This window comes from Pseudoalteromonas sp. T1lg23B (assembly GCF_002964665.1).
GTDB lineage: Bacteria > Pseudomonadota > Gammaproteobacteria > Enterobacterales > Alteromonadaceae > Pseudoalteromonas.
In genome coordinates, this window is sequence record NZ_PQBZ01000042.1 from 772632 (window position 1) to 887974 (window position 115343).

104 protein-coding genes and 2 pseudogenes (2 of these 106 cut by a window edge) are annotated in these 115343 nt (G+C 42.5%); 36 read left to right on the forward strand and 70 right to left on the reverse strand.

Features of this window, described 5'->3' with window-relative positions:
- The 13 genes and pseudogenes from C2M32_RS19840 to C2M32_RS19900 all read right to left on the reverse strand — a co-directional run.
- Window positions 1–2105: the 5' portion of a baseplate J/gp47 family protein gene (locus tag C2M32_RS19840; RefSeq protein WP_158678290.1), read on the reverse strand. 1918 nt of this gene lie to the left of the window's left edge; only the first 2105 of its 4023 coding nucleotides appear in the window; the start codon lies at window positions 2103–2105; the stop codon falls past the left edge of the window.
- On the reverse strand, window positions 2098–2547 hold the full coding sequence (locus tag C2M32_RS19845; protein ID WP_105170027.1) for a GPW/gp25 family protein: 450 nt from the start codon (window positions 2545–2547) through the stop codon (window positions 2098–2100). Before C2M32_RS19845 ends, C2M32_RS19840 begins: the two co-directional genes overlap by 8 nt.
- A gap of 3 nt (window positions 2548–2550) precedes the next feature.
- Window positions 2551–2850, reverse strand: a complete 300-nt coding sequence (locus C2M32_RS19850) for a PAAR domain-containing protein (protein ID WP_105170028.1) — start codon at window positions 2848–2850, stop codon at window positions 2551–2553.
- Window positions 2851–2862: 12 nt separating this feature from the next.
- A complete protein-coding gene (gene vgrG / locus C2M32_RS19855) occupies window positions 2863–4647 on the reverse strand; it encodes a type VI secretion system tip protein VgrG (RefSeq protein ID WP_105170029.1) in 1785 nt (594 codons plus the stop codon).
- The gene (locus C2M32_RS19860) at window positions 4644–5321 is read right to left on the reverse strand and encodes a CIS tube protein (protein WP_199886194.1); all 678 of its coding nucleotides are present in this window, start codon (window positions 5319–5321) and stop codon (window positions 4644–4646) included. Before C2M32_RS19860 ends, vgrG begins: the two co-directional genes overlap by 4 nt.
- A gap of 28 nt (window positions 5322–5349) precedes the next feature.
- The gene (locus C2M32_RS20605) at window positions 5350–5520 is read right to left on the reverse strand and encodes a DUF5908 family protein (protein WP_158678291.1); all 171 of its coding nucleotides are present in this window, start codon (window positions 5518–5520) and stop codon (window positions 5350–5352) included.
- A 38-nt stretch (window positions 5521–5558) separates the two neighbouring features.
- Window positions 5559–6035 (reverse strand): phage tail protein, encoded by a 477-nt coding sequence (locus C2M32_RS19865; protein WP_105170031.1) that lies wholly within the window; start codon window positions 6033–6035, stop codon window positions 5559–5561.
- Complete coding sequence (locus C2M32_RS19870; protein ID WP_070986053.1) at window positions 6025–6489, reverse strand: phage tail protein; 465 nt, start codon at window positions 6487–6489, stop codon at window positions 6025–6027. Before C2M32_RS19870 ends, C2M32_RS19865 begins: the two co-directional genes overlap by 11 nt.
- A 61-nt stretch (window positions 6490–6550) precedes the next feature.
- Window positions 6551–8128 (reverse strand): phage tail sheath family protein, encoded by a 1578-nt coding sequence (locus C2M32_RS19875; RefSeq protein WP_105170032.1) that lies wholly within the window; start codon window positions 8126–8128, stop codon window positions 6551–6553.
- Between the two features lie 230 nt (window positions 8129–8358).
- Entirely contained in the window at window positions 8359–9192 is an 834-nt protein-coding gene (locus C2M32_RS19880; RefSeq protein ID WP_105170033.1) for a hypothetical protein, read from the reverse strand.
- Window positions 9192–9761: a Pvc16 family protein gene (locus C2M32_RS19885; RefSeq protein ID WP_158678292.1), complete on the reverse strand. Its 570-nt coding sequence runs from the start codon at window positions 9759–9761 to the stop codon at window positions 9192–9194. Before C2M32_RS19885 ends, C2M32_RS19880 begins: the two co-directional genes overlap by 1 nt.
- Before the next feature lie 781 nt (window positions 9762–10542).
- Window positions 10543–12033, reverse strand: coding sequence for a dipeptidase (locus tag C2M32_RS19895; RefSeq protein WP_105170036.1), 1491 nt, complete (start codon window positions 12031–12033; stop codon window positions 10543–10545).
- 74 nt (window positions 12034–12107) lie between these two features.
- A pseudogene (locus C2M32_RS19900) lies at window positions 12108–13990 on the reverse strand (DUF885 domain-containing protein).
- Between the two features lie 438 nt (window positions 13991–14428).
- Between C2M32_RS19900 and C2M32_RS19905 the strand changes: the two are divergent.
- From C2M32_RS19905 to C2M32_RS19920, 4 genes are read left to right on the forward strand one after another with little or no spacing between them, the layout of a single operon-like run.
- On the forward strand, window positions 14429–15076 hold the full coding sequence (locus tag C2M32_RS19905; protein ID WP_158678293.1) for an O-methyltransferase: 648 nt from the start codon (window positions 14429–14431) through the stop codon (window positions 15074–15076).
- Between the two features lie 15 nt (window positions 15077–15091).
- Window positions 15092–16054, forward strand: a complete 963-nt coding sequence (locus C2M32_RS19910; RefSeq protein ID WP_105170038.1) for an ABC transporter substrate-binding protein — start codon at window positions 15092–15094, stop codon at window positions 16052–16054.
- Between the two features lie 5 nt (window positions 16055–16059).
- On the forward strand, window positions 16060–16857 hold the full coding sequence (locus tag C2M32_RS19915; protein WP_105170039.1) for an ABC transporter ATP-binding protein: 798 nt from the start codon (window positions 16060–16062) through the stop codon (window positions 16855–16857).
- Between the two features lie 23 nt (window positions 16858–16880).
- Window positions 16881–17744 (forward strand): ABC transporter permease, encoded by an 864-nt coding sequence (locus tag C2M32_RS19920; RefSeq protein ID WP_105170040.1) that lies wholly within the window; start codon window positions 16881–16883, stop codon window positions 17742–17744.
- Between the two features lie 897 nt (window positions 17745–18641).
- On the opposite strand, the gene C2M32_RS19930 is transcribed toward C2M32_RS19920, so the two are convergent.
- Together C2M32_RS19930 and C2M32_RS19935 are read right to left on the reverse strand one after the other, a co-directional pair.
- On the reverse strand, window positions 18642–19070 hold the full coding sequence (locus tag C2M32_RS19930; RefSeq protein WP_105170042.1) for a hypothetical protein: 429 nt from the start codon (window positions 19068–19070) through the stop codon (window positions 18642–18644).
- Window positions 19071–19081: 11 nt separating this feature from the next.
- Window positions 19082–20887 carry a S8 family serine peptidase gene (locus C2M32_RS19935; protein WP_105170043.1) on the reverse strand — a complete coding sequence of 602 codons (1806 nt, stop codon included), beginning with the start codon at window positions 20885–20887 and terminating at the stop codon, window positions 19082–19084.
- A gap of 256 nt (window positions 20888–21143) precedes the next feature.
- On the opposite strand from C2M32_RS19935, the gene C2M32_RS19940 reads away from it, so the two are divergent.
- The gene (locus C2M32_RS19940) at window positions 21144–21314 is read left to right on the forward strand and encodes a DUF2986 domain-containing protein (protein ID WP_105170044.1); all 171 of its coding nucleotides are present in this window, start codon (window positions 21144–21146) and stop codon (window positions 21312–21314) included.
- Between the two features lie 106 nt (window positions 21315–21420).
- Here C2M32_RS19940 and C2M32_RS19945 read toward each other — a convergent pair whose 3' ends face one another.
- On the reverse strand, window positions 21421–22314 hold the full coding sequence (locus tag C2M32_RS19945) for a hypothetical protein (protein ID WP_105170045.1): 894 nt from the start codon (window positions 22312–22314) through the stop codon (window positions 21421–21423).
- Between the two features lie 265 nt (window positions 22315–22579).
- Between C2M32_RS19945 and C2M32_RS19950 the strand changes: the two genes are divergently transcribed.
- A complete protein-coding gene (locus C2M32_RS19950; RefSeq protein WP_105170046.1) occupies window positions 22580–24280 on the forward strand; it encodes an alkaline phosphatase D family protein in 1701 nt (566 codons plus the stop codon).
- Between the two features lie 92 nt (window positions 24281–24372).
- Here C2M32_RS19950 and C2M32_RS19955 read toward each other — a convergent pair whose 3' ends face one another.
- Window positions 24373–25236, reverse strand: coding sequence for a PD40 domain-containing protein (locus tag C2M32_RS19955; protein WP_105170047.1), 864 nt, complete (start codon window positions 25234–25236; stop codon window positions 24373–24375).
- Between the two features lie 231 nt (window positions 25237–25467).
- Between C2M32_RS19955 and C2M32_RS19960 the strand changes: the two genes are divergently transcribed.
- The 3 genes from C2M32_RS19960 (at window position 25468) to C2M32_RS19970 (ending at window position 28144) form a co-directional block, all read left to right on the forward strand.
- Entirely contained in the window at window positions 25468–25926 is a 459-nt protein-coding gene (locus C2M32_RS19960) for a carboxymuconolactone decarboxylase family protein (RefSeq protein ID WP_105170048.1), read from the forward strand.
- 20 nt (window positions 25927–25946) lie between these two features.
- Complete coding sequence (locus C2M32_RS19965) at window positions 25947–26723, forward strand: helix-turn-helix domain-containing protein (protein ID WP_105170049.1); 777 nt, start codon at window positions 25947–25949, stop codon at window positions 26721–26723.
- Window positions 26724–26821: 98 nt separating this feature from the next.
- Window positions 26822–28144, forward strand: coding sequence for a sensor domain-containing diguanylate cyclase (locus C2M32_RS19970; RefSeq protein WP_105170050.1), 1323 nt, complete (start codon window positions 26822–26824; stop codon window positions 28142–28144).
- Window positions 28145–28377: 233 nt separating this feature from the next.
- Here C2M32_RS19970 and C2M32_RS20610 read toward each other — a convergent pair whose 3' ends face one another.
- Both C2M32_RS20610 and C2M32_RS19975 read right to left on the reverse strand, forming a co-directional pair.
- On the reverse strand, window positions 28378–28548 hold the full coding sequence (locus tag C2M32_RS20610; protein WP_158678294.1) for a hypothetical protein: 171 nt from the start codon (window positions 28546–28548) through the stop codon (window positions 28378–28380).
- Between the two features lie 386 nt (window positions 28549–28934).
- Entirely contained in the window at window positions 28935–29426 is a 492-nt protein-coding gene (locus tag C2M32_RS19975) for a hypothetical protein (RefSeq protein WP_105170051.1), read from the reverse strand.
- Window positions 29427–29725: 299 nt separating this feature from the next.
- Here C2M32_RS19975 and C2M32_RS19980 point away from each other — a divergent pair, with 299 nt between their 5' ends.
- On the forward strand, window positions 29726–30592 hold the full coding sequence (locus tag C2M32_RS19980) for a LysR family transcriptional regulator (protein WP_105170052.1): 867 nt from the start codon (window positions 29726–29728) through the stop codon (window positions 30590–30592).
- On the opposite strand, the gene C2M32_RS19985 is transcribed toward C2M32_RS19980, so the two are convergent.
- From C2M32_RS19985 to C2M32_RS20030, 10 genes are all read right to left on the reverse strand, one after another.
- Window positions 30589–31086: a hypothetical protein gene (locus C2M32_RS19985; RefSeq protein ID WP_105170053.1), complete on the reverse strand. Its 498-nt coding sequence runs from the start codon at window positions 31084–31086 to the stop codon at window positions 30589–30591. The two genes, C2M32_RS19980 and C2M32_RS19985, sit on opposite strands and share 4 nt — an antisense overlap.
- Window positions 31087–31308: 222 nt before the next feature.
- The gene (locus C2M32_RS19990; RefSeq protein ID WP_105170054.1) at window positions 31309–31824 is read right to left on the reverse strand and encodes a GNAT family N-acetyltransferase; all 516 of its coding nucleotides are present in this window, start codon (window positions 31822–31824) and stop codon (window positions 31309–31311) included.
- A gap of 27 nt (window positions 31825–31851) precedes the next feature.
- Entirely contained in the window at window positions 31852–32325 is a 474-nt protein-coding gene (locus tag C2M32_RS19995) for a GNAT family N-acetyltransferase (protein WP_105170055.1), read from the reverse strand.
- Between the two features lie 42 nt (window positions 32326–32367).
- The gene (locus C2M32_RS20000) at window positions 32368–32958 is read right to left on the reverse strand and encodes a LysE family translocator (protein WP_105170056.1); all 591 of its coding nucleotides are present in this window, start codon (window positions 32956–32958) and stop codon (window positions 32368–32370) included.
- Between the two features lie 88 nt (window positions 32959–33046).
- On the reverse strand, window positions 33047–34219 hold the full coding sequence (gene prpF, locus C2M32_RS20005) for a 2-methylaconitate cis-trans isomerase PrpF (RefSeq protein ID WP_105170057.1): 1173 nt from the start codon (window positions 34217–34219) through the stop codon (window positions 33047–33049).
- A gap of 63 nt (window positions 34220–34282) precedes the next feature.
- Window positions 34283–36874: a Fe/S-dependent 2-methylisocitrate dehydratase AcnD gene (gene acnD / locus C2M32_RS20010; RefSeq protein WP_105170058.1), complete on the reverse strand. Its 2592-nt coding sequence runs from the start codon at window positions 36872–36874 to the stop codon at window positions 34283–34285.
- A 73-nt stretch (window positions 36875–36947) separates the two neighbouring features.
- Window positions 36948–38069 carry a bifunctional 2-methylcitrate synthase/citrate synthase gene (prpC, locus tag C2M32_RS20015; RefSeq protein WP_105170059.1) on the reverse strand — a complete coding sequence of 374 codons (1122 nt, stop codon included), beginning with the start codon at window positions 38067–38069 and terminating at the stop codon, window positions 36948–36950.
- Between the two features lie 97 nt (window positions 38070–38166).
- On the reverse strand, window positions 38167–39057 hold the full coding sequence (gene prpB, locus C2M32_RS20020; protein WP_105170060.1) for a methylisocitrate lyase: 891 nt from the start codon (window positions 39055–39057) through the stop codon (window positions 38167–38169).
- A 12-nt stretch (window positions 39058–39069) separates the two neighbouring features.
- The gene (locus C2M32_RS20025; RefSeq protein WP_105170061.1) at window positions 39070–39735 is read right to left on the reverse strand and encodes a GntR family transcriptional regulator; all 666 of its coding nucleotides are present in this window, start codon (window positions 39733–39735) and stop codon (window positions 39070–39072) included.
- A gap of 182 nt (window positions 39736–39917) precedes the next feature.
- The gene (locus tag C2M32_RS20030) at window positions 39918–40304 is read right to left on the reverse strand and encodes a diacylglycerol kinase (RefSeq protein ID WP_105170062.1); all 387 of its coding nucleotides are present in this window, start codon (window positions 40302–40304) and stop codon (window positions 39918–39920) included.
- A 364-nt stretch (window positions 40305–40668) separates the two neighbouring features.
- Between C2M32_RS20030 and C2M32_RS20035 the strand changes: the two genes are divergently transcribed.
- Window positions 40669–41427, forward strand: coding sequence for a substrate-binding periplasmic protein (locus tag C2M32_RS20035; protein WP_234401367.1), 759 nt, complete (start codon window positions 40669–40671; stop codon window positions 41425–41427).
- 70 nt (window positions 41428–41497) lie between these two features.
- Here the strand turns inward: C2M32_RS20035 and C2M32_RS20040 are convergent, their stop codons facing one another.
- The gene (locus tag C2M32_RS20040) at window positions 41498–41707 is read right to left on the reverse strand and encodes a cold-shock protein (protein ID WP_070986022.1); all 210 of its coding nucleotides are present in this window, start codon (window positions 41705–41707) and stop codon (window positions 41498–41500) included.
- A gap of 512 nt (window positions 41708–42219) precedes the next feature.
- Here C2M32_RS20040 and C2M32_RS20045 point away from each other — a divergent pair.
- Window positions 42220–43296, forward strand: a complete 1077-nt coding sequence (locus C2M32_RS20045) for a PAS domain-containing protein (RefSeq protein WP_105170063.1) — start codon at window positions 42220–42222, stop codon at window positions 43294–43296.
- Here C2M32_RS20045 and C2M32_RS20950 read toward each other — a convergent pair.
- On the reverse strand, window positions 43289–43483 hold the full coding sequence (locus C2M32_RS20950; protein WP_234401368.1) for a hypothetical protein: 195 nt from the start codon (window positions 43481–43483) through the stop codon (window positions 43289–43291). The genes C2M32_RS20045 and C2M32_RS20950 overlap by 8 nt on opposite strands.
- Before the next feature lie 606 nt (window positions 43484–44089).
- Here C2M32_RS20950 and C2M32_RS20055 point away from each other — a divergent pair.
- The 5 genes from C2M32_RS20055 to C2M32_RS20075 all read left to right on the forward strand — a co-directional run bounded on the left by C2M32_RS20055 (window position 44090) and on the right by C2M32_RS20075 (window position 48429).
- Complete coding sequence (locus C2M32_RS20055) at window positions 44090–44860, forward strand: FRG domain-containing protein (RefSeq protein ID WP_105170065.1); 771 nt, start codon at window positions 44090–44092, stop codon at window positions 44858–44860.
- Between the two features lie 121 nt (window positions 44861–44981).
- Window positions 44982–45413 (forward strand): hypothetical protein, encoded by a 432-nt coding sequence (locus tag C2M32_RS20060; RefSeq protein ID WP_105170066.1) that lies wholly within the window; start codon window positions 44982–44984, stop codon window positions 45411–45413.
- Window positions 45414–45462: 49 nt separating this feature from the next.
- Window positions 45463–46077, forward strand: coding sequence for a hypothetical protein (locus C2M32_RS20065; RefSeq protein ID WP_105170067.1), 615 nt, complete (start codon window positions 45463–45465; stop codon window positions 46075–46077).
- A gap of 108 nt (window positions 46078–46185) precedes the next feature.
- Window positions 46186–46818, forward strand: a complete 633-nt coding sequence (locus tag C2M32_RS20070; RefSeq protein WP_105170068.1) for a DUF2306 domain-containing protein — start codon at window positions 46186–46188, stop codon at window positions 46816–46818.
- Between the two features lie 174 nt (window positions 46819–46992).
- Window positions 46993–48429 (forward strand): hypothetical protein, encoded by a 1437-nt coding sequence (locus tag C2M32_RS20075; RefSeq protein WP_105170069.1) that lies wholly within the window; start codon window positions 46993–46995, stop codon window positions 48427–48429.
- A gap of 222 nt (window positions 48430–48651) precedes the next feature.
- Here the strand turns inward: C2M32_RS20075 and C2M32_RS20080 are convergent, their stop codons facing one another.
- On the reverse strand, window positions 48652–52626 hold the full coding sequence (locus C2M32_RS20080) for a hybrid sensor histidine kinase/response regulator (RefSeq protein WP_105170070.1): 3975 nt from the start codon (window positions 52624–52626) through the stop codon (window positions 48652–48654).
- Window positions 52627–52708: 82 nt separating this feature from the next.
- Between C2M32_RS20080 and C2M32_RS20085 the strand changes: the two genes are divergently transcribed.
- A complete protein-coding gene (locus C2M32_RS20085; protein WP_105170071.1) occupies window positions 52709–53788 on the forward strand; it encodes a response regulator in 1080 nt (359 codons plus the stop codon).
- An 80-nt stretch (window positions 53789–53868) separates the two neighbouring features.
- Here the strand turns inward: C2M32_RS20085 and C2M32_RS20090 are convergent, their stop codons facing one another.
- The 14 genes and pseudogenes from C2M32_RS20090 to C2M32_RS20150 form a co-directional block, all read right to left on the reverse strand.
- Window positions 53869–54693, reverse strand: a complete 825-nt coding sequence (locus tag C2M32_RS20090) for an ATP-grasp domain-containing protein (RefSeq protein ID WP_105170072.1) — start codon at window positions 54691–54693, stop codon at window positions 53869–53871.
- A 156-nt stretch (window positions 54694–54849) separates the two neighbouring features.
- Complete coding sequence (gene efpL / locus C2M32_RS20095; protein WP_105170073.1) at window positions 54850–55419, reverse strand: elongation factor P-like protein EfpL; 570 nt, start codon at window positions 55417–55419, stop codon at window positions 54850–54852.
- A gap of 100 nt (window positions 55420–55519) precedes the next feature.
- Window positions 55520–55726 carry a YqaE/Pmp3 family membrane protein gene (locus tag C2M32_RS20100; protein WP_442792727.1) on the reverse strand — a complete coding sequence of 69 codons (207 nt, stop codon included), beginning with the start codon at window positions 55724–55726 and terminating at the stop codon, window positions 55520–55522.
- Window positions 55727–55889: 163 nt separating this feature from the next.
- Window positions 55890–56600, reverse strand: coding sequence for a hypothetical protein (locus C2M32_RS20105; protein WP_105170075.1), 711 nt, complete (start codon window positions 56598–56600; stop codon window positions 55890–55892).
- Window positions 56593–57360: an iron transporter gene (locus C2M32_RS20110; protein WP_105170076.1), complete on the reverse strand. Its 768-nt coding sequence runs from the start codon at window positions 57358–57360 to the stop codon at window positions 56593–56595. The genes C2M32_RS20105 and C2M32_RS20110 overlap by 8 nt, the downstream gene beginning before the upstream one ends.
- Window positions 57350–57682, reverse strand: coding sequence for a cupredoxin domain-containing protein (locus C2M32_RS20115; protein ID WP_105170156.1), 333 nt, complete (start codon window positions 57680–57682; stop codon window positions 57350–57352). The genes C2M32_RS20110 and C2M32_RS20115 overlap by 11 nt, the downstream gene beginning before the upstream one ends.
- 14 nt (window positions 57683–57696) lie before the next feature.
- The gene (locus tag C2M32_RS20120; RefSeq protein ID WP_105170077.1) at window positions 57697–59043 is read right to left on the reverse strand and encodes an ATP-binding protein; all 1347 of its coding nucleotides are present in this window, start codon (window positions 59041–59043) and stop codon (window positions 57697–57699) included.
- Window positions 59027–59683 carry a response regulator gene (locus C2M32_RS20125; RefSeq protein WP_105170078.1) on the reverse strand — a complete coding sequence of 219 codons (657 nt, stop codon included), beginning with the start codon at window positions 59681–59683 and terminating at the stop codon, window positions 59027–59029. Before C2M32_RS20125 ends, C2M32_RS20120 begins: the two co-directional genes overlap by 17 nt.
- On the reverse strand, window positions 59680–60333 hold the full coding sequence (locus tag C2M32_RS20130; RefSeq protein WP_105170079.1) for a hypothetical protein: 654 nt from the start codon (window positions 60331–60333) through the stop codon (window positions 59680–59682). The genes C2M32_RS20125 and C2M32_RS20130 overlap by 4 nt, the downstream gene beginning before the upstream one ends.
- Window positions 60330–61133 (reverse strand): SDR family oxidoreductase, encoded by an 804-nt coding sequence (locus C2M32_RS20135; protein WP_105170080.1) that lies wholly within the window; start codon window positions 61131–61133, stop codon window positions 60330–60332. Before C2M32_RS20135 ends, C2M32_RS20130 begins: the two co-directional genes overlap by 4 nt.
- Entirely contained in the window at window positions 61133–61816 is a 684-nt protein-coding gene (locus C2M32_RS20955) for a TenA family transcriptional regulator (RefSeq protein WP_234401382.1), read from the reverse strand. Before C2M32_RS20955 ends, C2M32_RS20135 begins: the two co-directional genes overlap by 1 nt.
- A 24-nt stretch (window positions 61817–61840) precedes the next feature.
- A pseudogene (locus C2M32_RS20960) lies at window positions 61841–63283 on the reverse strand (AMP-binding protein); the annotation flags it as partial.
- Complete coding sequence (locus C2M32_RS20145) at window positions 63280–63924, reverse strand: thermostable hemolysin (RefSeq protein ID WP_105170082.1); 645 nt, start codon at window positions 63922–63924, stop codon at window positions 63280–63282. The pseudogene C2M32_RS20960 and the gene C2M32_RS20145, both read right to left, overlap by 4 nt.
- A 129-nt stretch (window positions 63925–64053) precedes the next feature.
- The gene (locus C2M32_RS20150) at window positions 64054–66978 is read right to left on the reverse strand and encodes a sensor domain-containing protein (protein WP_105170083.1); all 2925 of its coding nucleotides are present in this window, start codon (window positions 66976–66978) and stop codon (window positions 64054–64056) included.
- A gap of 173 nt (window positions 66979–67151) precedes the next feature.
- On the opposite strand from C2M32_RS20150, the gene C2M32_RS20155 reads away from it, so the two are divergent.
- The gene (locus C2M32_RS20155) at window positions 67152–67769 is read left to right on the forward strand and encodes a chemotaxis protein (protein WP_105170084.1); all 618 of its coding nucleotides are present in this window, start codon (window positions 67152–67154) and stop codon (window positions 67767–67769) included.
- Window positions 67766–68500 (forward strand): MBL fold metallo-hydrolase, encoded by a 735-nt coding sequence (locus tag C2M32_RS20160; protein WP_105170085.1) that lies wholly within the window; start codon window positions 67766–67768, stop codon window positions 68498–68500. Before C2M32_RS20155 ends, C2M32_RS20160 begins: the two co-directional genes overlap by 4 nt.
- 24 nt (window positions 68501–68524) lie before the next feature.
- Here C2M32_RS20160 and C2M32_RS20165 read toward each other — a convergent pair whose 3' ends face one another.
- Entirely contained in the window at window positions 68525–68872 is a 348-nt protein-coding gene (locus tag C2M32_RS20165; RefSeq protein ID WP_105170086.1) for a VOC family protein, read from the reverse strand.
- 223 nt (window positions 68873–69095) lie between these two features.
- On the opposite strand from C2M32_RS20165, the gene C2M32_RS20170 reads away from it, so the two are divergent.
- A complete protein-coding gene (locus tag C2M32_RS20170) occupies window positions 69096–70283 on the forward strand; it encodes a cellulase family glycosylhydrolase (RefSeq protein WP_105170087.1) in 1188 nt (395 codons plus the stop codon).
- Between the two features lie 58 nt (window positions 70284–70341).
- Here the strand turns inward: C2M32_RS20170 and C2M32_RS20175 are convergent, their stop codons facing one another.
- The 4 genes from C2M32_RS20175 to C2M32_RS20190 all read right to left on the reverse strand — a co-directional run bounded on the left by C2M32_RS20175 (window position 70342) and on the right by C2M32_RS20190 (window position 75397).
- Window positions 70342–70749, reverse strand: coding sequence for a phosphate ABC transporter substrate-binding protein (locus tag C2M32_RS20175; RefSeq protein WP_105170088.1), 408 nt, complete (start codon window positions 70747–70749; stop codon window positions 70342–70344).
- A gap of 10 nt (window positions 70750–70759) precedes the next feature.
- Window positions 70760–71953: a porin gene (locus tag C2M32_RS20180; protein ID WP_105170089.1), complete on the reverse strand. Its 1194-nt coding sequence runs from the start codon at window positions 71951–71953 to the stop codon at window positions 70760–70762.
- A gap of 224 nt (window positions 71954–72177) precedes the next feature.
- Entirely contained in the window at window positions 72178–74694 is a 2517-nt protein-coding gene (locus C2M32_RS20185; RefSeq protein ID WP_105170090.1) for an ABC transporter permease, read from the reverse strand.
- Complete coding sequence (locus C2M32_RS20190; RefSeq protein WP_105170091.1) at window positions 74684–75397, reverse strand: ABC transporter ATP-binding protein; 714 nt, start codon at window positions 75395–75397, stop codon at window positions 74684–74686. Before C2M32_RS20190 ends, C2M32_RS20185 begins: the two co-directional genes overlap by 11 nt.
- On the opposite strand from C2M32_RS20190, the gene C2M32_RS20195 reads away from it, so the two are divergent.
- Window positions 75396–76022, forward strand: a complete 627-nt coding sequence (locus C2M32_RS20195) for an arylesterase (protein WP_105170092.1) — start codon at window positions 75396–75398, stop codon at window positions 76020–76022. The genes C2M32_RS20190 and C2M32_RS20195 overlap by 2 nt on opposite strands.
- 102 nt (window positions 76023–76124) lie before the next feature.
- On the opposite strand, the gene C2M32_RS20680 is transcribed toward C2M32_RS20195, so the two are convergent.
- Both C2M32_RS20680 and C2M32_RS20200 read right to left on the reverse strand, forming a co-directional pair.
- On the reverse strand, window positions 76125–76298 hold the full coding sequence (locus tag C2M32_RS20680) for a hypothetical protein (protein WP_199886196.1): 174 nt from the start codon (window positions 76296–76298) through the stop codon (window positions 76125–76127).
- 339 nt (window positions 76299–76637) lie between these two features.
- Complete coding sequence (locus C2M32_RS20200; RefSeq protein ID WP_105170093.1) at window positions 76638–77147, reverse strand: DUF2141 domain-containing protein; 510 nt, start codon at window positions 77145–77147, stop codon at window positions 76638–76640.
- Window positions 77148–77290: 143 nt separating this feature from the next.
- Here C2M32_RS20200 and C2M32_RS20205 point away from each other — a divergent pair, with 143 nt between their 5' ends.
- From C2M32_RS20205 to C2M32_RS20215, 3 genes are all read left to right on the forward strand, one after another.
- The gene (locus C2M32_RS20205) at window positions 77291–77566 is read left to right on the forward strand and encodes a SelT/SelW/SelH family protein (RefSeq protein ID WP_105170094.1); all 276 of its coding nucleotides are present in this window, start codon (window positions 77291–77293) and stop codon (window positions 77564–77566) included.
- Window positions 77567–77766: 200 nt separating this feature from the next.
- The gene (locus C2M32_RS20210; protein ID WP_105170095.1) at window positions 77767–78255 is read left to right on the forward strand and encodes a winged helix-turn-helix domain-containing protein; all 489 of its coding nucleotides are present in this window, start codon (window positions 77767–77769) and stop codon (window positions 78253–78255) included.
- A 47-nt stretch (window positions 78256–78302) separates the two neighbouring features.
- Window positions 78303–78842, forward strand: a complete 540-nt coding sequence (locus C2M32_RS20215) for an isochorismatase family protein (RefSeq protein ID WP_105170096.1) — start codon at window positions 78303–78305, stop codon at window positions 78840–78842.
- Window positions 78843–78856: 14 nt separating this feature from the next.
- Here the strand turns inward: C2M32_RS20215 and C2M32_RS20220 are convergent, their stop codons facing one another.
- Both C2M32_RS20220 and C2M32_RS20225 read right to left on the reverse strand, forming a co-directional pair.
- On the reverse strand, window positions 78857–79150 hold the full coding sequence (locus C2M32_RS20220; RefSeq protein ID WP_199886197.1) for a nuclear transport factor 2 family protein: 294 nt from the start codon (window positions 79148–79150) through the stop codon (window positions 78857–78859).
- Window positions 79151–79298: 148 nt separating this feature from the next.
- Complete coding sequence (locus C2M32_RS20225; RefSeq protein WP_105170097.1) at window positions 79299–80111, reverse strand: substrate-binding periplasmic protein; 813 nt, start codon at window positions 80109–80111, stop codon at window positions 79299–79301.
- Between the two features lie 282 nt (window positions 80112–80393).
- Between C2M32_RS20225 and C2M32_RS20230 the strand changes: the two genes are divergently transcribed.
- Both C2M32_RS20230 and C2M32_RS20235 read left to right on the forward strand, forming a co-directional pair.
- A complete protein-coding gene (locus C2M32_RS20230) occupies window positions 80394–81512 on the forward strand; it encodes a porin (RefSeq protein ID WP_234401369.1) in 1119 nt (372 codons plus the stop codon).
- Between the two features lie 176 nt (window positions 81513–81688).
- A complete protein-coding gene (locus tag C2M32_RS20235; protein ID WP_105170099.1) occupies window positions 81689–83035 on the forward strand; it encodes a GGDEF domain-containing protein in 1347 nt (448 codons plus the stop codon).
- 73 nt (window positions 83036–83108) lie between these two features.
- On the opposite strand, the gene C2M32_RS20240 is transcribed toward C2M32_RS20235, so the two are convergent.
- On the reverse strand, window positions 83109–83699 hold the full coding sequence (locus C2M32_RS20240) for a porin family protein (RefSeq protein ID WP_158678295.1): 591 nt from the start codon (window positions 83697–83699) through the stop codon (window positions 83109–83111).
- Between the two features lie 242 nt (window positions 83700–83941).
- On the opposite strand from C2M32_RS20240, the gene C2M32_RS20245 reads away from it, so the two are divergent.
- Window positions 83942–84322 carry a hypothetical protein gene (locus C2M32_RS20245; protein ID WP_105170101.1) on the forward strand — a complete coding sequence of 127 codons (381 nt, stop codon included), beginning with the start codon at window positions 83942–83944 and terminating at the stop codon, window positions 84320–84322.
- Between the two features lie 21 nt (window positions 84323–84343).
- On the opposite strand, the gene C2M32_RS20685 is transcribed toward C2M32_RS20245, so the two are convergent.
- Window positions 84344–84520, reverse strand: a complete 177-nt coding sequence (locus C2M32_RS20685) for a hypothetical protein (protein ID WP_234401370.1) — start codon at window positions 84518–84520, stop codon at window positions 84344–84346.
- A gap of 287 nt (window positions 84521–84807) precedes the next feature.
- On the opposite strand from C2M32_RS20685, the gene C2M32_RS20255 reads away from it, so the two are divergent.
- The 4 genes from C2M32_RS20255 (at window position 84808) to C2M32_RS20270 (ending at window position 92557) form a co-directional block, all read left to right on the forward strand.
- Window positions 84808–85920, forward strand: coding sequence for a response regulator (locus C2M32_RS20255; RefSeq protein WP_234401371.1), 1113 nt, complete (start codon window positions 84808–84810; stop codon window positions 85918–85920).
- A gap of 93 nt (window positions 85921–86013) precedes the next feature.
- Window positions 86014–87060 (forward strand): HD domain-containing phosphohydrolase, encoded by a 1047-nt coding sequence (locus C2M32_RS20260; protein ID WP_105170158.1) that lies wholly within the window; start codon window positions 86014–86016, stop codon window positions 87058–87060.
- Window positions 87061–87125: 65 nt separating this feature from the next.
- Complete coding sequence (locus C2M32_RS20265; protein WP_105170102.1) at window positions 87126–89810, forward strand: ATP-binding protein; 2685 nt, start codon at window positions 87126–87128, stop codon at window positions 89808–89810.
- Between the two features lie 71 nt (window positions 89811–89881).
- Entirely contained in the window at window positions 89882–92557 is a 2676-nt protein-coding gene (locus tag C2M32_RS20270; RefSeq protein WP_105170103.1) for a PAS domain S-box protein, read from the forward strand.
- Between the two features lie 222 nt (window positions 92558–92779).
- Here C2M32_RS20270 and C2M32_RS20275 read toward each other — a convergent pair whose 3' ends face one another.
- The gene (locus tag C2M32_RS20275; protein ID WP_105170104.1) at window positions 92780–95065 is read right to left on the reverse strand and encodes an aminotransferase class V-fold PLP-dependent enzyme; all 2286 of its coding nucleotides are present in this window, start codon (window positions 95063–95065) and stop codon (window positions 92780–92782) included.
- Window positions 95066–95372: 307 nt separating this feature from the next.
- Here C2M32_RS20275 and C2M32_RS20280 point away from each other — a divergent pair, with 307 nt between their 5' ends.
- Complete coding sequence (locus C2M32_RS20280; RefSeq protein WP_105170105.1) at window positions 95373–97223, forward strand: S8 family serine peptidase; 1851 nt, start codon at window positions 95373–95375, stop codon at window positions 97221–97223.
- A gap of 202 nt (window positions 97224–97425) precedes the next feature.
- Here C2M32_RS20280 and C2M32_RS20285 read toward each other — a convergent pair whose 3' ends face one another.
- Window positions 97426–98145 carry a DUF4336 domain-containing protein gene (locus C2M32_RS20285; protein WP_105170106.1) on the reverse strand — a complete coding sequence of 240 codons (720 nt, stop codon included), beginning with the start codon at window positions 98143–98145 and terminating at the stop codon, window positions 97426–97428.
- Window positions 98146–98770: 625 nt separating this feature from the next.
- On the opposite strand from C2M32_RS20285, the gene C2M32_RS20290 reads away from it, so the two are divergent.
- The gene (locus C2M32_RS20290; RefSeq protein WP_234401372.1) at window positions 98771–99811 is read left to right on the forward strand and encodes a PepSY-associated TM helix domain-containing protein; all 1041 of its coding nucleotides are present in this window, start codon (window positions 98771–98773) and stop codon (window positions 99809–99811) included.
- 69 nt (window positions 99812–99880) lie between these two features.
- Here the strand turns inward: C2M32_RS20290 and C2M32_RS20295 are convergent, their stop codons facing one another.
- The 9 genes from C2M32_RS20295 to C2M32_RS20335 form a co-directional block, all read right to left on the reverse strand.
- Window positions 99881–100354, reverse strand: a complete 474-nt coding sequence (locus tag C2M32_RS20295) for a VOC family protein (protein ID WP_105170108.1) — start codon at window positions 100352–100354, stop codon at window positions 99881–99883.
- Between the two features lie 82 nt (window positions 100355–100436).
- Window positions 100437–100889: a GNAT family N-acetyltransferase gene (locus C2M32_RS20300; protein WP_105170109.1), complete on the reverse strand. Its 453-nt coding sequence runs from the start codon at window positions 100887–100889 to the stop codon at window positions 100437–100439.
- 19 nt (window positions 100890–100908) lie between these two features.
- Window positions 100909–102774, reverse strand: a complete 1866-nt coding sequence (locus C2M32_RS20305) for an AAA family ATPase (protein ID WP_105170110.1) — start codon at window positions 102772–102774, stop codon at window positions 100909–100911.
- A gap of 260 nt (window positions 102775–103034) precedes the next feature.
- Complete coding sequence (locus tag C2M32_RS20310; protein ID WP_105170159.1) at window positions 103035–103616, reverse strand: nucleoside deaminase; 582 nt, start codon at window positions 103614–103616, stop codon at window positions 103035–103037.
- Between the two features lie 89 nt (window positions 103617–103705).
- Complete coding sequence (locus tag C2M32_RS20315; RefSeq protein WP_105170111.1) at window positions 103706–104188, reverse strand: cupin domain-containing protein; 483 nt, start codon at window positions 104186–104188, stop codon at window positions 103706–103708.
- Between the two features lie 112 nt (window positions 104189–104300).
- On the reverse strand, window positions 104301–106292 hold the full coding sequence (locus C2M32_RS20320) for a flavohemoglobin expression-modulating QEGLA motif protein (RefSeq protein WP_105170112.1): 1992 nt from the start codon (window positions 106290–106292) through the stop codon (window positions 104301–104303).
- A complete protein-coding gene (gene gshB, locus C2M32_RS20325) occupies window positions 106276–107322 on the reverse strand; it encodes a glutathione synthase (RefSeq protein WP_105170160.1) in 1047 nt (348 codons plus the stop codon). The genes C2M32_RS20320 and gshB overlap by 17 nt, the downstream gene beginning before the upstream one ends.
- 345 nt (window positions 107323–107667) lie before the next feature.
- Window positions 107668–109851, reverse strand: coding sequence for a DUF6359 domain-containing protein (locus C2M32_RS20330; protein ID WP_105170113.1), 2184 nt, complete (start codon window positions 109849–109851; stop codon window positions 107668–107670).
- A 113-nt stretch (window positions 109852–109964) separates the two neighbouring features.
- Window positions 109965–111857 (reverse strand): bifunctional 2',3'-cyclic-nucleotide 2'-phosphodiesterase/3'-nucleotidase, encoded by a 1893-nt coding sequence (locus tag C2M32_RS20335; RefSeq protein ID WP_234401374.1) that lies wholly within the window; start codon window positions 111855–111857, stop codon window positions 109965–109967.
- A 397-nt stretch (window positions 111858–112254) separates the two neighbouring features.
- On the opposite strand from C2M32_RS20335, the gene C2M32_RS20340 reads away from it, so the two are divergent.
- On the forward strand, window positions 112255–113031 hold the full coding sequence (locus tag C2M32_RS20340) for a thioesterase II family protein (RefSeq protein WP_105170114.1): 777 nt from the start codon (window positions 112255–112257) through the stop codon (window positions 113029–113031).
- Window positions 113032–113112: 81 nt separating this feature from the next.
- A complete protein-coding gene (locus C2M32_RS20345) occupies window positions 113113–113646 on the forward strand; it encodes a hypothetical protein (RefSeq protein WP_234401375.1) in 534 nt (177 codons plus the stop codon).
- A 90-nt stretch (window positions 113647–113736) separates the two neighbouring features.
- Here the strand turns inward: C2M32_RS20345 and C2M32_RS20350 are convergent, their stop codons facing one another.
- Window positions 113737–114954, reverse strand: coding sequence for an Nramp family divalent metal transporter (locus C2M32_RS20350; protein ID WP_105170116.1), 1218 nt, complete (start codon window positions 114952–114954; stop codon window positions 113737–113739).
- A 51-nt stretch (window positions 114955–115005) separates the two neighbouring features.
- Window positions 115006–115343, reverse strand: partial view of a methyl-accepting chemotaxis protein gene (locus C2M32_RS20355; protein ID WP_105170117.1) — the end only. The gene runs 1327 nt beyond the window's last position; the window shows 338 of its 1665 coding nt (coding positions 1328–1665); its start codon lies beyond the right edge, outside the window; its stop codon occupies window positions 115006–115008.

Below are 115343 nucleotides of genomic sequence, written 5' to 3' on the forward strand. Positions count from 1 at the left end.
TCAGCCGAGGTACTATCTGCGGCTGACAATTCGTCAGATTGGTTGACTGGCAAGGCGTCTTGACCTTGCAAATCAAGCCCCAAGGTGGGCTCTTTACGTTTACTCAAATCTAAAAGTTCATCGGAGCCACTGCCCTGAGATGTGGCCTGAGACGTCATCAAGTCCGATGGTAACGTCAGCATCGCCGTTGCATCTTGCCAACCCGAAGATTGCATTACGCTCCAAGCAACAGTAAACACACTATTTGTGTAAGCAACCGCATCGCTGACTTGGGCTTTGTTATTCTTGATGTAGTCATTGTAAGCACTGTAATAGACATTAAAATCGTCCGGTACATTATCCCAATCAACACGCACCTTAAGGGAGGTGACGGGTTTTGCAAAAGCTTCTGGGTAACTGACATAAAAATGACTATCAACTTGAGGACGCGTGCCAAGCAAGTACATTGCCTTGTTGTTCGTCAACAGGCCGTTGTCATTGCTTGGCGCCAACAGCTCACTGTCATGCACTGAAACATTAATCGAAAGATTCAATAGCCGTGGTTGTGATTGTAAATTAACGCTGTTGGGCAACATCACTTTACAGTAGGGCATGCTCAAAGGGTAATCTGGTTGAGGTTTTGCAAACGTCGTTATCGAAGCGAAACTGCTGCTAAAGGTTAAGGTCAGTTGTAGCTGTTTAGCGCTAGGCGAAGACCAAAGCGCTGAACTGACTTGGCTGGTATGCGTCAGCGCGTCATAAGGTAAAATATCCAGCCAACCTTTAGCTCCTGATACAGCGACCTGCGCATTGGCATAATCAGCCAGCACAATCTCATTGGCAAAATTAAAAGTGAGAATGACCACTCGCTCGCCGGCATTTAAAAACAGCATATCACTGGCTAGCGCAAACCCTTGCTGAACTTTCTCTCCCTGTTCACTGGCAAACCAACTGCTGGATAACACTCGCCCCGTTTGGTCGGTTCGAACTAAGTTACTGTCAGCAAAGGTTTGTAAGTATTGCTGCTTGTCATTGCTTGGGGGATTAGTAGCGCAGTAACTCACACCGAACATTGCAATGATAGAAGTGTGGTTAAGCTCCGTTTGCTGAGTGGTTGCAAATAACACCGCAGATTTGTCAGGATAGGTACCCGCCGTAAAAGTGGTTCCCTGAGCCAACTCATAGCTTGAAGCTGATTTATCTAATGTTAGGCACAGGTAGGTATAGTCTGGCTGTGCTTGTGCGGGCATTTGTTTTAGTAAATTCTTATAGTAAAAATCCAGATGCTTTTGGGCGTATTGATTAAACTCTTGCTGTGAATACTCCAATAACTGATTCGCCACGATGATCAGACTGGTATCAGGAAAGTCGTTTTGTTGTACGACCATTTCGTAAAATGCAGGTTTAGCACTTTGGATCACCTGAACAAAGAAGCGATAAATCTGTTGATATATTTGTTCTAGCCTCTGCAAGGCCTCCAAAGGGCTTTGCGCATCGCTGGTATTTTTGCTGCGCTTATTGATGAACCAGTTCGGATTAAAATCACTAAAGCGTGAGTCACTGGGTTTGGGTATGCACCCTGCTAGCTTGCTCGACAAATAATCTTGGAGCGCTAAACGCTGCCAGAGTTGTTGGCTTATCCCGCCTGTGACTTGCTGTAAAATATAGTCGCGTAAGTCAAAGTCTACGGTACTTTGTTCTAAATATTCCACCCAACTATTGATGGCTTCAAAGACCTGATCGATAACCAAGAGTAACTGAGATATACAATGATTATTTAGATTCGGCGGCAAGCTTAATGGGGGTTGTTCGCTACTACTATCTTGTTGGTCTAACCAGTGTTTTACTTTCTCCAAAGACCCTATTATTTGATTAAACCTAAAGTACATAGGTTGATAAGCTGTTTTGCTGATCACCGCCAGCAATATCACCGGATCTTTGAGCACGACAGAGCGCCAGTCACCCACAGGCTGGTTGTGCTCATTGTAAAACAGAATTAACTCTGACAAGGATGCAACGAATGCTAGGCGATCACGAATATCACGCCCATCCAAGGCGATAGCGCTCGGATCTAAGCGAGCATTAAGCTGCGCCTGCATTGTTACAAAGTCGAGTCGATTATGCACCTTGTGCCCTCACTGCCAAGTTAGTGCCTTCCAAAATTGAGAATGGAAATACATGGTTGTGACGCGTGTTTGTTTGCTTGATGGTATACACAACAGTTATCACCACAAGCGACTCCTCACCCGTGGTGTAATCAACAAGCACATCGTCTACCGAAATTCTTGGCTCGTCATTGAGTAGGGTGTAACGCACTGACTTTTCAATCTCTTCTTTGAGCGTGGCATCTTGAGAGCGAAACAAAAAGCTGCTGAGTTGGCTCCCGTAATACGGAAGCAAACTACGCTCGCCACGCCGCGTTTGTAGGATCAAATCTATCGACTGATTAATGTTGTCCACCCCTTCGTTCATCGCAACCTGACTCGAGACGCTAGAAAAAGTAGGTGGAAATTGCCAGCCTCTGCCTAAAAACTGGCTCTGATGTGCTGATGTTGGTTTATCACTCATTCGTTACCCTCCAATCATCACCGTAAAATCTCCCAAAACAATGGAGCCACCATGGGCGGTATTGTCACCAATGCGCGCCGCTGGCATACCGCCAATAAATACGGTTGCCGAGCCTTTAATAATGGTATCGGGAGGACCTACGCAGACCAGCATGTCGCCCACTCTGGCTGCGGGTAATTTGCCAATCAGCACCGTGGGGCACCCAGGCCCTATGATCGGCCCGCCAACATGAGGAATTGGTGGTACGCCCGGCGTCACCATCGGGCATTCATGAAAATCGGTAAGTCTGGCTGCTGGTGGCATCATTTCATCCTGTTAATTAATCATCACGATAGCGCCTTTGAGCGTCAGCTCTGCACCGCCTTGCACCTGCGCAGTTGCTGAGCCTTTTGCGCTAAACTGCACATCAGCTTCGGCATTCACATTCAGCCCAGACACTTTCACATCGCCTGACTCTGCCTGCACATTGACGCCCATGGCACCTTTGATATTGACCGACTGATCAGCCTGAATATTGATGCTTTTAGGGCTTTTCATATCAATACCTGATTCACTCATCAGGATGCTGTTTTCATTTTGATCTGAGATCTTTATTTGCTTATTTTTATCATCCAACACTATGGTGTTGTTGGCATCAGTGGTAATGGTGAGAATGCTTTCTTTATCGTCAAAGATGATCCGCAAATTGCTTTTGGTAACGATGGCTTTTTTACTGTTGTCTGAATCTGGTGTTAGCTCGCTATAGGGCTTGCGGTTCTCGCTGTAAACACTGCCGATAATAATAGGAAAACGGGGGTCTTGATTTAAAAAGCCCACTATCACTTCATCCCCTATTTCGGGTAGAAAGAATGCGCCACAGCCACTACTGGAGTAGAAATTGGTTAATCTGGCCCACACCCCTTTACCCTCATCGTTATAAAGGGGTAATTCGACTAAAATTCGATACGCATTGTCAGGGTCTTCGTCAATTTTCTTAACAGTACCGTTATATAAGCCGCCAATTCCGGGCAGCAGCCCAGCGGCTTCGGGCGCTGTAACGTCATGTTCTTGTACAAACCACACTGGTGACAACCCCAGTTCCACCGTAGTAAACCAGTTACCTTCAGAAAAATCGTGCTCAACACTGGAAATAAAATGATCGCCGTTAAAGCGGCCTCCCATGCCTGCCAATGTCAGATATTTGCCAACCTGAGCCTTCGCGTTGCCTTGAAAACGTGCATCACCAGTGATTTTAGACAGCTCGCTTTTGAGCATTTGTCCTTTGGCCCATTGAGTCAAATTATCGTTATCGACCGCTGCGGTGGTTTGCAACTCAAACTCAGACAGCCCCACTACTTCTGCTAATTTTTTGCTACTTAGATTACCCGCCCCAGACACCGAATTGCTGGCTGTTGCTGAGATTATTGCTTGTGATTTAGCATCCCAAGCACTTGATTTAACTTCACTTAGCTGAGTAACACTGTTGAGCTGAACATTAATATGATAAAGGTCGTCACCATAAGTGACAGTCATGACCGAGCTGGTATCATCGGTTGGCGAGAACACCGATACTTTGGAGTTGATGGTACTGACCACCATACTGTTAACCTCAGCTCGACTTAGTAAAAAATCCCAGTCGGAGGTGTAATATTGCACCAACTCAGGTAGCTCAACGGATGTACTCGACACATCAGCGCTGAGACTATACTGGCCAATTAAGGTGCTCATAACGTCGCTGTCTTTTTTCTTTTGATAGGCAGAGTTTTTTCGGCCAACAGTCATTTTTATTGCTTTATCACGACACTCAACATTCAACATTGGTCCAGCACCTGGGTTGACCTGTATCATCTGCTTAGTCACAATGCCGGTAAATACGGTACTGTTAGTACCGTCATATCCCAGCGCAATACTGATCTCATTCCCCGGCACAAAGGTACTAGAACTGCTGACAGCAAAGCCCTCTTTTGAAGGATTTCCGTCCAAGACTTGGATGGTCGCGTAAGCGACCCGATTGATGTCTTGTCTGATCACGACGCTGTGAACTTGCACCGTATCTGGAATCGTCGACCCTTGTGACTTGATTTCCAGCGTTGCTACACCACCGTTGCTACTATCACTCATGACCGCTCTCCTTGACTACGTAACGGTGGCGCGCTCAATACACTGCCTGCTTTTATATTTCTTAGTTTATTCAACTGATTAAACGCACCAAGTTGCACATATAAGTCTGGGTCTTGATAAACCTGTTGGCTGATTTGTGGCAAACTATCCCCTTCAACAACAGCGATACGGTGGGTCAGGTCCGGTGATTTTTTATCTTCTTCTTTGGCAGCGGTAGAGGGGTCTAAATAAGAGGTAAAACGTAACGATACCTTAGCACGCAGTGCGGTGCCATCCGGTTTGAAAAAGGTGTAGTTAGTATCAAATGCAGTCAATACGCCCTGAAACGACAGCCCTTGCCCCCAATACACAGTGACGTAGTTTGGACGGTGTATATCGCCGTTATAGGTGTATACCACTTTTTGTAATTGATTGAGTTCAGTAGGCATGTCGGTACGCGTAGAATCAACAACGCCAGTGCAATCAACCACTAGATCAAAACTTAGTTTTTCACCGGGCGTGGAACGATATTTAGAAGAAAGCTTTCCAGAGTCTGGTGCCTGCTCTTCATTATAATTAATGCTACGGTCCAGCTTAATTTGCTCCGGGTTGAGCATAACAACATACTCATCGACCTTAGAGGTAAATTTCTCATCGCTGTATGCGACTATGCGCATTTTCTTTAAACTACCCACGCCTCTATCTCCGTGCTTAAATAATGCCTTAGCGCTCTAACATTTTTTGTCGCTGCTTAAGGCCAAGCTGCTTGACGCACTCTTGTACAATTTGCTGTTTAAGCTGCTGCAATTGTTGTTCTGTCAATTCATGTCCCGACGTTTCTTTGTGACTTTGAATAGCGGTTTTAATCACCAGCTCTCTGATTTCAACGGCCATGCGCTAACTCCTCTTCTTGCTGTTGTGCTTAGTACACATTACGCGTACAAGTCCATTTGTGGTGAGCGACTGTCTTCAACTTCAAAATATCGGTAGGAAAACTCGAGTGTTTCTATAAATACCTCACCATCTTGTGATTTCAGGTCACTCGCCGACCACTTAACAGGGTAGGCGGCGATAAAATCCCACTGCATACTGACGTTGCCCTTTTCGTCCAATAACCGCACTTTAATGTCTTTGGTTTGAATAGGATTCGCCAATCCATCGTCCAGCGTATCTTTTACCCAGGCAATTAACGAAGATTCATCCGTTGTCACGCCTCGCTTGAGCACCAGATTTGAAAAGGTTGTCATGGTGGGTAGACGATATTTAAAGCGGTTTTCACCACCACAGACCACATCCTCACTGCCAAGCTCCTTGCTCAATCCCAGTACCTCTTGAAAAGCAGCATCACTGCTGCTCATCCCTGAGATTGAAACGCTGAAGTAAAAGCTGGTTTGTAGATTATGAGCCATTGGTCACAATCAACTGTTCATGCGCTATTTCTAACGTATCAACGGCTACTTCGTTACCATCCGACTTCAAATCTGTACCTGTGATTTTGGTCGGCCACGCATTATTAAGCTGCCATTGCATGGTGGTTTTACCATCCTGATCAAGTAATTTGATCAGCACCGTGCGACGCTTAATGGTGTTCATTTCAATTTCATCCATCCACTTCCAGAAATTGTTGTCATTCACAAAAATGCCGCGCTTCATGGTGATATTGCCGTACTTAGCAATACCTGGCATTTTGATTGTGGAGAACAAAGTGCTGTTACTGTGACGGTATTCAATCACTTGTACTTCTTTGTCCATCCCTGAGACTTCCTGAAAAGCCACTTTTTGTAGTTCCGTTCCAAGGTCAACCTCGAAACGGAACTTGGGCATTGGCCACGTGCTGCCTTCTTTGCTGCCGTCATCTGCCATGGTATTTCCCCTTATATTTTTTCTATAATTTGGTTAAACATAACTACCTCAGCGCTGCTTATTAGCCTGACTTAGCCATTTCCTGTTCGAATGAGATCACAATAAATTCTGCTGGGTGAACAATCGCTACTTTTACCGACACTTTCATAAAACCGTTAAGAATATCGTCACTGGTCATCGTGGTGCCTAAACCACACTCAACCTGAAACGCATCCGACGCTTTTGAGCCTTGTAGACCACCTTCTTTCCAAATACTCATGAGGAAGCTACCGATTTCACTCTTAACAGCGCCCCACGTGTTGATGTCATTGGGAGCAAATACATAGGCACGAGCGGCCAACTTACATGATTGCTCTAAGAAGGTCATGGTGCGGCGAACCGACACATAACGCCAATCCTGAGAGTTACCATCAAGCGTACGCGCGCCCCAGACTAAAATTCCTTGACCATTGAAAAAGCGGATCGCGTTGACTGACTTACCCGACACTGCATCAACGTTCAAGCCAGCCTGCTGAGTATCATTCAAGCGAATAGGCAGTGATGATGCGCCAACAATACTGGTGTTCGCTGGTGCACCCCATACGCCTTTGACATTGTCATTGACGGTATAAACACCCGCCATGCCACCACTTGGAGGCAGCAAGTTAGCATCGGTCAGTACGTGATTAACGATTTGCACATAGGTTTGCGATGCGTTCAGTAGAGCAGCGTTAAGCTGTGAAGTGGTCATTGAGCCATCGTCCGCTTCAATCATAGAAATGATTTTTGAAGCGGTTGGATTTGGCGCGGATGGAGGATTCAGCAATGGCTCTAACTGCTTAACGTCACCGCCAAATAAGTTGGTGTAGTTAATCTCTGACGATTGCATGATAGTGGTGCCAATGAATGGGTAGTAAGCCACGCCATAGTTCAGGCTATTTGAACCCGTATTGTTCCTGAACGTTTCGATATCATTGGTGTAGGTAATTGGGTCGGGTGTGTTGCCGCCAATAACGTCAAACATACATACAGCGGTTTGCATTTCACCTGCCTGCAACAACATCTCCTGCATTAAAGTACCGTTGTCGGCAACCGATAATAACGTCGCTTCTGGGCAGATATAAATGGTTGGTTCCTGCTCGTATTGCAACAAATCTAAACCACTTTTTAAGTCACTAAGCTTAACATTAGGGTTTACAATTTGCGCGCCAACAGCACCTGGCTTACCTGATGATGGACCATAGGTCCCAACAGACACAATGTACGCATCACCACCGCCGTTTTGATAAAACAGGCGCACACTATTGTATAAATAATAAATACTGTTTGGGTCGGGCACTATTGAATAATAACTACCGGAGATCATCATATAATCACCAGAAGTTGGCTTTTCTTTTTGTTCTACCAAGTAATATTCAGGGCTATATTGCGAGGCTGGATCTGCCGGTGGTGGCGGACTCCCCTTCATATAAATAGACTGAAACTCAGCGAATGAAGTAATTTTTTGTGCCTTGTTGAAGTAAGACTTGCCCTGATACTCAGCTGTTGGCGTATAACCAATAAACGCAGGTACCGCTGTTGCAACGGGGACCACTGAGTTAGGGAAGGCATTGACTTCATCAATGTACACGCCGGGTGTTTTAATGTTGGAAGTTACCATAACATCGTTTGCCTTTTGTTCCTGTTTGACTAAATTTCGTTTTCCTTCGACCTATAGAGTGAAGTGAAAACCCTTTTTGTGTCGCTACAGTAAAGCTGTTGTATCTCACTGTATTGACTGGTTGTTTTACGGTATTTCACATGCCATTTTCTAAGCAAACCCCATTGTGTGGGTTAACCCCAATCAGACATTACTGGTCCGAAGCTAGTGTTACTCAATGGCTAAGTAACCTAGAAATAAACATACATATGCGACTGAACACAAAGCGGGGATGAACTGTTTGAATTCAGCGGAGTACCAAGGTGAAGCTGATCGCTTCTTGGAGCAGGCAAGGCACTAATCACAGTGCGCTGTATATTGTGCTCACCTGTGCTATCTAATTGCTGCGTATCAACCAATTCAAAACGGGGGGCTGGAACTTGCTGTAGTGGCAAATTAAACTCCCCACTGTTACTCAACCAAGCTGCTTCACCCTCTTGCGTCTTATAAAAACTGGGGGTTGTAAACGACACTTCATTTTGCTTGTCGACTAGCTGAGGTTGGTATAAATGAGTCTGACCACGCTGGATGAGGTGATAAACCCACTGAGTTGCTCGCGCTGACAGCGTGATTTGATAGTGTTCAGTGACCATCAAATCACTAATATTGAAAACAATTTTTGCGATGGCTCGGTCAACAAATACTCCCTGAGTTGCCTTATCAAGGGTATCAACTTGTAACACACTCGCCCCCTCGGACACTGGCATACTGTTGGCCGTGTTGAACTGAAGTAGCCCTTTCCAGTCCATCGGCAAATCAGTAAAGGTTACAAAATCATCTAAAGGTTGTAGCAGCAAAAATTCTAATGTCTGAATGTTTTGAGTGTGGCTTAGGTAGCGCAGGAAATCCGCTTTAGCGGTGTTTTGATAACCATATAGACGCCAAGTAGTACCGTCCTTGTGAAGTGACATTTGGTAGCGGTTTAGCCAAAACTGAGTTGTTGATGTCGCTTGTAACTGAGCATTAATCCACTTTTTGTCTGCAAAGTAGCCATGTTCAAGAAGCAAGCTAAACAAGGTAAACATCAGATAGATGCCTCACTGTCTACATCGGTAATCGCACCCACACTGCCCATTACTTGAAGTGATTGCACCGCGACATGGCGTATTTTATATATAATTGAAGGCTGGTATTTGGCCCCTAATGCACTCCATAGATTGTGAGTTTGAGTATAAGGCGAGTTTTCAATTTCAAACTGTAACTGAAACAAATCTGGTGGCATATTGGGGAAATCTTTTTTCGTTAATGTCGGGTAGGCCTGAAAGAATGCCACTGATGCGCTCAGAAATTTAAGCGCCTCATTGTATGAATCGAAATGTGCCGTCAGTAATATGTCCAGATTAAAGCGTGTAGTCGGTTGTAGCTGCTGAACTTGCGTGGTTTGTACTGTTCTTTGGCCACCATAAAACTGCTTATTTGTCTCATGCTCTAGATTGATTAAGGTGATGACCAATTTATTTTGATTCGCAAGTGGCGGCGTACCATTTGATTCAACCAAATGATTCATGATGACAATGTCGCTATCGAGAGCAAATTTAGTTCTTAATGCTTGGTTAAGTTGTTGCTCGACAAAACGTAAGGCTAGATCAATCACAGCATCCTTCCACCATAAATTAGCCATCCATGTTGTTAGGTACGAATAAACAGCGTAAAAAAGTAAAAATAGTGTAACCACATTGATAAATAAAACAATTACACTTCATTACACGCTTTATGCAATTTTTCATAAGCTATTGATTAAATATAGAAAACCCCACCATATATACGTGTAAAATAATGATTTTTTAGTGTTCTCATAAAAATCCACCTCAATATTGATACTTTTTTGCTGCTTTGAGCCCCTCACCATTAAATGCAATAATTGCAACAATAAAATAGAGGTAGTAAGTTTTGAATAAGCCATATGCTTAATAGGAAAAGCTTAAATGTATGTGTAAGTACCCGCTAACGCGGCTTGGCTGTGACCAATCTTGATACAATTACGTCCCATAAAGTCGGGATCTGGGGCGGTATAACCTCAAAGCGTAAAAATGCGGTATTGAAGGTGTAATATAATCTTAATGATATGATTTATAAGCTAATATTTTTTCATCGATACAAACTGGATGATTTGGTCAATGAATGGTCGATTTCATCACCAGCAACAAAATTGGTACTATCGGTGATCCGCTGTGAGTCTACCCCCACTGCTCCTACGCGTCTTCAATATGCTCTTTGGTATGCTTATCAGATGCCAATTAACGCGCAAACTCATTGAGCAATTCGATTAGAAACGGGATGTCTGAATGCGTTACTTCACGTATCTTTAAAGTCATAAACGCCACAGAAAAAAGTGGCAGAATTCCTGCCACATTAATCATTTACTGATAAAAGACTTACATGTTACCAAGTTCAATCATCATTGCGGTATACATGCGTAAATTGAGCTCTAACTGTTCGACGGTTATGTATTCATGTTCCGAGTGACCGGTATATTTTTTACCCGGCATAGATGGGCCGAAACTGACCGCATTGTCGAATAGCTTGGCGTTAGTCCCACCACCTATCGATACAAACCCAGCATCGGTATCATTGGTATAATACTTAAAAATATCCAATAGCTTTTGCGCGTGTGGCGCACTGTCCAGTAGCATTGGTTCGCCTAATTCAATTTCAACTTTGTCCAACTGTACTTGTTGAGAGTGCTGCCAGTTGTCGATGGCTTGACGAATTTGCTGCTCTAACAATTGGGCCTGTTTACCCACTGGTCGACGGGCATTAACGGATAATACAATGTGATCTCCCTGACGCGCTAATACCGTTGGCGCAACGGTCATTGGGCCCATAAACTCATGACTATAAGCAATCTCTCCAAAATTTTTGCCATACAAATCAGTGCCTATCAGTTGGTTAATAAAGCTAATAGCCTGACCGTCTGCGTTTAATTCAAGGGTCACGCCACTAAATAGTTCAGCAAGATATGCGATAGCATTCACACCCGCCTCAGGCTCAGATGAATGAGCTGACACGCCTTTCACACTCACTTTCACGCCCTGCGGCATCTGTGTAAAAGACACTTTCACCTGACTCAAAGAGTTAGCCTTAGCCTGCAATTGTGCCATCAGTTCCGCCGATGCATTATGTACTGTCACGCTGGCATCTTCTGGGATCTGACTTTTAAACGCGCCGCCACTTAAATTACTGACGTACACTCCCGTACCAGGTGATTCACCCGTAAATGTCGGTTCAATTAAGCTCCAACCTTTTTCAGCAACAACAACTGGGTAACTTGCATCTATGGTGATGGCATATTTGGGCTGCTCATAGCTTTTCATAAAGGCTTTGAGCGGCTCCCAATCTGATTCCTCAGCAAGATAGATCATCAACTCGATACGATTGTTCAGCTCTATTCCTTGATCTTTGATAGCTTTCATCGCGTAAAGCGCAGTTGCAATCGGCCCCTTATCATCTTCCGTTCCCCGTGCGATGAGCTTGCCAGGCTCAGTGGTTGAATCTAAATGAAAAGGACTTTGTTGCCATTTTGTAGGGTCCGCAGGTTGTACATCTCCATGGGTCACCACTGTGACTTTTTGCGCTTGGGTGCCCAAACCAATCAGTACCGTGTGGCCCTTGTCCTGATAATCCAGACCCAGTTGCGCCGCTTTCATTTTAAGTAGCTGCTTAAAACCAATAAAATCTGGGTTCTGTGGGGTGGCTAGCCCTTCTTTATTCACTGTGGGGAAAGACACCAAATTAGCAAGGGTATGGATCTGTGCCTGCTGGTAATTAGCGACCGCATAGTCGGCCGTTTTCACGCTGATACTTTCGATATTCGCTTGAGCACTAAAGGCTAGCATTGCCGCTGCCACGCATACGAAACGGTTCATGTTAATTTCCTTGATTCTGTATAAACAACAAAGGGGGCTTGTGCCCCCTAACGTAAGTCGGATGAGCACTTTAATTAAGCTTGCTTTTGCTGCTCAATCCAGCGCTTAACATCTTCTTCAACCAAGGCTAAAGGACGCGCGCCCTTGAGCAAGATCAGATCATGAAACGCTTTGATATCAAACTTATCACCGAGCGCGTTTTTAGCCATAGTGCGCAACTCAACCAGCTTCAACATTCCCAGTTTATAGCCAAGCGCTTGCCCCGGCCATGCGATATAACGGTCGATAGCCGCTGTTACATCACTCATAGCAGTACCCGTAGCTTGGGCAAAATATTCAATCGCCTGCTGGCGCGTCCATTTTTTATGGTGTAACCCAGTATCAACGACCAAACGTGCTGCGCGGTATACTTCTGCTTGTAAACGACCTAAATCACCGAATGGGTCATTTTCGTACATGCCCATTTCATAGGCGACTAATTCTGAGTAAAGTGCCCAGCCTTCGATATAACCATTAAATGATGCATTTTGACGCATCAAACCAATATCTGTTTGTAATAGGTTTAAAGCAATCTGAAAATGGTGCCCTGGTACAGCCTCATGATAAGTCAATGTTTTCATAGCAAAGCTAGGCACGGCTTTCATATCTTTCAAATTAATTGCAAAGATCCCAGGGCGGCTGCCATCTAACGATGGGCCATTATAATAGCCACCAGGTGCACCAGCTTCGACAGCTTTTGGAATACGTTTAACTTCCACTTTTTGCGGCGGCAGCGTTGAAAAAAGCTGAGGTGCTTTTTTGTTGATGGTTTCAATTTCACCACGCAAGAAAGTCAGTAGTTTTTCGCGTCCCTCGTCACTGTCTTCATATAAGAAGCGAGATTCTTCATTAAGCTGCTTCATTCGGTCGCCAACAGTTCCTTCACTATAACCATTGGCTGTTAGGATCTCATCCATCCGTTTAGTGATGCGCTCGACCTCTTGCAAACCAATATTGTGAATTTGTTCAGCTGTCATATCTGAATCAGCCAAATAAGTAATGGCATGTTGATAATATGCTTCACCATTTGGCTGGGCCCAAATACCTACTTTATCAGGCGCTTTACTCTCTAACGCTTGCATATCTTTGGTCACATTAGCAAAAGCAGGGTAAATTTTGCTTTGTACAATATTTGTTGCTTCTTCCACCATAGATTGCTTGGTTTCTTTTGGCAGCTCGCCTACCGAATCCAGCTTTTCAGCGAATGATGTCACCAGTGGATGCTCCGCAGGCGCGGGGGCAGTAAAGTTGTTTAAATAACCCAGTGTGTTAGCAAACAACGGTTTAGGTAAAATAACCCCTTTTTTCGCATCAACAAGCGCTTTTGAGCGCACTTGCTCGGTCATATTTGCGAATGCTTCTAATCTTACCAAATAGTCTTTTGCGTCTTGTTCTGATTCAACACCGTGCTGATCTTTAAGAATATTTGGGATATCTACCAACGGGCCCGACAACTGATTGATAATATAAGGCAAGTGACCGCCCCAAGTATCAATATAGCCTGCTGAAAACTACTATGACCGGCGTAATACCTTGCCAGTACTTCGTTCACTTTCACATGCAACATTTCGTCTTCGTTAAGCGGCAGAGTCTGTAACTGCTTTAACTGCTCGGCAGCCTTGTTCATATCAATTTGCAGCGCTTGCATACCTGCTAACGAATAGTTAGGTAATCTAGCGGCATATTCACCGTATTGTTCTGGTGATAATTTCAGTGACGTTGCCAATGCGGGCTGGTGAGTGATAAACGTTTGCGTGTATTGTTCAACAACTTCATCGACCGCATCGGTACTCGAAGTGTTGGTTACTTCAGCTGTAGTTTGCGCTGTAGATGAACCTGAACTAGTTTGAGTGCTCTCTGATGAGCACCCTGCAAGGGCAAAAAGTACGGCTAAGCTGACTAAGCTTGCTTTTTTCATGAAAAACTCCATTGGTAACGTGAAGAGGCAACCCATTTAGTGTAATAGGTATCTAGTTTTTTTGTTCTTATTGTTATTAGAAACTCAATAACATTTTTTGCGTACAATATACAGTGTAATACGTTGAACAACAGACAATTAAGTATCCATACTGATTTCATCAAGTAACAGCTATCTAGTATAAACAATGTGTTTTCTAGTTATTTTTAGTTTCGCTACTCTGGCAATTCAACAACATATAACGCATCTGCCTTGGCCGATAAGATTAATAACAACTTATCATTAACCAGTTCCACCATTGAAGAAACACTGTGTATGGTTAAGCCCTATAAGTAGGTCGAAAAAAATCATAATTTGATTGATTAGCGTTCGTAACTCGTGTAAATTTTTTACATCATGTTTGGAACTCAATAACATAATATCTAAGGAAGAATTATTTTGAATAAGTGTTGCCCAAAATCTTATTCAGTATTGGAACCTAGCGCTCAAGACTATGTCAGTGACCTGATTAATCCTGAAGACTCCCAATTATCAGAGATAAGAAAAAGATCAAAAGAAAAGAATCTTCCAGATATATCAATAAGCCAGTTTGACGCAAGACATCTTGAGATCATTTCAAGAATAGCGAACCCTGGAAAAGTTGTAGAGGTTGGAACTCTCGCAGGTTATAGCACTATTGCACTTTCAAGAGGACTGAAAAAGGGCGGCAAATTATTTACTTTTGAGAATAACCCTGAACACATCATAGAAGCTAAAAACACATTCTCTAAGTATTTGGTTGAAGACAAAATTCAGCTAATCCAAGGAAATGCGCAAGATACGTTAAGTCAAATCGAAAGGTTTGGTAAGTTTGATTTGATGTTCATTGACGCTGATAAAACTTCATATTGTTTTTATTTGCATTGGGCAACTAAATTTATTCGAAAAGGTGGGTTATTAATTGCCGATAACGTATTTAGGTATATTCACAATAGACCCTTCGCTAAAGAAGTCCATCAATTCAATATTGAATTGAGTCAATCCCCAGACTGGTATGGCACTTACCTCCCCGTTGAGGATGGCCTTGCTGTATTTATTAGAGTTTAAATAGGTAAAATGTAAATGAATATCAAAAAAATAACTATTTCAATATTCGCAATTGCCGCTTTGGTACTTTCTTTACTCTACGTTACCGATAATAGTACTTCTATAGAAAACGAGCTTATAACAGTTAGAGTTGGCTCAATGCCAATAGCCCACTGCGCAATTTTATCTGAATCAGATATATTCAAGAAACATGGTTTAAATATCGTTCTGTCAAGTTCCAAAGGCGGAGCATTACTTTCAACAGCACTTTTACAAGGTGGGCTTGATATAACCTTTAGTAATACAGTAACTCCGATTTTAGCGTTTCAAAATGGTCACTCTATGATTTCCTTAGGCCCCGCTACTATAGAGTCAACAGATCATATTGAGCACAGTTTGTTAGTATCTCAAGAAAGTAACATCGTTACACCGAAAGATCTTGAAGGAAAGACGATTGCGATTAACACATTAAATAATATTGATCATCTAATGCTAATAAACTTCCTCCAAGAGCATAATGTTGATAAGGAATTAGTATCATTTATTGAAGTTCCATTTCCGTTTATGGCAAATAGTGTACAAAACGGTAGCGCAGATGTAATTGCAGTAGTAGAACCTTTTCTTACAAAGTCAATACAGTCTGGGATGAAATCTGTTGGAAATTATTTTGTTAGTGATGCTGTAGACAGAACAGTTGTAAGCTCGTTTTATTCAACTCAGACATGGCTTGATAAAAACCCCGAAACAGCAAAAAAGTTTAAGCAAGCACTTGCTGAAATAGTTGAAAAATACAAGTCAGATGAAGGTTACGCTAAAGCTCTAGTAGCAGAATATACAAAAATGGATATGTTAACTTTAGATAGCATGACTATGCCATCTTATATCGATAATATAACTCCTTCCGATATGCAATATTTGATCGATATGAGCACCAAACACGGCTTTATAAAAGAGCAAAATCAGAAAGAACTATCAAGATTAAATAGCTTAATTGAGTGACGTTTATGCTAAAAGAAATAGAGTTTAAAAAGATAAATAAAGAATTCTATACGGCGAATAACAACAACCAACCTGTTCAAGCTATTAGAAACCTATCACTTTCTATACCTTTTGGTAAAACGATTGCACTTGTTGGAAAGAGTGGTGTCGGCAAGTCTACTTTGTTAGAAATGTTAGCTGGTCTTGAACTCCCAACGGAAGGGCAAATCAAGTTTTTGCTGAACAATGGAAAATTTAAAGCGCACTCGGATCAAAAAAGACAAACATTAATAAAGCTTGTCACTATGGTTTTCCAGAATTACGATTCGTCTTTGTTTCCTTGGCAGTCAATTAGAGAAACAATTCGTTTTGCGATGTCTGTGAAAGGGAAGTTTTGTGAAGATCGCTACAAACAGTTGCTAGAGTTGTGCGATTTAAACATTGAAAAAGAAAATTGCTTTCCTCACGAGTTATCAGGTGGGCAAAAACAAAGGCTAGCTTTAGCTAGAGCAATAGCGACTAAACCTGAGCTACTTGTTATGGATGAACCTTGTGGCTCAGTAGATCAGCTAACTAAAGAGCATTTGAACAATACTTTTATTAAAATAAAAAATGCTAATGAAGTGGGTTCAATATTCTTTAGTACTCATGATATTACTGAAGCTGTTTATTTAGCTGATATTGTTCTGGTAATGAAGAAATGTGAAGAAAATATAGTAGAAATTAAAACGTTTTATATCGACAGAGATTCTGATAATAGATTTGATAGAGAAGCACCTTATATTACCAAATATGTTAAAAAAATAAGAACAGAGTTGGAATAGCTATCGTTTATTTGGAGGGGTAAATGCAAGACATTAAAAGCAATTTTTTTTACAAATTTATTAGTGCTCTTATAACGACTGTAGTTATTGGTGTACTTATAATCTACCCTCTAGAGTCGCAGGTAGATCCAAGCTTGGGAAAAACATATAAAGACTTGTTTTTAAATATCCGCTTTTCCGAGGTGATTACTAATCTTCTTTCTACGTTAGGCAAATTTTTTATAGGCTATACAATTGCATTAAGCGTTGGTCTTGGTTTCGGTTTACTTCTTGGGGTATCCAAGAGACTTGAAATGGCAACTAGTAGCATTATTAATGTTATGAGACCAATTCCCTCCATTGCAGTTATTCCTCTATCTGCTATGTTTTTTCAATATGGTTCAGTCGAAATGACTATATTTGTAGTATTTTATGGTGCTTTTTGGCCTGTTTTGATGCAAGTGCATCAAGGGGTAAAAGATATAAATCCGATTCTAATAAAATCAGGAAAAAGTATAACTAAAATAAATAGTACAAAAACAAATGACTATAGCTATAGAGAGAACCTCATAAATAATATCCAGTACATTAGAAATATTGTTTTTAATGCAACTCTACCTGCTCTTTTCGTTGGTGCAAGAATTGCTATTGGTGTAACGTTATTGCTTGTTGTGACTTGTGAAATGCTTGCTAGTGTTACCTCAGATGATCTACTTGCAGGTGGGCTAGGATTTTTAATGAATCAGTCACTTCAAAGTGGATTAAATTATCCAATGCTGATTTCTATTATTGTCACGATAGGCATCACTGGATTTGTATTAGACTGGATATTTTCTTTTTTTGAAAAAAGACTTATACCGTGGCACTCAGGTCGTAGAAAGGTCAGTGACTCTTATGACATCCTTTAAAATAATTACTCCTACAGTAGAGCCTCTAGGTGATATCCCTTTTCATTGTAACAGAGATGATATAATACGTACTGTATTCTTAGATACGAACAAGTTTAAAGAGTCCAAACTTAGTATTGCTATACATAATGTGAATATAGAAAGTGAATGCGTGAATAGTCCACAACAGTATACTGAATTGCATACACATGAAACAGATGAAATTAACATCCTCCTCCCAGATGAAGGGCACGAGTTAGTTTACCGTATGCAAATAGATGATGAAATTAAACAATGTGCAGGACCTTGTTCTATATACATACCCGCAGGAGTTCCTCACAAGGCTGAGGTCGTTCAAGGTAAAGGACGATTTTTATGCATTAAATTAACAGGGTAAAGCTCTGTATTTTACTAACAAGTGTAAGCACAAATGGAATAATTAATTTGGCATTTCGGAGTCAATCTATCATAGTACCTTTGATTAAAAGTCGAAGTTAACTAATTGAGAGTTAGCTTAAGTTCGTACTATCTTGCTATTTATGTCAGAGCGAATTCCATCATTTAATCTTAAGCAAATTCTTTGATTGGCTAATTTATATAAGTTAGTACGTTAGTGTATTTATGAATTCTAGCGGTGTAAAAAATTATTGATTTAATGCGGCTATGAGTTAATTGATATAAAATTCAAACAACTATGTAAACACAGTTTCTAAAAAGCTGATTGAAAATACAGCAAGGGGCATAAGAAGCGAATACAAAACGCTTGGCGACTACACTAGCAAGTGGACACTCGGCTGGTAATTCATATTTATATAAAAAGGAAGCCATATATGCCATTGCTCCCTTTTATTTCCACTTAAATCAACTGCAAAAGTAGCAGCCGCACATCCATTTAACAGCCGCTCGTTGCTAATAAAACTAGTTTACTTTGACCCCTAGGTCTTTAAGGCCCAGACTCGCTGAGATAACCGTGCCCTCTTGCTGCAAGGCCGCAAGTACTTGCGCCAAATTTTCTTGCTCTGAAGTCACCACATAAAATGACTTGTAAGCTTGCTTTAGAGTTAACCCATGGGCTTTTGCCACGGCATCAGCATCAGCAAAGTCGGCAAGCTGAATCAGTACTTCACCTGTCGCTTGGTAGGCATTCAAACCGTTATCACCAATGATCACTTGACCTTTTTTAACGGAATGAACCTCATTTAGATCACTCGTTTGAGTCATGCTAGACAGTGGTAGTTGACTAATGTCTTTTAAGGTTTGCTGCTGAAGCTCATCAATTGATACCGGGAAATTTGCAAATACAGCACTTGAAGTTGTCAGCGCTGCTAGCACTAATAGTTTTTTCATTTTGTTACTCCTTAGTGACCGTAAATACGTAGTGACCAATCTTTCAATACACCATCTACCGCATTGTTAGTGCCGTTGGTGGTAAACAGACCAATGTTCGGGTTATAGATCAAAGTGCGGCTTGATCCCTTATCGGTATCGATCACTTTGATTGTCCAGTTCCCCTGAGACTTTTCACCGTAGAAATGGTGGCTCAACATCACGGTATCCGTGTAACCCCCATCTGTTCCGTCCAAGAATCCGGTTCGTGCACTCATCACCACGCTACGTGTACCCGATGGCGAAGTCAGTTCAATGGCAACATCACGAAGACGTTCATGATCTAGGTTTAATTTAAGCTGTACAGCTTCGATGGTTAGATTTTTCTCAACCACCATAGTACTTTGCGCGCCCGCTAAATCAGCATCAGGGATGGTGACATTAGCCGTTTGCTTTTGCCAATCTGTGATTTGAAGTTCCGGTAAAGATACGCCTGTAAACAACGCTTTATATACAGCATCGTCAATATTTACAGCACCAAGACCATAAAAGTTATGGAAATTGTAACCTGCGGCATTCGTCTGCCAGCCAGGTACAGCATCATACGTCACGATGTCTCCACTTGCTGACTCAAAATCAAGGGTGACACCCTTGTGTTCAGGGTCCACTTTACGCGCTGTTGTTGCTAAAAGGTGACGAACGGTTCTAGCATCAAGCCCTGGGTTTGCCGACATCACGGTCGCCACTGCACCTGCAACGTTTGGTCCCGCTGATGAGGTGCCGTTCATTACACCCGTAAAGTCGCAGTTGGGGTCTAACTGTGTACCACCATGCAAACTGTTTTTATGTGTACCAGTCACATTCATACCTTGCTCACAGCCAGTTAAATCAACCGTGACCATGGCAGGTTTATCCTGACCATATTCTCCGCCCGGTGCTGACAAGAAGATATTCGACCCAACCGATGAGTAAGAAGCCAACTCACCGTCTGCATTAAGTGATGAAACTACGAGATTCCAAAACGTGGTGTTATCCAAAGCAATGTTTGCATTATGAAATGGTAATCCTTTGTTATTGAGGAACTGATTGTTCTCATACGGAATAACGTAAAACTGAATGCCCTGAATGTAAGTGGTATAATACCCAAATGAGTTACCCGCTGATTTTACATAAGTTGCACCACGTCCCCAATGGCTGTCTAATGAAATATCTTTCATGACTTCTTCAATCAAAGCGTACTCTGGCTCTGCACTCAGGTCACCATTAAGTGGAGAAGACGGAGTACTGCCATAGCTTTGGTTAAATACGCGCGGATCAGTAAAGCGGTCTAGTACTCTAAAGTCTTCACTTAGACCATGAGAAACCATCCAAGAAGCTAGTGATTGCTCACTCAAGAAGTTAAAACCGATTAGATTGGCATAAGGGGCAACACCTCGACCACCTAAATTGTTTCCTTCCTCTGCGGCAATAAGACCCGCTACCGACGTGCCATGACCATGAGTGTCTACCGGGTAATCACTTCCATCAATTAAGTTTCGTGAACCTGGAACGACATTGTTTCGCAAGTCTGGGTGTGAGATTTCCACCCCAGTATCGATCACCGATACGGTTATACCGCGACCTTTGATCCCCATGCGATCGGCAAAGTCTAAATTTAGGTCTTCACCCGCTTTACCTGCCGACAAAGAGAAGCCCGTTTGACCTGTATTCTGTAAATGCCACTGCTGATAAGTCAGTGGATCTCTTTTGACAAGGTCTTGCTCAGGAGACGTATTCGCATACGCTGTGCCTATAGCCGCGGTGACGGCTAGAGCCAAAAAATTCTTATGATAATTCATTGTGTCCTCTACATGATACCCAAAAAGGGAACTCAACATAACACTATGATAACGAGCAGGCAACAAAAAAAGACATCGCTGTCAATTTGCCAGTTAACAAACCATTTAACTTACAACCACATAAGCTATAAAAAATTACAAAAAGGATTTATTTTTACCCCATCCGAATCCATAAAAAATACGATAATTGCATGATCTGATCATTTGGTTTTGTGAGGTAAGCGTGTAAAATGTGATGACTGATAAGAGAGACACTATGAATCGCAAAAAAAAGATTTACGAAACGCTAAAAAAGAAAGACAAACGAGCCAACGCTAAACTGCATAAAAGCAATAAGCCTCGCTATATTTCAAAGGCGCAACGAGCTGCTGCCGAAGAGCAAGCAGCTAGTCAGGACATGCAAGCAACGAGTGACGAACAGGAGTAACGCTTTTTTGTGGCTCAATACGTTGTAAAAACTTCACCCTGAGGGATATGTTGAGATCCCTCAAGTAACTCCTCAGAAGATTCCTCAAGAGATTTCTCAAGGCTTACTAGTTACCCACTAAGGCATTAAGTTCATTCAACATATCGTCACTAAACATATGATTTTTCATTAGGCTTTTAAGCTTTTGATCACCATGGTTATAGAGCGAAAGAATTTGCTGCGCCACGCGTCGATTTAGTTCAGGCTGTTTACTTTTAGATTGATAATACTGCAACATCAAGCCTTCAGCGGCCATACTGCGTAAATACTCGTTCTGTTCTCTTTCAACAATTGAAACAAAACTATCTGCGACCCGTGCATCTGTAAGCGGTGTATTAGCGATCACTTCTAACGCTTGCACTTTTAACTTCTCATCATTACTTTGTTGAGCGATTTTTAGTATTGCATCTACGGCCTCGTAATTGTAATCACCCATTTGGGTTTTATTGAGCACATACATATTCATTTGTAATTGCCCCATTGCAGAGAGCCTCTCCAATGCAGGTAAACTGATATCCAACACTTTTGCATTCAACTCTCTGTTTATTTGCTGCGCATAATCAGGGTCTGTTTTTAGTTTTATTTCATAGTCTTGGGGTAAGCTTTCATAGAAAGCGTAGGCTGGGTCTTTACTGCGCATTTCTTCTCGTTCACGTGCTTGCTGTTGTTCAATTACGCTCAGCACAGCCCGTTCAAATTGCTCTCCTGCCATGGCATACTCAGCGTTACCATTGTGGCCTTCCAACTCCCGTATTCGTAGTTCTAAGGCTGAGAGTTGTGCATGCAAACGATTAATGACCTGTGACTGTGATGACGCCTGATGAACATTGCTTTCACTGCTGCTCTGAGTATGGCGTGCAATGTATTCATCTGGCTCAGACGAAAGATTAAAAACCCCGTACAAAGAAACCGCTAGCGCTACCAAAGAAATAATTAAAGCCAGATTGGCCGTTCTAAACATACAAACTCCCGTTGTGTAAGGCGTATCACCGTATATAAACACCAGCAGAGAGTCTATACAGCATAGTGCTTATTGCCAATAAGTACTCGCTTATTCTAGCGATATCTCGGTCTTGCTCCAACCCAAATAATGACGGTTTAAAGAATCTAGTCATATCGTTGACATGGTTTTGCAAGCAATCGATCACACCCACCGCCTAAGATATTTGCCTTCACGCAAGGATGCTCACCGTTATCAGGATGACAGGTTTATTTTAGGAATTAACATGAACAAAATCAGCTGCATACTCATAGCTCTTTTACCTACACTAACATTCGCACAGAGCGAAGTGCACTATGAGCAGTGTAAAACTAGCTTTAATTATTTAGGAGCGGACTACCAAGGGACGACCAATAAAAACAACGATGGTAGCCAATGGTGTTATCTAAAAAATGCTCAAGAAGGAGCATATTGGGCCAATGTGAAAGTCGAGACCATTCCTCAATTTACTACCAAAAGCGGTAAAGCTTGCCGTGCGCCATCAAGTTATCAAGGAGAACAGTTTTACGGCTGTAGTTCTCGAAATCACACTATGCCATGGTGTTATACCAGCGAAAGCGAGTGGGAAGAATGTAACCTCGTTGAGCCTTCTGAGATCTTAAGCCATACCCACCCTCAAATGAGCAAACGTATAGACCGAGTCGCTCTGGGCTCTTGCTTTAAAACTAAAGGGGATATGCCTGAGGCTTTAGCGCGTCTTATCACTCAAAAACCCGATCTGTTTTTATGGCTTGGCGATAACATCTATGCTGATACAACAGACATGAGCAGCATGCGAAGAAAATACAACGAGAAAAAGCAAAACGCTGACTATCATGCTTTTTTAGAAGCCCAAATACCAGTTATGGCAACATGGGATGATCATGATTTTGGTAGAAACAATGATGGCAAACATTATCCAGAACGCGAGAACGCGCAAAAAGAGTATTTACGTCATTTTGACGTGCCTCAAGACGACCCAAGGCTCAATGGCCAAGCAGGAATCTATGAAGCTAAAATGCTGGGCAGTGCTAAAGAACAAACACACGTTATTACATTAGACGCTCGTTACTTCCGTTCCCCGACTTTTAATAACTATGGTAAGTGCGAGGGTGAACAAAGTACCATGCTTGGCGAGCAACAATGGCAATGGCTTGAACAAGAGTTAGCAAAACCCTCTGAAATCAAATTGATAGCCAGTGGTATACAAGTGCTTCCGCCACTGTACCAAGGCCGCAGTATGTCAAGTTACTGTGCTTATGGAAATGGTCAACAGTTTAAAACCGCAATCGAATCGCTGGGTGAAACAGCGATGTCTGGCACCAGTTATGAATCTTGGGCAGAAATGCCTAGCGAGCGTGAACGTTTACTGCGCATGGTGCAAAAATCCATTAACGATGGCAAAACTAAGGCGGTCATCTTTCTATCGGGTGATCAACACTGGGGGGAGCTACTGCAAAAGGACATTCCATCCAGCAACGAATTTGGTAAACAAGCGACTGTGTATGAGATCACCGCTTCTGGCTTTGGCCAAAATTGGCCATATCACATAGAAAACCCCCTCAGGCTACCCATCTATGCAGATACAAAAGGCGATGGTAATTACACCCAACAGTGTAAGCTACCGTTTAGTTATGCAGGCACCACCTATCAAGGGTGTACAACCAAAGACAACGAACAGCCGTGGTGCTACACCCAAGTAGATGAAAATGGCAAAGGCATTGAGGGAGAATGGGGTAATTGTGCGCCAAGCGGTGCCAAAATCCCAACCGGCTACGTGGGTACAGTAAGCGCCGACATTGCAAACCTTACTACCAGCAACCGCCATTTAATCAATAAATCAGGTAGCAATTACGGTATGTTAGACATCGACTGGCAAAATCGTACCATCAAAATGTCGATTCAAACGGCTGACGAAGAAGCCATATCAACAGTCATTACATTCTAATTGTCTATGGCAGTCAGGCTGAGTCTCACTGCATGGATAAAACAGCGGGCTGCGGTAAAATCTCCATTTTAGTCGCGCCGCGCTTGCTGTCACTATTTTAAGGGCGATGATTTTGGCCTAAGTGTTTCAAAAATCTGTGTGTCCACCCAATACACATCGGTATCATGCTCACTCACCTTTCTATTAAAGAAAAGGTATTTCCCATCAGGTGACACAACGCCTCCAGTATCGGGGCCGGTGGTGTTTATCTCGCTTCCTAAGTTGATACCCGCTCCCCATGATCCATCTTGTTGTTGGAAGCTAATATATAGATCGGAATCTCCATACCCGTCTTCTCGCTCGCTGTCCCAAATAATGTAACTTTCATCCGCAGCGATAAATGGGTGCGCGGTCCACTTTCCAGTATTGATTTTTTTGTGAAATGCTTTAGGTGCTTCGCGAGTACCATCTATCAATCGGGAATAGCGAATGGTGCCAATCTCTGTACGTTCATCAAACACATAGGTACCATTGGTGGATGCGCTCAGCACCATAATTTGGATCGCCTCAAACATCGGACCAAGACTTTTTAACTCTGACCAACCATCATCGGTACGCTCTCTATATTTGTTACCAGAATGCATCACCTTACCATCAGGCGAAATCGTTCCTCCCAACGGAGGGGACAACTTTGATACTTTCCAGCCATTATGCTCTGATGTAATAACAAATTTTGATGCTTTATTCTCACTCAATCGAGTGAAATAATATGCCTTCATATCGGGCGTGAAGTGCCCTGTCCAATCTTTGTGCTCTGACGAGACCAAGTTAGGGGCAAACACTTCGGGGGTTAAACCTGGCGGCTTTTGCCCCAAGTAAGGGCTACTAGACTTAGATAATGTTTCCTGACTAAAACTGTTGCTGCTGAAAGCGAGTACACTAATCATTAAAAAAGCGACACAACATTTGCGATTCATAATTTATCCTTTGTTCTCGATGTTTAACACAGCCCGTAATGTAACCAACTGAGAACAACAACACCTGACGTATAGATGACTTCTAGATGATTTTATTCTGAAATTTGTTGGAGCCACTTAGTCAACAACGCCAGCTTGTTATCCTTGATGTTAAAAATGTCGGATTTATTCAATAATCCTTAGAATTCCTTCGGTAAGCTTTTGTCCAGTACTTAATCAAGGAGCATTATCATGACCTCACGTATCAACTATTTTCAAATCGCCCCTAAAGCAATGGACATTTTACTTAATCAAGAGCAATATTTATCAACTCAGTTCAGCACCAGCACAACGCTAAGTGTGACCTTGTGGGAGTTGCTAAAACTGCGAGTATCACAAATCAATCAATGTGCGTTTTGTATTGATATGCATAGTAAAGTCGCACTTGAACGAGGTGAAACTCCGGCGCGTATTTTAGGGTTAAATGCTTGGCGTGGATTGCCACTTTATACAAAAATTGAACGTAGTGCATTAGCTTGGGCTGAGCTAGTCGTCAGTAATGAGCCTATCAATCAGCACGATTATGAACAGGCGCTCAATGAATTGTCGGAACGAGGGCTGGTTGATGTAACGCTGGCTGTCAACGCAATCAATAGTTGGAATCGCATATCAAAAGCGTTCACCCCTTCCATTGATACAATAAACGAGTAGTTGAACATGGAGAGCAATCGGTGAGTGTGGTGTTGAGTTTCGATATTTACAAACCAAAATATCGTATAGCTGATTATGTTCAAGCGATATGGTGTGCAAAAACCAATGATACCAACCGTTGTGTTGTGGAGCGTTGCTTAAATGGTGATGGCTGTATGGGGATCCTATTTAACCTCAGCAAATCATTACATTTGGACAATCAAGTTCTGCCAACAGGTATACTGGTTCAACCTATCAGCACTCAGACCCACACTATTGGTATCCCTGCGGGCAGTACGGTGGTCGGTATACGTTTTCAACCCGGTGTCAGTGCGAGTCTACTGGGCACAAACTCATGCCAATCAGAACTGATTTCTCCTGTTACTAGCCCCCATCAGATACTTTTTCAGATTTACGCGCGTTTATCTGATGGACAAGGAAATTGGGCGAACATTGCCCTAGTTTATAGGTGGCTATGCCAGCACCTTACGCAACCAACACCACTGCCTATAACGCTAAAAAAGGCGATTGATGCACTGCAATCGACGCTTCCTAAGCAACAGCACAACCAAATATTTAATCAAAGACAAATAGAGCGGCAATTTAAAACTTGGCTTGGTATCACTCCGAAGCACTTTCACCGGATCATTCGTGTGCGCCACACTCTCGACGCTTTAAAACACCATAACCATGTATCACTCGCAGCGATAGCTCAACAGCTAGGGTATAGTGATCAAGCACACATGACGAGAGAACTAAAACGTATTGCCCATATCACCCCTAAAAAATATCAATATGTAGTGAACAACCAAAAGTAACCTACTGTGTGTTGCCTAAAATTTTACAGCCGATACTGAGCGGCTATACTCTATTCATTCAGGTATGAAATACAATAAGTTATAAAGGTCACGCGGCAATGTATCAAAGTGCTGTTCGCTTTTGGAAAAAACGCTCTTTGCGGTTTTGGCTCACCTCTGGGTTAGTAATAACTATTTCCCCTTTTATCGTTTTTTCTATTTTGACCTATGCCTTTGTTCACGAACGTATCGTAAACCCACTACTTGCCCTCTCCTCTGAGCAACTCGATATCATAAGCCCCATCAACAACCTACAAACAACACTTTGGGATATATCAAACACGGTAACGGGCTTTGCGATAAACGGCGACCCCAGCCACCGCGAAGATTATGCTGTTCAGGCACAGCGAATTGATGACGCATTTTCAAAATTAAGCAAGGCGTCTAACCCTGCTCATGTCCGTCTAAACGATGATATTGCTATCGCTCAACAACAGTGGCTCAGTGTTGCAGCTCATTCTGAGGTAGTTTTACGCCAGTCTCATATTCATGGTAATCAAGCATTTGGGAGCCAAGTTATCAAATTTGAAAATGAAATAAATAGACTTGGCTATGAACTAGAACAGATATACGAAGACTTACAACAACAAAATGAACAATTACACCAGCAAGTAATCGAAACCCTAGAGCACGCCAATAGGATATATGTATTGGTGCTGCTTAGCGCAGTTGCGCTTGGTTTACTGGGCCTAGTTATTATTAATCGCTCGTTGCTTAGTAGCATGGACAAACTCACTGAAGGCGCTTCTAAATTCGCCACAGGAGATACAAATCATCACATTGATATTGGCATTCCTATCGAAATGGCCAGTGTTGCAAACACTTTCAACAACATGAAAAACAAAATCATTGAACAGCATAAAGCGCTCGAACTGGTGGCCAACAAGGACGGCCTTACCGGTTTATTTAACAGGCGTAAATTCGACGAACAAATCGAACAAGAGCTCAAACTCGCGCAGCAAGGTGGCTATCCTTTATGTATCATCATTTGTGATATCGATCACTTCAAACAGTTCAATGATACCTATGGACACCTTGGCGGAGACGAAGCACTCAAAGTCGTTGCACAAACGCTCGTATCTGGCATACGTAACCATGACAAGGCCTGTCGCTATGGCGGAGAGGAATTTGTCATAATCTTACCTCATTGCGCTGGTAACACAGCTTACATGATGGCTGAAAAATTAAGGCAAAATGTGGCCTCTCAGGTAGTCATTATCGATGATAGTAAGGTTAGTACGCTCACCATCAGTTTAGGTGTGGCTGCTTTTCCTGAACATGGGCAAACAAGTGATATACTCGTCAAGCATGCCGACCAAGCTCTTTATAAAGCAAAAGAGCTTGGCCGAAATAGGGTATTGATGGCAAGCGCTGATTGTTAGAACAGCACATCACTTGGTGCGAATACTAAAACTAACCGCACACAAATAAGCAGCAACTGACTTTAAATGTCCATAATCTTGCCAACCGATTGCTCTATGGCAAAATTGTGAAATATAGTGCGTATTGAGTACGATGCTTTGAGATAAAGCAAAACATGGTGACAACTAACGCAAACTATTACATGGACGCTCAGCTAACCTTTATTTATCAACAAATTCCCCCATTGATACATTTAACAGTTAAACGTTTTTACTACTGATGTATACCTTTGCGTTCCATGTCGTCCTTGTGCCGGTGGTGGAAGCGTCACAGGTATCCCAATTTCGCCGCCATTGACTTGTTTGGCATTAGACAGTGAAAGCTCTTTTAGTTTTTTTGACTTTAGTAATAGCGAAGTTTTCATGCTTGTAGTTCCTTGTTGTTAAGCTATTGAACTCCTTCAACTTCATATAGACATAGACACAACCAGAGCACCAATATAACCATTGGGCAAAATCCCCTATGTATTTCTTTTTCCTTAACTGAAGTATTAGAAGCGATAAACGGAACAATATCCTAAACCTGTATCTTTATTGAGCGCAAGTAGATGTTACTAAGTTCGGTAAAAAATAATCACTATAGTGTAAAGAATAAACACCACGATCTCGCAGAACCTGCGATATCGTGGTGTTTATGTATATCGTCAAAGCAATAATGTGGCTTTTAACTCGATGATATTATTGCACCTTTGTCACTTCTGTCGCCTTTAGGCGCTAAAATAACAAACTAAGTGTGAGCCCAATGGGTTCTTTATAATTGCTCACAAGACAAAGCACTGACTAGCACATGAATGTCGTAATACACCGACATCGCTTTAAAAACTTCACCAAACGTGCGGCCATCTTTGGTGCTGATGGTCACATGAGTGTCATAGTGCTGTGAAGACGCATAGTTGAAGGGGTATAAAATACTGTGACGACTAATCGCACTCGGGTGCAGCTCATAGGCACCGCTGCGGGTTAAATGTGTTGACTCTACCTTGATCTGAGCCTGTAATTCACGATAGTAACGCTCATGGCGATTGGTTCGATTAAAAGCGATGCCTACGCCACAATTCCCACCCATGGGCGCAATGTTGTTAACGAAAAATGTAACTTCGCTGGCGTCTCGATGTAGAGTCGCAAAATCCCCACTACTTTTTAGCCAATCGGCTGGTTCTGCAGATACTGGCAAGGCAGACATCACCCCAGCTAAAGAGAGTAGTCCACACCGAAAGGCCATTTTGGTTTTACCTGTCATCATTTTCAATATTCCTTATTGTAGGTTGAGGTTACGGACCATGATAGTGATAGCTCACCAGAATGTAAAATAAAGGTTAAATTAAGTCATACAACTCTATATTTTCAATGTGAGTACAAACAAGCTCAACTTGCGGCAGATTCACCAAAAACGCATTATAAACCAACTCATTGATTTTAAAAAAACAAAACAAAAAGCAATGGCTACTACTAGACACATATCTGAATAAAATTCCCATAAAAATTACTTACCCTTTATAGTTACATACGCCCAGTTTAGTTAAAGATATGTGAAGGATAACAATGCGACCATCATTTGATGATTTAAGCTATTTCGAAGAAGTGGCAAACACTCAGAACCTCTCTAGAGCTGCTCAGCGCTTAGGTATTACACAACCGAGTATGAGCGCGGCAATAAAACGCCTAGAGCAAAGTTTCAACACACAACTGGTAATTAGAAGTCGAAATGGCGTCAAGCTGACGCGCGCGGGCATTGCTCTGGCGGAGCATAGCCGTAAGTTCATGGCCGATTGGGAGCAACTACAAGCGAATGTGATCCGCGCAGGAACCGATATGCTTGGTACTTTTTCAATCGGCTGTCATCCATCCGTAGCACTTTATACCCTGCCTAACCTATTGCCGGCATTAAAGAACAAATATCCCAATTTAAAGCTGAATTTTGTACACGACCTATCCCGTAAAATCACCGAGCAAGTGATTGGCTGTGAAATCGACTTCGGCCTTGTGATTAACCCAGTTCGTCACCCCGATCTGGTGATCCACAAATTACTTTTAGACGAGGTGACACTGTGGCGCGGTCCCACATTTGATGGTACTGCAAACGCAAAAGAACGTGTCATTTTATACTGTGATCCAAACCTCAAGCAGTCTCAGGCACTACTTAAAGTAATTGATTTAAATAAATTTCAAGTAGAGCATTCGAACAACCTAGAGGTAATCGCTTGCTTGGTAGCCAAGGGGATTGGCTTGGGGATCCTTCCACAGCGGGTTGCCAATAAAAGTTCAGAACCATTGCATCGCTATGAACATAACGACGCAATGGTGATTGACGAATTATGTCTCATCCACCGATTTGATATTCAAAATAGTACAGTCAGTCACAATTTAAAACAGGAAATTAAAGCGGTCCTGTACGAACAGTCAGATTAATTTCCTTTGGCATCCTCTAGCTGCTTACAACTCACAGCACTAGTTAGAGCATAGACGCTATTAAAGCTAGACATACCAGCGAAGACGTCCCCAAAGGTACGACCATCTTTGGTGCTGATGGTAACATATGTCATGTAGTATTGGGCATAATAGTCGAATGGATATAAGATACCATCACGTGTGACAGATGAAGGTTGTAACTCATACAAGCCACGGTTGGTCATATAAATCGTCTTCACTTGAATGTGTTCTAGCAACTCACGATAGTGGCGTTCGTGGCTATTGAAGCCATTTAGCGCAATGCCAATACCACAACTCTCATCTCGAAGCTGTGGATAGTGTACAGCAAAAAGTACTTCGGAAGCATCGGGATTTAAGGTAGCAAAATCTCCACTGGTGTTGATCCAATCTCCAGGACTTGCCAAAACAGGCAGTGCCATCGCGGCACAAATGAGTGATGCTGACAAGCGCGTAGTTAAAGTGTGTGTGATCATATTAAAGACTCCTTTTCATGTTGTGTGGCGTAATCATATGGACTTACTCGAAAAACATAAAATAGGAGTTAGCGATGAATAGCATAGGGCCTATCTATGGCACAATCGCTAGTCAAATGTGCATGACAGCAGTCATTAAAACAAATCGGTGCAATTGTGTGCTGAGCTCTGTTAGGGAGCTATGAGCATTTGTAATGCCTATCAGTGCGAGTAAAGATTAAGTTAAAGCGTTCTTCTATGAACACTGATTGCTCTTTGCTCCCCCCGTAGCTCAATCTCAGTATCAGCCACATAGTTTAGACCTAGTTTTTCAATAACGGCGCGTGAGCGATGGTTTTCCACAAAATGCGTCGCTTCCAGCCCCTGTAGGCTGTGATATTCTTTATAATAATTGACTAACCCATTTACCGCTTCTGTTGCAATGCCTTGCCCCCAATAATCACATCCTAACCAATACCCTAGGGTGCCCACCCCATTGATTATCTCTACAAAACCCAATGCACCAATCACACCATCATCACCTTTTTGGGTAATGGCGTATACAACACTGTGACCACTTTCATACTGGGGTTTATGGGTTTTAATCCACTCCACAGCCATGTCTTGTGAATAAGGATAGGGAATGTTCTTGGTCATATCACTCACTCGCTTGTCTCCAGCCAACTTTGCTACCGTTGCGGCGTCATTGTGACTAAAAGGCCTTAGTAATAGCCGCTCGGTTGTGATAGACGGTTGCATATACTCTCCTATATTTTCATCATTTGACTATTCGTCGCTTAGACAGTCTTTTCTCATGTAGAGTGTTTCTTGCAACGAGTCATCATCAAAGTATTGTGTTTGCTTAAAGCCAAAACGCTCATATGCCTTGATAGCAGACAGGTTGTCAGGATACACAAACAACGAGCATTGCTGCACTTGAAGTGACTGTAAACCCCGTTTACACAGTTCGCTCAACAGTGTATTCACTAGCCCTTTACCCCTATGCATCGGGCTAACCGCTAAACGGGCTAGGTGACAACATTCAGAACGCAGGTAATACTGACCGAACGCCAACAATTCCCCTTGAGGTGATAGCAAGGCTAAACACCTCTGTTCATTGACTCTCAAGTCTTCTTTAAAAGAGGGTAGGTCAAATGGATAACGAAAGTTTGGTCCAGCCCACCTCTGTAGTTCCCATGAATTATTAAACCAAGTCATGAGTTGTAAAATATGTGAATCTGTTGGCTCAATGGCTTCCATCTGGCTATTTAAATCCTTTGCATGTGTTCCTAAAATAGTATGCTAGCCGATAATTGCAATCATGACACTCATCACCAATGCAACAGCAAACCCCAATCGCAATTTTTTCGCCTGCTCAGGCTTAGCAAACAGCGGTCTTAATTTTGCTCCTGCCGCCATCCATAACGTATCTACTATCACAGCCACTAAAAAACAGACAGTTGCAGTAAGCGCTAGATCGATGAATGGACTATGCATTTGTAGCATATTGTTAGCAAAGATTGCTAGAAACGCTGCGTAGGCCTTAGGATTAATCAAATTTAAAATAAAGCCATCTTTGAACTCTGGAGGCTGACCAGTTTGCGAAGCGATTCCGCCCTCAGCTGTGGCGATTCGATATGCCACAAAACACAAATACCCTGCGGCGGCTAGCTGACAGATGATTCTGATGGCTGGATAAGCGTTAAACAAGGTACCGAGACCTGTGGCTACGAGGACAATCACCACCAACAGACCCCCCAAGATACCAGCAAGAAATCCACTTCCTTGGCGGAATCCGAAACTCGCGCCCACTCCCGCCAAAGCCAACGGCGCAGGACCAGGCGAGCCCAACAATAACGCTGTTGTAAGCGCTAAAGATAAAACCAATTCCATTGTATTTTTTCTCAATTTAATTGATGCGATAAAAAAGGCCCAGTATGGGCCTTGGTAACATTACCAACAAAATATGTTCGGTGTACTTCTAAGACTGAGGTACTCTCACGTGTCCTTCCATCAGTACTCGTGCACTGCGGCTCATCACTGCTTTTTCAGCCTGCCACTGTCCATCAATGTATTGCGCTGCTGCTCCCACTCGTAAAGTGCCAGAGGGATGGCCAAAAGTAATGCTCTCACGTGCTCCGCCACCTGCGGCCAAGTTAACCAAAGTTCCTGGAATCGCGGCCGCAGTCGCAATCGCAACAGCAGCAGTTCCCATCATGGCATGGTGCAGTTTACCCATGGATAAAGCACGTACACAGATATCAATGTCAAGGGCATTGACTTGTTTACCACTGGATGCCAAGTAGCTTTGAGCTTTGCTTACAAACGCAATCTTAGGAGTATGCTGACGTGTAGCCGCTTCTTCCAAAGAACTAATTAAACCCATCTTTAGTGCACCATAGGCGCGGATGGTTTCAAATCGCGCCAATGCGGCATCATCACCGTTGATTGCTTCTTGTAATTCAGTACCTGTGTAGCCCAGTTCATCGGCATTAAAAAATAACGTGGGTATACCTGCGTTAATCATGGTTACCGCAAATTTGCCAATTTCTGGCACTTCCAACATGTCGACCAAGCTACCCGATGGAAACATCGCGCCTTCGCCATCCGCAGGGTCCATAAATTCAACTACCACCTCAGCGGCTGGAAAAGTAACGCCATCGAGTTCAAAATCTCCTGTCTCTTGAACCTCTCCGTCGCTGATAGGCACGTGGGCAATAATGGTTTTCTTAATATTGGCTTGCCAGATGCGCACCACTGCGATGCCATTTTGCGGAATACGCTCAGCGTCAACTAAACCATTGCTGATAGCGAACGACCCCACCGCAGCAGTTAAATTACCGCAATTACCACTCCAGTCGATAAATGGTTTATCGATAGCAACCTGACCAAACAAATAATCGACATCGTGATCAGAGTGTGTGCTTTTGGACAAAATAACCGTTTTACTGGTACTTGATGTGGCCCCTCCCATACCATCGGTATGCTTACCGTAAGGATCTGGACTACCAATCACGCGTAACAACAAAGCATCGCGCTCAGGGCCTGCCACTTGTGCTTGTGGCGGCAAATCGGTGAGGTTAAAGAATACCCCTTTACTGGTGCCACCACGCATGTAGGTTGCAGGCACTTTAATTTGTGGCTTAAAAGACATTGCTTATTCCTGTTAAAAGCATCATCTAAGGCCCTACTAAGTAGGGCCAAATGTTGTTAAATGTTATGCGTTGGCTTCTAGAAAGTCTTTTGCAAAACGCTGTAGTACGCCCCCTGCCGAGTAAATAGACACTTCTTCAGCGGTATCTAATCGACATGTCATTGGCACCTCTAAACGCTCACCATTACTACGGTTAATAACCAATGTTAGCGTCGCTCCTGGGCTTGGCTCACCTTCTACATCAAAGGTTTCTGTACCGTCGATAGCCAAGGTCTTACGAGTTGTGCCCGCTTTGAATTCCAGCGGTAATACCCCCATACCAATCAAGTTGGTACGGTGGATGCGTTCAAACCCTTCAGCGGCGATAACCTCAACCCCAGCCAAACGAACGCCTTTCGCAGCCCAGTCACGCGAAGACCCTTGACCATAATCAGCTCCAGCGACAATGATCAGAGGCTGCTTGCGCTGCATGTAAGTTTCGATGGCTTCCCACATGCGGATTTCTTTACCTTCAGGCTCAAGACGCGCCAACGACCCCTGTTTAACTTCACCTTGCTCATCACGCACCATTTCATTAAACAGTTTTGGATTAGCGAATGTTGCACGCTGAGCCGTTAAATGATCGCCTCGGTGCGTTGCGTAAGAGTTGAAATCTTCTTCTGGCAACCCCATTTTTGCTAAGTACTCACCTGCTGCACTGCTAGCAAGGATTGCATTGGATGGCGATAGGTGATCAGTCGTGATGTTGTCACCCAATACTGCAAGTGGTCGCATACCTTTCATGGTACGCTCTGCTGCCAATGCACCTTCCCAATAGGGTGGACGGCGGATATAAGTACTCATTTCACGCCAATCATACAGCGGATTGTTGTGCTCGCCGTAATCAACGGTTAAGTCAAACATAGGTTCGTAAACCTGACGGAACTGCTCTGGCTTCACGCTTTGTGCTATCACAGCATCAATCTCTTCATCACTCGGCCATAGGTCTTTCAAAGTAACAGGGTTACCTTGTGTATCATGACCTAATACATCCTTTTCAATATCGAAGCGGATGGTCCCCGCAATGGCATACGCCACAACCAATGGTGGGGAAGCCAAAAACGCCTGTTTTGCATAAGGGTGAATACGACCATCAAAGTTACGATTGCCTGATAATACCGCAGTGGCGTACAGGTCACGATCTATCAATTCTTGTTGGATTTTCGGGTCAAGAGCACCGCTCATACCATTACAAGTCGTACACGCAAACGCTACAATCCCAAAGCCCAATTGCTCTAACTCAGGCAGTAGGTTGGCTTCTTCAAGATACATTTTTACCGCTTTAGATCCCGGCGCCAATGAGGTCTTTACCCAAGGTTTACGCACTAAACCTTTCGCGTTTGCATTACGCGCTAACAAGCCTGCCGCAATTACATTGCGCGGGTTACTGGTGTTGGTACAGCTGGTGATGGCGGCGATGATCACCGCACCATCTGGCATTTTACCTTCTTCGTTTTCAACAACGCCCGAAATGCCGGCTTTAGCTAAGTCCGCTGTTGCCACGCGTTTGTGTGGATTTGAAGGACCCGCGATATTACGACCAACCGAAGATAAATCAAATTTAAGAACACGTTCGTACTGTGCGGTTTCAAGGCTATCAGCCCACAAACCGGTATGCTTGGCATAGCTTTCTACTAAACGAACCTGCTCATCGTCACGGCCTGTCAGTTTCAAATAATCAATGGTTTGCTGATCGATATAGAACATGGCTGCTGTAGCGCCGTACTCTGGTGTCATGTTTGAGATAGTCGCCCTGTCGCCCAGAGTCAAACTCGCAGCGCCTTCGCCGTAGAATTCAAGGTAAGCGCCAACCACTTTCTCAGCGCGCAAAAACTCAGTAATCGCTAAAACAATATCAGTTGCGGTAATGCCTGGCTGCGCTTTACCTGTTAACTCAACACCAACGATATCTGGTAGACGCATGTATGAAGCACGGCCCAGCATCACGCTTTCGGCTTCAAGACCACCCACACCCACAGCAATAACACCCAAAGCATCAACATGTGGTGTATGGCTGTCCGTTCCCACTAAGGTATCTGGAAATGCCACACCGTCTCTAGCGTGGATCACTGGTGACATTTTCTCTAGGTTAATTTGGTGCATGATGCCGTTACCCGGTTGAATAACGTCAACATTTTTAAATGCTGTTTTGGTCCAGTTGATAAAATGAAATCTATCTTCGTTACGTCTGTCTTCAATGGCACGGTTTTTTTCAAAAGCATCTTTTTCAAAGCCTGCATGTTCCACAGCCAATGAGTGGTCAACGATCAGCTGAGTCGGTACAACTGGGTTCACTTTTGATGGGTCGCCCCCTTTCGCTGCAATAGCATCACGCAAACCAGCAAGGTCTACCAAGGCCGTTTGACCAAGAATGTCATGACATACAACACGCGCTGGAAACCAAGGAAAATCTAAATCTCGACGACGCTCAATGATCTGAGTCAAGCAGTCATCGAGTTTTTCTGGCTCACAACGACGTACTAGGTTTTCAGCAAGCACACGTGATGTGTAAGGCAAGGTGTCATAGGCACCTGGTTTAAGAGCATCGACGGCTTCACGTGTGTCATAAAAGCTCAGTTGCGAGTTAGGCAACAGCTTACGGTATTTGGTATTCATAACTACATCCATTGGAAATTGATGACGGACAAAAAGCTAGCGGCTAACATCCGTTAGCCGCATAAGCACTTGATTAACGTGCTGAAATAGGTGGTACAGGACGTAACTCTTCACCTGTATACTCAGCTGATGGGCGAATAATGCGGTTGTCCGCACGTTGCTCCATCACATGCGCTGCCCAACCTGTTAAGCGAGACATAACGAAGATAGGGGTAAACAACTTGGTTGGGATCCCCATAAAGTTGTATGCCGATGCATGGAAGAAATCAGCGTTACAGAACAACTTTTTCTCACGCCACATAACTTCTTCACAACGCACTGATACAGGGTAAAGAACCGTATCACCCACATCTTTGGCAAGCTTTTCTGACCATTGTTTGATGATTTCGTTACGTGGGTCACATTCTGAGTAAATCGCATGGCCAAAGCCCATGATTTTCTCTTTACGCTCCAACATTCCCATCATTTCTTGCTCTGCGTGCTCAGGTGATGTGAAGCTTTCGATCATATCCATTGCCGCTTCATTCGCACCGCCATGTAATGGACCACGCAATGAACCAATTGCACCCGTAACGCATGAATGCATATCTGAAAGAGTCGAAGCACATACACGCGCCGTGAAAGTCGATGCATTAAACTCATGCTCCGCATAAAGGATCAGAGATACATGCATAACACGTTCGTGCAGCTCATTTGGCTTTTTGCCATGTAACATATGTAGGAAGTGTGCGCCGATAGAGTCGTCATCGGTTTCCACATCAATACGCACACCATCGTGACTGAAACGATACCAATAGCAAATAATGCTAGGGAAACACGCCAACATGCGATCAGTTACTTTACCTTGTAAATCAAAGCTTGTTTCACCTTCTAAGTTACCTAACATTGAGCAACCTGTGCGTAATACATCCATTGGGTGAGCATCAGCTGGAATGCGTTCTAACACTTCTTTTAGCGCCTGAGGTAAACCACGCATTGAACGTAATTCACCCTTATAACTGTCAAGTTCAGACTGAGTAGGTAAGTGACCTTTCAGGATAAGATACGCCACTTCTTCAAATTCACAGTGCTCTGCTAACTCTTTCACGTCATAACCACGATATGTTAGACCTGAGCCTGATTTACCAACTGTTGATAGTGCTGTTTTCCCTGCTACCTGGCCTCGAAGGCCAGCACCGCTTAGTACTTTTGCCATTTTGTTGTCTCCTGAATTTTTACCTGCTGAATATTATTTTTAGCTGATGGCTCAATAACTAAGTAACGATTTGAACCATCGTAAATGATTTTTCGAATTACTTGTTTTTACCTTCGGCAAACAATGAATCAAGCTTCTGCTCATAGTCGTGATAACCAAGGTAATCATATAAGTCCATACGTGTTTGCATGGTGTCGATAACCGCTTTTTGGTCACCGTCTGACAAAATTGTTTGGTAAACCAATTCGGCTGCTTTGTTCATCGCGCGGAACGCACTCAATGGATAAAGCACCATATCAACACCCCACTGAGCCAGTTGGTCTTTGTTCCAAAGTTCAGTTTGGCCAAATTCGGTGATATTTGCCAAAATTGGCACATCTAGCGCTTCACTGAACGCTCGGTAATGCTCTTCGGTTTTTACAGCTTCTGCGAAGATGCCATCAGCTCCCGCTGCCACATAGGCTTTAGCGCGTTCAATCGCGGCCTCTAACCCTTCTTGAGCGAATGCATCGGTGCGCGCCATAATGAAAAAATCAGGATCGGTGCGAGCGTCCACCGCCGCTTTAATACGGTCAACCATTTCTTCTGTAGAAACGATTTCTTTGTTTGGACGGTGACCACAACGTTTTTGAGCGACCTGATCTTCCATGTGTACTGCAGCAGCACCGGCTTTTTCCATATCACGGATGGTTTTAGCGATGTTGAATGCACCACCCCAACCTGTATCTATATCTACCATTAGAGGTAAATCACAAGCGGCTGTAATGCGCTGCACATCCGCAATCACATCATTTAATGAGGTCATGCCTAAGTCTGGCAAACCGTAAGAAGCATTGGCCACGCCGCCGCCAGAGAGATAAATAGCTTGATGGCCTATCTTCTTAGCCATGATGGCTGAGTAGGCATTGATAGTACCTACAATTTGCAATGGTTGATTCGCAACTAATGCCTCACGAAACTTTTTACCTGCGCTTTTATATCCTGTCATGATGCTCTCTCTTTATAAGCTGTTTTGAAGCTTAGCTTCGATATTATTTTTTGAGTATGTAATATGTCGACGCATCAACATTTCCGCCAATTCTGGATCGCGATTGCTGATGGCTTGTACGATATGCTTGTGTTCGTCAAAAGCACTGGTGACTCTTGGACCGGCCATACCAAGTTGTACGCGATACATACGCACCAAGTGATATAACCCATTCACCAACATAGAAATCAGATGGCTGTTTTTACTGCCTAAGATGATACGGTAGTGAAAATCCAGATCGCCCGCTTCTTGATAATAAAGCTCAGCATTTTTGACTTCATGAGATTGACTATTTAGTAAGGCGTTGAGATCAGTGATCTCCTGAGCACTCATATGCTGTGCGGCTAAGCGCGCCGCCATACCTTCGAGCGATTCTCTAACTTGATAAAGCTCAATCAAGCCTTCTGGGCTGAGCGAGACAACACGCGCTCCAACGTTAGCCCTGCGCTCAACGATATTACACGCTTCTAGACGGTTAATAGCCTCGCGAACGACCGCACGACTTACCTGATACTTTGTCGACAATTCGGTTTCACTCAGTTTCGACCCTGATGGGATCACTCCCTCGACAATCTCCTTCCTAAGGCGAAAGAAGGCTTTATCCGAGGATGTCACGGCTTGTTCTTGAAAAAACTCCATCTTAGCCCACATACACTGAGTGATTAAAAGTTGTAGACAATATAGTGTTGCTTTACGTTAACGTCAACCTGATAGCGATGAGATTGTCGACAATTTAAGTTATAGCCTATATAAATATGATGAATGATACTAAGCATATCGAATTGAAATGTTAGGCTATATTGATACTCACTGAGCGACTATCATGTCGCCAGAAAATTGCTATAAAGACAACTGCCCCAAACACACATAAACACTATCAATGATACTAAAACCCCAGCCGAACCTAGGTCCTTCGCCAAACCTGACAAAGGATGTATCTCAAAACTAACACGGTCGATTGTGGCTTCAATGGCCGTATTGATAATCTCGGCAAACATAACAAACAGCGTGGCGCACAGCATCGCAACCTTTTCATACAAGCTAATTTCGATATTGAAAATAACCATTAAAGTGATTGCAAGTAACACCACTTCTTGGCGAAATGCCGATTCATTACGAGCCAACCATTTCAGTCCACGCATTGAGTGTTTAAATGCAAAGTAGATGCGTTTAAGTCCACGGGGTTTTTGGCTAGTATCAAATTCCATCAAGGTCTCCATCCTATATCCAGTGCTGATTTTATGTAACCTACCCATCAAATATTGCAAAATTACTGGCACTACATTCATTTGTTTAAGGGTCGAAATAACATTACAGCTCATCTCAAATGAACAATCATGAAAGTTATGATGAGGGGAAAGTAAAAAGGCAGCTTCTAAATGTTATATTCGTGACCATCTAGCTCAGTTGCAGCACCAACCTATCCATTAAGCATAATCAAACTGCCGATGAGATGAGTCACCTAAAAACCCACAAAGAGTAGCACCTTATCAAGCAGTTAAATTATCTAACTCGCGCTGTTTTTAAACTTGTTTGCTACACTTACCATATAACCGTCATTTGAGTACTGCCGTGGTTTTAAATAAACACCTTCACTGTTTGCTATTATCTTGCCTGTTATGGTCTGGGTTGTGCTTTAGTGGTGGCAGCACCGCGTCTGCCCTACCACATTTAACCGTTGTGACTGAGCTCTCACCACCGAATCAAACTTATGATAATGGTGTGGTAGGAGGCACCAGTACCGATTTGGTCAAACGCATCGTTGAACAGGCTCACCTGAAGGCAGATTACTACCTTTATCCATGGGCTAGAGCATTTAAAGTCGCCAGTGAACGTAAAAACACCTTGATCTACAGCATGGCAAAAACCCCACTACGAGAGCAGAATTTCCACTGGATTGGACCGGTGGCCAAATTCGAACTGGGGTTTGTAACGAACAATTATCGTCAAGACGTAAAAGTAACATCATTAGAAGATGCTAAAAAATATCGCCTCGCTGTTCAGCGTGGAGATATAGCCGCGGAACAACTAGAACAATATGGTTTTGAGTATGTACTCACCGCAGATATTGAACGCTCTTATCAACTTTTGATCACAAACAAAGTGGATTTAGTGCTAGACGACCCTCGCTATATTAAACCGATGGCAGATGCGTTAAACCTGCCAAAAGATCATTTTCGATTCTTATTCAGTGTTCCAAACCTTTCGGTAAGAGGGTACTTGGCCGCCAATATTGATACTCCAGCTGAAGTTATTAATAAGCTGCGCATAGCGTTCGAGGATGTAAAAAGAACCGAGTCATACAAATTGGTGTTGTCTGGTTATCATTAGTTACCATAGCACCATATTTTGCGCACAAAAAAAGCAAGCCTTAGCTTGCTTTTTTTCACAGCACGAATGCTTAGATAACAGTGATGTTCTCTGCTTGTGGGCCTTTTTGACCTGTAGCAAGAGTGAACTCAACACGTTGGCCTTCAGCAAGAGTACGGAAACCGTCACCTTTGATTGCGCTGAAGTGAGCAAAAACGTCTGGGCCATTCTCTTGTGCGATGAAACCAAAACCTTTTGACTCGTTGAACCACTTAACTGTGCCAGTTACTGTATTAGACATATCTAGATATCCTGATTTAAAAATTTAACTATGCCCATCTGGGCGCATAGAGCAAAAATTAGACGGTACTTAAAAACTTCAGGACGGTACTACAAGTATGACTTATACAACAACGTAATGGAGATTTATAAACACTGACATATTTTTTGTCTAAGTTCAGTCTATCTAGATCAATCTCCAAGTCAATCAATTTTGCGACCAATGAAATGAAATTTCTATGACATTTTGTTAACACAAAAATTGACATTCATATTGGATAAGAAAAAAGCACCAAAAAATTAAAAAGATAAATAAAAAAGCATTAATTGCTTGTGTTGTGAGATCAGTAAGCCGAATATCATCAGCACTTACCCTATCAATCAAACTAAAACATCCTCAATGTTTTTAGCGCTCTTGGGTAAAAACCAATCCATGTTCCCCCTACATTCGTATTGATTAGAGCTGCTGGTTTTTCACCACATTTGCACTAACTTTAATTTAGCTCGTATAAATCACATTGGAGTTCATGGCTCATGTATAACAACACGTCAAATTTAGAAGAAGCTGCATTTTTTAGTCAGCTTATGCATAGTTGCTCTGTGCTTCAATTACTTAGACAAGTACTAATGCATTCTCATCATGCGATTGTCATCACGACTGCCGACCACGCCAAGGGGTATCCAATCGTTTATGCCAACAAGGTATTTTGTCAGCATACTGGCTACGAATTAGCCGAGCTTGTAGGCCAATCTCCTCGCATCCTACAAGGCTCAGGCAGTAACCACAAAGTAATTGCAAAAATTACACCTGCGCTGAAACAAAGCGGTTACTTCTACGGCTCATCTATCAACTACCGAAAAGACGGTTCTGCATACCCAGTAGAGTGGAATATTTCGGAAATTAGAAATGAAGAAGATGAAGTCACTCACTACATATCCATGCAAAAAGATTTAACAAACCTCAAACGTATCGCCGAACAAATTAAAGACACCAATGAATTGTTTAAACGCTTTTATGCCATCCAAGCTCAGGAGAATGAAAACAAAGCAGAACTTAACAAACAAGTCGTTGAAACAATCAAAACCAATGAAAAAATATATAGCGGCAATTTACGATCCAGCGATAACGTTGAGTTATTTGAAGAAGCCTTTTTCGATTTTTCCCCAGGAGAAATGGGCGCTTTGGGCAATAAAATGCAAAAGTCACCAGTGAGTGCCGACCAGTTTTGGCAAGAAAGTCCTATCGCTCAAGACGATCTTATATCTTTGACTGAATCAATTAAGGAACTAGACGCCGAAATAGGTCTAGCTGAAGCGCTTAACAATCAAACAAATTACCAGACTATTGCCAAGTACATGAAAGAAGTCGCCAATTGCTTATATTTTTGTGTTGAATTCAACGATGGAGCACTCATCATAGATGAAGTCGCTAATACATTGTCAAAGCTAGAAAGCACTGAAAATGTACCAACTGAAATGCTGGCAATGTTTAACCGAGATATATCCGACTGGGTTGATAGTGTATTTGTCGTTAAAAATGCCGAGAATATCTTCTTAGGTGAAGACAACACCATCGCCGCTGGTAATCAGTTACTGGCGTTACTTAAATAGCCGTAGCTAACAACTGCTCAGCAACGGTGTAGGGGAGTGCAATCACTTTGAGAGGGCGAATAAAGCGAGTATGCTCCAAACTTATAAGTTGGCACCTTAAATTGCTGTAGGTTGGATAAGAGGCGAAGCCACGCCATCCGACATAAAGCTGTAAGCGTTTGCTGTGTGCCAATTTCAGATGTTCCAATAAAGCTAATCAATGGCAGGACATGGCACACATTGCATAAAACGGTTAGACGTCGGATGGCGCTTCGCTTATACCGACCTACCGCGCTTAAATTGCAGTAGGTTGGATAAGGGGCGAAGCCACGCCATCCGACATAAAGCTGTAAGCGTTTGCTGTGTGCCAGAAGCGGACCATCAGCGTAACTCGTTTCTGCCCCATTGTCAGTTAACATAAATGTTCTAAGTGCGGCTTAGAACGAAGAACAGACGTTGGTAGCGAGCAAAGCTATGAGCGAGGAATGGACATTCAAAATCTAGACTTAAAAACAATCGATTCTCGTTATGTAATTTAAGCGGCTTCTCGTTAAAACTTTCTTAAAAATTTAAGCTATTAATTTTCTTACTATTTTTAATGTGTATTCTCGTTATGTAATTTTATTTATTCTCGATTAAGTAAATTCTCGGGTATGGGGTAGTCTAAACAATTGTAATTCCTTGTAGCTATGTGTAAGTTGTTAATAATTAGATTATTAAAAATCGTATTTTGATAATTCTGGCAATTGACATATTTAGTGTTAACAGGAATTCTCGATAATACGCTGTTATGCCTACAGGAGAGTCAGGCTTCATGTCTAGCAATTGGAATGACTTTAAGAGCTGGGTTGGCACTAATATAAATACTGGTAAAAAGTATTATTTTAGAGGTCAAAGTGACAGCTCATGGAAGCTTAAAACGAGCTTTCACAGAAGTATCGAAAATAAAAATATAACAATGCATCAATACCTAACTAGCATAATGCAGGATGTTAATTATCAGATTTCAAGTTTTGATAAACCCGTCAATCTTTCCGATAGTCAGGAATTTGGGCACTTATTAGCAAGGCTTCAGCATCATGGTTTTCCAACCCCCTTATTAGATTGGACTTTATCTCCGTATATAGCGGCTTATTTTGCGTTCAAGGGGGCTTCACTAACACCTAAACCAAATGAAATGGTCTCTGTATTTATATTCGATATAGATCTTTGGGGAAGTAATTTTCAAGCCCAGAGTAATTTATTAGAAAATTCTGACTTTGTAAGTGATTTTGTTCCATTTGCCACTGATAACCCTAGGATGTCAAGACAGATGGGGGTAACCACATTGACAAATGTATCTGACTTGCAAACTTTTATACTTTCTAAAGTTAATGCTGTCGGTGGTGATTTACTTTGGAAATTTGATATGCCCGCAACCGAACGCGGTCATGTTATGAAAGAATTAAACCTAATGGGCATAAACGACATGACCATGTTTCCTGACTTTGATGGTTTATGCAAACACCTGAAAGAGGTTCACTTTGATAACCAGCAAAAAGTGATGCCTGTTCCACCACCATTAGTACCACCGCCGCCAAAGTAGGCATAACAAAGCAATAATGAATGGGACGCAAAAAGCTTGGCTGCGCTCATTCTTCGCTTAGTATAGCCAAGCTTTTGTGCGCCCCATATTGCGGCGTTAGGTATTTAGTTCAAGGATCGGCATGTATCTTAAATCTAGTCTATTAATTTTCAGCTTAATGTTCCTCACTTCATGCGGAGAAACGTCAATAAATGACTCAAAAGATGAAGCCTATGGGGTATTAAGAATTCCTGTTTTAGTTGATTGCCCGGTCAACTTAAATAATTTAGAAACTCATCAAATTAAAAGTATTAAGCTTGTGAATTTTGATATGAACATTTCCGGAAGTAATGTTAATTCTTATCTTCATATAGAACATAAGGGGTTACCTTCCGTTGTTTTAACTAAGGTGCAAGATAATTTAAAAAATTGTATTCCTAATGTTTTGGTTAAATACGACAGCTCAGAGTTACTAGCTCAGGATTTGGATAATTATAAATCGGCGTCATTAACAAAGCCTATTTATATAAAGGCAAACAATGGTAAATTTGAGGTTCGCTATCAAAAAAGGTAACGTGTTCAAATAAATACCTAACAAGGCCATTATGGCAAGGAGAATCAAGGTGAACCCTCAGATATTGAATGTAGTTTTTGAAGACGGTATTGATAGTGAGGCAATTCTTAATCTCAAAAGTGAATTGGCAACTTTTGAAGACAGTGTGGAATTTTATGAAACTCCAGATAAAGGGCCCCAAGCTTCAATTATCTTATTAACCATGTCTTCGATTGCTCTTGTTTTCGGCGCAGCTTTTGTCAAAAAGCTAGGGGATAAAGCTGCTGAAGACTGTTACCCCATAATTAAAAAGTCGCTTCAAACTATTTATAAAAAATACTTTGGCGAAGGTGCTGAATATGAATGTCAAATTATAACCTCTTCGCAATCCAGCAAAAAAGTTCCTGAAACTGATTATTCACTCGTATTAGCGCTTTACTGTGTTGGTAAAAACAATGAGCGGGTCAAACTCCTTTATAAAACAAACTGGGAGCAAAGCCAATTTGAAAAGGCAACGGATATATATTTGTCTTCCATTACCAAATTCGTAAATTCAGGAGCAGGTGAAGTTCAGGATCTTATTGATAAATCGCCTAATTCAATGCAACCAGCATTGATCGCTTGGGATGAAATTTCTGATAAGCTTATAAAAATAAACCCAATGCCACGTAGTATTGGCATATAACAAGCGCATGAATGAATGGACGTCTCAAGCTTGGCTGACGCTCGTTCCTCGTTAATTTTAGAAGCTTAATTCGCCCATTATACGGGTGTTAGGCATCAAGGAAGGCATATGAGCAAAAAAATCTTATGGAGTATAATGACTCTTTCAGCGGTACTGGTAGCTATTTATGCTATAGGGCTTCTTGCTATGCCTAGTATTAGGCCACCTTTTATTCAGAACCTTTTTACAAATTTTCCCGGGTTTACATCGATTCATTTTATGGGCGGTTCTATTGCAATAGTATTCGGAGCTCTTCAATTTAGTACTTTAATTAGAATAAAGTACTTATCTCTTCATCGATTGCTCGGTCGATTTTATGTTGGAGCCATATTGTTTAGCGGCATTTCTGGTTTTGTTTTGGCCGTTAATTCAGTAGGCGGTTTTTATGTACAATCAGGATTTGGCCTTATGGCTATCTTTTGGTTGACGACAACCATCAATGCTTATCGCCTGATCCGTAAAGGCGATGTTAGGTCACATGAAAACTGGATGATTCGAAGCTATGCCGTTACTTTAGCTGGTGTAACTTTAAGGCTCTACCTCGGTCTTAGTATGGTACTGGGAGTAAAGTTTGTCGATGCATATCCCGTTTTGGCATGGATTTGCTGGATTCCAAACTTATTAATAGCTGAGCTATTCCTTAGGCAGAGAATAAATAAAACTAAAAAAAGTACCAATCAAAGCTTACCAGGTGCGTGCTAATTGTTTATCTAAAAGCAATTGAGAATTGATGCCTATCAAGTCATTTAAACCGGACAAAAAAAGTTGGCTTTTTGCTCCTACGTCGCTAATTTTAGCCAACTATTTTATTGCCTATTAACGAAGCGTTAGATATTTCTGAGTATTCAAGCTTAATCTTTCAAAAAGGAGTTTATTTTGAGATTTTATTTAAAATCATTTTTTCTCATAACGATATTAGCTAGCTTTCCTTTCAGTACCTATGCAAATGAGGCTGAATCATTCCTCAGTATGCTTAAGACTCACTATCAAAATACGTCTTCTATTAAGGCCTTTTCATTAATCCACAGTTATCTAGGACAAAGTGACCCGTATCAGTCATGGGATTTTCAAGCACCTACACGCTATAAAGCTTTTAAAATCACCGATATTGACATTGATAAGCAGCATTATTATCAAAATGTTGTTCATCACTATACTGGTGGGCTGTATTTTGATGAAGTGCACTTTCAAAATAGTGAAGAAAGTTTGCGTTACGAACGTAACGGGATTTCTTTAGGTAAAAGTGCAATTGAACAAAACATAGATAGCTTTAATCGATATAAAAATCTCACGTTAATGAACGTAGACTTCTTTGCTGTAAAGCCTTTGATAACCGAATCGAATATCGATGAAAAAATAACATATCACCAGAATGAAAAGGCTGGGACAGTAACGTTAATTCATCGTCCATCTGAAAAGCAAACTATGGAGTATGTATTTAATACTGATCCTTTGCGCTTAGCATCAATCAATAATAAAAGTAGAAAGCGAATTTATCTTTATGACGACTACAGATATAGCAACGGTTACTACTTTGCTCACTCACTTGTCAAGAAATACAACGGAGACTCAATCCCCAGTTTTATAATTCGTATTGAAAAATTTGAAGAGATAGAACAAATTGAAACAGAAAAGCTCATGTTACCGAGTGGCTACTACAAGTCCGCTTCAGGTAAAAGCCCAACCTTAACCATTGCACCGATAGCAAAGAGCCTCTACATAGTGACTGATGAATCAGCAATAGAGAATGTTCTATTTAAAATAAATAATAACGATATTACGGTGTTTGGTGCATCAAGAAATAGTAAATCGTCCAAACAAGTTATCGACACTATTAAACAACGATTCCCTGATAAAAAAATTACAGCAGTCTTTGTCACTCATCCTTATAGCGACCATATTTCAGGACTATTACCTTATGTAGAGCTAGGCGCAAAAATTTACGCAGACGCTTATACAGTAAAAGCAATAAAGGCTTTTCCTCTTTTTTCTAGAGTAATAAAAAAATTCAGTTTTGAAACGATTACAACTGGACAAGTTATTGATGATGTTCGCTTTTACGTTTTAGAAAACACTCGTTCAAAACGTCAAAGCTTCGCCTATTTTGAGAAAGAAGGCATTATATTTCAAACTGATTTTTTAGAAATCGCTTTTGATAACACCATCGCGAACATACTGCCGAGTTATAGCAAACGATTTATCGAATTTGTGAGAAGTGAACAATTAGACGTAAACCGTATAGTGGGATTCCATCGAAATAATGATATATCGCTAGAAGTTATGAATAAGTCTTATCAAACGAATACGATGTAACAATACCTAACAAGCCGAGTCAACGGCTGCTTCTGGCACGAAGCTGCCCTTAGTCTCTAACGCGTTTCTGTCCAAAAACGAGCTGAAGTTAGCGTCCGCTCCTCGCTAAAAACTGCCTCTCAGATGAAGTCAGGCCCTATTCGTTTAAACTCTAGGGCCAACTCTGAGTTATTACATTTAGTGGTGTTAGCATTGGGCTATTTTGTCGTGTTTTAATTCGCATTAGCTACCCCTTAGCTCCTGCAAGATTGCTTTCGCTTTTTCGAACTCAAAATCCGTTATGGTATTGCGCAGCTGCTCTAACTTCTCTTTAGAAACAACATCTTGATCAGACAAGGTATCAACTAGTTCGATTGCCTGTACGTCGTTACTCTCTACCAACTCAAGGAGCTCAGTAAACAGCTTATCTAACTTCGCTTTTGGCATGGTGGTGCTATCGGTTGTATTGACTTGTTGTGTCTCAGCCTGTCGGCTCTCCAGCTTTTCGTGCATATCACGTAGATAATCTATCACTTCATGCAACTGCTCTATATCAACTTTACCAGCGGTTTTGATTTGCGTTTCAAACGAAGTACCTTGCTCCACAAGATAGTTTGCCGACAGATTAGCTGCTGAACCTTTGAGCGAATGCGCTATGCGAGAAGCATGTTCCGAATCCCCTATGATCAACGCTTGCTCCAAATTAATCAGTTCCTCGATTTGCTTGTGAATAAATTTACCGAGAATACTCCAGTATGCTTTTTCATTGCCACCAATGCGCTCCAGCCCTTCATTGATATCAATACCATCGAGTTCATAGCTATTTTCAGCAGCGGCTGCTTCGGTTTCGTGTTGAGTCGCTTCCTCGAGCGCTGGTTTAGTTGGCTCGCCCGAATTAATTTGTGCGTCAATTGTCGACACCATCTTATTGAAATTAATCGGCTTACTTATGTGAGCGTTCATACCCGCCGCCATACAACGTTCTATGTCCTCGTGCATCGCGTTGGCGGTCATGGCAACGATAGGTAAGTTAGCAAATTGGGGCTGAGCTCTGATCTTCTTAGTCGCCGTTAAACCATCCATCACCGGCATTTGCATATCCATGAAAACCAACTCAAATTGTTCACCGCGTTCGAGCATTTCAAGTGCCTCTTGACCATGGTTGGCAATGGTCACGTGTAAATCTAGAGACTTCAGCATTTCAGTTGCAACTTCTTGGTTGGTAACATTATCTTCAACCAACAACACCTTGGCCCCTGCAAACGAAACATGCTCTAGTTGCCGTTTAACGACAGGCGCTTCACGTCCTTTTATATCAAAGCAATCTATTACACAGTCAAACACAATGGATGCATTTATAGGTTTACTAATGATCCCATCTAATTTACGGATCAGGGCTTCATCCATGTCTAATTCACGACTATGGGCCGTTACCAGAATGATTTTAGGTTTAGGTTGCAGATTGAGATCATAAATACGGGATGCTAACTGACAGCCATCTACTTCTGGCATGCTCCAATCAGTAAAAACCAACTGATAAGGCCGTCTTGCAAGTTCATCGAGCGCTTCTTGTGCGCTGGCTACTGCGTAAGTTGCAAACCCTAGGCCCTTTATCAAATTCGACATGATTTCTCTAGCCGCGTCATTATCATCCACAACTAATACTGATGTATTTCTGATGATAGACTCAGGACACAGCCATTGTTTTCTTGGTTGAGCCTGCAAACCCACTTTAACAGTAAAATAAAATTCAGAACCGACACCGGGTTGGCTGCTAACGCCTATCTGCCCTCCCATTAACTCCACCAATCGTTTCGATATACTTAAACCTAGCCCCGTTCCACCATACTTACGAGTGATAGAGCTATCAGCCTGAGAAAAAGCCTTAAACAGTTTATCTTGCTGCTCTTTTGTCAGCCCAATACCTGAGTCTTTAACAGAAAACCTGAGTAACGCTGCATCCGCAGTTAGCTCAACAACCGTTGCGGTAATGATCACCTCACCGTGTTCCGTGAACTTAATGGCATTACCACACAGGTTGATCAAGACCTGCCCTAAGCGCAGCGAATCGCCGATTAGGTTGGTAGGGATAGAAGAAGGAATGTCTAACAATAATTCTATGCCTTTATCTTCCGCTTTCACTGAGTTGACCACAGAAACATTCGTCATGACTTCTTCCAAGTCAAACTCCTCGTTTACTATGGTCATCTTGCCTGACTCTATTTTTGAAAAGTCTAATACGTCGTTTATGATCCCCAGCAGATTGTTCGCGGCCATGTCGATTTTTTTTATGTAATTCATCTGCTGCTTAGATAACTTGGTATTGAGTACAAGATGACTCATACCTATGATGGCATTCATTGGCGTGCGTATCTCATGGCTCATATTCGCCAAAAATTCGCCTTTAGCTTTGCTGGTACTATCTGCTTTCGCTTTTGCTTCACGCAGCTGCGCTTCCATTTCTTTACTTTTTGTAACGTCAAGCAATAAACCTACAATCCCCGCAACATGGTTATCTGCATCACTAAAAGTGGCTTCATACACCACCATCTCCCGCAAATTACCGTGCACATCCTTGAGGCGCATTTCATAATTGTGACTACCGGGTTTAGTCAACAACTGTCGCTCAGACTCATTAAAACGACTCGCAATGTCAAAGCTAAAAATATTGTCGGGTCTAGCGCCAATCACATCCGCTTCAAAAGTACCTATGATTTCATGGAATTGGGAATTTACGCCCATATATATGCCATCTCTGTTGCGGTAATACATGGGATTGGGGATCGCATCAATGATCTTACGGTTTAATTCCAGCTGCTCCACCAGCTTGCGCTCTGTCTTTCTTTGTAGCTCTTGATTCCTCGCTAAGTGCAGACCAACAGACAAGTCTCTAATGATGAAGTTGAGCCAATAAAATTCTTTTTCACCAATATTATAAAAACTGCCCAGCTCCAACAGGCCGATACAGTTATCAGAAACACTCAAAGGAAAGTAATGTAATTCTTTGAGAAAGACCTGATGCCCGTGATGATCGATTGCATACTGTTGTGCAAGGTCTATAGAATATTTTTTGTTCATTTTCACAGCGTGAAAGTAAACTAAGTCCGAATCATGGTAAGTAGTTTGTGCGCCATCCCGATATCCGATTCCCGATACCCTAACCAATTCGTCTTCATAGCTGACGTACAAACCGACCAAAGGAATGGATAAACGATGACAGATAAATTCAATAATTTCATCACCCAGTTCTTGCGCGCTATTTTTCCCACGCAACGCCAAGTTGAGTTCCTTTAGAATTTCACTGTACTTCAATTGCTCATTAACGTTTCCTAATAAGCGATTCATAGCCTGAGCAAATATGGCCAGCTCGCCTTTATAGGTTTTTTCAAGGCGGAACTCAAAGTTATCGCTATCAACCTGTGCAACCAAGGCTTTTTGCATCCTTGAAATCGGCCATATGTAATAGTGCCATAAAAAGTAGAATGACAGCGCGATGATCAGCAGTAGCACCCCAATGATGGTATTGTGTATTTGTTTAGCAATTTTGAACTGTTTTTGATTACGGTTAGCTTGCGCTTTAAAGCGCGTAATCACACGATGCTCGATATCACTCAGCGTATACATTGCCTCATTTTTTGTTTCTAAATATGCTTCATCAAATAAAAAGTTGCGCTTATCGGCCAACATCAACTGGGCACGCTGTTGTTTAATACCCTCAGTATTAGATAACCGCTGCGAATTGCTGATTGCTCTACGTTCGATTTCAATCAACTTTTTGACCATGTCTAAGGCGCGTTGTATCTGATTTAACTCATAACTTGTAATATCAAGAGATTGAAAACGCTCTAAAAAAGAAACACCCGAGCCACTGTTTTCCACATCAGGAATCGTCGCATGATCCAGAGCCAGATTGTCCCAATAGTTTAGGCTTTGATCGTCAATTTGGGGGGCCTTACCCTCACTTACAGCTATGGCGTAATTGAACAGCGCTAACCAGCGTGGTTGCAAGGTAATAATGTAAGCACGCGCAAATAAACTACGATGGTCGGATACCTGCTTAAACTCCTCTGTGAGCTGGTTAAGAATCACCAATTGCTGACGCGCTTCCTTTTCTAATGCGTGAGTTGTATCTATGTGTCGCGAAACAAACATCAAAGCAATACTCGTGATAAACATAAACCCAAATAAAACAACAAAAAGCAATCTAAGCTGGAACATATTTCGACCTGTTCAGTTGGCACTAATAAAAAGATAGACCTAATATTGAATCAGTGTTCATGTTTTACGTGGGAAGGAGTATATGGCTGAGAAGTTCACGGTATTGCTGGTTGATGATACCTCCCCAAACCTCGCGTTAATGTCGGAGATATTAAAAACAGAATATCGAGTGATCGCCGCCAAAAGTGGGAAAAGTGCACTAAACATTTTGGACACTAAACCTGTCGATATCGTGTTGCTCGATATCATCATGCCTGAAATGGATGGTTATGAAGTCATAAAGAGAATGAAAGCGAGCGAAAAGCTGGCAGACATACCAGTGATTTTTTTAACGGCCAAAAACAGTATACAAGACGAAGAACTCGGGTTTTCGCTTGGTGCATGTGACTATATCAACAAACCAATCAGTCCCCCGATTATTCAGTCTCGGGTCAGAACTCATATTCAAATTAAGCGCCACAGAGATTTTTTAAAGGACCAAAATGCGTATCTAGAATCCGAAGTAAAAAAAAGAACCAAAGAACTTTCCGATGCGCAAGATGCAACCATTACAGCAATGGCCTGCTTAGCTGAGACCCGCGATCAAGAAACGGGAAACCACATTAAGCGTACACAGCTTTATGTTAAAACACTCGCCTCGAGATTAGCGACACTACCAAAATACAAACATGTATTGACCGAGCAAGTCATTGAGCTTTTTTACAAATCAGCCCCTTTGCATGACATAGGTAAGGTGGGTATTCCCGATGCGATATTACTGAAACATGGTCGCCTAACTGACGCTGAATTTGAAGTCATGAAAACTCATGCGCAATTGGGTTACGAAGCCATCGCAAAAGCAGAAGAAGAACTATCTGAGGAAGTGAAATTTCTGGAAATAGCCAAAGAAATAGCCCGTTTCCATCATGAGAAATGGGATGGCAGTGGTTATCCACTAGGCCTATCTGGTACTGATATCCCCCTCAGTGCAAGGCTGATGGCTATCGCTGATGTGTATGATGCTTTGATCAGTAAACGCGTTTATAAGGATGCCATGCCGCATGAACAAGCATTGAAAATAATCAAAGACGGTCGAGGTAGTCACTTTGACCCCGAAATACTCGATGAGTTTATGGCAATAGAAAAGGTGTTCTTTTCTATTGCTCGCAAATACTCAGATTAATACGGTCTTTCCACACACCGTGCCCAGCCAATAAATGTCACTTAAATTTGATAGAGCAGGCTGCTTAGTCAGCTAGTTATTCAGACCTTATTCAACCCCTGTAACGCTTTTTTATAAAGCTCGATGACAGGATCTATGCTGTTAGTTTCAATATAATTATTAAACTGAGGTGAAGCATTAAGCTCGATAAGATACATCTCGTCCTTATCATCAACAATGATGTCGTAGCCTACCCAGCCCATAGGAAACTCTGTGTGGATCGGTGCAACGAAATCCGCCAGTTGTTGCAACAGCCCTTCATCGGTTACATGAACAGCTTGCTCACCATTTTCCCAATATTTTACGTTGAAAGAAGCCGCAGCATTCCCTCGACGGTATGCAAACACAGGCTCACCATAAGCACATAACAAACGATACTCAGCTTTTGTCGCAACAAACTGTTGTGCTAATGCCAAATAGTCATAGCTTTTTGACTGATGATTAAAAATTTCCTTAAGGGCCGTTTCCGTCTCCAGTGCGTCATGACACAAAAATACGTTGTCTCCAAGCGCGCCTTTGTTGCGTTTAACAACGATGGGATACTCAAGCTCTTCATCAATACGTGCCAGCGCTGCAGCAATGCTGCTACAGTGCTTATACTTGCTGTACTTTACGGCAACATTAAAATCTAAAAAGTCTAGCGCTTTTGGGACTCGTACAACCTCTTTGAGCAGCTGGTAAGTATGGCTCTTGTCTTTACATACACAAAACGCCACTTCGGTATTAAACGGTGTTTTGTTCAGTTCAAAGTATTGCCAGCCGTTGTCCATTTTCACACGAACAAAGTTCTGGTCCAAGTCGATGAATTCATAGTCAAAACCAACAGCATCGCACGCTTGAGTGAGACATTTTATATTATTTTCCATATCGCTATTTGATCTCGTTAATTGGAGGGGTGGGTATATTGGAGATACGTTAACAAACAACAATCCAAACTGCTGGCACGCAGGCCCTGATTGGTATGTTTAAAGCTTCTTTAATACGAGCACAGCAATGACCGTGCTCGCTAATTTAGTCGCAAATTAATCTGCGCGACCCATAAACTTTTTCTCATCGGTGTTGATGCGGATCTTGTCACCGGCTGAAATGTGCTCAGGTACTTGAACAACTAAACCCGTTGTTAATGTTGCAGGTTTAGTACGCGCGCTGGCTGATGCGCCTTTGATTGAAGGGGATGTATCTTCAATAACAAGCTCAACGCTTGAAGGTAAGTCGATTGAAACTGGACGACCTTCAACAATAACCGCCAATAACCCTTTTGTATCTTCGCTGATGAACAATACTTGCTCTTCAATCGTGCTTTTATTCAAGTTGTATGGTGTGTAGTCTTCTTCATCCATAAACACATACTCATCACCATCGATGTACGAGAACATGACTGGACGACGAACTAGATCTGCAAGTGTTAACATTTCATCGGCTTTGAATGTTTCATCAACTTTGCCGCCATTCACGACATCGTACATACGCATACGATACAAGCTACCACCTGCGCGACCTTGTGGCACCGAACGTTCGATGTCTCTTACGATCATTACGCGATTGTTATACTCAATCGCCGCATGTTTTTTAATTTCACTGGCCTTAGGCATGACTATTTCTCTTAAAATTATTTTGGCAAAAAACTACCACGATCTTGCCACATAACCAAGCACCAAGGCCAGCTAATTTCAGCTGATTAAAGTACCGTAGTTAACGTAATATTAGCCACAGTGCATGTATAATCCCCGGGACCAAAAACAAAATACTCAAAAGTACGTTTATTACTAGATCTTTCCCTACCCCATTGTTTAACGCCACTGCTATCGGTGGAAAGATAATTGCCAAAATAATCAACACCAGTTTATTCATTTTCTTCTCCATGATTAAGAATGTGAGGGTAAAAGTACGCGACGCCATGTCTACTTACTCACCCACATTAAAGGCTAATCCAAAAAACACGGTTTGCAATTTATTCTGGCAAGTTAATGAAGATAATAGATAAAAACCACCAAACTTGTGTCTGATAATTTCTTTGCAACATCGACCTAGAGCAGTGGCTCATCCAACCTAAAATTAATCATTAAAATTCAAATTCTAGTGCCAATCTAAAGCTGTGATCTTTACCGCTATGAGAGATTTCACTGACAAAACCGACTTCCCACTTCAATTGGCGTTGCCCAGCAAACCGGTATAAGCCAATAATTGCAGGCCCAACCCCAACAAAGTCCTCACCGCTATACAGTTCAATAGCAGGCTGAAACGCAGGATCATAGCGGTAGCGCAACTGCGCTCTAAATTCACTCTCCCATTCATTCTTAATCGCTTGCCCCCATTCTCTTACAATAAACGCATTCATAGTGAGGCTGGTTTTACCAAATTCTTTTTCGAACAACATGCCAATCGTCGCTTCGTAAGCAGAAATCTTATGGCGTTTTTCAAGCTCAAACAACATTCCCCAATCAGCCCAATAACGTCCCTGCTCAACCATTTGCCAGCGCGCCTCAAGTTCATAAGCGGCCAAGTCAAAATTATCAGCAGGATCCCGCTCGCCTATCATATAGCCTTCAACCGTGACGGATTCAGTAATCGCCCAGCCAAGTCCAGCGCGTTGCGCCAATACGTTGCGGTCGTCGGTTTGCCGAGACAACAGTCGCCATTCAACTTCTCTTTCAAATGGCAGAACATATGGGTGATAAACTTTATCAACCACCATGCCATCCGCAAGCACAGGTAATGACATTAAGCTAAATGCACTACACAACAATACTGTGCTAAAGAATGATCTAGTCATGTTTCAACTCCTTCAAGACCCCTTGCGTATTCTTTTCAACATGCCAAAACATCACCACAGCGACTAAAAATAGTGATGTTAAAAAAGCAATTAAATTCGCCAAGCTGGGTGTTGCCTCGTAACCTACAAGAGACTTTAAAATACGCCCAACAATGCCATGTTCATCCAGCCAACCACGCACATCAAACACGGTTTCACTACTTGGCAATAAATCAATTTGTGCAGCTAAATCAACCGCGTTTGCAATTTTACTTGCGCTATGAAATGCCAGTAATGCAAGTACTAACGATACGGCATGATTTGCTCTGAACCACGTCAGTGTGAAATAAAGCAAGGTACAAAAACTTAGACAAATCCCTAACCCTAGCACGGAGCCTATAAGCAATCCCTGTGTGGCATCTTGCCCCCAATAGCTGCTCAAATACATAACAAAATGACTTAGATACAACATACTGGCTAAAGCAATGGCCGCCACCTTGTATCTACTTCCATACGCACTGGCAATCGCCCCCAAGACACAGATATAAATACCAACTAACATCAAGATTTTGCTGATCTCCAAACCTCGATAATCAAACCATTGACTGATTGCCCCTGCCGCAGCCAAAAATAAAGTACATGCAACTGTGCAATAAAGCACGGTAAGCCAAACGGAGATCTTAGATTGACTACCACCTATATCGCACTGTAACAACAGCACCCACAGTAGTGCTAATGGCAAAAACTGATTCAAACTGATGATCACGGTGTTAAGGAGCATCTGTTGACTCCCTCACAATTACCTTACCCTGAGCAGTATTTGGTGAGAATTCACCAAAAAATCGATATTCGCCTATACTCAATGGCCCGATATAAATCACACTCTTGCGATGCGGAAACAGTACCTTTTCTCGATTGAGATCAAAGCTATCAAATTCTTCCGCGGTGTCGTCCTGATTGTCGATGATTAAACGCACTTTTTTACCCGCTGGTATTTCGATTTCTGCGGGCATAAATAAATGGTCTTTCAAAATGATGTTAACCGAGTCAGCTGCCAGTGCTCTGGGTGTAAAAAACAAATAAAATAATGAAATTACAAACATATAGCTGCGAATCACTAGCATGAATGCTCCTTCATAAATTTAACTTCAACTCGCAATCCGCCCAATTGCGAGCGCTCAAGTTGCAGCTGCGCATTATAAATTTCTGCAATTTGCTGAACGATTGCCATCCCCAGTCCAGCGCCTTTCTCACCTGAGGGGTGTTTATCGCCCCCCACTCGATAGAAACGATCAAAAATACGTGCTATTTGTGCGCTGTCCATACCCGGGCCAGAGTCTTCAATCACCCAGCTCGTAGTATGTTCGCCAGACATGACCGCGAGTTTGATCTGCCCCTTTTCAGGGGTATATTTCACAGCATTACTCAATAAATTCATAAACAAAGTTTTAAGCGTAAATTCACAGCCAAGTATTGAACAAGGCTGTGATTCTAAGCTAATTTGCAATTGTTTTTCTGCAATGCGTTGATAAAGCTCAGCCACCACTTCCTGACTCAGCAGTTGTAAGTCAACCGCATAAAAATTTGCTCGCCACCTGTCAGGTTCGGTACGTGCCAACGTTAGCATTTGTTCCACAATATGGCTGAGCTGCTCCACGCCCTTTTGCATCGCCAGCAAGCTGGGGTGTTGAAATTCTTCCGTCAAATTATGCAGATTGATTTTCAAACTACTAATTGGAGTTTTTAGCTCATGAGCCGCATCCGATGCAAAGTACCGCTCACGCATGTAAGCCTTTTCAACTTTAGCGAACAGACCGTTGAGTCGCTCGATAACAGGAGCAACTTCTGCATCGTCACTGGTAACAGTCAACTTACTGAAGTCGCTTGCATTTCGTTCTTTTAGTTCATTAGACAATGTGGTCAAAGGCCGTAACGAGCGATGAATATACCAAGCAATAAACCCCGCCAATAAAGGCATGACCATCACCAGTGGTGTCATCGCCGACAGGATCAGACTCTCTGACAGCATGTAGCGCTTCTGTATTGGTTCAGCCAACAGTAAACGCATATCCCGTTGGTGCAGTACAAAAGTTCTTAATCGAGTGCCAGCAATATTTCGGGTAGCGAATCCCACTTCATCCATCATAGTGACAGGAATGTTCGCCAACTGTTGTGCTGAGTATACTCGCTGCCCATTATGCCACAACTGACCATACAAACTTTGCTGTTCTGGCCAATGATCGGTGGGGGTTTCAATCAGCACTTGTGCCACCCCCATTAACTGTAAATCTAATTGTTGTTGCGCTTCTTCCATGCTGCGCTGATAACCGTTCAGCAACGCCATAAAGGCAGTCAAAATCACCATGGAGAGTAAAATCATGGTTAATCGACGATTGATAGATAAACGCGCACTACTTTGCGGCTGCGCAGTTTCTCGCACCACAGCTTTATTTTGCGACCACATAACCTATGCCACGCAACGTTTTGATAAAATCTTTAGGCAGTTTTTTACGCAAGTTATGAATGTGTACCTCAATGGCATTTGAACCAAGTTCTTCACCCCATTGATATAGTTTATTTTCTAACTGGCTTTTTGACAGCACTCGGCCCGCATTTTCCATCAGAGCTTTGAGTAACATAAACTCTTTTCTTGGCAATACTAAAGGCGCATCGTCAACGCTGGCTTGATGAGCGGCTAAATCCAGTAAGACATTTTGACATTGCAGTGTGCTACTGCTTTGGTTTCCAAGCCGCCGACTGATGACCCTCAAACGAGCAAATAGCTCTTTCGCTTCAAAGGGTTTTGCTAAATAATCGTCGGCGCCCAAATCCAACCCTATAATTTTATCCTCAACGCTGTCTCTTGCGGTCAAAATAAGCACCGCTGGCTGAGTTTTTTGTTTTCGTATCACCTTGAGCACATCTAGCCCATCACCATCGGGCAGTCCTAAATCAAGCACAACCAGCTCAACTTCACCATTGCTCAGCATTGAATTAGCCATATCCACTGTTTGCGCATGCTCAACAGTGTACCCTTCTTTTTGTAATGAGTGGACGAGACCCTGAGCTAGCAGGGCATCATCTTCAACCAGTAATAGTCTCATCGTTTATGTTTTAACTTTTTCTCAACTTTGGCCATCAACGTGTCTACTTCCTGTTGGCGATAAAAATCCGCCTTTTCGCGCCCCTCGCGCGCGGGCGCTTTCTTTGCTAACTGTAAGTGATTCAGTGCTTTTTTATAATCTTTCTCATGATAGAGAAATTCTGAATAGAAGTAATTAATATCTAGTCCAGATGGGTTTATTTTTAAAGCTTGATGAAACAGCTGCTCAGCTTTTTTATCACTACCAAAGCCAATCGGCCAGCCAGGCACTTTGCTATACAAGGTGCCAAGGCTAGTCAGCGCAGAGCCATTGAGTGCGGACTCATCTATCGCTATTGCCGCCTCCAACTCTGCTTTTGCTGCTTTGGCTAAGCCTAGTGCACCTAATCCACCTTTTGCTCCAGCATAACTTGATTGCACAATGCCATGCCAGATATGACTTTCAGCCTTATCAGGATAGTTGGTAACCAATGCTTGACTGTCCTTTATTAAAGCTGCAAACGCTTTTTCCTGTGCTTCATCACGTAATTCATAATTTACGCTAGCCCAAGATTTTTGTAGCACAATCAACTGTTGATCAAAATTTGCTTGGCTAAAGCCGCTAATGCTCACTAACAGTAGCAAAGCGGACATGATCTTTATTGCTTTCATGAGGATGACTCCTTAGTATTGAACTGACAACGAATGTAATTTCTAATCGTCTTTAATTGCTTAATAATGGCGCTATCTACAAGCTCAGGTAACAGCCCGTTGACTCTGGCAAATAGTTTTTCTGGAAAACCAACAACCCAACGGCGTTTGCTGCTATTCAGTAGCTGCATAAATTCTTTTGCGACACGTTCTGGCGAGTCTACTTTGTTACCTAGGGCTTTATTCAACGAACGCACATCGTCATTGTTTAGATGGGTATTTGTCGCTCTTGGGGCAAAGTACTTCACATTCACGTGGCCATCGAGCTCCCTTGATAGGGCTTCACTAAAACCGCGCAACCCAAATTTGCTCGCACAATACACACTTTGATATGGATAACCTATGTAACCAAATGCCGATCCCACATTGATCACAGTACCCATTGATTGAATCAACTGCTCCATTAAGTGTTGGGTTAGTAGCATTGGTACATGAAGGTTGAGCGTCAGTTGCTGCATTATTCTCTCAGGCGATATGTCCTGAAAAGCGCGCATTTCATTGCTCCCAGCACAATTGACCAGTAAGGAGGCGGTGCCCATCGCTTGGGCTTGCGACACCACTTTTCTGTGACTCTGGGTCTGCACCAAGTCTATCGCTAAATACTGATGCTGATCCCCTAATTGCTGCTGTAGCTGCGAGAGCTTTTCTTCACTGCGTCCCAACAATAAACAACGCCACCCAGCATTACTTAGCTGCAGTGCAATGGCAGCCCCAATGCCACCAGACGCGCCGGTGACAACCGCAAGTTTACTTTGCGCCATTAGCAAACCTCCCGAGTTTCATTAAACACAGGCATGGTGGCAATACTCCTAAAGATGTCGCCGTAGAGTCGATAAAAGCGTTTAGCGCTATGAATGATCAGTGCCTGCTCTTTTTTGCAGTGGATCTGGTTCATCAAGCCCTTGAAGAAATCTATGTGCTCAATATCCAGTGCACCATGTGAGGTCAAATAGCTAAACGCGTTTTGTGGAAGATTTAACTGCTCGCGAATACTGTTCGCCGCTTGATCAGCCAAAGCGATTGAGGTTCCCTCTAAAACATTCACCATGCCAAAAAAACACAATGGGCTTACTCTATTAATGCTGTCATAGGCATAACTGACCATCATCTCTGTTGCAAAGCTAGGCGTCGAGTCACGCACTTGTTCTTTGTCAAAGCCACAGACAGCCAGATCGTTCAAAATCCATTCCTGGTGCCCCATTTCTTCTTCAATATAATGACCTATAGCCTCACGTAACCACTCCTTAGAATCATCTAATTTACTGCCACAGGCCATCAGCAAAGGTACTGTATGCTTAACATGGTGGTATGCCTGCTGTAGAAAAGATCCATACTGACCTAATGTTATCGCGCCGTTAAACACTTCTTTGATGATGGGCGCCGCTAGTAGGTATTCTCGCTCGGTTTGCGTCTGTACTTGTAATTGCTCGTAAAAGTTGCTCATTTTTCTATCCTGCTCTTGAAGGTATAAACTGTCGATCACATCCGCATAATAATCAGCAATCGCTGCTCTTTTAGGGCGCATATTGGCACTCAGTAACCCCTGCTCAACACTTAAAGGGGTCGCGAGACGATACCAACGTAAAACATGTGCGTAATCGGGTAGAGACTGGTTTACTTCAGCCATAAATTGATTGAACATATCGTCTGAAACATCTTGAGGTAGCCATACCAGAGCACTGAGAAATGGTCTTGCTTCACCACATACCACCACCTGCACAGGCCAAGGCGTATTTTGCAGTAGAGATTCGGGCCATTCTGGGCTGATGTTTCTGCCAAAACTATTGATTATTAGGTTCTTTTTTCTACCAATGATGGTCAATCTGGCGTCTAAATCATGCTGCTCAATATGTACCAGATCACCGCTGGCATACCAACTTTGACCATCACGTGGTTGCTCTCCCAGATAACCCAAAAACAGAGCACCTCGAAGATATAACTCGTTATCAACGACTTTGAATTGGATGTGTGATAGCGGCTTACCGACACTGCCATCTTGAATGATGTCGGTGTTTAAGCTCACCACTGAGCAGGCTTCTGATAACCCGTACCCTTGATATACCGGTAGCCCCAGAGTGTGGGCGCGATCGAGCATCTGAGTCGATACCTTGGCTCCTCCTACGGCAACAAATTGCAAAGACGTCGGGGGAGACCAGCCTTGTTCACATGCCAAAACCAAAAACTTTAATATTTCAGGCACTAAAATCAAACTACTTGGTTGATATTGCGAAATAGCCAAAAGCAATGCCTTACCCTCAACAAGCTGACTCCCAACAAAGCCAAGTTCTTTTGCTGATAAAATTTTGACTTGTCCGCCACTGAGTATTGGCGCATAGATACCCGCTACGTTTTCCAACAACACCCCAAGAGGTAGTACACATAGATGCTTGGGGGCATGCAGTGCAATACGCTCACAAAGACTGTTGGCAACCGTCAACTGGCTCGCAAAAGATAAACAACACCCTTTTGGCTGACCTGTTGAACCTGACGTGAATGTGATCTTCTGGGTATTTGCAAACAATTTAACCGGGTGTGTATTACGACATTCGTATACCCACAGCTGTGTACCAAAAATAGTCAAAGTATCCAACACAACCCTATCAGGCACGGGCTTATCACAAATTATGCGTGTAGCCCCCGCTTTACCTATGGCAAATTCACATTGCTGTTGTGAAAAAAACATCGGCAATGGTAGAGCGGCACTGCTGGTTAAAGTGAACGCGAGATCAAGTACCACCCATGCGATACTATTGTCTAAGTGAAACGCGATACAGCTTGCTGACTGTGACTCAAGAAACTCTGCAACCTGATATGCTTGCGCAGTCAGTTCAGCTGCAGTGATATTTTGTGTGTTATCTGACAGCACAATTCGCTCTGCTGATTGTTGCAATTGTTTAAATATCAAATTCATGCCGATATTCCTCGTCTCAACTGTGCCGTTTCTCGCACATACATCGTGGCCAACTTGGAAAAAAGCTTTGTATCTGCAATAACTTGTCGAGCATTAAGTAAGTCAACTACACATACTTTCGGATCAGCTTCATAGTAACTACCATAATCTTTAGCGCTTGCTACGCACTCAGGTTGAGCGGCACTAAGTTCACAAATGGGTACTTGGCACAGCGCCATTAATTTCCTGACTTGCATTGTGCCAGTGAAGGCCAAAAATCGTATCTCAGATGCCAATAAGGCCATTGTCACAACGATGAAGTGACCGAGCGTTGCGCTGCGATGAGTAGAAAACAGGTTTCCTAATTCTGCTATCTGGTCGCGGCTTTGACAGTGAGGTAAGAATGCTTCAATCGGCTGCTGCACATATTGCTCAACAAATAGCTCTGAATTTTCGGCACGACGTAACCCCAACACACAGTAACCATGAGGGGTTGTTAAACGACTTAGCAATGGATAAAAGTCATGTAAGTTAGCCTGATATGCACTAGCAAATCCCGCTTTTACACATTGTTCGAGATCACTTCGGCCAGTTTGCCCAGCACTGGCCCAAGACAGTGCGCCGACATGAATATTGTGATTATGAAGTGTTGTTGCGCTCATAAGCGGCTCCTCTAGCGGTGATAATGTCACTGTAGAGCGCCAAAATTAAGTAAACCTTAAGAGTTTTTAATTTTTTAGAGTTTTATAATCTGAGAGCAAAAATCACGCGGTTCAACATGATCATGCGCCCTATTGCAAGGTACGAGATTGATCTATTGACATGCCTGCTTCAATAATAGCGTCGATGGCACGGGCACATTTAGGTTTTGAGAAGTAATAGCCCTGTAATTGGTGGCAACCGGAATCAGCCAGAATACGTGCTTGTTCAGCGGTTTCTACCCCCTCCGCAACACAATTAACCCGTAAGCTCTTCGCCATATGTACAATCACAATGGCTAGCTCTCCGCTGCTAATGTCACCAGTCAGATCGGAAACAAACTTTTGATCAACCTTAATGGTATCGAAGTTAAGGTACTTTAAATAACTCAAGCTAGAGTAACCCGTCCCAAAGTCGTCAATGGCGACCCGAATACCATGGCTTTTAATATCCAATAGCGTTTGTTTCATTGCATCTAAATTAGAAACCAACGAAGACTCTGTGATCTCTATTTCAATGTTGGTAGGGGGAATATTGAACTGTTTAAGTGAGTGTAAAAAGATAGCAATAAATTTGGGTTCTATTAATTGCAAAACAGAAATATTGACGCTTAATATCAAAGACGGCATTTTTTGCAGCCAAGCAGAGAAATCCCTAAACGCCTTTTCGAGTAACTGCTCACACACCTTATCAATGAGGTTCGCTTCTTCTGCAATGGCGATAAATTCATGGGGGCCTGATAATTCACCATCATGATCCCATCGCGCCAGCATCTCAAGCTTTTCTAATACAAAACTCTGCGCATTCACAACAGGCTGATAGTAAGGAATAAACTCACTTTCTTTTATACCTGTCGCTATCGCGGATTCCTGTTCAATTTTAAATTCAGCATCCTGATCTAGCTCGACACTGTAAAACTGATAGTTACTTCTCGCGACTTTCTTCGCGCGATACATCGCCGTATCAGCATGTTTCATCAAAGACTCTGCTGAGTCCCCATCTTCAGGATAGATTGCAACCCCCGCACTCACCGCGAGTTCAACCTGCACCTGATCAAGTTCATAACAACCCGAAACAGACTCAAGTATCTTTTCAACTACTTTACCCACTTGCTTCTTATCACGAACCGCATCGAGTAACAATACAAACTCATCTCCCCCCATACGAGAAACCGTGTCACAACTGCGGATACTATTAGTTAATCGTTTCGCCACTTTTTTCAGTAATGAATCGCCCACTGCGTGCCCTAACGAGTCATTGATTTTCTTGAATTTATCCAAATCAATAAAAACCACCGCAAAATAATGTTCTTCTCTTTTTGCGCGTTTGCAAAATTGCGCCAAGCGATCTTGTAGCAATAACCTATTTGGCAACCCCGTTAGCACATCATGATGGGCTAAATGGCTCAATTTACGTGACATTAAGCGCGACTCCGTCACATCTTGAAAGACCATGACGGCCCCGACTATTTCACCATTTTTAAGGTAGATAGGAGAAATCGAATCCTGAATGGCAAACTCAAGTTTCAAGTGATTTCTTACACAAGTTAGTTCAGGTAACCCCATAAGTTGATTGTGTTTAATACAGTAATCCGTCAAGCCCCTGATGGGCTGTTTAGTGTCTTCATTATAAAGAGGCATAACTTCATCAAAAGGTAGCCCTTTAACCTCTCTCGTTAATTTAGCCAGTACCGCTTCGGCAACAGGGTTCATGTACGTTACTTTGCTGTCTACATCAGTACAAATAACGCCATCACCAATTGAACTCAATGTCACTTCCAATAGTTCTTTTTCTTGCTCTAATACTTCCGCTAATTTTATTTGTTCAGATATGTCCTGCAAGAAACACAAGGTACAGATTCCATTGGGTGTGTTGAATACTTCCGCTTTTAAATTAACCGTTAAGTTGTGACCTTTACTCCCGTTCAATAGCAAACTTGATAGTATAAATTTACTCTCGACATCTAAAACATGCTGAGTAAATGCTTGCTTACCTTCTGATGTCATAAAGTCAGTAAATAGCTTCCCAATAAGCAACTTTCTGGGTTCTTCTATCGCATTGGCAAAACCTTCGCTAACCTCTTGAATTTTGCCTTCTGAATCTATGGTAAGGAGCATTTCTGGACTGAGTTCGAATGTGTGCTGAAAACTCAGATGCAACTGCGATAGCTGCATGTGTGAATGAGCAGCAATTTTCTTGTAGCGCCAAACAAGTAACGCGGTTAAATAACCCACCGTAATAGATATAAATAAGGAAAAACCTGATCCCATCATTTCGTTATCCACATTGAGATAATGAAAATTAAGCACTGTGCTTGCTAAGCCACCAACAGAAAAGCTAAATAAATTTAATAGCTTGAAATCGTAAAAAACCACCGACAAGGCAAACAAGGCTACTGTTATTGCAGTAAACAAATGCCACGAAATGGCAGCAGTAACCACCATTAAGCTTATAAAGAGTACACAGAGCATCGCATAGCGAAGTTGATAAACAGAGTGCAAATAGGCTTGGCCCCTAGCCATGAAAGCCAAGATAAATGGGGCTCCCACAAAAAGTGCTAATGCGTTACCCATCACCCTGCTAAACAACACGGTTTGTGTCGCTACAGCTGTGTGATACAGCATCCAAGAGACACTGATTGCACCAAAAATCATTGCAGGAATAAATACACATTTAAAGATGCTCGATGCTACTTGAAAAATGGATCGTGGTTGAGAGTCAGTGTGATAGTAACGTTCAAGTAACTCACAGATCACCATCACTTCTAGCATGTTGATAACTATTAAAGTTATGTTTATCAAGTTCAGAGCAGATAGATAGGCAAGTACTACACTACTGACCAGTGCGATACATGTACAAATGGCCAAGCGAACGAGCGAACTTTGATTGATAAGGCCGCCTATCAGCCACAGACTCACACCACCTAACGAAATCACTGCAAGTGCTGTTGGCGAATAAAAGAGATATAAAACGACCGTCGCTAAATAACCCAAAACCCAAAAAAACAGGTGTTTCATTTGTATAACCTAACCTTGGTTGACGTTGAAGGGTCTGTGTCTAGTAAAAATATGAGTGAGATCCTTTGATTAATCAAGGTAAAGGCATGATACGCGTGGTTTTCAAGTGATTTATTGGGCGAAAAACCAAAATTTATCTATGCTCATAAAACTGCAACAGTTGAGTTTCACCCATGACCAGAAATGATGAAGCCGCTCAGGCTGTTAGAAATTTTGTACGCGTAGCAAACATAGTATCTAACTTAGATACTATTTTAATTGAAGCAAAGAACCTCTCTCTGACCGCAAAAAATGCAAGAGTCGTTGCGCTGAGGGCTGGCGACTCCGCGTTTGGTTTTAAGCCTATCACCAACTTTATTGACGAGTTTTCTGATCTCACCATCAAAACTACCAAGCAAATATCGCAACTGTCTAGCCAGCTGTTCTCAATATCCCTAGCAGTGGTCAGATGTAGTGATTTTCAGCAACACCTGAATGATTGTGCACAGTACTCCGACCATAAGGCGATTAGTCATTTACAAAGAGTGAGCAGTCTAGAGCTTGTGAAAACCATCAAACAGCTACAATCAGTGATTGCGTATTTAGAGAGTCATTTTGAAGACATTCAAAAACAAATGCGAAGTGCTGAATACATCGCTGTCACGAGTCGTGTGGAGGCGTCTAACGCGGGAGAATTTAGCGAAAGTTTACAATCAGTATCCGATTTCATCACTGGTGCCGCTAAAAAAATAAAATCAGCTATTAGTGATAATGTGAAAGAAATTAACCAGCTAAGAGGAGCATTACGTTGAAAACAAGCGAAATATACAACAGCGCTACACATACCTGGCTAGTACTTGGAAGAGATTCGAATAAACCAAACAACATCATCGACACCAACCAGTATTTGATTAAAAGCACTGACGAAGCGATTATTTTAGACCCCGGCGGCATTGAGCTGTTCTCTCCCATGCTTGCTAGCATACTCAAGCACGTTACTTTAGAACAAGTCACCACCTTGTTTGCTTCGCACCAAGACCCAGATATTATCTCGTCACTGGGACTTTGGGATAAAGCCCTACCTAAAGCGACCCTTCATGCTCCTTGGCTATGGGAAGGCTTTATTCGCCACTTTGGCATGGACAACATAAGCTATCAGCCTATCAAAGACGAAGGTGGAGAAATCAAAATTGGCAAAGCCACACTGCGATTTGTACCTGCTCACTATCTACACTCCTCTGGCAACTTTAATGTGTACGATCCTAAAGCAAAAATATTAATGAGTGGTGATATTGGCGCCGCACTGGAAAAAGGTGAACCACCGATGTTCGTCGAAGACTTTGCAAGTCATATCAAATATATGGAATATTTCCATCGTCGCTGGATGCCTTCAAACCGAGCCAAAAATGACTGGATTTCTCGTGTCCGAGAACTGGATATCGACATAATGGCACCACAGCATGGTCGTATTTTCAAAGGCGAAATGGTACAAGAGTTTCTAGAGTGGTTTTCACGCTTAGATGTGGGTTGCGCGTATAAATAAACCACTCATTGAGGTTCAAAAATGTTAGCTGTCTGACCACACGGCTAACTCGTTACCACTGGGTTCAATAAAGTGGAATCTGCGACCACCTGGAAAACTGAAAATATCTTTGCTGATAGAGCCGCCTTCTTGTTGCACGCGCTCCAATGTTTGTTCAAGTTGATTACTATAAATCACCACCAAGGCACTGCCGCTGCTGGTACTTGCCGACAGCTCAGCTCGATAAAAGCCACCGTCTAGTCCTGAATTACTAAATGCAATGTAATCAGGTCCATAATTTTCAAACTGCCATCCAAAAGTGCGACTAAAAAACAGCTCCGTCGCTGCTAAATCGTGGGCCGCAAACTCTACATAATTAATATGATGCTGCATATTCCTCTCCTTGATTAGACATATTTTGAGCGGACAAAGATACTAAAAATAAAACCTTCTCCTTATCACCCTAGATGCGTTCATGATAATGATTTAATTCAACACGTTAGCATAACTTATGGAAAATAACTTACCGTTTCATTAGACCAAAGTATATTGGTTAAAAATGGTACAACAACGTACCTTTTAAGGCGATACAACATGTTAACAATTGGAGATCGTAATGATCAAGAAGATACTTAGTTTCAGCACATTTTTATTTTTATCGCTATTTAACTCATATGGTTATGCCAATAACTGTATAGGCGTCAACGAATACCCAAACTGGACTCGAACTAATTGGGCGGGTGTTTACGACCATGCTCAAGGCGGCGACAAAATGCATCACCAAGGCATACTTTATCGCGCAAAATGGTGGACTAGCTCAACACCGGGCAGTAACAGTGCTTGGGAAACACTCGGAGCATGCGAAACCCTTCCCCCTGTTAGTGAAGGTCCTTTCAGCCGCCATGGAAAACTGAGTGTCTGTGGCACCAAGTTATGTGACAAAAATAATAACCCTGTACAACTTAAAGGAATGAGTAGTCATGGCCTGCAATGGTATGGCTTGAATAAATGCTTAACGCAAAACTCATTACAGGTGCTTGCTGAGGATTGGCAAGCAGACATCATTCGTTTGAGCCTTTACGTCCAAGAAGGTGGGTATGAAACTAACCCTAGTGCATTTACCAATCAGGTGAATGAATTGATTGCCATGGCCAGTGATTTAGATATGTATGTGTTAGTTGATTGGCACCAACTTGACCCAGGAGACCCTAACTTTAATCTAGCCAAAGCCAAACAGTTTTTTAGCGACGTCGTTACTGCAAACAAAACCAGAGACAATGTGATTTATGATATCGCCAACGAGCCCAATGGCGTCAATTGGCAGCGCATTTATGACTACGCCGTTGAATTGATCCCCGTGATCCGTGATATAGACTCTGACGCTGTGGTGCTTGTTGGAACTCATGGCTGGTCGACCTTTGGGGCTTCCGATGGCGGCTCATTCAACGATGTGGTACTACAGCCATTACCGTTTAACAACATCATGTACACCTTCCACTTTTATGCTGCGTCACACCTTGATTATCATCGTCGTATGTTGGATCAAGCTTCAGATGTTTTACCGGTATTTGTGACCGAGTGGGGCACTCAAGACTACAAAGGTGAAGGTAATAATGACTTCGACAGTGCTCAAGCCTATCTTGATCTCATGGCCAGTAAGCATATTAGTTGGACGAACTGGAACTATTCTGATGATTGGCGTTCTGGTGCGGTGTTTAAAGTAGGCTCATGCGCAAAAGGGCTGTTTGGTGATGAGCAGCTAAAACCTGCGGGTGTGTGGCTTAAAGCCCAGATCAAGCAATGACACTTGACTCTTAACCTCACAGGCTAGCAGCTACAACCTGCTAGCCTGTATCAGACAACTAAAATTTACCAATAACTTTCACTGCCCCTGTGACTTTACCACTGTCGACGTACCCAATGGCATCGGTATTTCCGGCAACGAAGTCAAGCACCGCTTGTTCACTATCCAGTCCTTCAGGTGGGGTGCCTTTGCCCGTAAAAATTAATTTTGACCAATAGGCTTTATATTGACTGCTCGATTTACCAAGCACATTACTGGTAAATTCGTCGACCACGTTTCCACTGTTCAAACCAACCGCTTGGACCTTGGTCCCATCACCGAATGACTTAGTTTTACCCAAGTAGATTTTAGCAATGCTGTCTTTATCAAGCGCATTACCATTACTAGGGTGCACAATAACAGAAACCTCAGCGGCACAATGAGCGCTTGCAGCCAGCAAGATACAAGTTGCAATAGTATTTTTCATATTTGCCTCCCTAGAACACCAAGTCAACCGCAACAGCGATCACATCATTATCTTGATTTATCACGTCATTATCCAAGCGACTCCAATCAATCTTAAATGCTGCCGATGGATGAAAGTCGTAACGTGCGCCGATGGTCATCGTGTTGGTATTGACACGAGTCGCATTCAAAGCCCCATTCATAAGATCTCGGATCAACGGTGCATTTGGGTTACTTGGATCGGTCGACACCGGAACCACAGAACCATTTGCAAGTGTTATTGTCGTTGGCACCTGATTAAAACGGCTACTAGGGTGCTTGTCATCATTCTCTTCGTAGGTAACATGAAATGTCCAATCTTCGAGTCGATAGCCTGCTGAAATATAATACTGCGATTGTTCAGGCAACAAACTATTGTCCACTTCGATTTCCGTATATTCACCATCTAGTAGGAAGTTGTTGTAATCAATCGCAAAACCCAGACCTAAAAACGAGCCATCGTCTTTGTCTATCACCAACTGACTGAGCTGTTCTTGTAAGCCGTAATTTTGTAATGCCCCTGACAAGCCAACCAGTGGCGCAGAGTTATTCAAACTGATACTCGTCTCAGCAACCACATAGGACGCTCGTAATGTGAGCCAGTCGCGAGACATGGTCCAATTAAAGCCAGTAATATCATTGAGGGTAGAGTCATCGCTGTCTGTAATAGCACTGGCCTTACCTTCATAACGTCCATATACAAATTGCAACGATGAATCCCACTGACCTAACTGGGAAGTATAAAGCAAGCTCATGCCCGTTGGCGTGGTTGATGCAAAGCTATAAACCGATGTGGGTGGACGTACCCAGCGATACGCATAGCCGACTTCTATGAAGTCAGAGTATCTGAACAGGGGCAATCGCATTTTCCCAGCGCTCAGACGCAAGTGTTCATTAATATCATATGATATATAAGCCCATTCGAATCCCGCATCGTAATCTTCATTGCCACGAGCCACAATTTGCGCTGTGGCGCTAATTCCGTTGCCTAAATCGGACGAAACTTGCAGGGCAAACATGCTCTCGTTGCTAAATGAGATCTCGTCTTCGTAACCGAATACGCTCATGTTATCGTCGGTGGTAGACCCAGCAACAATGGACGCAAAACCATTGATGCGCAGATCTGCGCCGTACGCGGCACCGTTGATGGCACAGCATAAAGCTACAGCTATTAATCGTTTTTTCATAGTGTCATCCCAATTGATAATGTTTTAAACATCAATATCTTCTTGAGTATAGAAGCGAATTTTTCTTTTTCCTTAATTTGCCCAGCTAAATCCGCTTAAAAACGACTATTTTTTAATATGTTATCAAAACAGGTATACGCTACAACTTAGCTTTATATACGAAAAAGCCTTCACTGGTGTGAAGGCTTTGTTTTGTAGCTATACCGCTACTGTTATGTGAAGCGTTAAGCTATTTTTCGCAGTAATCCTTGGGTGTTTTGTCGCATTGTTTTGGCAACCATAAAATAGCCAATAACTGACACAAATCCCGCACCACTAAGCGGCCCCAACAGCCAAACATATGGGTGCATTTTTCCACTGACATCAAATAGCTGCTGTTGTATCACTAACAGCGCAACGTCACTCACTAAAGCCGCGACAAGTCCAGCAATGGCACCTAAGAGCAAAAATTCATACAAAGTCGCCAATTTGATCAATCTACCTTTCGCACCCAAAGTACGCAGAATAACCACTTCTTGCATTCGCTCCGCAAGGCTCGCCTGAACTTGAGAAACAAGCACCAACGCGCCACTTATCAATACAATTGCCAGCACAAAGCCAATCGCCAAAGAGACTTGAGCGATGATCGATTGAGCTTGTTCAAGACGGCTTTTTATATCAATCATGCTAATCGTCGGATATTGCTGCAGCATACCACTGATAGCTTTAGTGTGCTGTTCTTCAAGCTTCGCCGCACTGAAATAGGTAACAGGTAATTGACCTGCCATATTTGGGCTTAAGATCATCACAAAGTTTGGTTTAAGTGTTCCCCAATCCACACTTCTAAAACTGGTAACCACCGCCTCAAACCGCTGTTCATCAACAAGAAAACCAATCGTATCGCCAAGCTCTAAATCCAACTGCTCCTTCCAACCTTCAAATACCGACACTTCGATGCGGCCATCCGATGCATCGCTGTTAAACCATTCACCTTCAGTGATTTCATTACCTTGAGGTAACTGTGATAGCCAAGTTAAATTCGGTTCGCGATTGACCCCACGGCGCTCATTTTCATCTTTTTGTTCTTGCTCCCCTTCTTGGCGAGACACCCGGCGCTCCAATTCTTCACCATTAATCGAGTTTACCCGCGCATTGAACACTGGGTAAAAGTCTTCATGGGTAATGTTATGTTGCTCGAAAAATGAGGTAAGCGGTTGGACTTCATCCTCAGCTATATTGATCAGAAACATGTTTGGGGCATCCTCAGGAACTTGCATTTGCCAGTCTGAGATCATGTCATTTTTAAGTACCACCAAAAACAGCATTAGCTTAATCGCCAACGCAAAGCTTATCAGTTGTACCGCGTTAGCATTCGCGCGTTTTTGCAATGTTGCAATTGCTAAAGACCAACTAGAGCCGGGGCTTAGTCCCAACTTTCTGCCCGCACTAAAAATGAGTCGCGAAAGACCAAACAACACCGCGATAACCAGTAATGTCGAGCCGAACAAGATTAATGTGGTGACTAGCTGCGCACTAAACATCCACATCAGCAGAAAAATCGTCAATAAAGACAACCCAACATGCATGCGACTTAACGTCAATTGCTCACCAAGATTACGCCGCAATACTCGCAAAGGTGGGATATCGAACAAATCTAGTAACGGCTTGAGCGAGAACATCAAGGCACAAACAATGCCGATGAAAATAGACATAAGCCAAGGTCTGACACCTGCAGCTGGCAACTCGGCATCCATAAATTTAGCGAGATAATCAGCGCCAATATGTTGCAAACCAAAGCCAATTAAGAGGCCAACCATAATAGAAAATCCTGTTACCAAACTTAAATGGAGTAGGAAAATATTGCGGATAACCGAGCGACTTCCGCCCAGTGTTTTCATCATAGCGACAGGATCGTACTGGCGTTCACAGTAGCGTTTAGCCGACACTGCCATTGCTACAGCTGCCAGCATGATACCAAATAAGCCAGCTAACAATAAAAACCGCTCAGCACGCATCAAGTTGTCACCTAACGGCGACTGTCTATCCTTGATTCCTTGCCATGACTGATTCGCCTTGAGTTGCGGCTTTAGCCATGCATAAAACTCTGCTAACTGTTGCTCCTCACCGGCAAACAGCAAACGGTGGAACACGCGACTGCCAGGTTGAACAGCCTTAGTAGCTGCAATATCCTCATAATTGAGTAACACTCTGCGGTTCCCCGCTAATGAGAAAAATGGCGCATCAGGTTCATTAACCAATACTTTACTAACAATAAAATTGCCTGCCCCCAACTCAACGCTATCGCCTACTTGTAGGCCTAAACTGTAGAATAAACCTTCACTCAACCACAACTGCCCAGCCTGCGGTGCACCACGTATTTCATACGGTTGTCCTACCAAGCTATCTTTTAATGTTACCTCGCCACGTAGAGGATATGCGTCAGACACCGCTTTTACCGAGCCAAGTACCAGCTCATCGTTGGCAAACAACATCGAATCAAAATACAGCATCTTTGCTGTTCGCAACCCAAACTCTTCACCTTTTTCTAAAATCTCGGGGCTAAGGGCATGATTACTTGATAAGCGACGGTCCGCAGCGATGAAATCGCTGGTTTTTTGCTCTATGTTTAAACCGATACGCTCAGTAACCGAAGACAGACTGAATACCGTAAGCACAGCCAGTGCGATGGCTGCGAAAATAATTGATAGTTCGCCTCGGCGAAACTCTCGCGAGAATAGTTTTAATGCTAATTTAACCCACATTGACAGCCTCTCCTTCACGGATAGTTTCTAATTTCCCCCCCTCGATATGAATGATACGGTCACATTGATGAGCAAGCTGTTCATCATGCGTCACAAGTACCAAAGTTGTGCCATGTTGTTTGTTCAGATCAAACAATAGCTTTTCTATCATATGCCCGTTTTTGCTGTCTAAATTTGCAGAGGGTTCATCCGCGAATAAAATTTTAGGAGTGCCAATAAACGCACGAGCAATCGCAACTCGCTGTTGTTCACCACCCGATAGCTGAGAAGGATAATGCTCCAACCGATGCGATAGTCCCACTTTTTCAAGTAGTTCAATGGCTTGTTGTTTCGCATTCTTATCACCAGCAAGCTCCGCTGGTAGCATCACATTTTCCAATGCAGTTAGACTTTGCACCAACATAAAAGACTGAAATACGAAACCAACTTTCTCAGCCCGTAATTGGGCTCGTTGCTCTTCATTCATCTGGCCTAATTGCTCAGCATCCAAGCTGATCTCCCCTTGTGTAGCAACGTCTAATCCTGCCAGCAAGCTCAGTAACGTTGATTTACCAGAACCTGAAGCACCAACAATCGCGACTGACTCCCCCGACTTGACAGAAAAATTGATATCACTGAGGATAGTGAGCTCGCCCTCTAAGGTGTTTACACGCTTAGTAAGCCCCGAGACATTAATGATATTTAACTGAGAAAATACTGACATGACACGTTTCTTCCTAAAGTTCTTAGTAATTTCCTTGCTGACTCTGCAACCGTTTAGCAGCTTCGCAAAAGATAAAATTATGATTATTGGTGATAGCTTAAGCGCAGGCTACGGACTCGAACAAGCACAAGCTTGGGTTAATTTGTTACAAAATAAATACGTTGCAGAACAAAAACCGATCGAAATAATCAATACTGCCATAAGCGGACAAACAACAGACAACGCTTTACTTAAGATTGATGGATGGTTAGCGGCACACCAGCCAAGCCATGTGCTCATAGAACTAGGCGGTAATGATGGTATTCGCGGCTTTCCGATTAAGTTGCTACAAAAGCATCTTACCGAGCTGGTTACTAAAAGCCAACGTTTCGGCGCGCACGTCGCACTAATGGAAATTCAGATCCCGCCTAATTTAGGGCCAAGATACACGAAGATGTTTACCGACAGCTACAGCAAAGTAGCAAACAGCACCGAAGCATACTTGATGCCTTATTTTATGGTGCCAATAGCTGTTAAGCCAGATCTTATGCAGGATGACAACTTACATCCGAATGCAAAAGCACAGCCCATTATCAGGGATTTTATGGACGAGGAGATCTCGACTTGGCTAAAACACACCAAGTAATTAGGAAGGAAAGGAAGAAGACGTTTATAGGTGTCTAGCTCTGGTCGCTATCAACTGGCCGTAGCCGTTTTAGTCCGATAGAGCCGACACCACTCAGTAAGGTTAAGCTGACGTGTTAGTCAGCCATTTAATAAAGCTTCTCGCGTCACTTGGCGAGGCAAAACGGGTGTTTCTCATTCCCATTTTATCTGCAAAGATAACATTGCTTTTATTTACTGAGATTGACAGCACAGGCTGTGCAACTTGGATCACAGATCCATTATATTCATATGACATAGAAAACTCACAAATTTATGTCGAAAAACCGACAAATTAATTAAATAAGCTTCACTACAGTGTTGACGATATTCCCATCGATTAGTGCCTTAAAAGGCTCGGTCCAGCCACGAGGATATTCTGGCTAAGTGGTCGCCGTACAATAATTCAGCTTTTGATTTTTTAATGCTGGCTTACTGGATCAGGGTAAGAAAGGACATTATAAACTGACCATTCGCATAGATAGCGATGGTCCAAGAGACGAAATTTACCACCGAACCCAAATAAAAAGCAAGCAATTGTTGTAATTTTTTTCAAACCGCAACTTTATTGCTCGCCATCCTACCGCAAGAACCAGATTTATAAACCTGTCACCTTAGACAGATGCGTTCCCAAAACTAAGTCAACTTGACTACTTGGCGCTGCGAGCTCCACCAGTGCGTCATCAAAGTCGCCCTTGCTAAAATGATCATAGATATTATTGGATAACGCATACGGCTCACTCGGCATACCTAAAAAAGGGAAAATCATTCTATCGAGTTCGCCATCAGCATCTTTATCATGAACCACATTAATAGCGTATCGACCCGCGGGAACGTTTTCAAAAACAACGACAGTATTCGGAGCAACTGGAGCCACTACTTTTTTACGAAAGTACTGTGCGTTAGGGTCATTAATGTTTAAATCGGCGTGATAATCCGCACTATTGTCGTGGATCATTACCAACAGCTGCCCTTCATCGCTTTTTACATTGCTGATGTTTACAATCAGCCGAGTAGCATCGCCAGCGATAGAGTTTACGCTTTGTTTACTAGTTGATTGGCAGCCACTCAACGTAATGACAGCTAGAATCATCAATATATTTCTCATGTTTATCTCCTTATATTTGAGTGATTAAATTAACAGTTCTATGCCTTGATAAATATGATAGAGACAAGGTATTTTTGTAAAAAAATGTAGTGTTCATCGCATGTTTTAACGCACCGAAAACTGATATTGATAAGGCATTTAGAATGACTAAACCTCGTATTACTATACATTACTGTGTACTTTGCCAGTGGTTATTACGCAGTGGCTGGCTTGCTCAAGAGTTGCTTTCAACATTTTCTGACGAACTACAAGAAGTCGCGATTGCTCCTGCTTCAAAAGGAGTGTTCCAGATTTTTTATAATCAGGAACTGATCTGGTGTAGAGTGCAAGATGGAGGCTTTCCTGAGGCCAAAATATTAAAGCGTAGAGTCAGAGATAAGTTAGATCCATCTAGAAACTTGGGTCATATTGATAATTAGACCATTAAATCAAACTCATTTTGATTGATTATTAATCAACATTTGGTTAATTTAAATAAGACCTTTTAAACTGGGTATTAATAACATAAGGTTTACTTTAACAAATAACAGGCATTCGCTGTTGTTTTGCAATGTTTTCGATATGCTGTTATAAAATATATAAAACAGGTACATCCATACAAACTGGATCAATAACAAAAATGAAATTCCGTTTTAGCCATTTTGAATTTGACTGCGAAGCTTTAATTTTAACCAACAATGGTAAAGTATTCTCGCTAAATGAAAAACCTGCCAAATTACTGGCTTTACTGCTTACGAATGCTGAGCACATTCACAGCAAAGATGAAATATTAGAAGCCGTTTGGCCTGGACGCGAGGTAACTAACCAAGTCGTTTTCCAAAGCATTGGGCACCTCAGAGCACTGTTTGGTGATGATGCGATTAAAACCTTTTCTCGCAAAGGCTACCAATGGCAACTACCTTTGAGTGAAGTCACTGACGATGAAGTCAAACATGAAGCGCCACCGATAGCAGAAACTTCGAACCAGACACAAAGCGATGCCAGTAGCAGTAATTCACCTGAGCCCGTACCTGTAGATGATATTGCCACCGGCACATCAAAACCGGCATGGCCTTTGGCTGCTGCGACTTTACTTGGGTTACTCGCTGGTGCATATTTTTTTGTGTGACTGTTGTAGAGACGTCATATCCCATACTCAAGAGATAGCAAAGTAGCATGCTTAAAGATTCAGACTGTGGACTCATTGTTGTTGATGTACAAGGTAAACTAGCTAGAATCGTTGATAACAGCGAGCAGATTTTGCTCCACACCAGTGCTCTGATACAAGGGTGTCAAGCGCTAGGTCTGCCGATTATCTGGCTAGAACAAACGCCTGACAAGTTAGGCCACACTGTACCTGAGTTGGCAAAGCTACTTTGTACTGAGCGAGCGATTACAAAAACAACATTTAGTGGCTTAAAAAATCAAGAAGCTAAAGAAAAACTAGCCAATGAGAATAAACGTCATTGGCTTATTTGTGGCATTGAAGCACACATTTGTGTCTACCAAACAGCAATGAGTTTGCTGGACGGTGGTTTAGAGGTAATTTTGATAACGGATGCAATTGCTTCTCGAAACGCAGAGCACAAGCAACTAGCCATACAAAAGCTCGCGCACTGCGGTGCGCAACTCAGTAATGTAGAAATGGTTTTATATGAATTACTTGCCGATGCTCAACACCCAAAGTTCAAAACAATATTGCAATTGATCAAATAGCCTCGCGTATGTGTTCAAGTAGCCAGTTGCTTGTTAAACACCTTAAAAATTCCTCTCGTAATGAAACCGTCTACTACGGTGTAAATACATAGCATTTCGACACTTCCCAAACCTTCTGCAAAGTTACGGGTGATTTTTTCATGATCGATAACCACATTATCATGGACCGTTCTATTTATTAGCTCGGCTTTGAGATCTGGCTCTTGAAAGCGCTCGGCAATAGCAGCCTGAATTGCCTTTCTGCCTGACGCGATAGTCGTACATCGGTAGTTTGTTGTACCGCATTGATAGAATATGTGTTGGCCCACGCCTGCGCATCTTTTTGGTTATACGCATTGAGCTGCCTATCAATAACCGCAACAACTGTGTCATTCATGATTTTTTCCATGTTCAGAATTGTAGAAAATAGTATCGCTTGATTCACTTTAATACTTTTTTAGTTGGCAGGAAACATGTTTATTGCTCGCCAATTTCAATTGCCTGACTTGCTAAAACTGTTTGTAGTGCTTCATTCATTTTTTCAATAAAATCATGTTTGTAAGGATACTTGTCCAGCGCATCTTTAATATAACCAATGTGCGCAGTACGCCTTAAAATAACACGATCTTCCATGATGTTGTTCAAGTCTAACTCTGGATGTATGCGCTTTAGATTTCTTAATCCCAATAACGTAGAAAGCCTATCGTTAACGTAACAATCAATACGCTTTTTAGCCAGCTTCATCACATTTGAAAATGTGTCTTTGTTTTCCCAAAGTCTGATCTTATTTTGTTGGTGAGCTTGCCTTAGGGCATCGTCTAAAATCATATAACCTGCATTTAATCCAACATTAATGGGGTGCGCGGTTGTGTCTTCTGAATCTATATTTTTGAGGGAAAAACCTTGGTTACAAAATGCAACCACAACTTCCTCTAATAGCGGCACCGAGTAAGGCCAAATAAACGGCCTACGCTTGATATGCTTATACGGTGGCATCAACGCAAAGGCTTCACCATTTTGTAATGCTGCAACGCCTCTTTTCCAAGGCACAGGATGAAGCTCAACCAAATACTTATCGTCAATCAGTCGTGCGGCCTGTTTTACTAAATCAACATAAATCCCCGTTAATTCCCCATTACTAAAATAAGTATAAGGAGGGTAACTTTCATCCACTAAAATCGTGACACGATATTGCGGATTTGCATCACTTTCACATGCTAAAAATACACATAGAATCAGCAGTATGAACCCAGCAAATGATGATGAATTATTCTGATGTCCTGAAATCATAAATATCTTCTAGGTTTTGCTGCTGGCATATCGCACATGCAGCATTGCCTATATGTTACCCCAACGCATAAGTCTCATTAAAACTATAGCTCATACATTTGGGCTGTGTTTAGGAGCACGCTAGTTCATCAATGAGTAGTAATGAAATGATGACAAGAATGACGAAAAAGACAGCTTTGAATAGCGAGCCATTGGCTATAATTCACCCATTAGCAATGAAGTTTGGACACTGTAATGCGATTCACTTTACTTTATTCGTTGTCCAGTTTTTTGGGAGTTTCTTTGATTATTAGCCCGCCTCTGCTTGCCACTGAACGCACCGTAACTTGGGCTGATATTGAAGCACTGGAATCCCAACTAGCAGAACTAAAAGCTCTGTTTTTAAAACAAAACCCGAACGTGCTCAACGCTAAAACCGTGCAGTCCCACCTGCCCAGTGAAACCGAGCTAACGACGCAGGGGAAGCACACTCAAGTAGATGTCTATGCAACGATAAGACCAACGTTAGGTATGATTAATGAGCAACCTCATAGCTATTGGGATGTGGGAGATGCGCTGTCTCATGCAGGGTTTAAGGTCGCTCAGGAATTTGCCCATGGCTGGACCGCCCAGCTTCATGGGGAGTGGAGCATTGACTTGGCAAATGAAGGCGATTTTGGCAAATCGAGACAAACTTACACGGCACTGACGACCCCATTTGGCCGTATTGGAATAGGTAAGCAAAGACCGCCTCAGTATCTTTTTATTGCCGAGTATGTGGATATTTTTAATCACGCTAGTAGCCCTTTTGCATATGACCCACAAAGTATTTTCTTTGTTGATAACTTAATAACCTATCGCTTAGACGTTAAACCTTTCACCTTCATTGCTGCTGGGCAATACGCCGGGGCAAGCCATGACAAGCAAACTGATTTGATTAATATCGGGCTCAGCTATGATACGAAGACGTTCCATGCGGCCCTGACCTATCAGCAAAACGATATATTTGTAGCTGAGAATTACTTAGGTGAAAACAGGATCTGGGCAGCATCCTTAGCCTATCAATTTAACAAACGCTTTTATGCAGCTATGTCCTATCAAGCAAAGGACTACCGTCGCAGCGCTTTCGCTGACACACATAAAGGACATACCTTTGATTTGTCTCTAGCGTACCAGTTGGCCCCAGAATACAAAATTAAAACTGGAGTGTTCGAATTTGATGACGCGAATATGGGGAGTCTGGACAGTCATACAAAAAGCCAAAGTTTTGATGGCTTTAACCTCACATTGGAGTGGCTACCCATTGCACCTCTGAGAGTTCATTTGGAGTATTTAAATAAATCTTATTTTTATCAAACGGATATAGAGTCGATATCAGTCGGGTTGCGGTATGATTTTAAACAACGTTGGCGATTCGACTAAACTTGCAATTATTATCTTCCAACACTTTACTTACTACTGCTGTGTCATAGATATCCCTTACACAGAACAGAATTAACGATTAAACACTCATCTTTATTGTGAGCCTATATATCAGGTGCCCAATGACGACGTTCGCAACGCCACAATACGCCAACCGAAGTACTAAAAATTGATATTTGGTTGCCTATGTACAAAAGATCACTCGGCCACTTGGTCTGGTAGGCGCCTTATTTGGCTTTGTGGTACTCGCTGGCTATGGGTTTGAAATGGAAGCTTTATATCGACCATTTACCAGTGGCCCAGCGACCCACCCTGTTACCGCCTTATGTGTACTCTTAGTTGCTATTATGCTCACATTGACCAATAAGGCTAAACAAATACCCAACCTGATTGTCTTACCATCGATTGTCTTAATGCTGACCATGTTAAGAATACTAGACATACTTATGGGTTCGTCGGTGCTTATTAATCTAACCCCATTCGCCCATATCGTTGAAGCCGAGTTGTTAGCCGGTAAAAGTAACAACATGGGTATGAATTCCAGCGCCATGCTATTGGGGCTGGCACTTAGCCAAATACTTTACAATCAACATTACAAACTTATGTCGCAAAGTTTAGCGTTTATATCACTGGCTATACCTATGGTGTCTTTGACTGGCTATGCCTATGACATCGACAATTTTTACGGGCAGATGTCTATTTTAACCACAACCATAGGTGTTGCTTTGGCTACCGCCTGTATAACAACCACAGCAGATTGTGGTGCGCTTAGAGCTATCTTAAGCCCCTACATTGGAGGAAAAATCGCCCGACTGCAAACCACTGTAGGTTATTTGTTTCCAACCTTTATGGGCTACCTTATGGTTAAAAGCCTCAGTCGAAGTGAGAGTGACTTATTTGGCGTGTTTGTTATCGCTATCTGTTGGCTGATTATTATCTTAGTGGCCGCTTCCGTTATTTTACACGAGCGCAGCGACCATAATCGTAGAGTTGCAGAGTACCAGCTAGCTCTCACTGCGATGACAGAGCCACTTACAGGTTTGGCAAATCGACGCAGATTCAATCAGGTTGCAGCGCAAACATTGACGGATATTGAAGGCACCAACCAAACCATGTGGCTGTTCATTATCAATCTCGACTCTTTCAAAAAAGTTAATGATATTGGCGGACATGATATAGGAGATAGAGTGTTGGTCGAAGTTGCCAAAGTGATTCAGCATTCGGTTCGAGAAGGAGATTTCGTGAGCCGCATCGGTGGTGAAGAATTTGCGGTTATCTTAAAGAATTTAGACCCCCAAACCGCGCATACCATCGCACATAGCATACGACAAAACATCGAGAATATGTTTATCGAATATTGGAGCGAACAGCATGGTCCTATCACAGCTTCAATAGGGTGTAGTTCAAGTTTGGGTCAAAACAACATCAAACACATTCATAAAGTTGCTGATATGGCGCTGCATCAGGCCAAAAATAATGGTCGTAATCAGGTGGTATTCCTGCCACTGGTAAGTGATGTTTAATATGAATATAGAATATGTTGGCTGGCCAATAAGTTAATCTATTTGCCAGCCAACACTCATTCAATCGGTACTGTTAGAAGCGATACGCAAAACCTACCGTTGTACTCTTCCACTTCTGGTCATACGCGATAGCAACGTCAAAGTCAGGTAAGATTTGATGGTCTACAAATACTGTGAAGTTGTCATTCAGTTGATATTCAACTCCAATACCATAACTCAATCCTCCTCGAGTCCAGCTACTTTCGTGGTGATATTCCAGTACTACGTTACCTAATTCGTTCGTTTGGATGCCTTTACTTTCAAACTCAATTTTGGAGCGCGTGTATCCAGCTAAACCATAGACATTCAGCCCATCAGCAATTGGGTAAGTTAGTTTTAACAAAAGTGAACTTTGCAGATCCATATCTTCCTTATAAGAACGCGAGAAATCAGTCGCTGTAGTCCTCGCTAACACCCCCGATGTCCCCGTTGCAAATCGCCCCTCAAAAGCAACGTACTTATTTAGTTGATAACCCAACACAATCCCCGCAGTGTTAAAATCATTGCCCGGAGCATCAATATCTTGTTGGTTATACAGAGCACCGACGTAAACATCACTTGCCATTGCATTTTGAGTAAAAGCCGCTCCAAGCATAATCATGGCTGCAGGTAATAACGCTTTCATTTTTAGTCCTTTCATAAAATTCTGAGTAATAATTCAATTTTGTTAGAAGTGCTAACAATCGAGTGAGAAATTAACTTATATTTCAGTAAATTAATGTTCCTATATTGTAAAAATTTGTTCGGGTTATGGGGTCTACGATGCGCCGCTTTGGATAATACGTATTTCACCTATCATAAAGTTGCGAATTAATGCGATTGCCCCTAAAGTGGACAAGCGCATTGGTATCACTAAGGAAGGACTGTATGAATACGCTCATTTTCATCGCTGGTGTGATGGGTCTGATCACGTTTTGTATCCATGTATTTGCAGGGCAAATCGACCCAGTTAGACCTTTTCTAAACTCTAATCTTGCCGACATTCCCAAAGCCACTTTGCTAGCATGTTGGCATATGGTCTCCCTTACCCTGTTACTCAGTAGTTTATCTTTGAGCTACATTGGCTGGTACAACTTATCTACGTACAACGCTGTCGTCATGGCTATGTCTATCAGCTATATGTTGTTCGCAACCGTATTTATTGTGGTCGGTTGGTATTTTTTCTCTGCCAAGGTGTTTGTAAAATTACCCCAGTGGGTACTGTTGCTACCTATTGGTTTGCTCAGCTTGGCAGGGGTGCATCTATAATGGATGTGTCTATTGGCTGGATTAAAACTGAACTTTAAACGTGGCTCCTCCAAATTGAATTGCTAATGCAGGCACAAGAATCGTTTCATTGCCTATCTCGATATAACCCTGATACTGATCTATCACGGCAATGCCTACGCCCCAGCTTAAGTCGTTATTGCTCGTGTTCAACTGTGCTACAGCAGTTGAACACGCCAATGCTAATGTCGATCAAAATAACCCTCTAAACATCTCTAATTTCCTTTTTCCATTGCAGTTGATTAAGCAAAACATGTGCTCAACGATTTGTGTTATGGCTAATCTAGGTGCTCAAGCTTTCTACAAACTTACAGATTGCAAAAATTCTCTTAGGTAAGCTGTGCAAATTGAATAACAAGGACTGAGGTATAAACATCGGCAAGTTACAAAGCTAATTATTTGCGAGGCTTCTGTTCTTTAGCTATTTTTTAAGCACTGCCTTATAAATAAAGAACTAAGGAAAACATGTGAAGATATTGTCTATCGATGATAACCCACAAAATAGAGTGGTGTTAGAAAAAGCGTTGAGTAAACAATACGATATTGTCTCTTCCGATGGTTCTGAAGCTATTATTCCATTACTGGAAGAACACAAGCCCGATGTCGTATTAATGGACATCATGCTAGGACAACCGTTCACTGGCTATGACCTAGTAAAGGAGCTGAGACAGGCACCTGATTTTGAAGAATGTGAAGTGATTTTTATCTCCGCTTTAACCTCAAGCGAAGATAAGCTCGCTGCATATGGCAGCGGAGGCGATGACTACATTGCAAAACCTGTCGACTTTAAAGAGCTAAGAGAAAAACTCAAACGGGTTGAACTGCGTATCGAGGAACGAAACACACTCAAAGAACAATATGAAATGGCTTCAACAACAGCCTTCACCTCAATGCAGCAAGCCAGTGAGCTGGGTGAGCTGGTCACCTTCTTCACGGAGAACTTGGAAGTCACCGATGTAAAGATCTTATTTAACAATATTAAGCGCTTTTTTAGTAATTCAGGCGTCAACTGCTGTGTTGAATTTAGGGTTGCCGGTGAGTTCCATCAATTCCCAGAGCTTAGTATCACCGATCTTGAAAGGGAGATTCTGGAATTAGGTCGTAAGGCAAAACGCATCGTGCCATTTGGCTCCAACATGCTATTCAATTCTCCGCAGTGTTCTATGCTGGTTAAGGGGCTTCGTGTAAACGATGAAGATGTCATAGGCCGTATTCGTGACAACTTTGCCATTCTACTGACCATTGTAGATAGCCGTATCGACTTTATTGAAGGGCAAGTAGAAAAAAACAATATTCGTAAAAAAGCACTGAACAACCTCAAAAGCCAGCTCATGGATGACTTCGGCACCATTAAAAATCTGTGTGAAAGTCAGGATAATAAAATCGTCACACTAGTTAACGACCTATCTCAAGCAATTCGATTAAAAATCATTACGTTAGGCCTAGATGAAGATCAAGAGTCAGAGCTCATGAGTTTGGTCGACGAAACCAAGGATATTGTTGAAGAAACGTTGGGATTATCGTTTGTGATTGAAGACAAGCTATTCAATATCACCGAGCGGTTAAAAGCGGTTGAATAGGTCAACAATCTTGCTTATTGGTGCGACATCGAAACGGAACAATTTCGAGCGCGTCTCTATCATTACAATCAGGTTTAAGACACAGTGAAAGACATGAGAAACAACTCTATCATTCTTGCAATAGATGATAACCCGACCAATCTAAAATTATTGCACCGGTTACTCAGTGCTAAGGGGTATAAGCATGTCCACTTGCTGTCTGACTCCCGAGAGGCACTCGCCACGTATCAAACGCTGGAACCGGATCTGATCTTACTGGATATCAACATGCCATATATGGATGGTTTTGAGGTCATGGACACACTGTTTTCTTTGCAAGAGCCACTGATGGCACCCATTATCATTATTTCTGCGCAGCAAGGTTCAGAGACAACTTTGGCCGCTTTGGAGAAAGGGGCAAGAGATTACATCACCAAACCATTTGAAAAAAATGAGCTGTTAATGCGAGTACAGAACCTGCTAGATGCACATTTAGCGCATAAATTACTCAATAATCAGGCTCAAGTACTCGAACAAATGGTGGAACACCGAACACGAGAATTGAACGATACTCGTCTGAGCGTCGTACAACGTTTAGGTATGGCCGCTGAATATAAAGATGAAGAAACTGGTAATCATATTTTGCGTATGAGTCATATATGCCAATTGCTTGCTCAAAAGATGGGGTTATCACCAAGAATATGTGAGTTGATCTTACATGCCAGCCCCATGCATGACATCGGTAAAATTGGCATACCAGACTCCGTCCTTTTAAAGCCGGGCAAGTTAGATGCACATGAATGGGAAGTCATGAAAACCCATGCTCAAATAGGTGGGCATCTATTGGATAATGATGATTCTGAACTGATGATCATGGCCAGAAACATCGCGCTAACTCACCACGAAAAGTGGGATGGTACGGGCTATCCAAATGGCTTAAAACAGCAGGACATACCTATAGAGGGCCGCATCGCCGCCGTTGCGGATGTGTTTGATGCTTTAACATCGCAAAGACCATATAAAAAAGCTTGGAGTATTGATGAAGCCATCCACTATATTAAAACTCACAGCGGCCACCATTTTGACCCTATGGTGGTTGATGTGTTCATCGCCCACATTGATGATGTCATGATAATTAAGAATCAATTTCAAGATGATTAACAAAGCGCACATAGATACAGCGGTACAATCACACGCTTTTGCAACAAGACAGGGGTAACATAAATATGTATCCAGTACAGAGCTTACTCCACAAATTCATGCTGTTAAAAAAGCGTATTCACCAAGAAGGATTGGACCCGAGCAAGTTGCTAGACACCATTAATAAGGTGAGCAATCTGATCAATGAAATGTGTAACAGCCAACGTGGCAGTGCAATTTACCCAGAGTCTTTACTTAGCGCAGTATTCATCAACCAACTCCAAGCCTACCAAGCCAACCCCAACGCAGAATTAGCCAAATCCATCGTTCGTAGTATTGACGACTTTTCCTATATTTTGTCGCAAAATCACATGTTTTCAAAGAGTATGCGTGTCGAAATGATGCAAGGTGACACGCAAGAATATGCTGAAAAAGTCGTTATTGTTGACGACTGTCCGCAAGAAAGTGAGAAGCTGATTAATGTTTTACACACTGCCGGATTTGGTGTTGCCGCCGTCAAGAGCATTGAGGAACTGGAGTCATTCCTACATACACATCATGATTATGATTCATCCTGCATAATCATTTTGAAATGGAATCAACAACCTAATGAACAACTGCTTTACCTGAACATAACCAAAATCAAAAAAATGTTGCCTCACGATGCATCATTAATATTAATGTCTTCAACCATTGACATCCAATTACGACTGAAAATGCTTCGTGCGGGCGTAGACAGATATATTCAACTACCAAGCCATGAAGTTTATATTGCCAATATGCTCAGTACGCTTACCGAGAATAGCAAAACCGAACCTTATCGGGTTTTGATCATTGATGACAATGCTTCGTCATTGAGTCTGCACAGTACAATTTTACAAGGCCAAGGCTTTGAGACAATCGAGTTTGAGAAGCCTTTAGAAGTGTTTGAACACTTGGATAAAATCAAGCCCGATGTGATCATACTTGATTTTCATATGCCCGATATTATGGGCCCTGAGATGGCTACCCTGCTGCGTGAGCAACCCGAGTTAATTAGTGTGCCTATCGTATTTTTGTCGGCAGATTCTGACTACTCATCTCAACTCTACGCGCTCAAAACCGGTGCTGATGACTTTTTGAAAAAGCCTGTTGACCATGACCATTTTTGTGGCGCTATTTCAGTACGTGCGCGCCGCTATCGACTAAAAATGGCGCTCAAGCAAAACCTGCAAAGAGAAGTTTATGAAAGAGACAAGGAACACCTTGCAATTAACTCTCACGCAATTGTCAGTATCACCGATAGCAATGGCAATATAATCTATGTTAACGACTACTTCTGTCGGATCAGTGGCTACAGCAAAGAAGAGTTGTTGGGCAAAAACCACCGTGTGATCAAATCAGACGTACATGACAAGGAGTTCTATCGCGACATATGGCAAACCATTTCCCGCGGTCAGGTCTGGAAAGGAGATATCTGCAACCAGAAAAAAAATGGTGGCTTGTATTGGGTCCATTCAACCATAACACCGATGCTTGATAAAGATGGGCACCCTTATCAGTACATCTCGATACGCACCGACATCACGACCAATAAGATGCTACAAGAAGCCCTAAAAGCAATGGTGATTAGCACATCAACGACCATGGGCGCTGAATTTTTTGAGCAAACCACCGTTGGCTTAACACTGGCTACAGGGGCAACAACGGCTTTCATTTCAGTCCCTTCAACAAAACCAAATACGATGAAAACGTTATCGTTATTCCATAACGGTGAGCATCAAAACGAATACGAATATGCACTTAAAGGCACACCTTGTGAGCAAGTGGCTAAACACGGGCTATGTTTCTACGAAGAGAATGTTTATAAGCGCTTTCCCGAAGATCATTGGTTGAAAGAAAATGAAATTGAAGCATATATTGCTGTACCACTGACCTCCAGTGAGGGACACAGACTTGGTCATGTGGGTTTGATGAGCAATCAAAAATTATACAACGCCGAGTACACAAAATCACTGCTGACCGTGTTTGCTGACCGTGTTTCGCTTGAGCTACTACGGCTACAAAATGAAGAAAAACTGGTTAGAGCAAAAGAGGAAGCAGATAGAGCCAACCGCGCCAAATCTGAATTTCTATCAAACATGAGTCATGAATTGCGCACACCGTTAAATGCCATCCTTGGATTTGGCCAGCTTCTTGAATCTTCAGAAGAGTTATCTAAGAGTGATGCTGATGATTTAGATGAGATCCTAAAAGCCAGTAGGCATTTGTTAAATCTAATTAACGAAATTCTAGACCTGTCTAAAGTAGAAGCAGGTAAGTTTAATGTCAACAATAAAGCCACCGATGTGTCTCAGGTCATAAAAGAGTGTACTAAATTAATTGAAGCCGATTGTACCAAGCGAGGCTTAACCCTGCGCGTTGAGAACAACATATCAATTGACGCAATTTGTGATGCCCTTAGGCTCAAACAAGTGCTATTAAATGTGCTTTCAAATGCTGTTAAGTACAATAAAAAAGAGGGTGAAGTTCGGGTCACCACACATGAAGACAGTCATTTTTGCTCCATTTCCATATCCGATACTGGCATTGGTATTAGCGAACAGGACTTAGAAAAAATTTATGAGCCCTTTAATCGGATAGGCGCAGAAAATTCAGAAACAGAAGGCACTGGCATAGGTTTAACGCTCACTAAAAAATTAGTACACCTAATGAACGGAGAGCTATTAGTACAAAGTGAGCCTGATGTCGGAAGCACTTTTACCATTAGATTATTGAAAGAAAATAACTAACAAACAACGATGATGTATTGGGCTGGATGACTCAATGGTGACAAAAAGCATTCTATGAGGTATTGCAAAAGATGAAGGCTGTACGAACAATCCCCTACACCTATGTGGTAGTTTTACTCATTACTTTGTGTTTTAGCGCACTTTATTTGATAGCCAAGGAGCAAGCGGCTGAAAATCAAGCGGCTGTGTCAGAGGAGTTAACCCAAACACATCTAAACAGTAAGCTGAGCTTGCTGTCGGCTATTGCACGAACCATGGAGCCAAAATCAGCATTTATACTGTGGAAAAATAACCTTGAAGAACACCTAAAGCCCATAACTTCAGGCTATCTTATTGCTGTTAACGATCAACGTGTCATTGATAGCACTGAACCCGACGCAATAGATTTACCAACCGCGCAAATCATTAACAATGATACGCTAGTCTCCGCCGCGCTTACTTCAACAATGCCAGTCTTTGCCAAAGAAAAGAACGCTCTGTTTGGCCTTACTAAAGTATGCAGTGGAGCGTTGGCAGTCGAGACACAATGTTATCTATATGCGTTAACACAGCGTATCGATATAAAACCACAGCATAGTGTGACACTACGAGTAATGTGGATACTGATCGCCTTAATACTGGCGGTATCAATCATTGCCTATCTCAAACTGCGTATACGAGGCCTGAAAGAAGCAATATTAAGTTTTCCAGATCCTCGCTCGCTCAATGAGTTAAAAGGCGATGAATTCTCGATAATTGAACAAGGGATCTCTTCTATCGAAGCCCAAAGTAACGCAGACAGCGTGCAGTTGGAATCAGAATTAAACCAAAAAGACCAACTGTCAGTACAACTACAGTCACAGTATTCACGCTTGTCAGCTATCATAAACACCGTGATAGATGGCGTGATCACCATAGACAAGCACGGTATTGTCGAAACTTTTAATCCAGCGGCGGAGCGGATCTTTGGTTATCGAGCCAACGAAGTCATTGGCAATAATGTGAAAATGTTAATGCCCACCCCCTATCAAGATGAACATGATGATTACATTACCAATTACTTAGATACAGGTAACGCAAAAGTCATTGGCTCAGGACGTGAAGTACTTGGTCAAAAAGCAGATGGGGCACTGTTTCCACTTGAACTGTCAGTCAGTGAAATGAATGTTGACGGTGAGCGCATGTTTACTGGTATTGTCAGGGATATTTCTGAGATAGCAGAACATAAATCTCTGTTGAGCGACCAAGTGTCTCGAATTCAAGCAATTATAGAAACCGTGATAGACGGTATTATCACCATTGATGAAAATGGCATTGTCGATAGTTTTAACCCTGCGGCAGAGAAGATATTTGGCTATTCAGAGCAGGAAGTCATCGGACAGAATATAAAAATGCTGATGCCTGATCCTTATCAACAAGAGCATGACAGCTACCTGTCTAACTATAAGCGCAGTGGTATAAAGAAAGTCATAGGTTCGGGACGAGAAGTGCTCGGGCAGCGAAAAGATGGCTCAGTATTTCCGCTATCCTTGTCAATCAGTGAAATGAATGTGGACAATAGAAAAATGTTTACCGGCATTGTCCGTGACATTACCGAGCAGAAAAAATATGAAACTGCACTGAGCCAATACCGTTCCGATTTAGAGGAACAAGTCAAGCGACGCACGGCTGAGTTTGAAATGGCTTCAAAGCAAGCTCAGGCAGCCAGCTCCGCCAAATCTAAGTTTTTATCTAGAATGAGTCATGAACTGAGAACACCACTTAATGCCATTATCGGATTCACACAAATTCTTCAAGACGAAACACTAACACCTGCTCAACAAGATAGCTTGACTGAAATTTCTAAGGCAGGGAAAGATCTGATGGCAATGGTGAATGAAATCCTACAAATAGCGACTATTCAAACAGGTAACTTGGCAATGAGCAAAGAAGAGGTCTTGGTTAATGAGAATATTCAAGAAGCTATTAACCAGTTGATGCCTCAAGCACAAAGTAAGAACCTCACCATTACCTTTGAACAAGCAACCCAAGCATTTGTAAGCGCTGACTACACCAAACTAAAACAAGTTATTAGCAACATTCTAGATAACGCGATTAATTTCAGTCATGAAGGAGGAAATATAAACCTTTCTTTGTACACGATTGATGAGCAAGCGCATGTGAGAATTCAAGACTTTGGCGTAGGTATGTCTGAAGATAAACTAGCCAGCATCTTTGAGCCATTTGAGCGCGGTCCAGACGCTTATTCCGGCGAAGAAGGTATTGGGATAGGCTTAACGATTGCGAACGAGTTTATACAAGCTATGGATGGGGCTATCTCAGTCGAAAGTACCGAAGGGAGAGGCACTAAATTCACAGTTGTCTTACCATTATTACGCGAAGCCGACGACACGTCCTCACAAACCTGCTCAATACTTTATATCGAAGATAATGTAACCAACAGGAAATTGATGAAACGACTCATCAATCGATTTGATGACATTGAATATTTTGAGGCCGTGGACGGAGCAAGTGGAATTGATGCCGCTAAGCGCATTATACCAAGAGTGATTCTTTTGGATATAAATTTGCCAGATATGTCTGGATACGATGTTTTTAACCTATTGAAGAATAATGATAAAACAAAAAACATTCCCGTTGTTGCCGTTTCCGCTAACGCCATGACAGCAGATAAAGAGCAGGCAGCCGAACTTGGATTTACAGATTATATAACTAAGCCTATTGAAGTAGGTGAGCTTAAATCAATACTTGAGACTTTGCTAAACTAGTTTGGGGACGGGCTCGTTGTAACCCGTCACAATTAGGGTGCAGACTTAGATGTGTAAAAGCAATGTGACTACTGGGTGGTAAAGCTCAAAACCATTTTTGATTGAGTAAAAATAATTTATAAAACAAACTTAAGTTTTTGAGGCTTCCTAGCTATATTTACCAATAAAACTGCTAACAGAAAAGGGCCTGTAAAGGCCCTTTACATTTTTTATAGCGGCTTGTTACATTGATTGGCTTAGAGCATATCCACCCTTCAAATGCCCTACGTTTTCAAAACCCAAACGCGTCAATGCCTGCGCAGCAACTTGAGAGCGACTGCCACTGCGACACACCAATATCAATTCCTGAGATTTATTATGTTGCTGTTGACAAATAAAGTCGGTAAGACGCGTTAGGGGCACGTTCATATCAAACTCTTGGCTATGGTTAAGTGCATACTCGTGAGGCTCTCGTATATCAATTAACTTGACGCCAGGTGTTGTGTTCAATTTAGCCTGTAACTCAGGTGTACTGTACTCTTGTAAGCGCTTTTTATTACATGTGCCGGTAAACGCACCACACATGATTTCTTCACCGATTTGATCATGAATATTTTTATCTAACTCAGCCTTACTTTTTAAGAACTGTTCTTCACTGATCTGAGACGATAAAATACCATTAAGTAACTCATTTCGACTTGCTTCAGCGGCAAAATTTGTGACGAATTCATTGTGATAATCGTGACTTGGACATAAGAGACTCTCATTACCAACCAAATCAAAGAGTTTCTTCAAGCTTGTGTACATAAGCGCGGCACTACTGGTTGAAAAATTGGTACGACCAAGGCTGCCCATCAGTACTAAATCTCCGCAAAATACATAACTGACAACTAATTCACCCTGTTGCAGTTTATGTTTATCACACAACACTAGGGAGATACTGTCATCGGTATGCCCAGGCGTTGTAATGCGTAATAAGTATTTATCACCAATGGAAATAGCTTGATAAGATTGGCCATCTAGCTCAACCGTGGCGACTTCTTCAGGCCAACCTAAATGATCGGTATGTTGCATCGCTAAGTGTTGCTGAGCTAAGGAAACACGTCCAGATTGATGGTCAGCATGGCCATGAGTATCAATCGCTGCTACAAGTTGTAACTGCTGGCACTGTAGAATCGTCAACAAGCGTTTATTCAGCTCAGGAAGTGGGTCAACTATGATTGCAGTCTTGGTTGTTGGATCAGCATAGAGCCATGTGCAACTACCACCAACTTTAAACTGTACTAAGCCCTGCAACTGAGATTTTTCGTCAATATTGCCCATCGCATTTAACAAACAACTATGCCCAAGCGCTTGGGCACAATGTTGAATACGATCACACGCCTGATCTATTTGTTGTTGCGTAACAGCTGGACCGAATGACATACGAATTGCAGATTCACTTTGCCATGCGGGCAAACCCATAGCATCGAGGACAAAACTGCGTGTAACCTTAGAGCTACATGCCGAACCAGAGCTCACTCGTATGTTAGCCGCATCAAATAAGTCCATAATTTCTTTAGAGCTAAAACCCGGAATTGCAAAGTTCAAGGTAGTGGGTACGCTGTTTGCAAAATCGTGATTGAACACCACTGTTGGAAATGCATTTTTTAGCGCCAACGCAAGCTGTGAGCGATACAATTGTAATTGACCTACGCTAGAAAATACGCCATCTCCTTGATCCAATAACTCATCAAAAATAACATTCAGTGCTGCCAAGCCAGGTAAATTTTCTGTACCAGAGCGTAATCCACCCTCTTGTCCACCTCCAGCGATGAAAGGTGTAAACGGCGCGCCTTTACGTATGTAAACAAAACCAATGCCCTTTGGACCGTATAATTTATGTCCGCTAAAAGGTGCATAATCAATACTGGTATTGGCTAAGTCAAGACAACGTTTACCTAGAGCTTGTACGCAATCTACCATCCAAAACACATCGGCATTGTTGCCTCTTATCACCAGTTCTAACGCGTCTAAGTCTTGATATACGCCTGTTTCATTATTCACCGCCATGGTACAGATCATCAGCGCGTTTGGTACTTCTTTCGCAATAAAGTCCATATCTAACTTACCCGTTGCGTCAACCGGGATAGGCTTTACTGTTGCGTTTACCTCTAGAATCTTGTTCCAATGTTTCAAAGACTCCGGCACCGCTTTATGCTCTGTCGCACCGTATAAAATGCTGTACTCTTTGTCTGGTTGCATACTACTTTTGGCAGCGTAAAGAGCGGATAAAATTCCTGTTTGAATTCCTTCTGTCGCACCACTGGTAAAAATCACTTGCCCTGAGCCCGCACCCAGCACCTTAATCGCCTTATTGCGTGTTTCATCCATTATTTGTTTGGCCTGTAAGCCACTTATATGGCTACTGCTGGGATTACCAAACATCGTTTCCATCGTCGACATTGCTGCTTTTGCAGCCTTTGCCAATACAGGTGTAGTGGCATTTGCATCTAGGTAAATTTGGCTTAGCGCCCGTTGCTCAGACATGACAAGACCTTTATTTATATCGAACCATTCAGTTATAACAAAAAATTATAACTAATTACTTATTGCTATATTAGCAAGTTGTGGTGCTTATTCAACCATTAATTTTGTAAAAACATCGTGCAAGAGCTCTATATTCTTGCATTCCAAGAAACTCAGGAAGGACTATTGAGGAAAGTACTTATAACATTTGTTGTGTATTTATGGTTAAACTAAAGTTAAAAAATTATAACAGATCAGTTTATTTTTTGTTCTTTTTCAGTCATCGTAGATAGCGAATCCACTTAAAACAACATGTAAAGGAAATAATATGACAAAGCTAAACACTCTCACTTTAGCAGTTACTTTAGGTATTGCTTCAAACAGTTATGCAGCGCAATTGCTATCTGTAAACCAAGATAGAGCCATTGAAGATCAGTATATTGTTGTGTTTGACACACCAAGTGTACTGAGCATGAACAATGAGAATCAGGTTGCAGCATATGTCGAAGCGCAGGGTAACGATATAGCAAACAAGTATAACGTGCGTGTAAAGCGTAACTTCGGCACTGCTTTAAATGGCGTACTTGTTAACGCCAATAAGAAACAAATTGAAGCAATGTTAAAAGACGGCAATGTTAAGTACATCGAACAAGATCAAATCGTCTCAATTAACCCGTTGGCTGGCACAGCCGCAGACCAAAACGGCGCTGTTTGGGGTCTAGATCGTATCGACCAACAAGACCTACCACTAAATGGTGTTTATCACTATGACTATGATGGTTCTGGTGTTACCGCGTATGTTATCGATACCGGTGTATTAGTAAGCCACAACGAATTTGGCAACCGCGCGAGCCACGGCTATGACTTTATCGATAACGATGCAGATGCAACTGACTGTAACGGTCACGGTACTCACGTTGCAGGTACTATCGGCGGTTCGACTTACGGTGTAGCTAAAAATGTTAACGTTGTCGGCGTTCGCGTTCTAAGCTGTAGCGGTTCGGGCACAAACTCAGGTGTTATCTCAGGTGTTAACTGGGTTAAAAACAATGCAAGTGGCCCGTCTGTTGCGAACATGAGTCTTGGTGGCGGTGTTTCTCAAGCACTTGATGATGCTGTTAACAGTGCTGTTGCCGCAGGTGTTAGCTTTGTTGTAGCTGCTGGTAACGACAACAGCAATGCATGTAACTACTCTCCAGCACGTGCTGCTGACGCAATCACTGTTGGCTCAACAACAAGCAGTGATGGTCGCTCTAGCTTCTCTAACTACGGTACTTGTCTAGACATTTATGCGCCAGGTTCAAGCATCAAGTCAGCTTGGTACAACTCAAACACAGCAACAAACACAATCAGTGGTACATCTATGGCTGCACCACACGTTGCGGGTACGGTTGCACTTTACTTGGATGAAAACCCAAGCCTTACACCATCACAGCTTGATCAAATGCTGAGCGATAAGAGTGCGAAGAACAAGCTATCTGATGCGAAGACTGGTTCACCAAACGAGTTATTACAGGCTGCAAGTGGTCCTATCGTTGAGCCACCGCTAACTGAACTAACCAGTGGTGTAGGTGTTGCTGCTGACGGTGCAAACGGTTCTCAAAACTACTTCAAAATCAATGTTCCAGCAGGTAGCTCTGCACTATCATTCGTATTGACTGGTGGTTCTGGCGATGCTGACTTATACGTTAAGCAAGGTCAAAAACCGACTATGAGTGATTATGCTTGTCGTCCATATAAAAATGGTAACGAAGAGCAGTGTGATTTCACTAACCCAGCAGGCGGTGATTGGTACGCAATGTTACACGGTTATAGCGCATACAGCGGTGCAACACTGACTGCAACAGTTGGCGGTGATGACACGGGTTGTGGCAGTGACTGTTTACAAAACGGTGTTCCAGTGAGCGGCTTAGCTGGCAGCCAAAATCAGCAACTAAACTATAAGATTGAAGTACCTGCAAACGTAACGTTAAACGTGTCAATCTCTGGTGGTTCTGGTGATGCTGACCTATATGTGAAAAAAGGCTCAGCACCAACAACTTCAAGTTACGACTGTCGTCCGTATAGAAATGGCAATAGCGAAACTTGCTCATTGAGCTCAGGTCAAGGTGGTACGTATTACATCATGCTAAACGGTTACACTAGTTTCTCAGGTGTAAGTTTAGTGGGTCAATACTAAGCCATAGCAATAAACTGCTAGATAAAAAGCCCCAGCTTAAACTGGGGCTTTTTATTACTTGTTATACAAGCAACATTCAACTTTCTAGAGTATTGCTGCAAACCAACTCAGTGTTGTAAAGCACCTTTACAACACAGTCATGGTGTCTATCTTGCCTATGCACCTACCAATGACCAAATACAGCTCCTACTCTACGAATCACTCAGTTGTTGGCATGCGCTTGCTCGGTTACATGTGGGTGCAACCAAGAGAATGCACGCTCTAAAAATAGCGGCGCATGATGATCCACTTCTTGTGAATGGGCCATAATAATAATCCTAGGATGCCAAGAGAGCATCTGCTCTATATGCCTCCGAGCTTCTTCTTTGTGAAAAGTAAAACTCAAACGCCAGTCCAAAAAAGCCCCGCTATCCGGCGCCACAACACCCGCAAATTTTGCTAACCAGTTCTTAGAGGGCTCACACCCTACATTGGCATTTCCCTCAATGAGATCCGTCACTATAAGAGTGCGTGAGGGCCGATGAAAAAACACAGCTTCCTCCATTGCGGGGGATCCAGTAAACAATAAGTAAGTAATATCATCTGGCCAAGGAGGTAAAAAGTCTTCAGATAACAAGCTATTAAACGCAAGGTCAAAACGCTTTCTAGCCACTTGTGCCGTTCCCATTAACATTGCTTCTGGAAATTGCTGTTGCCAGTCATGTAAATATAAATGATGTAATTCATTAGGCGCTATCAGATATTTAACTTCACCTAGTGAGGACACTTCGCGAAGAATAACATCGGTCATCTTGATGGGGCTATGCAACCATAGTGAATTATCTGCAAAGCGCACAACCGTCATACGGGTGGCATGAGGTAACGAAAAATAAGACACAGATTGACCGTCAAACACCCAGATATTATCTGCTATTTTCTTCATAAATCCTCCTGCTCATACTTCTCCTGCTTTGTTCACATTGCTGTACTTGCATTGACGAACAATGTCATTTACTGCATTAAACAGAATAATAAAGCTGGCTGAATGTCGCCTTAAGATCCAGATGCTGGGGCATTGAGTGTCTCTTTTGCGAGTCATATCTATACGATGGCTATACAAATGTGAGGTTGTTTTTATATGACAAGGAAGGTGACCAAACACTTAACCTGTCTAACATGAGAAAAATATCACTAATATGATTAAGGCTCACTCATCAACCACTAGCCGATATGCCCAGTGCTCGAAGTGCGTGGGCTAAAATACAATAGAAGCTTGATTTTGATAACCATTATCATTAGCATATGACATCGATTTGCATTTACGAAACCGCAATAAAAAACACGGTCAATACGCTAACACTTTGTCACCGCTTGTTTTGTAGCCGGATAGATATGTTCGCCAAAGGCAACTGCTTGGGGAGATTGCGATTTTTCTCAAGAAGTTGCTACTAAAATATGGGTTGGTTGCGCAAGTGTGCGTACCATTTTCATCTATTACTACTCGAGGGAATGAGGCTTCACATTTTGAATTTATTATGCTTGTAAAAATACTTAGACGATGTCACCTAATGATCGCGGCCATTACCGCAGTGTTTTTGCTGTGTATCTGTATTAGTGGTGCTCTGCTGGTTTATGGTAACGAACTACAGCGAGCGCTCTCGCCCAACGAGTGGCGTATTCCCCCTGATACTCAAACGTTACGCATGTCAGAACTTGCAACACGTGTAGAGCAGCACACAGGGTCATATATCCGCCAAATTCGTCTGCAAGATGAACCAGACCTAGCATGGCAAATTTTCTTGAATGACCTGACTGCAGTGAATCTAAACCCTTATACCGGTGAAATCATTAAACATTACCGCTACAGCGAAACCTTTTACGGGGTGATCATGCTATTCCATCGCTGGTTATTGTATAAGAATGACGAGGGTGAAAGGCCTTTCAAAGTTATCATTAATATCGCAAGTTTAATGTTAATCATTGAAATATTGATAGGTTTATGGCTGTGGTTGAAGCCTAAAAAGCCACTGAAAAGATTAAAAGTTAACTGGAAGGCAAAACCTAAAGTTTTGCTTTATCAATTACATATTACACTTGGGGTAATTTGTGCTATTCCACTGATATTAATTGCTTTCTCTGGCATGACATTTCATTGGACAGACGCAACCAAAGCGGTGGTTAAAACCCTGACATTTAGTGACATCACTAAGGTCGAAGCGCCAAAGATTGCAGCAACGGGCCCATTGGTGTCTGTCGACGAAGCTTATCAGACTATTTTGGATAACCTTGACGGTGCAACATTACAACGCCTGAATTTTCCGCATAACAATGCGCTTATGTCCGGACGCGTACAGTTAGACAATGAGTTTTTCCCTCACAGCATGCGCTGGGTTGATATGAACACCGGTCAGCTCGTGCAAAAGTTTAATGCCGTTGACCAGAGTGCCGCAACCGCAACTTGGAATTTCAGGTATGTATTTCACGTTGGTAGTTTCGGTGGTCACTTCACTAAAATCCTATGGTTGATACTCACCCTACTCCCCGTTTTCTTTGTAATTTCGGGAGGCTATTTCTATGTGAAACGACAACGCAAAGGTAAAAAAAGCTAACCAACAAAAAGAGCGCTTTATCCTTCAAATAAAGCGCTCTTTAAGCTATGAAGCTCTTTTCAGTATGTCTTATACATCCTCTTGTTGACCCATAAAGTCAACCATACGCTGCATAATTTCCTCTTGGCTTAGATCTTCTGTGTGCGTGGCGATGGTCCAAACATGGCCAAATGGGTCTTGTAGTGTGCCCGCCCGGTCACCATAAAACTGATCATGAACAGGTCTTATCTCGGTAGCCCCCAAAGCAATTGCATTGGCAAATACGCTATCCACATCCTCAACATACAGCATGAGGCTTACGGCTGTACCACCCAGTGCTTGTGGGTCTTGAAAGTGAACTTCCGAGCACATATCCGATAGCATAATATGTGAGTTGCCAATCTTCAGCTCAGCGTGAGCAACCCCTCCATCCGGCATGGGCAACTGTATCACGAGCTCTGCGTTAAAAGCCTTTTGATAAAACACAATGGCGTTCAATGCACCATCAATAATTAAATAAGGGGTAATTGAGTGAAATCCTTCTGGGATAGCTGATACGGTCATAACTTTTTCCTTTGTCGTTATTCGTTGTCCAATGAGACTAGCTGAAAATAAACAATGTGAACAGCTTAAAAAACAACCTAATTTAGCTTGATGAATATGACAAAGCGAGTTTCTCAATACCGTGTGGTGGGGTAAACCTCTCCACCTCTACAAATCCATGTTTGCGATACAATCTAATGGCAGGCTCGTTTACCACCGCCGTCTCGACCCAAGCAGAGGTAATGTGTAATTCACTCAGCACAAAACACATCAGTTTATCGGCAATCCCCTTTCTAAAATGATTCGGGTCAACCACCAAGCTATGGATCTCAAGGTGCTGTTCGGCCACCTCAACTTCAATCACCGCGGCAATGTCATCGCTTTCCAAGTAGCCATAAAAATCACTTTTTGCAGCTTTAATATCTGCCACTGTTCTAGACAGCGGTGGAAAATCTTCCCGTCCTATCAATTCTGCCTCAACGCTATAGGACCTTTGCAACACGCACCAAATTTGCTTAGCGGTGCGCTCATCGTGATGTTTTAGTTTAGTTATCATAGTTGTCCTAACTTTGGTTTCACCATTGCCCCAAGAAAAAGCTTTGAATACTTGCTATCGTGGTCAATTCTCCCATGACCTGCACAACATGCTCGGGTTCAGTGATCTCGGGCTTCCCTTTGTAATCACCACAAGTATTTTCAAGAATGTAATTCCATTGCGACAACACGGCTTCCTTTACCCCCTCAGAAGCAACTGTCTTCTGCGGGTTTTTTGTTGCTTTTATCCAGTATGCGCTTACAGATGAGTTTTTTATGTTCAATGACGTTGATTCAACATCAAAACCCGATTTTCGCAAAATTACTTTCATGTCAGATTCGGAATACGGGACAGCATATTTTTCTGGGTGAAGTAATGGGTACAGCTCGATTATAACGACTTGCCCATCATCTTTGACTGCCTGTGCTGCTCTATTAATAATTTGTGCGAAATCATTCGGGTTACATTCATGTAGCACATTGGAAATAACCACCAAATCATAGTAAGAAGTCAGAATATTCGCTTCAAGATTAATAATTTCTACATTATGACTGTCTTGTTCTATCAATTTGCTCAGCTCTTCCCTAACATTTTCAAAAGGTTCCCAAAACGACCATCGAATATTGTTCTTAACATCGGGGAGCTTACTCACTTCAAAAAACGTTCTCCCATAACCCGCCCCTAAATCTAGAATTTCTAGCCTCTTGCCGCTTTGGCCAGATAGTTTTCGCTTAATAAAATCAGCTAACTTGTCGTTTTGTAAATCAGGCTTGTTGGAGTTTTTGTGTGGTACCGCACCATAGTTAAAGGCTTTTGCAAAGCTTCTCAGCACAGATTCAGACAAAGCAAGGCTGTTGGATTGTGATAGTCGTAGCAAATTATTGTCATAGCCATCAAATAACTTGTAAGTCATACTTACTTTCTCAAAATCACTTTCAAGATCCACTATCTTACGAGAAAAGGTTGGTAAAACCGCTCTCGATCTTTTTTCAAAGTCAATTTCTAGTTCAGGCTCTATACACTTAGGTTCATCAAGCTCTACATACCAACATTGATCTATAAGTTTTGAGAAAATAACGTGAGGATGGTGAGTCGTCACTATCGCTTGGGGGATTTTCTGTTTAATCTTCTCACACAAAAATGAAATATATTGTGGATGTAAATAAGTTTCTATTTCATCTATCAGTAAAATACTGATCTCTTTGTAGCAAATAAAACATAAGTAGAAAAACAACGCTCTTTGTCCCTGACTCCAAGAAGGATTTGGGAATATTTGACCGTCAAAGTATCTTAGGTGTAATTCTATATTTTTGGTTAAATTGTTATACCTGTAATATAGGTGGCCGTTGGTAATTGATTCTAAATCTCTTGTTACTTCACACGCGCCATCACACTTATACAGTTTATCTGGGTTGATATTTGTACAATAGTCAAAACGATAACTTGTATCCGCTAGCCACTTTTTCTTATCAAACTCATTTGCATGTTTGTCTCTGAGGTGGTTTCCAATAAACTCCCACAAAACCTGCCTGCATATATTTTCAATATTGCTGGCTTCGTCGTTAGTTATCCTGCCATCACCGAGTGGTATATACGTAAACTTCTTTAATACATAGTCTAAGTCATTGAGTAAAAATACATTCTTACAGCTCAAATTAGGGTCTTGTAATTCAACCGCAACGGAAGAACGTCTCGGTGTAAAACCATCCTGAGAGCTCTTGTTCCCACTGGCGTTGTGTTCTTTAATACTTCTATCAATATGATTGATAATATGAGATTTTCCTGAGCGGTTTTTACCCGCAAACACGATTAGCTTTGTTTCATTCCCGCGGGGAACTTTGATGTTCAATAGAATAGACTCTTGTTTACTTCTTGTTCCAACGCTTACTTTTTTTATGAAGTTCATTTATTTCCCTAATCCAAACAACTCACCACGCGCTGAATATTTGAGTTTTCACGCACCACCTGAGCGCACCCAACACAGCCCGCCTATTCACTTCGATATCGGTGCGCTAAGTTCTTATTACTGATTTTTTTTAAGCTCTAACATGCATGACAAAGGAAAAGTGGTCAATAAAAACAAGAAAATGGCCACCAATTGGCGACCATTTTCTAGGAATGTCACGGGGTGCTAACGAAAGCTCAGTTCAAAGGGTTTGCGCTCTGCTACAACACCCTTGGATTATTCACCGCATTTAATCCTTGCCAGTCTTCTAGGTCTTGTTCTGGTTTTTCGGCTCTAAATTTTGCGTATTGTGCAATTCCTTGTTGGTCTTCTAATATCTCAACATTTACACCTTTTTCTGAGAGCATTGCTTCATTACCCGATGCATTGGTGACATCACCCACAACCACTTTACTAAAGCCTCTCATGTACAATAGCGTTGCACACACATCACATGGACTGAGGCTGGTAAACAAGGTGGTTTTACCAAAATCAATGCGCCCAGCGTCACGAATAGCGGAGGTTTCGCCGTGATTATATGGGTGATCTTCTTGCACCAAGGTGTTGTGTCCTTTCCCAACGATTTGTCGGGTTTGGTTATCTATAATCACCGCACCAATTGGGCAACCTCCTTCACGGTAACTTTTCTGTGCTAATAGCACTGCGATGCGCATAAAATCAGCATCCGTTAAAGCACATGAAAACTCTGCATTCATTAACGTAGGTAAGCTACGAGTTGGCATATGGGCAATCACAGCCAGTACCTCATCACAAACCTGTGTATTCTTAGTTAGTATGGCCATAAGCTCTCCCTTTAAAAACGTAATTTCTTTTTTAACCCGCTCTAAAAGCATAGTTTAAATTCTATCATTATCGTTATGTGTCTACCGTATCACGCTTTTTTACCCGCTACAGGTTCAGATATGTTATCAATATCGACGAGATTCCAAGGCAACCCCTGTTGTCGATATATGCGTTTTTGCAAGTGAGGATAATCACCCACATCATGGCGCAAACGTTGACCAACCACGATACACTTAAACGTATCAAGGCCACTGTTATAAATAGTATGCGCAAGGCCACCGGCACGATAACCAATAAAATCTCCTGCACCAATATGATACTGCTCATCACCTATGGTCGCCGTTGCTTCCCCCTCAAGTACGTAAATACATTCATCTTCATGGTAATGCTTATGGAATTCGGTGGAGTAAAATCCCGGCTCGACCTCAATAATATGAAAGCCAAACCCCGTCAGGCCCGTTTCGTCACCTAATGATTTGTTCAACCGCTGGGCCTTGTCGTTCAAAAAATGGGTCTTTTCAACACCCTGAAGATGTGCAATGTCGTTACGTGTCAACAAGTACTTATCCATGTTACTTCCTTCATTAAGACAGAAAACTCAGTGTAACATGCACTTGGTATGCAGCAAGTTTGGGAAATGTAAGCAAACCACAGCCAAAAAAATGACTGTGGTTTTGGTGTGTTTATTTAATTGAACCAATCACAAAATCCAGCACAGGGTTGCCAGATGGACGGTAAGCTAAGTCAAACAGCGGCGTAGGTTTAGGTAACATACCGCGCTCAACAATTTCTGAAATGACGCCCAAGTCCAATAGGCCAGCTTTACCCATTAGCAAGTTATCCAGAGACGAATGTTTGGCCAGATGTAGCACGTCTCTAAAACCTTTTAAGTAAAGGTGATCTTTGGTAAAGCCCCCTCCGCGATACACACGAGTTGTAAGCGTAAACGCCGACTCCCTGCTCGCACCATGATCTTCAACCAGTTTATGAAAGGTTTTAACAAAATCACCGTGTTCCAACATGTACTGTACCGCCAACACTCGCAGCGCCAGTGTTTTTAAACGGCCGATTGTCAAACTGCCTGAACAATACTCGCTGTATATCGCAACCCCTTCTTGGGTGTGCGTGTTGCCCGCCAAGCCCAGCGCAAAAATCTTCAAAGGTAGCTTTTTGGCAATCAAGGTCGTCAACATGTGAATACCTAACTCATGGTAAGCATAAGCATGTAATTCGGGGGCGGTAAATTTCGCATCCTTATTCACCATTAACAGAGATTTCTCGCTGTTAACCATAGCTTTAGCAACAGTTTTGCTTGATGTTTCAATGCGACAAACCAAACCCCATTGCTGTGCCATTTGCTTAAAGTACTCAACTGCCTCATCAGCGTTATGTACGGCCTGATGCTGCTCTAACTCTGAGTTATTTAAATGCAAAATAAACTTAGCGTTTTCTACATCAGCTTTTTGCGGTGCGCCGTAATACTTCAGTGAATTGTACAAGAAGTTGTCACTGCCGATGGTACTCAGTAAGTCAATTTTATTCGCTAAGTTATCAATTACATGGCGATAAAGCTGTTGGATGTCCGCATCCATGATCTCATCAACGGGCAACTGATATAAATGCTCTCTAAACTTGTACGGATTTATGTTCAGCTGCTTGTATGTAAAGTTGGGGCAGACATCACTGTTTTTGTTTAAAAACCGGCTTCGTTCACTGGCAATGTTCACAGGGTTGATGTAGTTCAATGTCTCTACATTTTTACACAGTGAATACAGTGCCTTATCTATCTTAAGGACATCAGGGCTAATTGATGACGATAACACATCCGCTTTTTTAGTAGTTTTGCGTTTGCCGTAACGACGCACAAAGTAAGCAGCAGTGTCACTGATAGCATTCTTAAAACCCGCCTTAAGCTCTTCTAAAACCAACGGGTAAACTTCCCCCGTAGTTTCATCCATAAAGACCTTTTTCACTTCCGTTGGCAACACCAAAGTGTTGTCAAAGTGCGCATTGACGTGGGAAATCAAATAACCGCGCCCTTGAAACACCTCGTCGGTAGCTGCGCGCACATCAAGATTAGGCAAGCTGATTTTGTTGAGCTGCTTTTCAAAATATTCGCTAACTTTGCCCCAACGCTCAACATCAATCTGACCTGAGCCAATATTAAAGGTTGGTGTATCGCGTTCAATTCGTTTGTAATTGTATGAATGAATATCAAACACAATGGCATTTTTAAAACGGTGTTCAACCTCAGCGATAATCGCTTCCAGCACATTGTAAAATGCCTGATGCTTACGATGGCTTTTTGCACGCTGAGCTGAGCTCAGCGGCTTTTTCCACACCTGTTTGTTCCACGCAGTTTTGAAATACGTAGACAGCGTTTTAGCGCGGTTTAAGTCATATTCAAAGCGTGAGTCGTTACCAATCAATTGAATTGGAAATGACGAGATCAGCTCATCTGTATACGGATCTTCTTCAAAAAAGCGCTCTTCCTTGGTCAGCAAAAAAGCTTTCTCAAGCTCGCTACGTAAGTTGTGACCATTGTGAATAGCTGCACAGATCACCGGTGAGTATTCGTCTATCTTAACGATAAACGCGCCTGACTCAACTTCTGCGTGAAAACACTCACCTTTTTTAATTAACGCAATACACTCGCGCTCAGACAGCGTTAGCATCTTCAATCACCTGTCTGAACTCAGATTTACGGCTGCGAACCAATTCTTTTGCATGCACTACACTTTCAACAAAATCAATAACCTGTGATTGTAGGCGTACTCGGTTTAGCTTGTTGATACGCACAATGCCACCTGGACTTAATACATTTACTTCAATCAGCTTTCCGCCAATGACGTCTATTCCTGTGAAGTACAACCCATCACGTACCAGTTTTGGGCCTATGTATTTACATAGTTTTTTCTCTTGTGCTGTCAATTTGTGCTTCACTACACGACCACCAGCGTGAACATTAGCACGTACATCATTTGCATCTGGAATACGTTTCATGGCACCAATTGGCTCGCCGTTAAGCATCAGAATGCGCACATCGCCTTGTTCTGCACCTTCAACATAATCTTGTAAGATCACATAGTTGCTGCCTTTGCCGTGCTCATCACCACCGATATAAAAATCCAGCAATGAGCGGAAGCTTTGTCTGGCGTTTTTCTCAAGTACAATAACACCACGACCACCATAACCATCCAAAGGTTTGAGGATCATACGGTTACTTGGTGACTCTTCGAAAATACGCTCAAGATACTCACGGTTTTTCGACACATGCGTTGCAGGAATAAACTCACTGGCCGTGTCTTGAAACGAAGCGGTATATATTTTGTTGTTTGCGATACGCAAACCATCTAAGTCATTCATGATGAAAGTGTCACCACGAATTGAGTCTAAGAAGTTCAGCGCTAACGTATCCAGCGGTGGATTCGCACGCATAATGATGGCGTCAAAACCCGCCATAGGTAGCTGTACACGCCTAAACTGTGCAGTTTTGTAAAAGCTAGGGATATTGTCCGGACACTTAGTTACTTTTGTGAATACATCACAAAATGCGCTGGCAACACTGTCACGAATGGTTAAATTGTTAACAGTTGCAAGCGCTACGGTGTGACCGCGCTTTACGCACTCATGGATTAAACGTAAAGTTGAATCGTTTTCTGGCTCAACTTTATGCCACGGGTACATAATAAAACAAATTTTCACAGGCTTTGATCTCTTGTAGCTAAACGGTCTTGCCAACATTGGCAACACCTTAAAGAGCGTAGAGTACAAAATCGCGCCGCAGGGTGCTGAGAAATATTTTTATCGTCACGATAAAAATACTTACACACTGAAATTTAGCTTTTATGTAAGTCAGTTAGGGGGCTTTTTTAGCCAGCCATTTAGTGATTCCGAGAGCCGTACGGGTGTGAATGATTAAACAATTACAGGGATATTCAATACTTGGGAATGTGTCACCAAAACCATATAAAATTTTGATTTTTATACATTTAAATCAGAATAAAATAAAAGGGCCTGACGGCCCTCACTGTTTTTGGGTAAAATTCCTCAGTCGAGCAAAGTTAACTTGCTGACATTGCGCACTCCCGGGTGGCTCATATAATCATTTTTAATGCCTTCCACCCGTAAGCGTTTGCCCAGTAGATTGGGATTTAACTGCGGACTAAACGTATTACGCTGAGAAGATTCTAATTTGATATATAAGTTATCCGCGCTGTTATTGTCATCACTCAGCTCAAGCGCATACTGACCATTAACTGCCGAAGTTATCACGCCCGCTACAACCACCGCTTGACCATTTGCTAACGCCAAAACATCGCTCACTGACATGTCATTGCCCGTATCAGGCTCACTAGTGTCATTACCCACCACTGCTATCGAGCTAACCTGACGCACACCCGGCGCGCTCATGTAGCTGTCACGTACGCCCGTAATCAATAATTGTGCATTGAGAATCGATGGGTTTAGCTGTGGGCTAAATTCGTTGCGCTGAGCGCTTTCAAGCTTCACATTGATAGTAAAACTAGGGTTGTTGCTGTCTTCCAGTACAAGCGCGTAAATATCATTCAATGCCGATTTTACACGACCGGTTAACTCAATGCTCTCACCTTGCGCGGTTGCCAGTGCTTGCTCTACAGATAAAGCGGTTGGTGCGATTTGAATATCACTAACATAACGCAGCCCCGGCTCTCCCATGTAGCTGTCGCGCTTAGCTGTGACGATGATATTTTGATTTAAAATACTTGGATTTAGCTGTGGATTGAAATCGCCACGTTGCGCGCTTTCAAGCTTCACATAGATATGGCTCGCTGGGTTATTTAAATCCGTAAGATCTAATCCATAGATGCCATTTACCGCAGCTGTAACCTTACCAATTACAACCAACTCAGCGCCTTGTGCTGATGCTAATGCTTGCTCAACCGAAACTGCATTGCCCGGTGTAGGCGTTGGATCTGGGTCCGGATCAGGGTTGGTTTGTCCATTGCCAAACGGCGCATTGTAAGAATTATTTTTGTAGGTATCTGTATCCCATGCATTGAATCCTGTAGCTGGCGTCCCCCACGGTTGACCATTATTAGGATCGGTATGCTCCTGAGCCGCCATCGGCGTTGGTGTTGCGATACCGCTGTGGTGGCCATTACTGCCATCAAAGTACTGATAGCTTTCTGGTGTCGCTAGCCAGTTGACAATATTAACCGCCAGCACAGCTGCATTACCCGAATCTGTCCAGCCAGGATAAGTTTTCTTAGTATTACCATTATCTTGACGCAGGTATTTAGGTGTGGCGTCTTCTATCGGAGATGAATCACCGATAAAGGCAGCCTTACCCGCTCCCGACTTTGCAATTGCGGCATACGGACCTTCAGCGGCACCACCAAAATATAACCCTTGGTCTTTAGCATGTCGCCACTTAACGGGGCTATCAGATTCTGAGAAATACACTAGCCCTTTTGCTTTTTGTGGATTCACAATCGCCAGTGTTGCCCCTGCGGCCATCAAAATAGGCTGTACGCCTTGTGTGATCCCTTCCGTTTTTGCACTTTCAACGACACCGCTCACCCCTTGCTTGTAATCAACGGCATTAAAACGAAAACGAATCCCAAAGTTATCAACCAACCATCCTGCGTTCGCATTCTTTGGGTTACGCCAATCACCATAAGCGCCACCCATGTTGTATTTACTTAAGTCGGAGCGGTTGTAGCCATTAAAAACTTCTGTAGCATCCCAAGTGTTTAAGTTGCGATCGGCATCATAGTGATCAGCAACAAAGAAAATCCCTTTCCCAGCTGCAACAAATTGCTCCAATGCAGCCTGCTCGCTTAACGTAAACGGGCGATTAGTCTCGGCAAGTACGAACACGTCAGCGTCTTTAATTGCGTCATAGGTGATCACCGCTTCGTTCTGATTTACTCCAGTGCTGCGATCATCATAAAAGCGAATGCGGCCGTCATTGTTTAAATCAACGCCACGGTACTCTTTAACCGTATAACCCTCTTGTACCAAGGCATCAGCGAAGTCAGAAAATGCACCATCGATAACCCAATCTGCATTCCCTTCGACACCACCATGAGACACATCGAAATAAACGGTTTTGCCATTGTTGTTACTGACGCTCGGCGTTTTTACTGGCGCAACATTGTTCCAGTCATACGCATCTACAGCTAGCGCATTCAGTGAAAGCGTACCACTGAACAACAACGCCAACGCACTGTATCTATACATAGATTTCATTTTTAAAATTCCCGTTACTAAGTTAGAGATCCCTATCTCTTGGTATCAACAAGACAGCAGCTAGGGGTTGATAATAAATAGCCCCAAGCGAGGGGCTAGCGTTAAGCCACAAGTTACTGCGGCTGGGTCAAATCTAATCGGTAAATAGCAAAACCTGACTCGTCCACTTGGTCGGTGGTAATGATGTGAGTGAACTGTTCGCTATATGCTTTTGCTTCGGCACTGTTGGCGCTGGTAAACTGGATCTGCACGTTGGCAATTGGCGCAAAAGACCAGTTCATATCCGCTGCTGGATTGAGGCCTTCACCATTGTTTACTTGGCTTTGATGAGCAATATAATCAGCGACGACTTGACGATTTTCATCAGGAGAGTCCACCACTATCTTGTCTGCGCCAATATGGGGGAAGTTTCCGCCGCCTGAGGCACGGTAGTTGTTGGTAGCGACTAAGAATTGCTGTTCATCCGCCACTGGCTCGCCTTGATATTTAAGCGCGACGATACGCTGACCATCGGAAACCTGTTCACCCTTGGCGTTGTATCTCGCCGGCTGTGTGACATCGATTTGATAAGTCACGCCATCTAACACATCAAAATTGTATGAAGGGAAATCGCTGTTGATCAGCATTTGTACATCGGCGCTTTGCGTATCTATCTGATTGAACTGCCCCGCAGACATTTCCAACCATTCTTTAACTTGCGCGCCATTAAGTTTGAGTACTTTAAGAATGTTGGGGTAAATATAGAGATCCGCGACATTGCGATAGGCGATGTCACCAGATGGGATTGACGTGTAGTCATCCGCACCACCGCGACCCGCTCTAAATGGCGCGCCAGCAGAGAGAATGGGTAATCCATCCAGCTCAGTACCTTGTACGATTTTTTGCGTATACCAAGTTTGCGCATTTGTCACAATTTGAATCGAAGGATCGTCATTGACGAGTGCAAAATAGCTGTTCACTGGTCCTGTTATTTTCGCAAATGGTGCATTTACCCATTCGCGGGTTTGTTGATGTGCATCGTTAACCGCAGACTCAACCTGACCGTCATTATCAACCAAAGCCGTGGTAACTCGGTTTTCATCTGTTTCATAAATTGCTTGTAACAACGATTGGGAATGGCTGACTTGCCATTGGCCGGATTTATACTCAAGCGTAAGATCAATAATACCTAGATGATTCCCCCAAAAACCGGGCATAACCGCTGCCACGCCATTGATTGTGCCCTTTTCTACATCAACACCGTGGTCAGCTAAATTCTCGTACCGTGGCCCTGGGAAGTTGGCATGAGCATGACCAAACATGATGGCATCAATACCATCAACCTTAGACAAGTAATAACTCGCGTTCTCAGACATAGGTTTGTTAGCACTTACATCCAATCCTGAGTGTGGAATAGCAACAATTAAATCTGCACCTTCTTCTTTCATTTTAGGCACATATTGGTTTGCCATTGCGATGATGTCTTTGGCGATAACCTTGCCTTCTAGGTTTGCTTTATCCCACTGCATTATTTGTGGTGGCACAAAACCAATGAAACCCACTTTGATGGTGTGACTATTACCTTTAACGTCAGTAAAGGTTTTTTCCTGTATCACATAAGGCTTGAACAGCGGCTCGTCATTACTCGCATCGTCATCGCCATCATCTTTAAACACATTTGCACTGATATAAGGAAAGTTTGCATCATCGATGGACTCTTGCAAAAACTCTAAGCCAAAGTTGAATTCGTGATTACCAATATTCGCAACGTCATACTCAAGCGTATTCATTGCAGCATAAACAGGGTGAACTTCTCCGGGCGCTAATTTTTTAATTTTAGCCATGTAATCACCCAGCGGACTACCTTGGATCAAGTCACCATTATCAACCAGTACAGAGTTGCTCACTTGTTCACGTGCCTGACGAATTAAAGCCGCCGTTTTTACCAGACCAACCTTGTCGTCTTGCTTATCTGAGAAATAATTAAAGTTCAAAAGATTGGCATGTAAGTCAGTGGTCTCAAGCAAGCGCACTCAATTTGCGTTCCCTCGGTAATAATTACAGGTTGCTTTTCGCTTGGCGTCTTTATTTTATTGTTGTCTGAGTCTGAACAACCAACAAATAATGCGCTAGAGCCACACAAAATTGCTAATGGTAATAACTTTGTCTTCATAGTCCTTGCTCTTTGATTTATCTAGAATTAGAGCAGTTACTATAGAGGTATAAAAAGACAATTAAGCGAATTATTCATGGCATATTTGTGCAATAAATATGACTTTTTAGGGACAGGTATATTGAAAATTTCAGAACAAATTTCGTCCAACCCACATTGAGCTTTAGGCATTATTGCACGTTTCATTTTGTCGCCTATCAAGGTAGACTAAAATGCATAACTGATTAAAAACAATAAAAAAGGATTGATAAATGAGTCGTGCATCACAAAGCCCATGGCTGTTTATTGCTAAGCCAAATCCACAGGCATCACTCAAGGTTGTCTGTTTTCCCTATGCAGGTGGAAGCGTAAGGTCTTTCAGTGATTGGAAGAATACCCTGCCAGATTCTGTTGAACTGATCATCATTCAGATGCCCGCTCGCGGCCCGCGTATTAGTGAGCCACCAGCTCAATGTATGGATGAATTAACAGATACTTTGATAGCTGAGTTAACACCACACCTAAACTGTGACTTCGTGTTTTATGGACATAGTTTGGGCGCCAGAGTTGCATTCGAAACACAGCGCAAAATGAGACAAAGGGGAATGGCTGGCCCGTGCCACTTTGTCGCATCAGGTAGTCCAAACCCAGGCAAAGACCGCAGCCACGAGAATACTCATTTATTAGATGACGAAGCATTTAAAGCAAAGTTGAAAAGCCTTAATGGCACGCCTCCGGCTGTATTAGAAAATGAAGAATTGATGACACTGTTTATGCCGGTGCTGCGTGCTGATTTTAAACTGGCAAACACCTATCGATATACTGGCAGTGAGCAATTTCCATGTAGCTTAGATGTGTTCGCTGGCAAAGATGACGAAATAACTATTGAAGAGCAGCAAGACTGGCAAAAATACTTTTCAGGTGAATACACCTTCACCCTATTTGAAGGTGATCATTTCTTTATCGACAGCATTAATCAAGAAGTGGGTGAGGCCTTCAGTACAATCGTTAAACAACTTTGTAATGAACGTGCTCTCACCAACGCGTGACTAGCAAATAGTTTAGCTTATGAAGCTTTACTCAGACAGGCTACTTCTGCCAACTAGACTCGAAAACAGTGTTCTGTTTTTATGGATATAAAAGCAGAACAAGGAAGTGTAATGATATCAGAGCAACAATGGCAAAATGCTAAATGCGTGTGCAATGCCGGTTTATTTTCGTCATTGCACTATGCCATCGCGTCAGTAGACAATCAGGGCTTGCCTCACATCACCCCCATAGGCTCCTTAATGCTAGGCGATTTAATCGATGGTCAAGCTCAGGCCTGCTATTTTGAGCGCTTTACTAAACAGCTCCCCGCCAATGCCAAGCATAATACCAGCATCTGTATTTTGGCAGTAAACAGCAGTAAATGGTTTTGGTTTAAATCATTATTGAAAGGACAATTTTCGCACCAGCCTGCAGTGCGTTTGATAGGTCAACTTGGGCCATTAAGACCTGCCACCGATTCAGAAATTCAACGCTGGCAAAGGCGGGTAAAACCTTTGCGTTTTACTAAAGGCCATAAGTTAATGTGGCAATCAATGAGCCATGTTCGTGATATTACTATCACTGAAGTGAAAGCCGTAAGCATAGGTAAAATGACGCAACAGTCAATGAATTAGTGTGCACACACTCATTTTTAGAAATGAAATTTAAAACAAATAAAATCATACACATAGAGATATAACACAGCTTGAAACAACCGAAAAAAATCAATACAAGCCAAACGATTTAGCGATTAACCTCACGCCCAAGAAGGCCGTAAAAATAAGTACCGAAAAGCCAAGAAAGTTCGACCATTTTGTATTGGCATAGCGTCCAAGTAATTGTCGGTTGTTCATCGCATACAATAAAAACAAGGCGATAATGGGTAGTAGTAAACCATTCGCAAACTGAGCAAGAATAATAAGTTGAATCGGCTTAACATCTGCCATAGACAAAGCTGCACCTATCATTATGACGCCGATGGTAATGAGTCGAAAAGCTTTAGAGTTTACATCTCCTTTGAGCTGCAAAATTTCAGAGATCACATACCCTGTTGCTAACGGTGCTGTGATCACACTGCTCAGCCCCGCAGAGAATAGTCCGATACCCAATAAATACTTGGAAAGACTGCCAAATGTCGGTTCGAAGATCACCGCCATATCAAGTGCATTATTCACACTCAACCCCAGCGTGAAAATACTGGCAGCCGCTGTTGAAGTCACCAAAATTGCTATTAATCCACCCAAACCAATGGATATGATGGTATCTGAACGCGCCTTAGGGATATCTTCGGGCTTTGACCAGTGTGACTTCGCGGTAGAAGCATGTAAAAACAAATTATAAGGCACCACTGTTGTGCCTATCAGCGCTATCACTGTCAACAAACTTCCCTCTGGAATAGACGGCGAAACTAAACCTTTGAATAGCTGAGCAAGGTCAGGCTTGACCAAAAAGAAGGTAACAATAAATGCCAATGCCATAATGCATACTAAGGTAATTAAAATGCGCTCGATTTGCCGATACGTACCCTGCATAAGGATCACCGCGCCTATCGCCGTCAAAGCAATAATTGAGCCTCTAAAAATCCATTTATTCGGATTTGTGATTGCTTCAATCCCCAGCGCAGCGCCCACAAGGTTTCCCGCTTCGTATGCAACATTGCCGATACAAATGGCAACAATAATCAAAGCAAACAATGGCCATTTCCAAAACGAATCATGTAATGACTGATTAATAACCTCACCCAATCCCTTCTGTGTCACAATACCAACTCGCGCTGACATTTCTTGAAGAATGATGGTTGCCCCCGTTGCAAAGACTAAAGCCCACAGCAACACATAGCCATATTGCGCTCCAGCGAGGGTACATGCGGTAATCGTTCCTGGACCAATAAACGCTGCCGTCACGATAACGCCTGGTCCAAAGTTTTTTAATTTATTTAGCATGGTTATTTTCCCATTCTTTTCCGTCTTGACGTTCGAGCATTACAGTGACGGTTATATTTTAAAACGATTAACAATCGCTGCTAACTCACCCGCTTTTTCGCTGAGTTTGGAGCTAATTTCTAAATTTCGATCTCCGATGGCGGCAGACTCTTTGGAATGCTCGGAGATGGACTCTGTTCGTTCACTAATTTCTTTATCAACAATATTTTGCTCTTTTGTCGCGCTGGCGATGTGCTCATTGACGTTGAGTATTTCGTGAATAAACTGCACGATATTTTGTAATGACGCAGATGCACTAGCTGCTTTTTCAACCGTCAGTGCACTAAAGCTCTTACTGGAGTCCATGGCCTGTACAGCATCCTTAGAACCATCTGTTAAGGTGTTTATGA

Coding starts and splice junctions, on each gene's coding strand:
- C2M32_RS19845 (WP_105170027.1), bottom strand. CDS start 2,547: ATGAGTGATAAACCAACATCAGCACATCAGAGCCAGTTTTTAGGCAGA.
- C2M32_RS19850 (WP_105170028.1), bottom strand. CDS start 2,850: ATGCCACCAGCAGCCAGACTTACCGATTTTCATGAATGCCCGATGGTG.
- vgrG (WP_105170029.1), bottom strand. CDS start 4,647: ATGAGTGATAGTAGCAACGGTGGTGTAGCAACGCTGGAAATCAAGTCA.
- C2M32_RS20605 (WP_158678291.1), bottom strand. CDS start 5,520: ATGGCCGTTGAAATCAGAGAGCTGGTGATTAAAACCGCTATTCAAAGT.
- C2M32_RS19865 (WP_105170031.1), bottom strand. CDS start 6,035: ATGGCTCATAATCTACAAACCAGCTTTTACTTCAGCGTTTCAATCTCA.
- C2M32_RS19870 (WP_070986053.1), bottom strand. CDS start 6,489: ATGGCAGATGACGGCAGCAAAGAAGGCAGCACGTGGCCAATGCCCAAG.
- C2M32_RS19875 (WP_105170032.1), bottom strand. CDS start 8,128: ATGGTAACTTCCAACATTAAAACACCCGGCGTGTACATTGATGAAGTC.
- C2M32_RS19880 (WP_105170033.1), bottom strand. CDS start 9,192: ATGTTTACCTTGTTTAGCTTGCTTCTTGAACATGGCTACTTTGCAGAC.
- C2M32_RS19895 (WP_105170036.1), bottom strand. CDS start 12,033: ATGAACCGTTTCGTATGCGTGGCAGCGGCAATGCTAGCCTTTAGTGCT.
- C2M32_RS19910 (WP_105170038.1), top strand. CDS start 15,092: ATGAATATCAAAAAAATAACTATTTCAATATTCGCAATTGCCGCTTTG.
- C2M32_RS19915 (WP_105170039.1), top strand. CDS start 16,060: ATGCTAAAAGAAATAGAGTTTAAAAAGATAAATAAAGAATTCTATACG.
- C2M32_RS19920 (WP_105170040.1), top strand. CDS start 16,881: ATGCAAGACATTAAAAGCAATTTTTTTTACAAATTTATTAGTGCTCTT.
- C2M32_RS19930 (WP_105170042.1), bottom strand. CDS start 19,070: ATGAAAAAACTATTAGTGCTAGCAGCGCTGACAACTTCAAGTGCTGTA.
- C2M32_RS19935 (WP_105170043.1), bottom strand. CDS start 20,887: ATGAATTATCATAAGAATTTTTTGGCTCTAGCCGTCACCGCGGCTATA.
- C2M32_RS19940 (WP_105170044.1), top strand. CDS start 21,144: ATGAATCGCAAAAAAAAGATTTACGAAACGCTAAAAAAGAAAGACAAA.
- C2M32_RS19945 (WP_105170045.1), bottom strand. CDS start 22,314: ATGTTTAGAACGGCCAATCTGGCTTTAATTATTTCTTTGGTAGCGCTA.
- C2M32_RS19950 (WP_105170046.1), top strand. CDS start 22,580: ATGAACAAAATCAGCTGCATACTCATAGCTCTTTTACCTACACTAACA.
- C2M32_RS19955 (WP_105170047.1), bottom strand. CDS start 25,236: ATGAATCGCAAATGTTGTGTCGCTTTTTTAATGATTAGTGTACTCGCT.
- C2M32_RS19960 (WP_105170048.1), top strand. CDS start 25,468: ATGACCTCACGTATCAACTATTTTCAAATCGCCCCTAAAGCAATGGAC.
- C2M32_RS19970 (WP_105170050.1), top strand. CDS start 26,822: ATGTATCAAAGTGCTGTTCGCTTTTGGAAAAAACGCTCTTTGCGGTTT.
- C2M32_RS20610 (WP_158678294.1), bottom strand. CDS start 28,548: ATGAAAACTTCGCTATTACTAAAGTCAAAAAAACTAAAAGAGCTTTCA.
- C2M32_RS19975 (WP_105170051.1), bottom strand. CDS start 29,426: ATGATGACAGGTAAAACCAAAATGGCCTTTCGGTGTGGACTACTCTCT.
- C2M32_RS19980 (WP_105170052.1), top strand. CDS start 29,726: ATGCGACCATCATTTGATGATTTAAGCTATTTCGAAGAAGTGGCAAAC.
- C2M32_RS19985 (WP_105170053.1), bottom strand. CDS start 31,086: ATGATCACACACACTTTAACTACGCGCTTGTCAGCATCACTCATTTGT.
- C2M32_RS19990 (WP_105170054.1), bottom strand. CDS start 31,824: ATGCAACCGTCTATCACAACCGAGCGGCTATTACTAAGGCCTTTTAGT.
- C2M32_RS19995 (WP_105170055.1), bottom strand. CDS start 32,325: ATGGAAGCCATTGAGCCAACAGATTCACATATTTTACAACTCATGACT.
- C2M32_RS20000 (WP_105170056.1), bottom strand. CDS start 32,958: ATGGAATTGGTTTTATCTTTAGCGCTTACAACAGCGTTATTGTTGGGC.
- prpF (WP_105170057.1), bottom strand. CDS start 34,219: ATGTCTTTTAAGCCACAAATTAAAGTGCCTGCAACCTACATGCGTGGT.
- acnD (WP_105170058.1), bottom strand. CDS start 36,874: ATGAATACCAAATACCGTAAGCTGTTGCCTAACTCGCAACTGAGCTTT.
- prpC (WP_105170059.1), bottom strand. CDS start 38,069: ATGGCAAAAGTACTAAGCGGTGCTGGCCTTCGAGGCCAGGTAGCAGGG.
- prpB (WP_105170060.1), bottom strand. CDS start 39,057: ATGACAGGATATAAAAGCGCAGGTAAAAAGTTTCGTGAGGCATTAGTT.
- C2M32_RS20025 (WP_105170061.1), bottom strand. CDS start 39,735: ATGGAGTTTTTTCAAGAACAAGCCGTGACATCCTCGGATAAAGCCTTC.
- C2M32_RS20030 (WP_105170062.1), bottom strand. CDS start 40,304: ATGGAATTTGATACTAGCCAAAAACCCCGTGGACTTAAACGCATCTAC.
- C2M32_RS20040 (WP_070986022.1), bottom strand. CDS start 41,707: ATGTCTAATACAGTAACTGGCACAGTTAAGTGGTTCAACGAGTCAAAA.
- C2M32_RS20045 (WP_105170063.1), top strand. CDS start 42,220: ATGTATAACAACACGTCAAATTTAGAAGAAGCTGCATTTTTTAGTCAG.
- C2M32_RS20055 (WP_105170065.1), top strand. CDS start 44,090: ATGTCTAGCAATTGGAATGACTTTAAGAGCTGGGTTGGCACTAATATA.
- C2M32_RS20060 (WP_105170066.1), top strand. CDS start 44,982: ATGTATCTTAAATCTAGTCTATTAATTTTCAGCTTAATGTTCCTCACT.
- C2M32_RS20070 (WP_105170068.1), top strand. CDS start 46,186: ATGAGCAAAAAAATCTTATGGAGTATAATGACTCTTTCAGCGGTACTG.
- C2M32_RS20080 (WP_105170070.1), bottom strand. CDS start 52,626: ATGTTCCAGCTTAGATTGCTTTTTGTTGTTTTATTTGGGTTTATGTTT.
- C2M32_RS20085 (WP_105170071.1), top strand. CDS start 52,709: ATGGCTGAGAAGTTCACGGTATTGCTGGTTGATGATACCTCCCCAAAC.
- C2M32_RS20090 (WP_105170072.1), bottom strand. CDS start 54,693: ATGGAAAATAATATAAAATGTCTCACTCAAGCGTGCGATGCTGTTGGT.
- efpL (WP_105170073.1), bottom strand. CDS start 55,419: ATGCCTAAGGCCAGTGAAATTAAAAAACATGCGGCGATTGAGTATAAC.
- C2M32_RS20100 (WP_442792727.1), bottom strand. CDS start 55,726: ATGGCGTCGCGTACTTTTACCCTCACATTCTTAATCATGGAGAAGAAA.
- C2M32_RS20105 (WP_105170075.1), bottom strand. CDS start 56,600: ATGACTAGATCATTCTTTAGCACAGTATTGTTGTGTAGTGCATTTAGC.
- C2M32_RS20110 (WP_105170076.1), bottom strand. CDS start 57,360: ATGCTCCTTAACACCGTGATCATCAGTTTGAATCAGTTTTTGCCATTA.
- C2M32_RS20115 (WP_105170156.1), bottom strand. CDS start 57,682: ATGTTTGTAATTTCATTATTTTATTTGTTTTTTACACCCAGAGCACTG.
- C2M32_RS20120 (WP_105170077.1), bottom strand. CDS start 59,043: ATGTGGTCGCAAAATAAAGCTGTGGTGCGAGAAACTGCGCAGCCGCAA.
- C2M32_RS20125 (WP_105170078.1), bottom strand. CDS start 59,683: ATGAGACTATTACTGGTTGAAGATGATGCCCTGCTAGCTCAGGGTCTC.
- C2M32_RS20130 (WP_105170079.1), bottom strand. CDS start 60,333: ATGAAAGCAATAAAGATCATGTCCGCTTTGCTACTGTTAGTGAGCATT.
- C2M32_RS20135 (WP_105170080.1), bottom strand. CDS start 61,133: ATGGCGCAAAGTAAACTTGCGGTTGTCACCGGCGCGTCTGGTGGCATT.
- C2M32_RS20955 (WP_234401382.1), bottom strand. CDS start 61,816: ATGAGCAACTTTTACGAGCAATTACAAGTACAGACGCAAACCGAGCGA.
- C2M32_RS20145 (WP_105170082.1), bottom strand. CDS start 63,924: ATGAGCGCAACAACACTTCATAATCACAATATTCATGTCGGCGCACTG.
- C2M32_RS20150 (WP_105170083.1), bottom strand. CDS start 66,978: ATGAAACACCTGTTTTTTTGGGTTTTGGGTTATTTAGCGACGGTCGTT.
- C2M32_RS20155 (WP_105170084.1), top strand. CDS start 67,152: ATGACCAGAAATGATGAAGCCGCTCAGGCTGTTAGAAATTTTGTACGC.
- C2M32_RS20165 (WP_105170086.1), bottom strand. CDS start 68,872: ATGCAGCATCATATTAATTATGTAGAGTTTGCGGCCCACGATTTAGCA.
- C2M32_RS20170 (WP_105170087.1), top strand. CDS start 69,096: ATGATCAAGAAGATACTTAGTTTCAGCACATTTTTATTTTTATCGCTA.
- C2M32_RS20175 (WP_105170088.1), bottom strand. CDS start 70,749: ATGAAAAATACTATTGCAACTTGTATCTTGCTGGCTGCAAGCGCTCAT.
- C2M32_RS20180 (WP_105170089.1), bottom strand. CDS start 71,953: ATGAAAAAACGATTAATAGCTGTAGCTTTATGCTGTGCCATCAACGGT.
- C2M32_RS20185 (WP_105170090.1), bottom strand. CDS start 74,694: ATGTGGGTTAAATTAGCATTAAAACTATTCTCGCGAGAGTTTCGCCGA.
- C2M32_RS20195 (WP_105170092.1), top strand. CDS start 75,396: ATGACACGTTTCTTCCTAAAGTTCTTAGTAATTTCCTTGCTGACTCTG.
- C2M32_RS20190 (WP_105170091.1), bottom strand. CDS start 75,397: ATGTCAGTATTTTCTCAGTTAAATATCATTAATGTCTCGGGGCTTACT.
- C2M32_RS20680 (WP_199886196.1), bottom strand. CDS start 76,298: ATGTCATATGAATATAATGGATCTGTGATCCAAGTTGCACAGCCTGTG.
- C2M32_RS20200 (WP_105170093.1), bottom strand. CDS start 77,147: ATGAGAAATATATTGATGATTCTAGCTGTCATTACGTTGAGTGGCTGC.
- C2M32_RS20205 (WP_105170094.1), top strand. CDS start 77,291: ATGACTAAACCTCGTATTACTATACATTACTGTGTACTTTGCCAGTGG.
- C2M32_RS20210 (WP_105170095.1), top strand. CDS start 77,767: ATGAAATTCCGTTTTAGCCATTTTGAATTTGACTGCGAAGCTTTAATT.
- C2M32_RS20215 (WP_105170096.1), top strand. CDS start 78,303: ATGCTTAAAGATTCAGACTGTGGACTCATTGTTGTTGATGTACAAGGT.
- C2M32_RS20225 (WP_105170097.1), bottom strand. CDS start 80,111: ATGATTTCAGGACATCAGAATAATTCATCATCATTTGCTGGGTTCATA.
- C2M32_RS20240 (WP_158678295.1), bottom strand. CDS start 83,699: ATGAAAGCGTTATTACCTGCAGCCATGATTATGCTTGGAGCGGCTTTT.
- C2M32_RS20245 (WP_105170101.1), top strand. CDS start 83,942: ATGAATACGCTCATTTTCATCGCTGGTGTGATGGGTCTGATCACGTTT.
- C2M32_RS20260 (WP_105170158.1), top strand. CDS start 86,014: ATGAGAAACAACTCTATCATTCTTGCAATAGATGATAACCCGACCAAT.
- C2M32_RS20265 (WP_105170102.1), top strand. CDS start 87,126: ATGTATCCAGTACAGAGCTTACTCCACAAATTCATGCTGTTAAAAAAG.
- C2M32_RS20270 (WP_105170103.1), top strand. CDS start 89,882: ATGAAGGCTGTACGAACAATCCCCTACACCTATGTGGTAGTTTTACTC.
- C2M32_RS20275 (WP_105170104.1), bottom strand. CDS start 95,065: ATGTCTGAGCAACGGGCGCTAAGCCAAATTTACCTAGATGCAAATGCC.
- C2M32_RS20280 (WP_105170105.1), top strand. CDS start 95,373: ATGACAAAGCTAAACACTCTCACTTTAGCAGTTACTTTAGGTATTGCT.
- C2M32_RS20285 (WP_105170106.1), bottom strand. CDS start 98,145: ATGAAGAAAATAGCAGATAATATCTGGGTGTTTGACGGTCAATCTGTG.
- C2M32_RS20290 (WP_234401372.1), top strand. CDS start 98,771: ATGATCGCGGCCATTACCGCAGTGTTTTTGCTGTGTATCTGTATTAGT.
- C2M32_RS20295 (WP_105170108.1), bottom strand. CDS start 100,354: ATGACCGTATCAGCTATCCCAGAAGGATTTCACTCAATTACCCCTTAT.
- C2M32_RS20300 (WP_105170109.1), bottom strand. CDS start 100,889: ATGATAACTAAACTAAAACATCACGATGAGCGCACCGCTAAGCAAATT.
- C2M32_RS20305 (WP_105170110.1), bottom strand. CDS start 102,774: ATGAACTTCATAAAAAAAGTAAGCGTTGGAACAAGAAGTAAACAAGAG.
- C2M32_RS20310 (WP_105170159.1), bottom strand. CDS start 103,616: ATGGCCATACTAACTAAGAATACACAGGTTTGTGATGAGGTACTGGCT.
- C2M32_RS20315 (WP_105170111.1), bottom strand. CDS start 104,188: ATGGATAAGTACTTGTTGACACGTAACGACATTGCACATCTTCAGGGT.
- C2M32_RS20320 (WP_105170112.1), bottom strand. CDS start 106,292: ATGCTAACGCTGTCTGAGCGCGAGTGTATTGCGTTAATTAAAAAAGGT.
- C2M32_RS20330 (WP_105170113.1), bottom strand. CDS start 109,851: ATGAAATCTATGTATAGATACAGTGCGTTGGCGTTGTTGTTCAGTGGT.
- C2M32_RS20340 (WP_105170114.1), top strand. CDS start 112,255: ATGAGTCGTGCATCACAAAGCCCATGGCTGTTTATTGCTAAGCCAAAT.
- C2M32_RS20345 (WP_234401375.1), top strand. CDS start 113,113: ATGGATATAAAAGCAGAACAAGGAAGTGTAATGATATCAGAGCAACAA.
- C2M32_RS20350 (WP_105170116.1), bottom strand. CDS start 114,954: ATGCTAAATAAATTAAAAAACTTTGGACCAGGCGTTATCGTGACGGCA.